The organism is Flavobacterium sp. HSC-61S13, assembly GCF_024171535.1.
Classification (GTDB): Bacteria; Bacteroidota; Bacteroidia; order Flavobacteriales; family Flavobacteriaceae; genus Flavobacterium.
This window is the reverse complement of the sequence record NZ_JALJZV010000002.1, coordinates 57,672-173,014: the sequence shown is the minus strand read 5'-3', so window position 1 is coordinate 173,014 and position 115,343 is coordinate 57,672. Positions and strand designations below refer to the sequence as shown.

The window sequence follows — 115,343 nt, the reverse complement described above, 5'->3', positions numbered from 1 at the left end:
AAGTCTTGAAGTTTTTGGCGATCAGCTTTTGAAACAGTTCTATTTTCTCTCGTGCGGGATTGCTAGTTTGTGCTGTTTTTAAAGGGCCGTGAATGCGCTCTAGTTCGATTAGTAAAATATTCAAATAGGAGCGTAGTGCATTGATAGAAACCTTGTGGGCGTTATTAAATTCAGTGTGCATAAAAGACAATAAGGTACTGAGATAATCGGAATGATCTTTTAGTACCGGTATTGTACTGGGCATTTCTCCATTAAAAAAGGAGAATTGATGGAGAATGTTATTGTTGTATCTCAATGAAAAAAAGTCTTCGGTAAAGCAAATGATTTTTCCCTGAGCCTCGCTGTTTATAATTAATTCGGTAATACAATTGGGTTTTGTGATGATTACTTGCGCATCAGTGATTTGTTTTCTGTTGTTGTCAATAACCACGTCTCCTTTACCCTTCTCGATAACCAAGAGGGTGTAAAAGCTGCTTTGATGTGGAAATTCCAAAAGAGGATATTTTTTTAATAATCCATCGATGGGGCCAATAAAGAAATCACGCGCATCATCAAATAAACCAATATGGCATACCGGCAAGCGGTGTGATTGCATAATAGGTGGTTTTTAATTTATACTCGGCTTATTCTAACAAATAACTAAGCGAGTTCAGGAGGCTGAAATAAAGAAAAGACCAAGTTTGAAATGATGAATTTTGAATAATATTTCGGATAGATTCTGGGTGCTATAAACACTTTGGCAACAGCTATCTGATAGGGGATGCTTTGATAAAAAAGGGGTTGTACCTCTTTTAATTTGATGATAGGAAGTTCTTGTTTTTTGTCGGAATCGGCGGAGAGTTCTTGTTGAAGATAACAAGATCCATTACATACGGGGATGGTGTCAAATCTGTTGATACATACGTTTTTAGCGATGTAGTCGCGATTGATATAGAATGCGGTTATGATCCAAAAACTTGAAGTATTTTGATATATAAATGAGAGGAGTAATATGGTAAAAATACTTTTCTTCACCTAATTGGATTTTTCTTGGAGTAAAATTACAATTTCTTTTATTAATCGATCGACATCTGCGGAATTAGTTCCATCGTAAACACCTCGCAGGTGGCGGTTCTTATCGACTAAGATAAAAGCACCGCTGTGAGCATATCCTCCGGGAGCATTTACGTTTTCGTAGGCCTGCGAAAAATATCCTTTCTCGGCTAATTGATAGATATCCTTTTTCTCACCGTGTAAAAAGTGCCATTTTTTGGAATCAACGCCTAATTGATCAGAATAAGCTTTGAGCACTGGAATCGAATCATTTTCGGGATCGATGGTATGAGAAACAAAAAGCACCGCTGCATTGTCCTTAAAAACGTCGTAGACCCGTTTGAGCTGTTGATTCATAATCGGGCAGATGGTCGGGCATTTTAGAAAAATAAAATCAGCAATGTAAATCTTATTTTTAAAAGAGTCGTTGTTAATAGTGATGCGGTCTTGATTGGTCAACGAAAAATCGGGAACTTTAAAATAGTTGATGACTTTAGTTTGACTTTTCGATACCTCTTCAGTGTGATTGCCCAAATAAGGAAGTTTTTCCGAATTACTTGAACAGGAAATAAAAACAATAAAAATCGAAAAGAACAGTATAGCCTTCATTGTGGGTAAAAAGAATCATTGGTTGGTGATCATCCAGTGCGTTTGATTTTGGCATGGAGTTGTTCGGCGTAAATTTACGAACTTTGTGTGGCAAAAAATTTTAAAAATTGAGGATATATATGAAATAAAAAAGCCCGTTTTGGTTTCTCAAAACAGGCTTTTTCTATAATATTTAGGCTTGATAAACAACTTTTTTAACGTCATCCTCGGTAATCACGGTAGTCAAATGATGTTGGGCTAATGATTTCATGGCCTTGTCCCATTTTTTTCCGCTTAAACCCGATTGTTCTTTTAGGTCGCTCAAAGCTAGCTTATTTTCATTTTTTACAAGTATAGCAACAATTTCCTTCTCCTCATCGCTTAATTCGATACTCGGAGTGGTTTTCTCCAAACGCATTTGTGGGAAGAAAAGAACTTCTTGTATCGATGGGTTATTCGTTAGAAACATAATCAAACGATCCATTCCGATTCCCAAACCAGAAGTTGGTGGCATACCGTATTCCAAAGCTCTAAGGAAGTCTTGATCGATGAACATGGCTTCGTCATCGCCGCGTTCCGACAAGGCCATTTGTGATTCAAAACGCTCTCTTTGATCGATAGGATCGTTTAGCTCTGAATAGGCATTGGCTACTTCTTTTCCACAAACCATCAACTCAAAACGCTCGGTCAATTCTGGATTATCACGATGAACTTTCGTTAAAGGAGACATTTCTATAGGATAGTCGGTGATAAAAGTGGGTTGAATATAGTTGCCTTCACATTTTTCTCCAAAAATCTCGTCGATTAATTTTCCTTTACCCATAGTCTCATTAACTGGTATACCCATGGATAAGGCAGCAACTCTAATCTCATCTTCTGATTTACCAGTGATGTCAAAACCTGTGAATTCTTTAATAGAATCAGCCATGGTAACACGTTTAAAAGGCGCTTTAAAGTTGATTTTATGATCTCCAAATACAGTTTCTGTATTTCCGTTTACTGCAAGGGCACAATGTTCTAAGAGATTTTCAGTAAAATTCATCATCCAATTGTAGTCTTTGTAGGCTACGTAGATCTCCATTACTGTAAATTCTGGATTATGGGTTCTGTCCATCCCTTCATTTCTAAAGTTTTTGGAAAATTCATATACCCCGTCAAAACCACCTACAATCAATCGTTTTAAATACAGTTCGTTGGCAATTCTCATATATAGAGGCATGTCCAAAGAATTGTGATGCGTAATAAACGGACGTGCCGCAGCGCCTCCAGGAATCGGTTGTAAGACAGGTGTTTCGACCTCCATATAGCCAGCTTGATTAAAATATTCACGCATAGCGTTGAATAATTTTGTTCTTTTGACAAAAGTCTCTTTGATGATTGGGTTTACGACCAAATCTACATAGCGCATTCTATAACGCAATTCAGGATCGGTAAAAGCATCAAAAATTTGACCGTCCGCATCTGTTTTTGGCAACGGTAATGGACGTAGTGACTTACTCAATAGCGTCAGTTTTTTTGCGCGTAGCGTTTTTTCTCCAACTTGAGTAACGAACAGCTCTCCTTCAATACCGATAATATCGCCTAGATCAATCAGTTTTTTAAAAACCTCATTGTAAAGTGTTTTGTCCTCTCCAGTACAGATTTCATCTCTATTGATGTAAACCTGAATACGGCCTTCGCTATCTTGAATCTCAGCAAAAGAAGCTTTACCTTGGATACGAGAAGACATTAAACGACCAGCTACAACAACCTTCTTCCCTTCTTCGAAATCAGCTTTGATTTGCTTGGATGTATGATCAACAGCAAATAGGTTAGCGGGATAAGGATTGATGCCGAGCTCTTTTAATTTGCTCAACTTTTCTCTTCGAATGATTTCTTGTTCTGAAAGTTGCATAATAGTCTATTTATATAATGGCGACAAATATAGTTATAATTTGATATGGCGACAATTGTAATGTCACAAATGCAAGGTTTTTAGCTAAAAAATATAATAAAAGTACACAGCATTTTGGTCAACTTTCTTCGAGATGATATTTGCGTAACATAAAATATAATCCAGCTGTTTTTTTTAAAAATATTTTGAAGCGATTGAGAAGGTTGCTCTAAAAAAATACCGTACTTTGTAAAAGTATAAATGGAGTTATTTAGAATAGAATTAATTTTTTGAAAAGAAGTTTTTTATGGGATTTTGGCGAGTTATTTTAGCGATTTTTCTTCCCCCGTTAGCTGTCTTGGATAAGGGATGTGGTTCTGTGATCATAGTGGGGATTCTGACGATCTTTGGTTGGGTACCTGGTGTAATTGCAGCATTGATTATTCTGAATAATCCAAAAAGATAATAGCATAAGATGAATAAACAGGTAAGGTTGATCGATCTCGGACATCGTGATTATAAAGATACTTGGGCATATCAAGAAGAATTGTTTCAAGGTATAATAGATACTAAAATCTCAAATAGACGAGAGGAGAAAAATAGCCCGACAGAGAATTTTTTCTTGTTCGTAGAACATCCTCATGTGTATACCTTGGGAAAAAGTGGTGATTTTGACAATTTGCTTTTAAATGAAAAACAATTGGAAGAAAAAGGAGCTACTTTTTATAAAATCAATCGAGGTGGTGATATTACCTATCACGGACCAGGTCAAGTAGTAGGTTACCCTATTTTGGATTTAGAAAACTTTTTTAGTGACATCCATAAGTATCTTAGACTTTTAGAAGAGTCGATGATATTGACCCTAAAAGACTACGGTATTGAATCTGGTAGAAGTGAAGGTGAAACGGGTGTTTGGCTAGGTGTTGGAACTCCATTTGCAAGGAAAATATGCGCTTTGGGTGTACGGGCTTCTCGATGGGTGACCATGCATGGATTTGCTCTAAATGTCAATTCAGATTTGGGTTTTTTTGACAACATTATTCCTTGTGGAATTCGAGGAAAAGGGGTGACTTCATTAAACGTAGAACTAGGAGTAGATAAGGTTGATGAGGAAGAAGTAAAACGTAAGATAGTTCATTACTTTTCGATTTTGTTCGAAGCGGAGATCGTTAGTTGAAATCAAATAGGAGCGAAAATTACTTGAGTTAATATTATTATAAGTTACAAAAATAAACGCAGACTTCCTAGTATGGAAGCTGCGTTTATTTGTTTAGTATGTTTTGCTTATTTGATGTCTAAGCGCAGTTGTTCAGGCAATAATCGAAAGCTGGTTCGATGATATTTGCAGGGGCCAAAGGCCCTGATTGCATCACGATGTTCTTTGGTTGGATATCCCTTGTTTTTTTTCCAGTTATACATGGGGAATTCTTCGTGAATCTGGTTCATATAATCATCTCTATAAGTTTTGGCTAAGACAGATGCGGCGGCGATGCTTAAATATTTCATGTCACCTTTTATGATACACTGAAAAGGAATTTCATTAATAGGGTAAAAACGATTGCCGTCTATTATGATAAACTCAGGTATGGGCTGCAGTTGGGTTACCGAAAGTTGCATGGCTTTTATCGATGCGTTTAAGATATTGATTTCATCAATAACAGCTTCGTTTAAGTGATTGACGCTAAAACATAAGGCTTCCCTTTCTATGATTTCTCGTAAAGAATACCGAAGTTTCTCGGTGATTTTTTTAGAGTCATTGAGTTGTTCTTGTTGGAAATCAAAAGGTAAAATAACAGCGGCAGCCGTTACAGGACCAGCTATACATCCCCTGCCGGCCTCATCCGTTCCCGCTTCAAGTAACTTTCCCGAAAAGTTTGATAGTAACATTTTGAATCTAATTTAGACTTGATTACATTTAGACTGTAAAAATAACAAAACATTTAAACATATAGACAATGAAGTATCTGTCGTTTATAAATATAGTATGCTTCGGTTTACTACTTGTCTGCTGTCATGATGCTGTGGGACAAAATAATTCGTTGCGTAAAAGCATAGTTGAAGGATATAATGCAGCGCATATACAGACTTTAATTCAGACTTATAAAAGAGAAAAATTGACTGACTCTATCGGTGGCAGAGCCTTATGGACTGGAAATAGGCAACGAATAGAAATCGATGCTTTGGGGAATCAGCTGTATTATAAGACGACCAATCAAATCTCGGCTAGCACTGCTCGGGTTAACGAGTTAAATTCAGGAGGTGTCACGGGATTAGATTTGAATGGTGAAGGCATGATTGTAGGGATGTGGGATGCGGGAATTCCCAAATACGATCATGAGGATTTAATGGGTAAGATTACGATAAAAGACGATAGTAATTATACTAATATTACCAGACATGCTACTCATGTCAGTGGAACACTAGTGGCAAGTGGCGTAAATGAGCCGGAAGGGCGAGGTTTGATTCCCAATGCACATTTGTGGGTTAGTAATTGGACGGATGATTTAGAGGAAATGATCAAATTAGCTGGGCAAGGGTTGTTGGTGTCCAATCATTCCTATGGATTGGATCCAGAGAAATTACCAGAATATTATTTTGGTGCTTATACCAAAACTACTCAGGCAGTTGATGCAATGACCTATAATATGAAATATTATCAACCGGTTGTCGCCGCTGGTAACGATAGGAACAAATATTCGGAGTATAATCCTAAAAAAGAAGGGCGTGATTTATTAACAGCTATGGCGGTATCGAAAAATGCCGTCGTTGTTGCGGCTGTAACTCCGGTAGTAAATTATCACGAAGCACAAGATGTTTTGATGACTAATTTTAGTAATTGGGGGCCTACTGATGACTTTAGAGTTAAACCGGATATTTCAGCTCAGGGAGTTAATGTGCTTTCTACTGTGGATACTAGCACTACGGATTATGACGTTTTGAGTGGTACTTCGATGGCAGCCCCTGCGGTTTCGTCGGTTTTTAGCTTGTGGCAACAATATTATGGAAGACGACATAATTATACCAAAGCTTTGACCTCTGCGAGTATTCGTGGAATCATGGCTCATACGGCCGATGAGGCGGGGTTATTTCCTGGGCCGGATTATCAGTTTGGTTGGGGGTTGATCAATGCAAGGCGTGGTGTTGACTTTATAAGAGAATCCATAGAAGGTGATTTTAGCTTTTTGGAGGAAACAATTTTAGCACAAGGCGAAGAAGATACTTATCAAGTAAAGTTAAATACTTCAAAGGATAAATTGGTAATCACCTTGGCGTGGACGGATAAGGAAGGTGTGGAGAAGCTTGGGAAAATTGATGATTCGACGCCGGATTTGGTTAACGATCTAAATGTTTTAGTACAAAAAGGTAGTATATTATATTATCCATGGCGTCTAAAAAAGGATCAGAATGATCCTGTGGCGGAGCGCGGAATTAATGATGTAGATAATATTGAGAAGATAGAAATTCCAAATGCAGAAGCAGGAGAATATACCATAAAGGTGTCGCATTCAAAGAAATTATTTTTAGGAGAGCAAGATTATTCGATTTTGATTTCTGGAATGGATAGTGTTAGCCAAGATATTGCCAAATTTAGCAAGCGAGCGCGAGTATGGCCTAACCCCGCTTCTGATTATTTGAGTATGAGTTTAGGTGAGGGTGATATGAATGGTGGGAGCGTAAATATTTACGATTTAAATGGAAAGAATGTACTCCAAATCGACGCTCTAGAAACAAATCGTAACCAAGTAAGTAAAATTGATATATCTATGTTAAAAACTGGGGTATATGTTGTTTCGTTCAAAAAAGGAGGGACTAAAGAGGTTTTTAAAGTGATTAAGTTATAAAAAAGTAGCAATCTAATGATATGGTGACCATGGAATAAGTACTGAAGCGTTGTTAATGAGATGGGAGTTGCTCGTCTAAAAGTACTTAATATAGAGAGTGCTATACATTACATCGCGGTCATTATCAAGACGGGTTTAATAGTGGTAAAATTAATTTAGAAGCGACTTGCACTTATGCATAGTCGCTTTTTTTAGCTGTAGAATGTATTTTGTAATGAAAATTTTACTCTAAGAGTGGGAGCTTTTTTATAAAATAAGATTTTCGTCTTATGCTTTTAGTAACTTGCTACTACGAGATTTAAATAATAGTGATTGAACGTTTTTAAGAATATAATAAGATAGGTGTTGATAGCGGTCCTCCAGAAACAGTTTGCTGCTTTTGGAGGACTTTTTTGTATAATAAGTTGTTCAACTGTGAGCTAGTTGAATGTTAAAAAAGGATTTGTTGTTTTAATTTTGTGTAGATAAAAATTGAGGTTAATTGGTAAATGTGTTGTTTTATACGGTTATTTATTATATACTTGTTTGTATTTTTTAATTTATATTATATATTGTTTGTTAATAAAGTTTAATTTTAGTTTTATGAAAAAAATTATTTTAGTATTTATGTTACCTTTCTTTTTTGCTTGTAGTACGGACGACAGTGCTGTTGATGACATCAAAACAGTTAACGAAAGTAAAAGTATAATAAAGGAAGAAGTGGTAGATGGAGATTGTTTTGAATGTCCAGATATTAAGGACTTTTATACGCATTTTGAATATTATAAACAGCTGCATGAAGGGTCTTTTATAATTAAGAACTTCCATTTGCAGGCTTATCCTTCTGTATCGCTGGAATCCTCTCACGCGAGTTTTACGTTTAAATACAATCCTGTTACTAATGACGTCACGATTAGTAATGTTCTGGCGACGGTACAACATAGTTCTGTCAATAGTTTTGTAATTACAGGGAAGCAGCGAGTAGTAATTACAAATAAAATTGTTTTATATGATAAAGAAGCTAAAAGATTTCATGTAGGTGTTTACTTTGATGTAGTGAGAACTATATATGATAAGGGTAAAGGCGAATACAATGATTATCCTGTTACTTATAAGGGTGCAGGTTATTTTAATTATAATTTAAGACTGGAAGATTTTTTAGATATGCAAACGTTTGAAAAGAAATAATTACCAAAAAAGTATTAGTAGTTATTGTTATTACAAGGTTTTTAAATTTTGATAAATTTTGCAATTAATTAATCTTGCACATTTGTTTTATAAATGTGCATTTATAAAGAGTTTTTCGAATCTTCGGAAAACTCTTTTTTGTTGTTACTAATTCGGATGGGGATGTAGTCGTAAAATAATTGTGTTCACTACAATTGGAACGTCTTAAAAATGTTTGTAAAATCAAAGTTTAAGATGTAAATAGCTTTGTTTTTATATTGATTTCAGTAATAGGTGAGCGTGCGAAATATTTGACACTAATAGTAGAAAAGTATGTAAATAGTTTTATTTCTGATTAAAAGAGTATTTAGTTTGATATTCGTATTTATGTTTTGATTTCAATAGTGATTTTTACTTTTCTTAAAGGTTCGGTTGTTAATATTTGGTGCTTTTTAAGGTAATTTTTGTTTATAGTGTATTTGAATTATATGGGAGTTAAGTGCTTAAGAGGATTACTTAAAGTAAAAATTATTCTACAATGCTTAAAATTGATATATCTATGTTAAAATCGGGAGTCTCTTTCATAATATTTAAAAAAGCTGATGTTAAAGATGTTTTTACTGTGATTAAATTATAAAAAGACAAGCGATTTACACCGTAATTATAGTGTAAATGATTGATTATTGAGGTGATTCGTATGTTAAAAATATATTATCTAACAAAATTTTAGTAAGTTTGTTAGACTAACTAATTCAATTCAATAATGAAATCGAAGTTTAAATGGATTTTAACGCTACTAGTAATGGCGTTTTCTGTGCAATTGTCGGTTGCGCAGGAAAAAACTCTTACGGGAGTTGTTTCTGAGTCTGGGTTTCCTTTACCCGGGGTTTCAGTAGTGATAAAAGGCACACAGACAGGTACCCAAACGGATCTTGATGGGAAGTATTCCATCAAGGCGAAGCAAGGGGATGTTTTGGTGTTCTCTTTTATCGGACAAAAAGATGTGACTAAAGCTGTAGGAGCTTCAAACGTTGTTAACGTTTCAATGGTGGAAGACGCAGCAGTTTTAGAGGAAGTGATGATTGTAGGTTACGGTACGGCGACTAAACAGTCGTTTACTGGATCTGCATCTCAAGTTGATTCTAAGAGAATAGAATCAAAGAATGTATCGAATGCAGTTCAGGCTTTAGCCGGAGAAGCTGCTGGGGTACGTATTATTACAGAAACAGGACAGCCTGGAGCAGAACCAACAGTTCGTATCCGTGGATTTGGATCGGTAAATGGAAACAGAAGTCCTTTATATGTAGTTGACGGTGTTCCTTTCTTTGGAAGTGTTAGTTCTATTAATCCTGCGGATATCGAGTCCATGTCAGTTTTAAAAGATGCTTCTGCTACAGCTATTTACGGTTCTCGTGGAGCTAATGGGGTAGTTTTGATTAATACTAAAACTGGTAGAGGACAAGATTCTTATATCGAGGTCGAAACTAAAACTGGTATTAACTGGAGAAACCTAGCTCGTTATGATGTAATCGAATCTCCTGAAGAATATATCGGTTATGCATGGGAATCATTGCGTAATGAAGGACAGTATTTCAGAGGAATGGACAGACAAGCAGCTAATACATTTGCAGGTCAAAATCTTTTTAATGCTAGATACGCAATCTCTCCTGCATATAATATGTGGAATGTTGCTAATGGAAGTGAATTAATTGATCCTACAACTGGAAAAGTTTTACCAGGGGTAACTAGAAAATACAGCCCTGAAAACTGGGGTGACGCTGCTTTTAAGTCTTCTCGTAGAATGGAAGCAAATTTAAAAATGGGTGGATCTTCTGAAAACACTTCTTATTTTACTTCATTGGGGTATTTAAAGGATGAAGGATATTCGATAAACTCTGATTATGAGAGAATCAGTGCTCGTTTAAATTTGGTGCACAAACCTAAAGATTGGTTAGAAGCAAAAATGAACTTCGGTTATGCGCACTCGGTGAGTAACAACGCAGGACAAAGTGAGGATTCAGGTAGTATTTTCTGGTTTACTGATAATATTCCTTCTATTTATCCTTTGTATACACGTGATGCGAACGGTAACAGAATTAGTGAACCACATTACGGTGGTTATTTATTTGATTATGGAACACAGCAACGTGGATTTGGTGCTTTGACCAATGCAGTTGCTGATGCTACTTTTGGTAAAGACAGAAATACCAAAGATGAAATAAATGCTAATACTTCATTTACTGTAAATATTGCTGATGGCTTGACGTTCGAGACTAGTATCGGTGGACAATATTATAATAATACAAGAGATTTATTAGGTAATAGATTTTATGGATCTTCAACATCTCAAGGTGGGTCGATTTATAAGACTAAAACAGAGGTTTTCACGTATAACTTCTTAAAAATGTTGCGTTACAAAAAAGCTTTTGGAGCTCACGGTTTTGAGGCTATGGTTGCACATGAGAACAATTATTACGAGAGAAGAGTTATGACGGCAGGTCAATATGATTTGGCGGATCCACGTTCTACAGAATTAAACAATGGTGCGATGATGACGCCTGCTTCAGGATGGAAAGATCAAAATGCTATTGAAAGTTTTTTCGGACAAGTAAAATACGACTATGCTGGAAAATATTTTGTTGATTTCGTTGCACGTCGTGATGGTTCTTCTAAATTTAAGAATGAAAAATGGGGTAATTTCGCATCTATCGGTGCTGCTTGGTTGATTTCTAAAGAAGGTTTTATGGAAAACCAAAACGTATTCTCTCATTTAAAAGTAAAAGCGAGTTACGGTACTACAGGAGATCAAACTTCATTTGTTAGCATTGATGGATTAAATGTACAAGCTTTTCATCCAGGTGAAAACCTTTGGGAAATTTCTAACTACGGAGGATCATTAGCTATTTATGAAAATAAAGTTGGAAACCCTGACTTGACATGGGAGAAGTCTAAAATGTTCCAAACAGGTATCGAAATGGGCTTAGGTAAATATTTAGACATTTCTGTTGATTATTATTTAAAGAATACAGATGACTTAATTTTTGATCGCCGTGTTGGACCATCTGTTGGTTTTGCGTTGATGACAGTAAATGATGGATCTTTAAGAAATGAAGGTGTCGAATTTAATGTTACAGGACATTTGTTGAAAACTAAAGATGCTTTTATAGATTTGACATTTAATGGCGAAACTATGAAAAATAAAATGACCAAGATGCCGATTGATCCAACAACTGGAAAGCAAAAACCAATTGATATTGATGGTAACTTTGGTAGAGCCGTAGGACATTCTATCGGGGATTTCTATATGCGTGAATGGGCTGGAGTAGATCCTGAAACAGGAGTTGGACAATGGTATACCTATACGTATAAAGATGCAAGCGGTACTGTGACTAATGTTACATCTATGCATGATTTCTTAAGCGAGAATCCAGAAATGGAAGGTCAATTAACCAAAGAAAAAACAGCTAATTATGGTCAGGCAACTCAAGTATTTGTAGGTAAATCTGCGATTCCTAAAGTTAGAGGAGCTTTTATGTTAAATGGTGGTTACAGAGGATGGGAATTGAGTGTTCAGATGTTGTATAGCCTTGGAGGTTATGCTTATGACGGTGCTTATGCTAGATTGATGAATAACGATGCAGCGGGTGGTAACAACTGGCACTCTGATATTCAAGGTAGATGGCAAAATCCTGGTGACATCACAGATGTACCAAGATTGTCAAATGAAAGAGATCCAAATGTATCTTCTGCTTCAACACGTTTTCTAACAAAATCTGATTATTTGAGTATCAATAACATCAGATTAGGTTATAACGTGCCTTCAAATTTTATAAAACAAATGGGACTTGCAGAATTAAGCTTCTTCGTATCGGGTGATAACTTAGCGTTATTTACAAAAAGAGACGGTTTCAATCCTGCAGGAAATGAATTTGGAACTTCAGATATGTACCAATACACGCCGCTTTCTACAATAACAGGTGGTGTAAAAGTGAAGTTTTAATTTTAAAAAATTAAGAAATTATGAAAAAAATAATAATGATAGCATTGGGAGCTGGATTGTTTCTAAGTGCTTGTTCTAAAGATTTTCTAGAGTTGGATTCTTCTAGATTTATATCTAAAGACGATATAGATAGAATTACTGAAACGTCACCTCACTTGTCTATAGCTACCTTAAATGGTTTATATGCCTACAATGTAAAGCAAGGTGCTGGTGGTACAACAAGACACGACGATTTCGGACAGAAGGGGTATGATATCTATACCGATATGTTAACCGGAGATATGAATTTAAATAGTGCCATTTACGGATGGTACCGTGATTTAGCCAATCTAACCGCTACTTCTAACTATGCCAACTTGACCAATTACGGGCCTTGGAGATTTTATTATTATATGATTCGTGGAACTAATAACGTGATAGATGCTACTGGCGGAAACACGATAGTTCCTGAAGATAATACTGAAAAGGTTGTAATAGCTCAAGCAAAAGCATTACGTGCTTATATGTACTACAACTTGATGAATTTGTATACGAAAGGATATGATGCAAACGAAAAGATCCTACCTATTTATACAGAGCCGGTTTTGGTGAACATGCCAGCAAAAACTACTCAAGAAGTTTTTGACCTAATGATTAAAGATTTAACAGAGTCGATTTCATTATTTGAGGGAGCTGGTGCAACTAGCGGATCTAATGTGAATTTAAGCGTTGCTAAAGGTTTCTTGGCTTATGTATATGCTGCTAAAGGGAGTAATGATGCGCTAGTTAAGGCAAAAGAATTGACAGAGGATGTGATGAGGTCATATACTTTAGCTACTAAAGAACAACTTCTTGGAGGTTTTAATTCAGTATCATCTAATCCTAACTGGATATGGTCTGCTGATTTGGGAGTAGAAAACAATTTGGACTTAGTGTCATGGTGGGGTCAAGTGGATATTTTTACTTACAGTTATGCTTCTGTTGGAGATACCAAAGGGATGCCAAAAGAATTGTATGATGCCATTCCTGATACGGACGTGCGTAAAGCGCAGTTTTCAAATAAGGACATAACAGATAGTAAAGGTGATATTGATAATTTTGGAGAATCAGCTTATTTACCTGTAGGTAAATTTTATGATCCAAAAAGAATTTTCCAAGGTCAACGTCTAATTACGACCGATTATGTTTTTATGAGAGTTGAAGAAATGTATTTGTTAAATGCAGAAGTTTCAGCTAGATTAGGGCAAGACGGTCAAGCAATTGACGCGTTGACTAAATTGATGGAAATTAGACGTACTGATATATCCTATTTAGCTGGTCTAGGTGGACAGGCGCTTAAAGATGAGATCATGCTTCAAACTCGTATTGAATTATGGGGTGAAGGAAAAGTTTATGCTGCGTTTAAACGTAATAAAGGTTCAGTAACTTATGGTTCTAACCATTTGTTCTTTGCTAACCAAACTTTTAGATATGATGATCCTCGTGTGACTTTATTAGTGCCACAAGCAGAGATCTTAAATAATCCTGTTTATAATAAGTAATCTAAGTTATATGATTATAAAAAGCCATCTTCGGATGGCTTTTTTTATTTTATTCAAAAATAAAATTACCTTTGTCCAAATGAATCTTTTTATGCGAAAGTACTTTAGTATTGTATTGGTTTTAGTGTCCTTAAATATGTTTGCTCAAATCAAACAAAGGTCGTCGGTTCTTGATAATGGAAATCGATTATCTACAGAGCAGAATCAAATGAATAGCAATAAAGATGATAAAGGGTTCGACGATAAAAAGTCTGTCGCCAAAGATTCAGTTGCACCTATAGCAGATTATAAAATCATTTCTTTTCAGAACGATACTATTTCGGTCGATACCACTTTAAGTCTTAAGAAGTATTATGCGATGAATTATCTGCGTAAAGATGAATTCGGATTGTTGCCGTTTGCCAACGAGGGACAGACGTATAATGTGTTAAATTATGGGGGACGCAAAAATAATGTCTTACCAAGTATGGGATTTACGGCTAAACAGTTCAATTATTTACAAGTAGAAGATATAAATTATTACTCGGCACCTACTCCATATACCGATTTGTTTTACCGTTCGGTAAGTAAACAAGGGCAAATTTTAGATGCTTTTGTTACATTAAATACCAGTGAAAATCTGAATTTTTTTGTCGGTTATAAAGGAATGCGTTCGCTGGGAAAATACATCAATCAATTGTCTTCGACTGGAAATTTTAAATTGGGATCCAGCTATATTTCTGACAACAAACGTTATTTTTTACGCACTCATTTGGTTGTACAAGACATCATGAATCAGGAAAATGGCGGTATCACTGATCTGGCTAATTTCGAAAGTAGTGAAGCGCCTTATGATAAACGCGATCAGCTCAATGTATACTTTCGCGATGTTGAAACCATGTTAAAGGGAAAGCGCCTATTTGTCAATCATCAATACCAATTGAACTCATCAAAATCAAATGGGATTTTGTTAACTCATGAATTCATTTATGAAGATAAGTTTTTCAACTACTCCCAGCCAGCTGCAAATGCAGGAGGTATAGTTGGCGAACCGCTTCGATTTGGAGATTACTTTAAATCAGAGATTGACAATAAAACGCGATATTTTCAATTAAATAATAAAGTCGGTGCTGCTTATCAATCGGAGTTATTAGGCCGATTCGAATTTTTTACCGAATTCTTGAAATACAATTACAGCTATAGAAGCATTGCTATTATTGACGATAAGTTGATTCCAAATCGCCTTGAAAAGAACATTACTTTAGTTGGAGGGAAATATACCTATCACAAAAACCAATGGAAAGGAACGCTTTTAGTTTCGAATTCGTTGGGGGATGATGATACAAGTAATATTGAAGCGGATTTACGATATCATTGGAACTCCCAAGTTCAGATTGATTTTGGTTTTCAAAAACTGAATAAAAATCCAGATTTGAATTATCAATTGTACCAAAGTGATTATGTGAATTACAATTGGTACAATGAATTTAACAATGAAAAAATCACGCAATTTACTGCTAGTGCTACAACACCTTGGTTAAATATTTCAGCTAAGTACGAGATCATCAATGATAAAATCTACTTTAGTAATACCGCGACAGCACTTAATGCTGAGGGTATGCCTAAGCAATTGTTCATCAAGCCGACACAATACGACGGAACGATCAATTATCTTTCGGTCCAGGCGAATAAGGATTTGCATATCGGTAAATGGGGGTTTGACAACACCATTTTATATCAAAAGGTAGATCAATCTAGCAATGTGCTAAACGTGCCAGAAATCGTATTGAGAAGCACGTTGTACTATACAGATGCTTTCTTTGATAAAGCATTGAAATTTCAAACAGGTGTAACGGTAAATTATTTTAGTAGCTATTACGGAAATGATTACAATCCTTTGATCGGGGATTTTTATGTGCAGGACCAACGTAAAATCGGTAACTACCCTGTAATTGATTATTTTATCAATTTAAAGGTTCGTACAGCTCGCATCTATTTAAAAGCAGAGCATTTCAATTCCTCGATGACCGGTTATAACTTCTATTCGGCACCGAACTATCCCTACCGTGATTTTATGATTCGTTTTGGATTGGTTTGGAATTTCTTTACCTAAACAACGTTTAAAATAATCGTGATTTTCAGTATACGGTTTTATTTTGAATGATCAATTGGAAAGGTTGGAGTCCTTATGCTTACAGGTAAAACTACTAGAATTATCAATTCTATAACAATAAGAACTACCGCAATCTCTATCTTTGTGGTGCTTTAGATTATTATTAAATCACTCAACATGAAATACGCAAAAAATATATTAGAGACTATTGGTAATACACCATTGGTTCAGTTAAATAAAGTAACAGAAGGCATTCCCGCCTTAGTCTTAGCGAAGGTAGAAACCTTTAATCCAGGGAATTCTATAAAAGACCGTATGGCGGTGAAAATGATCGCCGATGCTGAAGCTGATGGTCGCTTAAAACCGGGTGGTACTATCATCGAAGGAACTTCAGGTAATACAGGTATGGGATTGGCGCTAGCAGCCATAGTAAAGGGATATAAGCTCATCTGTGTAATCTCTGATAAGCAATCCAAAGAAAAGATGGATATACTCCGTGCTGTAGGTGCGGAAGTAGTGGTTTGTCCAACAGACGTAGAGCCGTCAGATCCCCGTTCATACTATTCAGTATCCAAAAGGCTGGCAGAAGAAACACCCAATGCTTGGTATGTCAATCAATACGATAACCCGTCGAATGCCTTGGCGCATTACGAGCAAACAGGTCCAGAGATTTGGGAGCAAACCGATGGGAAGATCACGCATTTTATTTCAGGGGTAGGTACTGGTGGGACTATTTCAGGTACAGCAAAATACTTAAAAGAAAAGAATCCGAACATTAAAATTTGGGGAATAGACACCTATGGATCGGTATTCAAAAAATATCATGAAACGGGGATCTTTGATGAAAATGAGGTGTATTCCTATGTAACGGAAGGAATCGGAGAAGACATACTTCCTAAAAATGTTGATTTTTCATTGATTGATGGATTTACTAAGGTTACCGACAAAGACGCAGCGGTCTATACGAGAAAAATAGCTTTGGAAGAAGGTATATTCGTTGGTAATTCTGCCGGTGCAGCAATCAAAGGTATGTTGCAATTGCAAGAGCATTTTAATGCAGACGATGTTGTCGTTGTTTTGTTTCACGATAGTGGAAGCCGTTATGTAGGTAAGATGTTTAACGACGATTGGATGCGTGCACAGGGTTATTTGGAAGAGAAAGTGGTATTAGCTAAAGATCTTATCGAATCTCATAAAGACAAACCCTTAGTCATAGTTCGTACGGAAGAATTGGTGTCTCACGCCATTTTGCGTATGCATAAATTCAATATCTCTCAAATACCGGTTATCGATATTAGTGGTTTTGTTGGTTCTGTTGACGAAACGGATTTATTTCAAAGTTACTTGATCAATAAAGATATCGCGGACAAGCCTATTCGCGAGGTGATGGGTAAGCCGTATCCGATAGTTGAGGAAGATACTCCGGTAGAGAAAGTGTCCCCGTTATTCCAAGAACATGCGGCAGTTTTGTTAAAGACAAAAGAGGGTAAATATAATATTATTACAAAACACGATGTAATCAATTCGATTCAATAACCGTGTTTTCTTAAATAAAAAAGCCCTAAGAATTTTAATTCTTAGGGCTTTTTCTATTTACTGATTACCTATCACTGATTACTCATGAGAACTCCCGATACATTCCAGGAGCTAAAACTACTTCCCTGCGAGGCTCCTTGGTCGATTCTAACTTGGATTTTATGTTTACCAGCGGCTAAATTGCCAAGGGGGATAGTCATTGGATAGGTCACTGTCCCGGGGCACCAATTTGATCGACTTAGATCAGAAGAGGACAAGCCGTTTTTGAAGTTTCCAGAAGCTGGATTCATCAAGCGGTACGAACCGCAATCTTCGCGCCAAGGAACTGTTGTATGGATGTGTTTTCCGTCGAGGAAAATTTTGTTTTCTTTGGGGTTAAACTCATCTCCGGATTCCCAGCTTCCATGACCGGTTGTAACATATCGCAATTGCACTTGATTAACGGGATTTTCCAAGTCAAATTCCACCACAAGACCCTTCTCTGCACTAAACATCGTCGCGTATTCCTGTCCGTCCATTTCTAAGGCATTTAGCGTATTGAATAGCGGCATGATAAAGGTGTTTTCCGCTGTATTTGATGCGCTGGGATGGATCGTGATATTCGCGTTGACGCTATGGCCGCCAGCATCATAATTTCCGATATACATACCGATATAGATTTCTCTGTCTTTTAGCAACGGTGCAAAGGCGGTAATCTCTTGTCTGTAGTGAGCAGTTGGGCTCCAGCTTTTATCTTTAATTTGGATATCGTTATACTTACCGATTCCAAAAGGTGTGAAAAAACGCATCAATTCTATGGGAGGATTGTAAAGTGGTGTGGCTAGGACGCCTTGATATTTTCGACCATTACCACCGGTGTATACTGGAAGTAAATCGATATTGTTTTTCAAAGCGTCTAAAAATGAAATGGTGTTGAAATTAGGTATGATAAATACACTAGCAGTTCGGTCGTAAGCATCGCCAAGGGAAGATTGTGTGACGTCTAGAAATAGTTGGCTTCCCGTTTTATAGTTGGGAATCTTGATTTTTCGAACGATAACCGTTCCTTTGGCATAGCGAAATATACTGTCGTTAGAGCTGGGATTTTTGGTATAGTTTATAGTCTCATTTTTAAAAATGGGAATGGTAATAAAACGGCTCAACCATATTTTTTGCTGATAGGTCAGCGCATCGAAAAGTGGAGTACTGTTTAGCTTAATATGGCTGTCGATATCGAACGGTATGCTTTTGTTGATTTTGGATGCAGTAATCTTATACTCTTTATTTCGAGTTATTTCTAAAACCATACCTAAAGACGATCCCAGAAAATTAGGCCCACCTTTCACGGGGATTTCGTTGGTAAACCACAATTCAATCGCATTGGAATTTACCGTTGCGGTTGCTTTTTTACACAAATAGCCCTGTATGCGTTTTGTTTGATTCGTTACCGTGTATTTCGCCGCATCATCGAGTTGGTTTTCGACGGTTCCCAGCCGCTCTCGTAGGTTTAATTGAGACAGGTTATAACGTTGTTTTTTGCTGTGGTCTATATAAAATTCTTCTAACGGAAAACTGCCCTGCCTTTTTTCAAATTCTTTTAATGTAGTCAATAAAGTTTGTTTTTCGTTGGCAATGACCAATATCGGATTTTCAAGGTCTATCGCTTTGCCATGATCAAAAGTTTGGTATTCTATGGTGTAGTTATGTGGTGATTTTTGGGCTACACAAGGCATAGTTAAAGCGCCCATAAAAAGCATGATAAGTAGAGAATAGTATTTCATGAAAGGGGGTAAAATTTGCAGATGCTTATAAAAAAGCATAAAAATATTAAATTTTTTTCAATATCTTAGATCGAGTTGATAATTAAGGAGTTATGAAGGAGGTCTTTTTACATTATATTTGGCAGTATAAATTGTTTGATTTTACGGATTTAGTAACCGAGCAAGGGGAGCGATTGCAGATTATTCGCTCAGGAGATTATACGCAACAGGCGGGGCCTGATTTCTTTAACAGCCTTGTTGTAATAGGTAGTCAGAAATGGGCGGGCAATATTGAGATACATATTAAAGCGTCGGATTGGTATTTGCATCACCATGAAAAAGATAAAAATTATAACAATGTTATTTTACATGTGGTTTGGGATTATGACATACCGGTATTGAGAAAAGATCAAAGCCCGATCCCCGTATTATTGCTGTCTAAGTATGTTGATCATCAATTATTAAAAAGATACGAGTTGTTGAGCCAACAAAAAAAATGGATTTACTGTGAAGATTTTATTGGCAAGATGGATGTTTTTAAACGCGATAAGTGGTTGGAAACTTTGTTTTTCGAGCGGATGGAACGCAAGGTGGCGCCAATCAAGAAGTTCATTGAGGAAACCAATGCTGATTGGGAAAGGGTATTCTTCTGTCAGATAGCAAAAGGCTTTGGGTTAAATGCCAATGGAACTATTTTTTTTAATATGGCTAAAAGTTTGCCCATCAGAGTTGTTCAGAAAGAACGTGTATCGCTTGTAAATCTTGAAGCTCTTTTTTTTGGCAAGACCAATATTATACACGCAGCTAATGAAGATACCTATAGTAAAAACCTTTGGCAGACCTGGAGTTTTTTATCTCAAAAATACGAACTTGTTCCTGCAGAATTAGGTCAGCTGAACTTTTTCAAATTGCGACCAGACAATTTTCCTACCGTTCGTTTGTCTCAATTGGCAAGTTTGTTAAACAAGCATTCCAGCTTGTTTGATGTTATCCTAAGCTGTAAGAAAAAGGAAGATTTCTATAGGGTTTTCGACGTCAAAACTACGGACTATTGGATGGAGCATTATGTAATAGACAAAAGGAGTCCTTCCAAAATTAAAAAAACCTCGACCGCTTTTATTGATCTGATAATTATCAATACCGTAATCCCGCTGACTTATGTTTACTATCAAAACAAAGGAGCGGATTGTTCTGAATTGATCTTAGATTTAATCAGTAGCTTAAAACCAGAAAGAAATAATATTATTGATTATTTTTCGCAACTCGGTCTGGGCATTGAAAATGCTTTTGATACACAGGCACTCTTGGAGCTTAAGAAGAATTACTGTGATGCTAAAAAGTGTTTGCATTGTGGAGTAGGTCGGGATTACTTGTATGCAGACCGTCAAATAGGAAAATTGTAAAATAAGGAATTAGGCAACGTAGAAGTTGCTTTCTTTTAATAAAGATCTATTTTAGGTAATTGGTAGGGTTCTCCACTTGAATGATGCTGTTTCAAAGGGGTTGTTGATTGACGTGATGGTGAAATTAAGTGCAATTTGGAATGATGTTTCGAATTTAGTTTCTTAAACACAGTAATTAATTACCTATATTTGTATATAAAGTAATGCGAGATGATTAATAATATTCGGTATTTTTTTGAAAAACACGGTTTTCGAGTTTCCTCTCGTTTAGCCGATCGCATAGGTATGCGTACCAACAGTGTGCGTTTCTTTTTCATCTACTTATCTTTTTTTACCTTAGGATTGGCATTTGCTATTTATCTTACTTTAGCATTTGTCGTTCGCATTAAAGATTTGATCTACACCAAGCGCAGTTCTGTTTTCGATTTGTAAAACAAACAACCATTAAATATTTTTCGTATATTTAACTCTCTTGATAAAACTAGCCGATGATCAAATAGGAGTTGTTAAAAAGTGAGTAAACAATGGAGATATACTATTCCCTATATAACACGCTCTCAGCGGGTGGGTATACTCGCGCTTTCAGTTTTGATTATGGCTTTTCAAATAGCTTATTTTGTTTTTTGGGATTGGAAGTATAAAAATCTTGTCCCAACCGTATTTGACCCTGCATGGGTAAATCAACAATTGATTTTAGATTCGATATCCTCCCTTTCGAATCAAAAAACTATATATCCCTTTAACCCCAATTTTATTTCAGACTATAAAGGTTACACCTTGGGTATGACTTTGAATGAAATTGACAAACTCCTTGCTTTTCGCGCTACAAATAGGTATGTGAATAGCGCATTAGAGTTTCAGCAGGTAACCGGAGTTTCGGATCGATGGTTGGATTCCATATCGGTTTATTTTAAGTTTCCCGAGAGGAAAACAGTGAAAAGGACACCGATTTCGGAGATAAGGGCTGCGGCCGCTTTGGAGGTTGTCGTTGGTGATATCAATAGAGCTACGCGAGAAGATCTGATGAAATTAAGAGGAATTGGAACTGTTTTTTCGGATCGTATTATTACAGAGCGCGATCGCTTAGGAGGCTTTGTGAAAATGAAGCAAATTGAATTTATTTGGGGACTTAGTGAGGAAAGTGTAAAGAATTTATATAAAAACTTTGATGTTTTAGAGGAAGTGGTGGTGGAGAAAATAAATATAAATACCGCTAGTCGAGCTGATATTGCAAAAATACCATATCTTAACTATCATATAGCTAGAAGTATAGTGATTTATAGGAGTGCTCAAGGGGATTTTGTAGATTTTAAAGAATTTGAAAATATTGTGGATTTTCCATTTGATAAATTGGAGATAATTAGCTTATATTTGGCTTTTTAAGAAATATAAATATCAGTACAATGAACTTCGATTATAATGAAACCCAAGCAATGATTGCACAGTCAATCAGAGACTTTGCTGAACAAAATATCCGTCCACATATAATGGAGTGGGATGAAGCGCAAATTTTCCCAGTAGATTTATTTAAAAAATTAGGTGAAATGGGCTTTATGGGTGTTTTAGTACCTGAAGAATTAGGCGGGTCTGGATTGGGATACCATGAATATATTACTATTGTAGAAGAGATATCTAAAGTGGATTCTTCTATTGGGCTTTCAGTAGCGGCACATAATTCTTTGTGTACTAATCATATTTTGACTTTTGGAAATGACGAGCAGAAAAAGAGATGGATTCCAAAATTAGCAACAGCAGAATGGATTGGTGCTTGGGGATTAACCGAACACAATACGGGGTCTGACGCTGGAGGAATGAATACTACGGCTGTAAAGGATGGCGATCATTGGGTAATCAATGGAGCGAAAAATTTTATTACACATGCTATTTCAGGAGATGTAGCAGTAGTTATTGTTAGAACTGGGGAGAAAGGAGATTCAAGAGGTATGACTGCTTTTGTTATTGAGAAAGGAACACCAGGTTTTTCAAGTGGACGAAAAGAGAATAAATTGGGAATGAGAGCTTCGGAAACCGCTGAATTGATTTTTGACAATTGTCGCGTATCAGACGACAATCGTTTAGGAGAAGTTGGAGAAGGATTTATCCAAGCGATGAAAATATTAGATGGTGGTCGTATTTCTATTGGAGCTTTATCTTTGGGAATTGCAAAAGGGGCTTATGAAGCAGCTTTAAAATATTCGAAAGAAAGACATCAGTTCGGTAAGCCAATTAGTTCATTCCAAGCGATTGCTTTTAAATTAGCGGATATGGCTACTGAAATCGAAGCTTCGGAATTGTTGTTGCACAAAGCAGCCTTTTTAAAGAACAATCACAAACCGATGACTAAGTTGGGTGCTATGGCAAAAATGTATGCTTCTGAGGTGTGTGTGAAAGTTTCTTCGGAGGCGATTCAGATTCATGGTGGATACGGGTATACTAAAGATTTCCCAGTAGAGAAGTTTTATAGAGATTCAAAATTATGTACGATCGGAGAAGGAACTACTGAAATTCAAAAATTAGTGATTTCAAGAGACGTATTAAAAGACTAAAACGGTATTCGAGTTTCGAAACTCGAAACTTTATAACAAAACAGGTGTTGTCTCAAAAGGACAATGCCTGTTTTTGTTTACAAGAGCTTTGTGGGCTATTGGTTTGCAGTGATTTTTGATAAAGAGCTGGCTTAGGAGGTCACGAAAATATTAGTCGTTAGATCCATCCATGTAAATATTGGAGATTCGTGGAATTCTATTTAAAAAAAATCATATTAAAAGAGGGAATTATCTATTTCTTTTTTAAGTTTACCTACTTTAATAAAAAAACAGCAGTTAAACCTAAATACTATTAATTATGAAAAAAATACTTGTATTTCTATGCTTATTGATATCAGTAGGTGCTTTCGCGCAGCGAAAAGCACCGGCTGTAAAAAAGCCCCGTCCCAATGTACAAAGAAAAGCACCACCTTTAGGTAAACCATCGATGGAAAAAGCTTTGGCACTTTGGAGTAAGGGGGATATTAAAAATGCCATGATGTTTTTTGAAAAGCTGTCAGAAGAAGATAAGAAAAATTGGATACCGGCTTATTATTTGGCTTTGTTGCAAACGACAAATTCGCTAGAAGTCACCAATTTCAAAGAAAAAATGGATCAAATTGACAAGTCTAGAGCGAGTATTGAAAATCATTTAGACGAAGGGCAAAATGCAGAGTGGTTGATTTTGTTGGCGATGAATTATGAATCGGAAGTAAAAATTGATCCCTTAGGTAAAAAAGCGCTCGCATTGACTATAATTGACTTATATGATCAAGCTTTGGAGTTGGAGCCGCAGAATCCGCGTGCACTATATGGTAAGGCGGCTTATCGTATTAGGGAAGCGAAGTATTTTGAAAAGGATAAAACACCTTATTGTTCCGATATTAAAAAGGCGATATCGGCATTCGATAAACAAAAATCAGATGTTCCCTTCTATCCTAAATGGGGGAGAGATCAGGCGGAGAAATTAGACGAGGATTGTTCTAAATAAAAAATCGAAATCGCGGTCTGGTATTGATTTGTTTTTCAGTCCGGTAAAGGCTTTATTGGTCAGTCTTGGCTTGGTGTAAAATGGATCATAGTAACGTTTATTTTCGATTTCTTTTGTAGGATAGTGGTTTGTTTTGACGAATTGATGTTTCTGTTTTAGCACGAGTGTCGAGTTGATGCATTCTTTGGTAGTTGACTTTTAGACGAGCTTTTTTTTAAAAATAGCGTGGTAGTTAAATAAAAAGTAATACCTTTGCACCCACATAAATGAAAGGAGGTGTATATACTATGTTAATCATTCCAATTAAAGACGGAGAAAATATCGATAGAGCGCTAAAGCGTTATAAACGTAAATTTGACAAGACTAAAACGTTGCGTCAATTAAGATCTCGTCAGGCGTTTTCGAAACCTTCGATCACCAAAAGAGCAAAAATGCAGAAAGCTGCTTACGTTCAAGGATTAAGAGATGCTGTAGAAATCTAGCCTTTTAATAATTGAATTAAATATAAACCGTTATGATAAAGTGTTTAACTTTGTTGTAACGGTTTTTTTGTGGCATAAAACGAAATGGAGTTCCAGGTTGTTGGGTTGTGTAAAAAAGCCTGTAAAAAATAAATAATGCGGTTCGATGAATGTAGATGTTCAAAAATATATCGATTATCTTGTAAAAGAGAAAAACTTTTCGCCGAAAACGGTTCAGGTTTATTCGGTGGATGTGCGGGAGTTTTTGTTGTTTGTTTCGACGCATATGGAGGTTTCTTATTTGGATGTGGAATACGATCATTTGAGGTTGTGGATAGTTGATCTTTCAGAACGCGGGTTGTCCAACAGTACCATCAATAGAAAAATCAGCGCTTTAAAATCTTTTTACGCCTTTATGTATCGACTGAAGTTGGTGGCTCAAAATCCATTGAAGTTACACAGTTCGTTGCGGGTGGAAAAAAAAATCCAAATTCCGTTTTCAATAGAGGAAGTTCGAGAGGTGTTGACCGGTATGGATCAGGCAGATCGGTTTGAGGCTGTCCGTGATCGAGTGATTGTTGAATTGCTCTATGCTTTGGGTTTGAGACGGGCAGAATTGTTGTCGTTGGAGGTGGGAGATTTGGATTTTTTTTCCAATGTTGTTCGCGTGACGGGCAAGCGCAATAAAGTGCGGTTAATTCCCTTGATGCCGGCTGTAAAGAAATTGCTCGTACAATATTTAGAATTGCGATCTGCTCTAGGGGTGGATCCTTCTTTGAAAGTGTTAATAATTTCGAAACATGGGAATAAAGTAGGGGAAACATTTGTGTATCGATTAATAAATAATTACTTTAGTCATGTGTCCTCAAAGGAGAAGAAAAGTCCGCACGTGTTGCGACATACATTTGCGACTCATTTGTTAAACAACGGAGCGGATATCAACGCAATTAAGGAATTGCTAGGGCATGCGAGTTTATCATCAACGCAAGTTTATGCTCATTCGAGTTTGGATCAGTTGAAGTTGGTTTATCAAAATGCGCATCCTCGGGCCAAAAAGGACAAATAGATTATTAATTGAAAAACCAAGAAATTATGAAAGTAAACATTCAAGCAGTTAATTTTAACGTCGATAGAAAGTTAGTGGATTTTATAAATGAACGTCTGACCAAGTTGGAGAAGTATTATGATAAGATAGTGACCTTTGATGTCTTTTTAAAGTTGGATAATAGTAATGAAAAGGAAAATAAATGTGTAGATGTTAAGGTTTTGGTACCTGGTGACGAGATGATTGTAAAAAAGACAGCCAAAACTTTTGAAGAAGCGGTGGACTTGTGTAAAGAATCTTTAGAGCGATTATTGCTTAAACGTAAAGAAAAGATAAATTCTCACCTATAAAGGGCAAAAAAAATTAAAAAAAGTTTTGTTTAACAAATAAAATATATACATTTGCAGTCCGTTAGAAATAGCGGGCTTTTTTTATTGAAGCCGCCGGTGTAGCTCAGCTGGCTAGAGCAGCTGATTTGTAATCAGCAGGTCGTGGGTTCGAGTCCCTCTACTGGCTCAATAGAATATTTGACATTTACGGGTTAGGGGAGATACTCAAGCGGCCAACGAGGACGGACTGTAAATCCGTTGGGAAACCTTCGCAGGTTCGAATCCTGCTCTCCCCACAATAAATAAGTAAAAAGCGTATGCCGGTGTAGCTCAGGGGTAGAGTGTTTCCTTGGTAAGGAAGAGGTCACGGGTTCAATTCCCGTCATTGGCTCAAGTTTTTTTATTAAATTTGAACACTAATTATATAACTAAGATTAAATTATTAAATCATGGCAAAGGAAAATTTTGATCGTTCGAAGCCGCACCTTAACATTGGTACAATCGGACACGTGGATCACGGAAAAACAACTTTGACTGCAGCTATTACTAAAGTATTATCTGATGCAGGTTATTCTGAAGCAAGAAGTTTCGATCAAATCGACAACGCTCCAGAGGAAAAAGAAAGAGGGATTACTATCAATACATCTCACGTAGAGTATGCTACAGCAAACCGTCACTATGCTCACGTTGACTGTCCAGGTCACGCGGATTATGTGAAAAACATGGTTACTGGTGCTGCTCAGATGGATGGTGCAATTCTTGTAGTTGCTTCGACTGATGGACCAATGCCGCAAACTCGTGAACACATCCTTTTAGGTCGCCAGGTTGGTATTCCTAGAATCGTTGTATTCATGAACAAAGTTGACATGGTTGACGATGCTGAATTATTAGAGTTAGTTGAGATGGAAATCAGAGATTTGTTGTCTTTCTACCAATATGACGGTGATAACGGACCAGTTATTCAAGGATCTGCTTTAGGAGCTTTAAATGGAGAGCCTAAATGGGTTGATACAGTACTACAATTGATGGCAGAAGTTGATCAATGGATCGAAGAGCCAATTCGTGATACTGAAAAACCATTCTTGATGCCAGTTGAAGATGTATTTACAATTACAGGACGTGGAACTGTTGCTACAGGTCGTATCGAAACTGGTATTGCTAATACAGGAGATCCTGTTGAAATCATTGGTATGGGTGCAGATAAATTGACTTCTACTGTAACAGGAGTTGAGATGTTCCGTAAAATCCTTGATAGAGGTGAAGCTGGAGATAACGTAGGTCTATTGTTGAGAGGTATTGACAAAAATGATATCCGTAGAGGTATGGTTATTGTTAAGCCAGGATCTGTTAAACCACACGCTAAATTCAAAGCAGAGGTTTATATCTTGAAAAAAGAAGAAGGTGGACGTCACACTCCATTCCACAATAACTACCGTCCACAATTCTACGTTCGTACAACGGATGTAACTGGAACTATCATGTTGCCAGAAGGAGTTGAGATGGTTATGCCTGGAGATAACTTAACAATTGATGTTCAATTATTGAGTCCAATTGCTTTGAGTTTAGGTCTTCGTTTTGCAATCCGTGAGGGTGGTAGAACTGTAGGAGCTGGTCAGGTAACTGAAATTCTAGACTAATTTATTAGTAAATATTTTTAAAAGTCAGTAGTTTTTAACTACTGACTTTTCTAACAAACGGGTGTAGTTCAAGGGTAGAATAGCGGTCTCCAAAACCGTTGATGGGGGTTCGAATCCCTCCACCCGTGCAAATAAAGTATACAATGAAAGTTATTAATTACATATCTGAAGCATTCAGAGAATTGAAATCCAATGTGACATGGTCGCCTTGGTCTGAAGTGCAGCGCTTGACAATTATTGTAGCTGTGTTTACAGTAATTTTTTCTTTAGCGACATGGGGCGTTGACTCTTCCTTTTCGGAATTGTTAGGTGTCTTTTATAACTGGGTTAAGAATTAAATCATAAGAGAATAGAGATATGACTGATAATAATGTCAAAAAATGGTATGTGGTTCGTGCGGTGAGTGGACAGGAAAACAAGGTTAAGAATTATATCGAAACCGAGATTTCTAGATTAGGAATGTCTGATTACCTTTCCCAAGTACTTGTTCCGACAGAAAAAGTTGTTCAAATTCGCGACGGAAAAAAAACTACTAAAGAGAGAGTTTATTTTCCTGGTTACATTATGGTTGAAGCGAATTTAACAGGAGAGGTTCCTCACGTGATTAAATCCATCACCGGAGTTATCGGTTTTTTGGGTGAAACCAAAGGGGGTGATCCAGTGCCGTTAAGAATAGCTGAAGTAAATAGAATGTTAGGGAAGGTAGATGAATTGTCCGTTAAGGCCGATACAGGTGCTATTCCTTATGTAGTTGGTGAAACTGTCAAAGTAATTGATGGTCCATTTAATGGTTTCAACGGTACGGTTGAAAACATCAACGAAGAAAAACGTAAACTCGAGGTTATGGTGAAGATTTTTGGAAGAAAAACACCACTGGAGTTGAGTTTTATGCAAGTAGAAAAAATATAATTGTTACATATTGTACGCATCTTTGCTTCCAATTGAAGATGTGCTAAATTTTTTGAAAAATGGCAAAAGAAATTAGTAAAGTAGTTAAACTACAAGTTAAGGGAGGTGCAGCGAATCCTTCGCCACCGGTTGGACCTGCTTTGGGGGCTGCTGGAGTTAACATCATGGAGTTCTGTAAGCAATTTAATGCTAGAACACAAGATAAACCAGGCAAGATATTACCAGTACAAATTACTGTGTATAAAGACAAATCTTTTGAATTTGTTGTTAAAACGCCACCTGCTGCTGTTCAATTATTAGAGGCTGCAAAAGCAAAATCCGGTTCTGGTGAACCAAACAGAAAAAAAGTAGCTAGTGTTACTTGGGAACAAGTTAAAGCTATCGCAGAAGACAAAATGCCAGATTTAAACGCATTTACGGTTGAATCAGCTATGTCAATGATAGCGGGTACTGCAAGATCTATGGGAATTTCTGTAACAGGGACTGCTCCTTTTTAATTGTAAAAGAAAAAAGAAATGGCAAAATTAACAAAAAAGCAAAAAGATGCAGCTTCTAAAATCGAGAAGAATAAAGCTTACTCTTTGAAAGATGCTTCGGCATTAGTAAAAGAAATCGCTTCTGCAAAGTTTGATGAATCAGTAGATATCTCTGTTCGTTTAGGAGTTGATCCTAGAAAAGCAAACCAAATGGTTCGTGGAGTTGTAACATTACCTCACGGAACTGGTAAAGATGTTCGCGTTTTAGCATTAGTTACTCCAGATAAGGAAGAAGAAGCTAAAGCTGCTGGTGCAGATTACGTTGGACTTGATGATTACCTACAAAAAATCAAAGACGGTTGGACAGATGTTGATGTGATCATCACTATGCCTGCTGTTATGGGTAAATTAGGACCATTAGGTAGAATTTTAGGGCCAAGAGGTTTAATGCCTAACCCTAAAACTGGAACGGTAACTATGGATGTTGCGAAAGCAGTTCAAGAAGTGAAAGCTGGTAAAATCGATTTTAAAGTTGACAAAACAGGTATCGTTCACGCGTCTATCGGTAAAGTGTCTTTCGAGGCAGAAAAACTTACTGAAAACGCTGCAGAATTGATCCAAACATTAATCAAATTAAAACCAACAGCAGCTAAAGGTACTTATATTAAGTCTATTCATATATCAAGTACTATGAGTCCTGCTATTGCTTTAGATCCGAAAGCAGTTTAATTGGTAGTTAAAAATTGTAAGCATGACTAGAGAACAAAAATCACTCGCGATTGAAGTTTTAACTGAGCAGTTAGCTGGAGCCAATATTTTATATATTGCAGATATTTCTGGACTAAATGCAGACGTTACTTCGAATCTACGAAGAGCTTGTTATAAAGCAAGTATCAAATTAGAAGTTGTTAAAAATACGTTGCTTGCAAAAGCAATGGAAGCTTCTGTAAATAATTACGAAGATTTACCTTCTGTGTTAAAAGGGAATAGTGCGATTATGATTGCTGAAGTAGCAAATGCTCCAGCGAAAATCATCAAAGATTTTAGAAAAAAATCTGCTAAACCACTTTTGAAAGGAGCTTATATCAACGAAGAAATCTATATCGGGGATAACCTATTGGATTCTTTGGTGGCTATCAAGTCAAGAGAAGAAGTTATTGGAGAAATCATTGGATTACTTCAGTCTCCTGCACAGAGAGTTATTTCAGCTCTTCAAAATCAATTTAAAGACGAAGTTGCTGCTGAAGAAGTTTCAGCTGAGTAATCATTCGTTTTGATTCTTATACAAGAACGCACTTAATAAATTATATTTTTACAAATCAAATTAAAAGATAGAAAAAATGGCAGATTTGAAACAATTCGCAGAACAATTGGTTAACCTTACAGTTAAAGAAGTTAACGAATTAGCAACTATATTAAAAGATGACTACGGTATTGAGCCAGCAGCAGCAGCAGTAATCGTTTCTGGAGGAGACGCAGCAGTAGTTGAAGAGCAAACTGAATTCACAGTTATCTTAAAAGAGGCTGGAGCTTCTAAATTAGCTGTTGTAAAAGCGGTTAAAGAATTAACAGGTCTTGGTCTTAAAGAAGCAAAAGATATCGTTGATTCAGTTCCTGCAAACATCAAAGAAGGAGTTTCTAAAGATGAAGCAGAAGGTCTTAAAAAATCATTGGAAGAAGCTGGAGCTGTTGTTGAGCTTAAGTAATCTAACCAACATGATATAACCAGGTTTAGGCCTTGAGAATTACTCTCAAAGGCCTAAACCATTTTGCGTATAAGCACTTTTCTACGCAATATTATTAAATTTTTTTAATCAAAATTTTGTCCATTGATGATTACAAATCAGACTGAAAGATTAAATTTTGCCTCGACTAAAAACATACCTGCGTATCCAGATTTCTTGGATATTCAAGTGAAATCTTTTAAGGATTTTTTTCAGTTAGAAACCAAATCTGAAGAAAGAGGCAATGAAGGTTTATACAATACCTTCATGGAAAATTTCCCTATTACTGATACAAGAAATCAGTTTGTATTGGAATTTCTTGATTACTTTGTAGACCCTCCCCGTTATACAATTGAAGAATGTATTGATAGAGGACTAACTTATAGTGTTCCTTTAAAAGCACGTTTAAAACTGTACTGTACTGACCCAGAACACGAAGATTTTGAAACTATTGTTCAAGATGTGTATCTAGGAACTATACCTTATATGACGCCGAGTGGTACCTTTGTAATCAATGGAGCAGAGCGTGTAGTGGTATCTCAATTACACCGTTCACCTGGTGTTTTCTTTGGTCAATCTTTCCATGCAAATGGTACAAAATTATATTCAGCTAGAGTAATCCCGTTCAAGGGATCTTGGATTGAGTTTGCTACCGATATCAATAGCGTGATGTACGCGTATATCGATAGAAAGAAAAAATTACCTGTTACAACTTTATTCCGTGCGATAGGTTTCGAAAGAGACAAGGACATCCTAGAGATTTTCGACCTTGCAGAGGAAATTAAAGTATCGAAAACAGGTCTAAAAAAATACATTGGACGAAGACTTGCTGCTCGTGTGTTAAACACTTGGCATGAAGATTTCGTTGATGAGGATACTGGTGAGGTTGTTTCTATTGAGAGAAATGAAATTATCTTAGACCGAGATACGGTGCTAGACAAAGATAATATCGAAGAAATCATAGATGCCAACGTCAAAACAGTGCTTTTACACAAAGAAGACGCGAATCAGGCAGATTATGCCATCATACATAATACCTTGCAAAAGGATCCTACGAACTCTGAAAAAGAGGCCGTAGAACATATTTACCGTCAGTTGAGAAACGCTGAACCGCCTGATGAAGAAACGGCTCGTGGTATCATTGACAAATTGTTTTTCTCCGATCAACGTTACAATCTAGGTGAAGTTGGTCGTTATAGAATGAACAAAAAATTAAACTTAGATACACCAATCGACAAACAAGTTTTAACAAAAGAGGATATCATCACTATTGTTAAATACTTAATCGAATTGATTAACTCTAAAGCGGAGATTGATGATATTGATCACTTGTCTAACCGTCGTGTTAGAACAGTAGGAGAACAATTGTCTGCGCAATTTGGTGTTGGTTTAGCTCGTATGGCAAGAACTATTCGTGAGCGTATGAACGTACGTGACAACGAGGTGTTTACGCCTATTGACTTGATCAATGCTAAGACCCTTTCATCGGTAATTAATTCTTTCTTTGGAACGAACCAGTTATCTCAATTCATGGATCAAACCAATCCACTAGCGGAAATTACGCATAAGCGTAGACTTTCTGCCCTTGGACCTGGTGGTCTTTCTCGTGAGAGAGCCGGATTTGAGGTACGTGACGTTCACTATACGCACTACGGTCGTTTATGTCCAATTGAAACTCCAGAGGGACCAAACATTGGTTTGATTTCGTCTTTGGCGGTATATGCTAAAGTGAATGGAATGGGCTTTATCGAAACTCCTTATAGAAAAGTAGTTGACGGTAAAGTAGATTTGGTTTCAGAACCGATTTACTTAAGCGCAGAAGAAGAAGAAGAAAAGATGATTGCTCAGGCAAACATCGAGATGACGGATGAAGGTACAGTAACTGCAGAACGCGTTATTGCAAGAGAAGAAGGAGATTTCCCAGTGGTAACACCTAAGGAAATTCATTATACAGACGTTGCACCAAACCAAATTGCTTCGATTTCAGCATCGTTGATTCCTTTCTTGGAACACGATGATGCCAACCGTGCTTTGATGGGATCTAACATGATGCGCCAAGCGGTGCCTTTATTAAGACCACAAGCGCCTATCGTTGGAACTGGATTGGAACGTCAAGTAGCGTCAGATTCTAGAGTTTTGATTAACGCGGAAGGTAATGGAGTTGTGGAATACGTAGATGCTCAAAAAATCATCATCAAGTACGATCGTACTGATGAAGATCGTTTGATCAGCTTCGATAGCGACGAAAAAACGTATAACTTAATCAAGTTTAGAAAAACCAATCAAAGCACAAGTATCAACTTAAAACCGATTGTTCGTAAGGGGGATCGCGTGACTAAAGGACAAGTACTTTGTGATGGTTATGCTACTGAAAAAGGAGAATTGGCGTTAGGTCGTAACTTGAAAGTGGCGTTTATGCCATGGAAAGGATACAACTTTGAGGATGCTATCGTAATCTCTGAAAAAGTGGTTCGCGATGATATCTTTACGTCTATTCACGTGGATGATTATACACTTGAGGTTAGAGATACTAAATTAGGTAACGAAGAGTTGACTAATGATATTCCTAACGTGAGTGAAGAAGCAACCAAAGACTTGGATGAAAACGGAATGATCCGTATTGGAGCAGAAGTGAAACCAGGTGATATCTTGATTGGTAAAATTACTCCTAAGGGAGAATCGGACCCAACTCCAGAGGAAAAACTTTTAAGAGCCATCTTTGGTGACAAAGCGGGTGATGTAAAAGATGCTTCTTTGAAAGCTTCACCATCTTTAAGAGGTGTGGTTTTAGATAAAAAATTGTTCGCAAGAGCAGTAAAAGATAAACGCAAACGTTCGAAAGATAAAGATGAATTGGCTGTACTTGAAACCAAGTTCGAAGTTAAATTCAACGAATTAAAAGAGCGTCTTGTTGAGAAATTATTCTTTATCGTAAACGGGAAAACATCGCAAGGTGTATTAAACGATTTAGGAGAAGAAATTTTGCCAAAAGGTAAAAAATATACTCAAAAGATGTTGTTTGCAGTGGAGGATTTCGCTCACTTGACTAAAGGGCAATGGACTACTGATGATCATACCAACGATATGATTACCGATTTGATCCATAACTATAAAATCAAGTTGAATGACCTTCAAGGGATGTTGAGAAGAGAAAAATTCATGATCACTGTTGGTGATGAACTTCCTTCAGGTATCCTTAAATTAGCTAAGGTTTATATCGCCAAAAAACGTAAGTTAAAAGTAGGTGATAAAATGGCGGGTCGTCACGGAAATAAAGGTATTGTTGCCAAAATTGTACGTGATGAAGACATGCCTTTCTTAGAAGATGGAACACCGGTTGATATCGTATTGAATCCGCTTGGAGTACCTTCTCGTATGAACATTGGACAGATTTATGAAACGGTACTTGGATGGGCTGGACAAAAATTGGGAAGAACATTTGCGACTCCTATTTTTGACGGTGCAAACTTGGATCAAATCAATGAATTTACTGATGAAGCGGGAATCCCAAGATTTGGACATACTTATCTATACGATGGTGGAACGGGAGAACGTTTTGACCAAAGAGCAACGGTGGGTGTAATTTATATGTTAAAATTAGGACACATGGTAGATGATAAGATGCACGCGCGTTCTATCGGACCATACTCTTTGATTACGCAACAGCCTTTAGGTGGTAAAGCGCAATTTGGAGGTCAACGTTTTGGAGAGATGGAGGTTTGGGCTTTGGAAGCTTACGGTGCATCTAGTACATTACGTGAAATATTGACGGTTAAATCGGATGACGTTATTGGTAGAGCGAAAACTTACGAGGCTATCGTAAAAGGAGAACCTATGCCAGAACCAGGACTTCCTGAATCATTCAATGTATTGATGCATGAATTGAAAGGTCTTGGATTAGACATCAGATTAGAAGAATAAACTAAGTAATGTGACAAGCAGTATACCTGTATACTGCTTGTTTTTTACAATACACTTTAACAAGTAAGTTTACCATGAATAAAAATAAAGAGAAAAATACCGTAAAAAGGTTCAATAAAATCTCAATTGGTCTGGCCTCTCCAGAGTCTATACTTGCAGAGTCTAGGGGTGAAGTTTTAAAACCTGAAACCATAAATTACCGTACACACAAACCGGAACGTGATGGTCTTTTCTGTGAACGTATCTTCGGTCCTGTTAAAGATTTTGAATGTGCTTGTGGTAAATACAAAAGAATCCGTTATAAAGGAATCGTTTGTGACCGTTGTGGGGTAGAAGTTACAGAGAAAAAAGTACGTAGAGATAGAGTTGGACACATTAACTTGGTTGTTCCAATTGCGCATATCTGGTATTTCCGTTCGCTTCCAAATAAAATAGGTTATATCCTTGGACTTCCGTCTAAGAAATTAGATATGATCATTTATTATGAGCGTTATGTAGTGATTCAAGCGGGTATCGCTAAAACTGCTGAAGGAGAATCATTAAAAAGACTGGACTTCCTAACTGAAGAAGAATATCTAAATATCTTAGATACCCTTCCGATGGAAAACCAATATTTAGACGATAATGATCCAAATAAATTCATCGCCAAAATGGGAGCTGAATGTATTATGGACTTATTAGCTCGTATTGACTTAGATCAATTATCTTATGATTTGCGTCATGCTGCTAATACAGAAACGTCTAAACAAAGAAAAACAGAAGCTTTAAAGAGACTTCAAGTTGTGGAAGCTTTCCGTGAATCGAACAATTCGCGTGAAAACCGTCCAGAATGGATGATACTTAAAGTGATCCCTGTTATTCCACCAGAACTTCGTCCTTTAGTGCCACTAGATGGAGGTCGTTTTGCAACTTCGGATTTGAATGATCTTTACCGTCGTGTAATCATCAGAAACAACCGTTTAAAACGTTTAATGGAGATCAAAGCTCCAGAAGTTATCTTACGTAATGAAAAACGTATGCTTCAAGAATCGGTAGATTCACTTTTTGACAATACCAGAAAATCTTCTGCTGTTAAAACGGAATCCAACCGTCCTTTGAAATCACTTTCGGATTCCTTAAAAGGAAAGCAAGGTCGTTTCCGTCAAAACTTATTAGGTAAACGTGTGGATTATTCTGCTCGTTCAGTAATTGTTGTTGGACCGGAATTGAAATTGTTCGAATGTGGATTGCCAAAAGATATGGCTGCTGAACTATACAAACCGTTTGTGATTCGTAAGTTGATCGAAAGAGGTATTGTGAAAACAGTAAAATCTGCAAAGAAAATTATAGACAAAAAAGAACCAGTAGTTTGGGATATTTTGGAAAACGTGATCAAAGGACATCCAGTTCTTTTAAACCGTGCTCCAACCCTTCACAGACTTGGAATTCAAGCATTCCAGCCTAAACTTATCGAAGGAAAAGCAATTCAGCTTCACCCGTTGGTATGTACGGCTTTTAATGCCGATTTCGATGGTGACCAGATGGCTGTGCATTTACCACTAGGTCCAGAAGCAATTTTGGAATCTCAGTTGTTAATGTTGGCTTCTCATAATATATTAAACCCTGCCAATGGAGCGCCTATTACGGTTCCATCTCAGGATATGGTTTTGGGGTTATACTACATGACTAAGGTCCGTAGATCAACTCCAGAAGAACCGGTTGCAGGTGAAGGAATGATTTTCTATTCCGCAGAAGAAGTAAATATCGCTAGAAACGAAGGAAAATTGGCGTTGAACGCGTCGGTTAAAGTTCGTGCAAAAGACTTTAATGCAGAAGGTGAATTGGTATACCAAATCATCGAAACTACTGCAGGAAGAGTTTTGTTTAATGAAGTAGTTCCTGAAAAAGCTGGTTTCATTAATGAGGTATTGACCAAAAAATCTCTTAGAGATATTATTGGTAGAATCTTAAATCAAACCGATGTTCCAACCACAGCGGCCTTCTTGGATGACATGAAGACCATGGGGTATAATTTCGCATTCAAGGGAGGTTTATCATTCAGTTTGGGTGATATTATGATTCCGGAGCGTAAACAAGAATTGATTGATGATGCGAACCAACAAGTAGCTGCTATTACGGTAAACTACAACATGGGTCTTATCACAAACAACGAACGTTACAACCAAGTAATTGATGTTTGGACTTCAACGAATGCCTTATTAACGGAGTTGGCAATGAAAAATATCCGTGAGGATAAACAAGGGTTCAACTCAGTATACATGATGCTTGATTCAGGAGCTAGGGGATCTAAAGAACAGATTCGTCAGCTTACAGGTATGCGTGGTTTGATGGCTAAACCTAAGAAATCTACAGCAGGTGGTGGAGAGATTATTGAAAACCCAATTCTTTCAAACTTTAAAGAAGGTTTGTCAATTTTGGAATACTTTATCTCTACTCACGGTGCGCGTAAAGGACTTGCGGATACGGCTTTGAAAACGGCTGATGCTGGATACTTAACACGTCGTCTTCACGATGTTGCCCAAGACGTTATTGTAAATACCGTTGACTGTGGTACATTAAGAGGAATTGAAGTGTCTGCACTTAAGAAAAACGAAGAGGTTGTTGAAACCTTGGCTGAAAGAATCTTAGGTCGTGTTGTTTTGGAAGATGTGGTTCATCCATTAACTTCTGAAGTAATTATTAAAGCAGGTAATGAAATTACGGAAGCTCACGCTAAAATCATCAATGCATCTCCAATCGAAAGAGTAGAGGTTCGTTCGCCATTGACGTGTGAAGCTACTAGTGGTATTTGTGCTAGATGTTACGGACGTAACTTAGCTACAGGTAGAATGACTCAGAAAGGTGAAGCTGTCGGAGTAGTTGCTGCACAGTCTATTGGAGAGCCAGGTACACAGTTAACCTTGAGAACTTTCCACGTTGGGGGTACTGCAGGTAATATTTCTGAAACTTCAAGCATCGTTACCAAATTTAAAGGTCGTTTAGACATGGAAGATTTGAGAACGGTTAAGAGTGAAGATGCTGACGGTAAAGTAGCTGATATTGTTATCTCTCGTTCAACAGAGTTGAAATTGGTAGATGAAAATACAGGTATCGTATTAAATACGCATAATATTCCTTACGGATCTACTATTTTCGTTAAAGACGGTCAAGTTGCCGATGAGGGAACGACAGTTTGTAAATGGGATCCATATAATGGGGTAATCGTTTCTGAATTTACTGGAAAAATTGCTTATGAAGATATCGAACAAGGACAAACGTTCATGGTTGAAATCGATGAGCAAACCGGTTTCCAAGAAAAAGTTATCTCGGAATCTAGAAATAAAAAATTAATCCCAACATTATTGATTTACGGTAATGATGGTGAATTGATTCGTTCGTACAACTTACCAGTAGGTTCCCACTTAATGGTAAATAACGGAGAAAAAATTAAAGCTGGTAAAGTTTTAGTTAAAATACCACGTCACTCTTCTAAAGCAGGGGATATTACAGGAGGTTTACCAAGAATTACCGAGTTGTTAGAAGCTCGTAATCCTTCGAATCCAGCGGTAGTGTCTGAAATTGATGGAGTGGTATCGTTTGGTAAAATCAAAAGAGGTAACCGCGAGATTGTTGTGGAGTCTAAATTAGGTGATGTTAAAAAATACCTAGTGAAACTTTCTAACCAAATCTTGGTTCAAGAAAATGACTTCGTGAAAGCCGGTATGGCACTTTCTGATGGAGCAATTACTCCTGATGATATCTTGAGAATTCAAGGACCGTCTGCTGTTCAACAGTATTTGGTTAACGAAATTCAAGAAGTATACCGTTTGCAAGGGGTGAAAATCAACGACAAACACTTTGAGGTAGTTATTCGTCAAATGATGCGTAAAGTTAGAATTCAAGATCCAGGTGATACCCTATTCTTAGAGGATCAATTGGCTCATGCTAGTGACTTTATTGTTGACAATGATAAATTGTACGGAATGAAAGTGGTTGAAGACTCTGGAGATTCTGTAAACTTAAAAGAAGGTCAGATTATTTCTACCAGAGAATTACGTGATGAGAACTCTTTATTGAGACGTGAAGATAAAAACTTAGTAGTTGCAAGAGATGTTATGCCTGCTACGGCTACGCCAATACTTCAGGGGATCACAAGAGCTTCTTTACAGACCAAATCGTTTATTTCTGCAGCTTCCTTCCAGGAAACTACTAAAGTGTTAAACGAAGCAGCTGTAGCTGGTAAGATCGATAGATTGACTGGATTGAAAGAAAACGTTATCGTAGGACATAGAATTCCTGCAGGAACGGGTATGAGAGAATACGAATCCATTTTAGTTAGCTCTATGGATGATGTAGAATTGAATAACGAAGCAGAAGATTTAAATTTCTAAAAACATGGATGCAAATCAACAACAAGGACAATTCAATATTGAATTGGATGAAAAAACCGCAGAGGGAACTTATTCCAACTTGGCGATTATCAATCATTCCAACACGGAATTTGTAGTAGATTTTATTAGTGTTATGCCGGGTGTTCCCAAAGCCAAAGTGAAGTCGAGAATTATCCTGACTCCACAACACGCTAAGAGATTACTTAAAGCATTAGAAGATAATATTCATAGATTTGAATTGGCTAATGGAGAAATTAAAGAAGTAGAACAAGTACCTATTCCTCTTAATTTCGGACCAACAGGTCAAGCTTAAAATCTGTTGTATAATTTGAAAAAGGCCGTTGCAAATTTAATTTTGCAACGGCCTTTTTATTTTTAATTCAATAAATTATCCAAAAATAGATCTCGCCGGAAAATTTGTACTTTATGATCGTACAAACACAAAATTCGGGCTGCCTCCCCATTTGGGATAGCGATTTTTTTTTTCGAGTAATTTTTCATCTTTCAGTATTTAACACTTCAAGGCTGAAATTGACAATTTTATCTTTTACTCATAACTATTTGATTTGTATGTTTTTATTGATTTACTGAAGGTGCTGTATTTGTTTTATCGCATATATAGTCGCAATAGGTAGTTATCAGGCGTTTTTTCACATGGATGTTCTATTATTGTGCACTGTGTTATCTATTAACAAAAGTCATTTGTTTACTTAAATTTAATTTCTGTATTATTAATTTCTTAATAATGTTAAAAAATAGTTTTTAATTTGTTTTATGACTAAAAAAAGTATTTTTATTTCTAGTGAAGTGTAAACTTAAAAATACTTATACAATGAAAAAAAATACTCTTTTATTTTTAAATGCATTTTTTTGGCTGGTCTGTTTGAATGGACAAGCACAAGATTATGTCACCTTACAGTTGAGTTCTGGTTTTAACGCAGATGTTATTGCCAATGGTGTAGGTCCTTCGATTGCCTCAACAACCCATAGGGTAGATACTGACAATTTCAGTTTTCTCAGTAGGGATTTTAAGGCAAATGCCAATTCCCCCGATGCAACTGTCGGATTGCCGACCAATGGTCTCATTACTGCAGCTAATATTTCTGGATTAAACTTTCAGATGCAACCTTATGATTTAAACAATTCTTTGCGAATAACTTCGTTGTATCAGTCAGATACACTGTTTTTATCATCACGGGTAAAGATGAAGAAGATGTACTTACTCACCACAGGAGGCAGTGCAGGAAATAGTCCAGCAGTCTTTACTGCCACGGTAAATTTTACTGATGGAACCTCTCAGATGGTAACTGGATTAAGAGTTGCTGATTGGTTTGGAGGAAGCTCTGCAGATATTGTGGTTTCTGGCGTAGGGAGAATCAATGTGACTAACGACCATATTGAAACCCCCTCTGGTAATCCAAAATTATTTAGCGTAGAAATTCCTCTTGACGTTGTAAACTATAACAAGGAAGCATCAGAAGTGGTGATCAGTAAAACGGCCAATTCTGGAGCAGTGTTAAATATTTTTGCTGTTAGTGCGTTAAAAACTCCCGATTGTTTGGAACCTTATACCATTACTGTTCAAAATGTGACGGCAACTGCGGCTACGGTAAATTGGCTAGATAACAATTTATTAGCAGCTGTGGGTTGTGAATATGAACTGCGTACCAGTGGTCTACCAGGCAGTGGAACTGTCGGGCTAGTGCAGACAGGAATAGTGCCTACTACGGCCTTAACGAAGGATTTTAACAATTTAGTGGCTTCAACCAAGTATATGCTGTATTTGAGGTATCAATGCAGCACAACGAGCATGAGTGAATGGACAACGGGTACTAAAATTAGAACAAGCTGTGTTTTTCCGGTTTTGACCTTATCTGCCTCGACTGTCTGCGGGCATAATTCCGCCACACTTATTGCAGGAGTTGCTAATGCCGATGTGCAGTGGTATGATCGCGAGATAGGTGGGAATATTATCGGTATAGGAGATACGGTAAACTCACCAATGATAAACAAGACAACTCGTTTTTGGGCGTCTATATTAACGGGAAATAGCATAGAAGCGCAAGTGGGGCGAATCCAGCCTGACCTGACCATCTATCACAGTGCTCTGGTCGATCATGGTATAGTGTTTAATACCGCACAAGATATAATATTGAAAAGTGTGGATATTTACCCAACGAGTTCAGGTACCTTGGATATTAAGATTGTTAATTCCTTAGATCAAGAAATCTATTCGACAGGAAATTTAACTATTACTTTTAATGATATAGATGGTGTGGTAACCATACCTTTGGACGCAGAGATTAGCACTGGAAATGGTTATCGTTTGTTGGTCAAATCATCTTCGGGATTACGACTATTATATGATGATGATGAGGATGTCGTCATTTCATATCCCTATCAGGAAACTAACGGTGTGGTGAGTATTCCAGACTCCTATAGGGGAGATAATGTCCAATACTTTTATTTTTATTTTTACAATCTTCAATTTGAAACGGGCTGTGTCTCTCCAAGGCAGGAAATTACCGTTCCAGTATTGCCAGCTCCTGATTTAAAATTGAACGCGACTACGCTGGTACTTTGTGAAGGTACAGGTACAGCTGGGCCAGTTACCATAGAAGAAGGTGGTAATTCTTATGATACGTATTCTTGGAGCCCGTCTGTAGGCGTAAGCGGAGATGCGACAAATGGTTGGATATTTGATAGTTATGCCAATCAAAAATATACACTGACTGCTTCGCAGTCAAGCGGGCAACAGTGCCAAGCTATTATAGAATTATATACTTTAATTATAAATGATTTTGAACCGACATATATTCCAAGTTCGGATCAACCTGCAGGCTGTGTTTCTGAAATAGTACCGCTAGAGGTGGTAGACCCTGATTTTGTCGTTAAACAAATAGGAGCGGATTCGCCTGCATACTTCGATTCTAGTTTGTCAGCATTTAACAATTATCGACGTTCTGCTCGTGTTCAAATTTTATTTACCGCGGAAGAACTTAGAAATTCGGGGCTTACTAAAGGACAACTAGGTTCGTTAGCCTTTGATATAACTACCCCAGGAGCTAGTAATGATAATGATAATTATACCGTAAAAATAGCACCTACTAATTTAAGTAAATATATTTATGTAGATTTTATAAGTGCTGATTTTACCACGGTATTTACCCCGAAAAAATATACCCATACGGATTCCGGCTGGCAAGAAATTCTTTTTGACACCAATTATGATTGGGATGGCCTATCCAATTTAATCGTCGAGATCGCACATGATGGTATGGACTCTTCGAGCAGTGCAAGGACCAATTATACCGAGACAGATGTTTATAGCGTAGTCTATGAGTTTAATGGAACTAATAAAGCAATATCTAGAAACAGATTTAATATCAAATTCAAGCAGGTTTTTCCAGTCCAAGTAAAATGGACTGCTACTGCAGGAAGTTTATTTTTAGATCAATCCGCGACGATTCCTTATCCAGCCGATACCCATGCTAAAAAGGTGTATTACAGAGCCGGTCAGATAGGAGTTACTGGGGTGACGGCTAATATAACCATGGATGTTTGTGAAAAAACAAAAATTTTTAATGTAAATGCCTTAGATCTTGCACAGGTGCAAATCGATGAAGCACAGGCTGTATGTCAACAAACGCCCATTTCGGAACTAGTAGCTGTAGGACAAAATTTGAAATGGTATAGATCGGCAGACAGAAGTACGCCTGTTCCAGAAACTCATCTATTGGAAGCTGGAGACTATTATGTGTCCCAAACAGTTGATGGTTGTGAATCAATTCCTAAAAAATTCACAGTAAGTCTGCTCGCTCAACCAGCTGCACCGCAGTATACCTCAAAAGTATATTGTGGAACGACTTTTTTAAATGATATAGCGGTGGTATATGATCCGAGCAATACCCTACAGTGGTATGACGCGGCTGATAATCTGATCAATACAAATATTGTAATGACTACGGGGACTTACTCCTTTTCGCAAAGTAACCAGAATTGTGAGTCGGTGCGAACCACAGTAGATATTGAAGTTAATTCAGTTCCAGTTGCGCCAACCTTCAATCCGGTGCCTATATGCGGAACAGTCGCAGTAGGAGATTTAGATCCACAACTTTTGCCTAATGCCGTTGCAAATTGGTATTTGGATCTGGACAGTACCCATGCTTTAGATGCTACTGAATTGATGACTAGTAGAACATATTATTTAAGTCAACGTCTAGCTGGATGTGAGTCGGCTCGAATTGCGGTCGCCATGATCGTTCATCCAGAAGTCACTGCACCAGTAGCGGCTGACCAATCTTTCTGCAGTATGGATGCGCGAGTTTCGGATTTGACTGTAAGTACAGATCCTGGTGCAACCGCGATTTGGTATGCATCGGCTCAAGGCGGAGTCGGGTTAGCTACAAATCAATTACTTCAAACAGGGACTTATTATGTGTCTCAGAAGAGCGGTGATTGTGAGTCTGAACGTATTGAGATCAGTGTGGTCCTAAGTCAAAGTCCTGCTACACCAATTATGGCTCCTGTGCTGATATGTGGTTCCGCTACTATAGCAGATTTAGCACCACAACTTGTGCCTGACGCCGTTGCCCATTGGTATTTGGATCTGGATAGTACTGTAGCATTGGATTCAACGGTGTCCTTGACTACCAAAACATATTATGTAAGTCAAAGCCTATTGGGATGCGAGTCGCCTCGCCTCGCCGTTGCGATTTCAGTTTTCCCTGAGGTAACTGAGCCTTTGGCAGTCAATCAAAGATTTTGTAATACAGCTGCTCAGATTGCTGATTTGGAAGTAATCGTTGATGCTAATGCTACCGCGATTTGGTATTCTTCTGCACAAGGAGGTACAGCCTTACCAGCAAACCAAGTATTGCAAACAGGACAGTATTACGTTACTCAGAAAGTAGGAGATTGTGAGTCACCTAGACTCAGTGTATTGGTTACCATTATCGATAATGCTACTGCGCCACAAGTCAATGCGCAACAATTCTGCGGCACTACCACTGTATCGCAATTGCACGTAGATGTACCGGGTGATAAAATTGCAAAATGGTATCGCGATCAAACTGGAGGCTCTGCTTTAAGTGATACCCTTGTAGTACAAACCGGCTTGTATTATGTGAGTCAGGTTATATTGGATTGTGAATCTCCAAGAACAGCAGTACAAATAACCGTCCATGATAAACCATTAGCACCGACTGGAAGCGATTTGCAGAAGTTTGTAAATAGCGCTACAGTCGCGGATTTAACTACAGATCAGGCCGATGTGATTTGGTTCGCATCACTAGCAAATGCACAAGAGAATAAAGACCGACTAGATGCTACTGTTCCTTTAGTTGATGGTCATGTTTATTATGGAGTACTCTTCAATACAAATCTATGTTGGGGCGATGCATTGGCGGTGACAGTAGAGATAACATTGGGTATCGATAGTTTTGATGTAATGCAATTGCATTATTACCCCAATCCGGTAGCTGATATATTGAGGGTCTCTTACAAAGAGGTTTTGACTAAAGTAGAAGTTTATTCTTTGAATGGACAGTTGTTGTTTACGGCCTATAATTCTGATAACGAGGCTTCTGTAGATATGAGCTATTTGGCTCAAGCAACCTATATTATTAAGGTTTATACAACGAAGGACTCACAGTCTTTCAAAATTATTAAGAAATAAATTCTCTGAATATCATTCCCGTTTTTCAGGGATTGTATAGCAGAAAGCGATAGAATTAAAAAGCTTCACTGCTGTGTTTTTTGGAGTTTTGATAAAGCGCCTCCTACTCATGTTCAAGAGTTAGGAGGTGTTTTGTTTATAGGTTAGCGTTGTGATGATGTATGTTGGAGAAAGGCTTATAGATGTTAGCTATAAATTCGTTGGTATAATTAGGGGCGTTTTAACGGATACAAATCGGAATTACCAGCTTTTATCGAGATAAAAACAAGCAGAAGCAATCAGAGTTTGTTATATTTGCTAGTACAAATTAATGGAATACCTAGAGATGAAGATTCAGAATATATGTTGTATTGGTGCGGGTTATGTTGGCGGACCAACGATGTCGGTTATTGCTCAAAAATGCCCAGACATCAAAATTACCGTAGTCGATGTTAATGAAGCGCGAATTGCGGCATGGAATAGTGAAGATCTAAATCAGTTGCCTATTTATGAGCCGGGATTAAGTGAGGTCGTTCGGGAAGCTCGAGGTAGAAATTTGTTTTTTTCAACCGATGTGGATGCTGCCATTGAAAATGCGGATATGATTTTTATTTCTGTCAACACTCCGACGAAGACTTATGGTCTAGGTAAGGGAATGGCTTCGGACTTAAAATACATAGAACTCTGTGCGAGGCAGATTGCAAGAGTTGCTACCACGGATAAGATTGTTGTTGAAAAATCGACTTTACCCGTACGTACGGCTACAGCTTTAAAGAATATCTTAGATAATACGGGAAACTCGGTACAGTTTCAAATTTTATCCAATCCCGAATTTTTAGCTGAAGGTACAGCCGTTGAGGACCTTTTCTTCCCCGATCGTGTATTGATTGGTGGCGAAGAAACGGCAAAAGGCGAAGAAGCAGTTCAAGCCTTGGTCGATATATACTCCAGATGGGTTCCCGCTGACAAAATCCTAACTACCAACGTGTGGTCTTCTGAACTGTCAAAATTAACGGCCAACGCTTTTTTAGCACAAAGGGTGTCATCGATTAATGCTATATCGGAACTTTGTGAGAAAACCGGAGCTGATGTTACTGAAGTGGCAAAAGCCATTGGAATGGATAGCCGAATTGGATCTGAATTTTTAAAGGCATCAGTTGGCTTCGGAGGATCTTGCTTTCAAAAAGACATATTAAATCTGGTGTATATTGCTAAAAGCTATGGTTTAAACGAAGTTGCGGATTATTGGGAACAAGTGATTATCATGAATAATCATCAACGCGAACGCTTTGCTCATCGAATTGTAAAAACCTTATACAATACGGTTTCGGATAAGAAGATTGCCTTCTTGGGATGGGCTTTTAAAAAGAATACCAACGACAGTAGAGAATCTGCGGCTATTTATATAGCAGACTATCTGTTGAATGAACAGGCGTTAATCCAAGTTTATGATCCGAAAGTATCGGATCAGCAAATGTATTCCGATCTCAACTATTTGAATACCCGTTCAGAGGACGAAAATCAACGATTTGTTCAAGTACATTCAACACCTTATCAAGCCTGTGAAAACGTTCATGCTATCGCAGTATTAACTGAATGGGAGGAATTCAATTCCTATGATTGGGAAAAGATTTACAATCAAATGCAGAAGCCTGCTTTTATATTTGATGGGCGAAATGTTTTGGATAAAGGAAAATTAGAAAAAATCGGTTTTATATATGGTGCCATTGGGCGATAAAGTCGAATCCAATGAGGTGGCATTTAGAAACATAATATCCTTTAAAAAAGGAGCTTATTTCGATGGAAAGAACACAACATATTTCAGAGAATCATAAAATCATCCAAATAAATTTTCTCATCTAAAAGGGATATACTATTTTTGCTACTTCACGGAAATTGTGAATACATAGAATCGGTATCAAAGGTGGTACATTTTGCGAGATTAAGATTGAAGATAGGAAAACTATTAATAACTGGTTTGTTGTAAAACAAACACTGACGAAGCTGCATCACTAACATAAGACCGTTGAAAAAAAACATTATTTATATATGAAAGAAATTACAAAAGAAGTTTATCTAAAGTGGTATGAAGACATGCTGTTTTGGAGAAAGTTTGAAGACAAACTAGCGGCTTTATACATTCAACAAAAAGTAAGAGGTTTTTTACATTTATATAATGGGCAAGAAGCGGTATTAGCGGGAGCTTTGCACGCTATGAATCCATCAAAAGATAAGATGATTACGGCTTATAGAAACCACGTTCAACCGATCGGTTTAGGAGTAGATCCTAAGCGTATTATGGCAGAATTGTTAGGTAAGGCTACAGGAACTTCCCAAGGTTTGGGAGGATCGATGCATATCTTTTCTAAAGAACATAATTTCTATGGAGGTCACGGTATTGTAGGAGCGCAAATTCCTGTAGGTGCTGGATTGGCTTTTGCTGATAAATATTTTAATACGGGTGGAGTTACCATGACCTACTTTGGGGATGGTGCCGCACGACAAGGTTCTTTGCACGAGGCTTTTAATATGGCGATGCTATGGAAATTACCGGTTGTTTTTATTGTTGAAAACAACGGTTATGCTATGGGAACGTCTGTAGAGCGTACGGCAAACCATACCGATATTTGGAAACTAGGTTTGGGTTATGAAATGCCATGTGGACCTGTTGACGGTATGAATCCAATTAAAGTGGCTGAAGCCATGTATGAAGCTATTGAAAGAGCTCGTCGTGGTGATGGACCAACCTTTTTGGAGATGAAAACATACCGATACAGAGGACATTCCATGTCTGATGCGCAAAATTACCGATCTAAAGAAGAAGTAGAAGAGTACAAAAAAATAGATCCAATTACTCAAGTGTTGGATATTATATTGGAGAACAACTACGCAACGACTTCAGAAATCGAAGTAATTGATCAAAGAGTTAAAGATTTAGTTGCCGAATGTGAAAAATTCGCAGAAGATTCTCCTTACCCAGATAAAAATGTGATGTATGACGTTGTTTACGAACAAGAGAATTATCCTTTTTTACCTCATAAACTATAATTGATATGGCAGAAGTAATTACAATGCCGCGTTTGAGCGATACCATGACCGATGGTGTTGTAGCAACGTGGTTAAAGAAAGTTGGTGATAAAATTTCGGAAGGAGACATTCTAGCGGAAATTGAAACCGATAAAGCAACCATGGAATTTGAATCGTTCTATTCGGGTACTTTATTGTATATCGGACTTCAAGAAGGCGAATCAGCTCCAGTTGACTCCCTTTTGGCCATTATTGGAAATGAAGGAGAAGATATCTCGGCTTTAATCAAAGGTGGGACTGCTGCTGAAGTTAAAGAAGAAGTGAAAGCAGCAGCAAATCAAGCGGAAACAAAACCAATCGAAAAAGAAGCTGCTCCAGCAAAAACTACAAGTTTACCGAAAGGCGTTACCATAGTTACCATGCCTCGTTTAAGCGATACCATGACAGATGGGACCGTAGCAACTTGGATTAAAAAGGTCGGTGATAAGGTGGAAGAAGGCGACATACTCGCAGAAATTGAAACCGATAAAGCAACGATGGAATTTGAATCATTCCAGTCGGGTACTTTATTGTATGTAGGAATTCAAGAAGGAGAATCTGCTCCAGTTGATAGCGTTTTGGCAATTATCGGACCAGAAGGAACCGATGTGGAAGCCGCTCTTGCGAGTGGTGCAACTGCAACGGAAGTAACTACAGCCGATACAGAACAAACCCAAGCTAAAGACGCTGTTGTAGAAAACAAAAAAGAAACAACAGTAACGAGTTCAACCGAAGTCTCAAACCAACAAGAAGGAAGGGTATTTGCTTCGCCTTTAGCTAGAAAAATTGCTAAGGATAAAGGAATTTCACTTCAAGATGTAAAAGGTTCAGGAGAGAGCGGTAGAATTGTTAAAAAAGATATAGAGAATTTTACAGCCGTTGCCAAACCAGCAGCAGCAACTCCTGATGCCAAATCAGCGAGTCCTGTCAAAGCATTTGTAGCAGCAGGTGAGATAGACAGAGAAGAGATTAAAAACTCTTCGATGAGAAAAACCATCGCTCGTCGTTTAGGAGAATCTAAATTCACGGCACCACATTATTACTTAACTATAGAAATTGATATGGATGACGCTATAACATCTCGCGGTGTTATCAATGCTTTGCCAGATACTAAAGTTTCGTTTAATGATATGGTAGTTAAAGCCTGTGCAATGGCTCTTAAAAAACATCCTCAAGTAAATTCTCAATGGAAAGAAGATGTTACAATAATTAATCACCATGTGAATATTGGTGTTGCTGTTGCCGTAGAAGATGGATTGGTAGTACCGGTATTGCCGTTTACAGATCAGTTGAGTTTAACTCAAATTGGATCAGCAGTTAGAGATTTGGCTGGTAAAGCGAAATCTAAAAAACTACAACCTTCAGAAATGGATGGAAGTACTTTTACTGTGTCTAATTTGGGCATGTTTGGAATAAAGGAATTTACTTCAATCATCAATCAACCCAATTCAGCTATTTTATCTGTAGGAGCGATAGTGGAAAAACCAGTAGTTAAAAACGGTCAAATTGTTGTTGGAAATACCATGACAGTTACTTTGGCTTGTGACCATAGAACAGTTGATGGTGCTACAGGAGCTCAGTTTTTACAAACACTACGCAGTTTTATCGAAAACCCAGTAACGATGTTAGCATAACAAAATAGAATACAAGTGCAAAAACCCGTTTTGGAATACAAACGGGTTTTTGCGTTTTTACCAAATATTTTTTTAGAATGAAGTATTTCTGTGTTATTTTAGCTCTTTGGATGCTGAGTTGTTCGTCGCCTAAAACAAGTCAATATGCTAGTGTTCATGATGAGCAGTTTGTGAAAACCTTGACTTACTTGGCTTCGGATCAGTTGCAGGGGAGGGAAGCAGGTACTTTAGGTAATGACAAAGCAGCAGACTATTTAGAAGATTTTTTAATTCTAAATCAAGTGGAGCCCTATTTTAGTTCCTACAGAGATACTTTGTCCAATTTTGAAAGTACAACTTCAAATATTGTGGGTTGGATTCCTGGAAGGGATGCAAAACTCAAAAAAGAATATTTTATAATTGGTGCGCATTACGATCATATCGGTATCGTAAAAGAAATAGGGCAGATAGATACCATTGCTAATGGAGCAAATGACAATGCCTCGGGGACTGCGGTTGTAACGGAGTTAATTCGCTATTTTGCAAAGGCAAAGTCCAACAAAAGGACTTTGATTTTTGTGTTCTTTACAGCAGAGGAAAAAGGACTTTTAGGAGCGTATCATTTTGCTGAAAAACTAAAAAGTGAACAAGCTCCTGTGGTAGCCATGTTGAATTTTGAAATGTTGGGCGTTCCGATGAATAGTGAATTTATCGCATATTTGACGGGTGCTAAATTATCCAATATGCAGGATAAGATGAATCAGTTTGCCAATAAAAAATTAATAGGAAGTAGACCGCATGTCTCCTTAGATAATTTGTTTAAGCAGTCAGATAACTATCCGTTTTATCAAAAATTTCAAATACCTGCTCATACGTTGAGTTCATTTGATTTTGAAAATTACAACTATTATCATCACGTTAAAGATGAGGTCGATCAGTTAGATTTAAATCATTTAAGCGGATTTATTAATGAAATAATTCCAGTTGTTGAACAACTAGTGAATAGTGATTCACGAGAAATAAAACTAAATTAAAAGGAATGAAAAATGTAATTATAACAGGTACCAGTAGAGGAATTGGATTGGAAATGGCCTTGCAGTTTGCTGCTCAAGGACATCAGGTCTTGGCAATTTCTAGAAACATACCGGTTGCCTTAACAGGAAAGGCTAATATTCATTGTTTGTCAGCGGATATAACCAAGGCTGTTGATTTAGAAATCGTCAATGATTATATTAAAAAATCGTGGACTCATGTGGATATATTGATCAATAACGCTGGGGCGATTATCAATAAATCTTTTGAAGACATCACCGCTGAAGAATTTGAATATGTGTATAAAGTGAATGTTTTTGCTGTAGCTTCTATTATTCAAATTTGTCTGCCTTATTTAAACAACGGAAGTCATGTGGTGACCATCAGTAGTATGGGTGGTGTTCAGGGCAGTATGAAGTTTCCGGGCTTGGCTGCCTATAGTTCGAGTAAAGGAGCTGTAATTACCTTGTCGGAATTATTGGCGGAGGAATATAAGGAATTGGGCATTTCCTTTAATGTAATTGCTTTGGGGGCGGTTCAGACCGAAATGTTAGACGAAGCTTTTCCAGGGTATTTAGCACCTGTTGAGCCTTTTGAAATGGCAGAGTATATTGTGGATTTCTCACAAAATGGAAATAAATATTTTAACGGAAAAGTACTTCAAGCATCGAGTACAACTCCATAAAGGGTACAACAAGTGGAAGAGGTATTAGCACCTTATTTACCGGAAAATGCCTTATTACCAGCTTTCAAATTAATTCAGACGCATCAAGTTCATTTGAAAATTGTTAAAGAGCGCACAACCAGACACGGAGATTATCGCAGAGGTATGGATGGGCGACATCAGATTACGATTAATGCCAATTTGAATAAATACCGATTTCTAATGACCTTGATTCATGAGATTGCGCATTTGGTGGCTATTGAGCAATACGGTCGTAATATTAAACCTCACGGAATCGAATGGAAAAAAACCTTCCAGCGTTTGATGGTGCCTTTTATTCATCCAGCGGTTTATCCCAGTCAGATGTTGCCTTTGTTAGCTAGGCATTTCAGAAATCCCGCGGCTAGTAGTGATACCGACGCGGCTTTATCGATTGCGCTAAAACAATTTGATACCAATAGAGCAGAGGTGTTTTTTATTTATGAAGTGCCGTTGGGGAGTCATTTTAGGATTTCAAACGGTAAAATCTTTAAAAGAGGTCCTTTGCGTGTTAAACGCTTTGAATGTTTGGAGGTGAGTTCGGGTAGAATGTATACATTTAAACCCAATGCGGAAGTAGAATTACTTTCGGATTATGTACTTAAAAAAAGATAAATTTATGAGCAGTAATTATTATGCTGTAGTGATGGCAGGTGGAGTAGGATCTCGGTTTTGGCCGGTGAGTACTCCGGAGTTTCCCAAGCAATTTCACGACATGTTAGGTACTGGAGAAACGTTAATTCAAAAAACGTTCTCGAGGTTATCTCAACTGATTCCCGTAGAGAATATTTTGATTTTGACCAATAAATCATATAAAGATATTGTCATGGAGCAATTGCCGTTTGTAGACCAAAATCAAGTGATTTTGGAACCGGATATGCGCAATACTGCACCCTGTATCTTATATGCAGCCATGAAGATTAAAGCCAAAAATCCCAATGCAGTAATGCTTGTTGCACCTAGTGATCACTGGATTGAAGATGAAGTGCAATTCGTGGCCAATCTGCAAAGAACTTTTGATATTTGCGAACGCGAAAATGTATTGATGACTTTAGGTATTTTACCGACGTTCCCAAACACGGGCTATGGTTATATCGAATTTGATAAATTGGATTCGAGCCAGGTCAAAAAGGTGGTGCAATTTAGAGAAAAACCCGATTATGTTACCGCGCGAAAATTTATTCAAAGCAGACATTTTCTATGGAACTCTGGAATTTTTATTTGGAGCGTTTCAGCTATTTTAGAAGCGTTTAGTAAATTCCAACCGGATATGATGTCACTTTTTGAGCGTGGAGAAGCTTACTACAATACCGATCAAGAAGAGCATTTTATCTTAGAGAACTATTCCAAGGCTGAGAATATTTCGATCGATTATGCAATTATGGAAAACGCGTCTAACGTATTTGTATTGCCAGCAACATTTGATTGGAATGATTTGGGTACCTGGGGATCCCTTTATGAAAAACTGCCTAAGGATGCAGGTGATAATGCTATCATTAATGCTCGAGCGGTAATGGATCATGCTACCAATAATATTGTTCGTACCGAAACGGATAAACTCGTGGTGATCGACGGACTACATGATTATATTGTTGTAGACGAAAAAGATGTGCTGTTGATTTATCCCAAAAAGAAGGAACAAGACATTAAGAAAATACTGTCCAAAACAGAACAACTTTTTCCAAAAACAAAAGATTAACTAAGAAACGAACTGAATTAACGGTTCGTTTCTTGTTTGTGGTGTCATCTATAGGGAACAGTTGTTTCTAATGGGGTTTAAGCGCAGATGATCGTGATGCCGACCTCTTTTTGCCTACGCCTCAAAAGTTGTTTAAAACACATTAAATAACGAGGGGTTGCGTGCAGTTAAGGTGTTTGGGTATCCAAAAATGTTTATCAATAGCTAATAAATAAAAAAGAGTACCCTTAGAAGGTACTCTCTCTTAAACTATTTTAAGAATTATAACTAACAGGCCTAAAAATACATAATTAATTTATAATTAGGGCGATATATTTTACTTTTTATTAGGTTCCATCTGCAAACTGACTCTTCGGATCTCTTTAAATAGCTCAGAAGAGTAGACAAAGTCGATGATGTCTTCGTTTTCAGTGCGTAGAATTTCTTTGTGTGTACCTGTCCATGCCAATACACCATCCTTTAAAAATACGATATTTTCGCCAATTTCCAAAACGGAATTCATATCGTGGGTATTGATGACTGTAGTGATTTGATATTCGTGTGTAATCTCTTGGATCAAGTTGTCAATAACGATAGCCGTTTTTGGATCTAAGCCCGAGTTGGGTTCGTCACAAAATAAATATTTCGGATTATTTACAATAGCCCTAGCAATGGCAACTCGTTTCTGCATACCTCCAGAAATTTCAGAGGGCAATTTTTTATTAGCACCTTCTAAGTTAACGCGATCGATAACTTCATTGGCACGCATCATGATCTCTTTAGTGGTCTTGGTCGTAAACATACGCAATGGAAAAGCGATGTTTTCCTCAACAGTCATCGAATCAAATAGAGCACTTCCCTGGAAAACCATACCGATTTCGGTTCTAAGCGTTCGTTTGTCATCTTTGCTGAGATCTGAGTATACCCGTCCATCAAAAATGATTTTTCCGGTATCTGGAATATGAACTCCCAAAAGGGTCTTAAGTAAAACGGTCTTACCTGATCCACTTTGGCCAATGATAAGATTGGTTTTTCCAGTTTCAAAAGTAGTACTAATTCCCTTTAAAACTTTTTGTCCGTCGAAGGATTTTTCAATATCTTGAACTTCTATCATTTGCTTAAAAGTAATTGTGTTAATACATAGTTGGTAAGAATGATTGCCACACTAGTCCATACAAAGGCAGTCGTACTCGCTTTACCAACTTCTAAGGCTCCACCACTCATATAATAACCGTAAAAGGAAGGAATAGTTCCTAATAAGAATCCAAAAAGAGCGGTTTTAATAAAAGCGTAAACGATATGAAAAGGAATAAATTCATCTTGTAATCCGGTAATAAACTCTTCAGAGCTAACAAAACCTCCGGCAACACCAGCAACCCATCCTCCTAATACACCTAAAAACATACTGATACCAATTACAAAAGGGTAGAGTGATAAGGCAACCAATTTAGGAAACACCAAATAGTTTAAGGAATTGATTCCCATAACCTCCAGAGCATCAATTTGCTCGGTAACTCGCATGGTTCCAATTGTTGAAGTGATAAAAGATCCCATTTTACCAGCCATGATGATGGATATAAAAGTAGGCGCAAATTCCAAAATTACCGATTGTCGAGTTGCGAAACCGATAAGGTATTTGGGGATTAGCGGATTGGTTAAGTTAAGGGCGGTTTGTATGGCTACTACACCACCGACAAAGAAGGAAAGAAAAGCGACGATTCCCAAAGAGCCGATGATTAACTCATCGATTTCCTTAAAGATTAATTCGCGCATAACACTCCATTTAGTCGGTCTGCTAAAAATATCTTTTAGCATAATGAAGTATTTCCCTATTTGAGTTAATATCTGTCGAATCATAGATTTAAAAATAATGGCTAAATTACCAATTACAATTGAGTTTCTGTATGCTGAACTAAAAAAATGACCTATATTAATTTAGATTTTATTTTTTTCCAACGATAGTTTCTAATAAAACGCCCTTGTTCATCCGTTACCAAATAAGGGACCTGTTGTTTTTTGGCTTGATAATAACCTTGAATATAATCAAAAAACAGCGAAGGTTTTTGTTTTTTGAGAGCTAATTTTAAAGCGGCGATAGCAGTTATTGCAATGCCGTATTGTAATCTGTAAAAAGCTTCACCTTGCTTATAACGCGCTGCTTTGTTATAGACAGCTCCAGTAGGTTTCAGATGTTTAACGTGTAAATGGGGTAAAGTGACGATTTTCCAATGGTAAAAACGACATAATAACTCATCAACCGTATCCCAACCCATGGCCGGTTTTAACCCGCCCATTTGTTCATAAAATGTTTTACGATAGGATTTAAAAGCTCCACGAATGTGATCTTTATCGGTTAAGTTTTCCAATACCCATCGGCCATTTTTTTCGATATAGGCAAATCCCCCAGCCATACCCACTGCTGCATCCTTCTCAAAAACAGCCATGATTTCTTCAAAATACCGAGTAGGTAAAATTAAATCGGCATCTAATTTTACAAGCACATCGTAAGAGGCATCCAATTGATTAAAGCCTTCTTGAAAGGCCTGTATGACTTTGCTTCCCGGTAAGTGTATGTTTTCAGACTGTTTGTGAATCAATTGAATCCAAGGATACCTCGCTTGAAATTCCAAGACTATAGCGGCGGTTTCATCGGTCGAGTTATCATCAACCACTACAACTTTATTCGGCAGTTTGGTTTGCTCGACTATGGACTGTAAAGTTTGCGCAATAAAAGCTTGTTCGTTATAGGCTGGTACGATAATGCAATACTCCATTATTTTATTTTTTCGGCATAAACCATATAATACCGGGGTGTGAATAAACGCAATAGCGGACGAATTCCCAATTTACTAACGGGATTGGTCCATTTCCGACGGTCTAAAATTTGATATCCAGACTTCTCTAATAACCAATCAAGTTGCCAACTTTCAAACTCGTGGTAATGACGGTCGCGTAGATCTGTCTTACTTTGGTAAGCTGGGCTAAACCAAAGTCTTAAAGGAACGGATAAAATAATTTTGTCCGCTCTACAGTTTTTTAAAACGGTGTACGGATTGAGTAAATGCTCAAATATTTCAAAGGCCGTCATTGCGGTATAGTTATTAGAAGTCAATGCTGAGAAGTCTTCATCCAGATCTTCTCCGAGTGTGTTGTGAACATCAAATCCCTTTGCTGTCATTAAATTGGACAGCGGATTAGCAACTCCCAAATCGAGGATCTGATCAGATTTAGAAAGGTGTTTTTCTATAAAGTCCAAAGTGATTTGGAAGCGTTTCGTAGGGTAAGTATTTTCGTACATATTAGTTTATAGAAAAGTTGAATGGACAAAGTTAAAAAAAATAGTCGTTTACCGTTTTTAGAAAGTATATTTGTATTTATATTCATATAAATCAATGGGTAAAAAAATTTCCACCAAACAAGCCGTGCTGTTTACCGTAATTAATTACGTAGGGGTATTGATTGGAATTGTTTCTACCATCTTGATCTACCCTAGAAATAAAGAGTTGTTGGGCATCATACGCTATGTTGAAGCCTGTACGCAAATCATGTTTCCCATTCTAGTTTTGGGAAGCACTCATGCCCTGATCAATTTCTACCCAAATCTCAACGCGAAGTTACAACAGAAATTGTTTGGCTTTAGTCTGGTTTCGATTTTTAAATTAGCCGTAGTGATGTTGGTTCTTTTGTGGATCAGTACAGCTTTTTCATGGTCTGAACCAATGGACTATATTTGGATGGCTTTTATCTTATCCATTTTTATGGCGTATATAGAATTGTTTCGAAGACAGGCAACCAACTTGCAGAAATTAGCGGTTCCTACTTTATACGAGAAAATTATTCCGAAAATTACCTTACCGATTTTGTTCCTATTGGTGATGTATAAAACCATAACCATAAATAGCGCCTTGTGGATTTATGTATTTACTTTTGGCTTTATTATGGTTTTAGTAGGCTACTATGTCTATAAAAATTACGCCTTTAGAATTCACAGACATTTTGATGATCTTTTTGCTGAGGTCAGCAAAAAACAATACTATTCCTATAGCTTATATTCGTTTGCGGGGAGTTTTGGTGCTTTTTTCGCCTTTAGAGTAGATTCACTAATGATTCCGAATTTTATCTCTTTTGAGGCTAATGGAACATACAATATCGGGGTGACTTTGGCTTCTGCTTTATCGATTCCTGCTACAGGCGTTTTTGCGTTATATGCACCAATAATCTCTGATTTTATTAAGAACAAGCAATGGCGCGAATTGAATGATAAGTATAAAGAGATTTCAAAAACTTTGTTTTTTATTGCGGCTTTACTCTATTCCTGTATAGTGGTAGGCATAGAACCTCTTTTTAAAATGATGCCTACTTATGATAATTTGGCAGCATCGATTCCCGTTATTTTGTTGTTGGGACTAAATGTGGTGATCAATATGTCGACAGGCTTTAATACGGAGATTATATCGTATTCCAAGTATTATAGATTTAATTTGATCTCGATCTTATCACTGATGGTGCTCAACGTAGCATTAAATCTTATTTTACTAACGCAAACGGACTTAGGGATACTTGGAGTGGCATATTCTTCCTTGGCATCGTTAGCGTTGTTTAATGCGGCAAAAACTTTTTACATCTATAAGACCATGCATTTATTGCCATTTGATTGGGATTTTCTTAAGATGATCGGAGTATTCGGACTTACTTTATTGGTGGTATATTCCTTGCCTTTTCTATATGTGGATTTTGTTGACTTTAGTGTGAAAGTGGTTTTGGTACTTATAATCAATACGGCCGTAATGTATTTTAGTTCTTGGTGCCCTCCAATCAAATATTGGATAAAACGGGTCATTGGAAACTAGTTGACTTTGTACAGTGGTAAATAAGCCCTAGTGAATAACTGATTTCTATGTGCAGTTATTCACTTGGACTGTTCTCTATATCATTTTTAAAATTGATATACCATGGCGTTGATATTCATACCTCCACCAACCGATGCAAATAGAATAACATCTCCTTTCTCAAATTGGTGATGAATCATTTCTTTACGCATGATCATATCAAATAGAGTAGGTAACGTGGCAACACTACTATTCCCTAACATATGGATACTCATGGGCATAATGTTTTCAGGCACTTCCTTGTCGTAAAGTTTGTAAAAACGCGAAACAATTGCTTCATCCATTTTTTCATTGGCTTGATGAATGATTATTTTTTTTAGTTGATCTATGGCTACACCGCTTTTGTCCAAACAATTCTTCATGGCTTGCGGTACTTGCTGTAAGGCAAATTCGTAGATTTTTCGACCGTGCATTTTTATATATCGCGTATCGGGATCTAGGTCTGGATTATAGGACTTTCCGAAAAACAGATAGAAGGCCTCTTCATAGGTAAAAGAACCCGTTTCATGCGCTAAAATTCCGCCTTCACTAGCATCAAATTCATAAATAGTTGCACCTGCTCCATCGGCGTAAATCATCGAATCTCTATCGTGGAGATCAATAACTCGAGAGAGCGTTTCGGCACCAATTACCAGACATCTTTTGGCAATTCCAGCATCTATAAATGCCTTTGCTTGTATAGATCCTTCGAGCCAACCCGGACAACCAAATAAAATGTCGTAAGCAACACAACGCGAATTTTTAATGCGCAGGTTGTGTTTAACCCGTGCAGCCAAAGTGGGTAACAAATCCGTCTGGATAGCTCCCTTTTTTACATCGCCAAAATTATGTGCAAAGATGATGTAGTCCAAAGTTTCTGGATCAATTTGTGCCGCTTCTAGGGCTTTTTGTGCCGCGTAAAAACCCATATCAGACGTCAATTTGTCGTCGTCGATATATCGCCTTTCTTCGATTCCCGTAATCTCTTGAAGTTTTCTGGCAATAACTTCGTTAGAATGTTTTAATACCGTTCCGTGTTCGTCCCGAAAATCGAATTTGTCAAAATCTTTATTAGTTACCGCGTTTTTAGGGACAAAACTTCCCGAACCAATTATCCTTACCCCCATGTTTCTCTGTTGAATTTTATTTGCTAACGCGTAAAATAGTACTTAATTATTGAAGGTTTATGAATTATTAAATCTTTCAATATATATAAAAGTAGTAATTAATTTCTAGTTAGTAATCAAAGACAATTATTATTTCTGCAGTCGGATTTATTAAATTTTATATAATATACAAAATCAATACTTAATACGCAGATTATTAGTTGTATGTAGCCGAAATAGCGTTTTTTGTTTTTCATTTTTACCGACTACAATTTTTTATATATTTCAAAGAAGCTGTTGTTTAGAGCGAATTTGCTGTTAATTATTGTTAGAAATATATTGTTAAAAAAACCACATTCCGCAGCTATATTTATTTAGATTGATTTAAAATAAAGTTAGTAAAAAATTATGTTATAAGAATTTTATCTAATAGTTTTGCATTATTAAAATTCAGTCTAAATAAATATAAAACAAATGAAAAAAATTAAATGGAGCGTTTTAGCAATGCTTTTAGCAGGAGTCATTACCACATCATGTGATAAAAGTGATGATAGTACACCAGTCAATCCCATCCAAAAAGGGGAGGAGCGATATGTCATTGCTGCAGTGCCGGTTGAATTTTCAGATACCGCCGATTATTTGTTAACCTCCGAGACTTTAGAGAGTGGTAGTATTACAACCTCGGGTAATGGGATTGAGCAAGATGGCTACCGCTATTATTTAACGGTTAAAAACAAGTTTTATAGTATGTTGTACGGACAAGGTGGACCTGGTGCTGTGACTACCTATAGTCTTAGTACAAACGGGAAACTGCAGAAAACCAATGATTTTGTGACAGAAACTGTACAAGTTATATCGGAAGTAGGCGGTGATATAATGTTGTGTAAAGTACCGCGTTCTGGTCAAACAGAAGCAAGATGGTTTAATATAGATACCAATAAGAACGAGATTGTAAATAGCGGTGCTATTGATATCGTTCAATTGGCCAATAATGGAGAAAGAGCACATTTTACCGGTTTTACTCTAGTTGGAAATAAGCTAGTAGCTCCGTATATGAGTATACGTGGTGTTGCAGGTGGTGATGTTTGGGGAACTTCTTACCCGAATACCAGTTGGGCAGCGGTCTATTCTTATCCGAGTATGACTTTGGAAAAAGTGATTACCGACAGCAGAACGAGTTATTTGGGCGGCTATTACCTCAACGGTTTGGCTCGTGTTGAAAATGGCGATGCTTACGGATTCTCTTCAGCCAATGTTAAAGGGGATCAAGATCAATTATTGACAACAAATCCTTCTGCGATTGTTAAAATAAGCGGAAAAACAGTTGATTTTGACAGCAGTTACTTCTTTAATTTAGAACAGGTTTCTGGTGGTGCTTATATCGTTGATTTTAAATACGCAGGAGAAGGAAATTTTATAGCTCGTATGATTGATGACAAAGGATCCAACAATGATGAAATCAAATTTGCGGCAATTAATGTGTACAATAAAACTTTTAAATGGGTAACTGGCTTGCCAAGCAATCTTAAGGACAGTGGTTTTGCAACTAAAGGTGATTATGCTCCAATGGACGGTAAAACCGTTTTTGTAGGTATCAATGCTCCTGAGGGATCTTTTGTATATAAATTTGATGCTGTTGCGGCAACTGCAACGAAAGGATTGAAAGTAGAAGGGGGTAGAATTACGGCTATCTCTAAAGTATCCGCGGAATAATTTATAAATTTTAAAAAAACAGAAACAACTCCATAGGGAGTTGTTTCTGTTTTTGGAATTCATATAAACTGATAAAAAAATTCAGCATGAAAAAACGGATAAATTGGATTGTTTTGGTGCTTATATTGGTTGTCCAAACGAATTTTGCCCAGCAATCTAAAAAGATTTCGGGTAAGGTCACCGATCAAGATGGGATTGCTATAGCTAAAGTTATGGTTGTTTTAAGAGAAACCAATAAATTTTCTGAAACCAATAGTAAGGGAGAGTATAGCTTTAATAATGTTAAGAATGGCGATTATACGCTGGATGTAAATGACATCGGTTTTGAAGTCTATTCTGAGAAAATCAGCCTAAAAGATGTTAGTATTGTCTTGGCTATTCGATTGGAAAGCAAAATAAGTACCTTGTCTGAAATAAATATCACAGCTAAAGATCAAATTCAACAAGTCAAAGAAAAAGCTTTTAACGTCGCAGTAATTGATGCCGTTAAGTTGCACAATACGACCATGGATATAGGGCATGCACTCAATAAGGTGTCGGGGATGCGTGTACGAGAAAGTGGAGGAGTGGGATCAACGATGAATTTTGCACTAAATGGCTACGGCGGAAATCAAATCAAGTTTTTCTTAGATGGAATTCCAATGGATAATTTTGGTTCAGCTTTTCAACTCAACAACATTCCTATTAATGTTGCCAAACGAATAGAGATTTACAAAGGTGTCGTTCCCGTTGGTCTCGGTTCAGATGCCTTAGGTGGCGCTATTAATATCATCACCAATAATTATAGTAAAACCAGTTTGGATATGTCGTATTCTTATGGTTCCTTTAATACGCACCGTTCTAATGTTAACTTTATTTATGCAACGGATAATGGTTTTTTTACTCAAATCAATGCCTTTCAAAATTTTTCCGATAATGATTATAAGGTCCAAGTCGATTTATACGATTTGAATTCGGGGAAACTGATTGAAAAGAATAAAAAGCTAAAGCGCTTCCACGATCAATATCACAACGAAACGTTTATTGGGCAAATTGGATTTATCAATAAAAGGTTTGCCGATAAGCTCGCCTTCGGAATTACATTGGGCCAAAGTTATAAGGAAATCCAAACCGGAGCACGGATGGAAACGATTTTTGGAGGGCTACATCATCGAGCAAATATCGTTATGCCAACCTTCGTGTATCAAAAGAAGAATTTAATACTCGACGGTTTAAATCTTAATGTCAATGCCAATTATAACTTGGGTACTGAGCAGAACATCGATACGCTGTATAGAAGATATGGATGGACCGGGGATTATATTGACTATCAATTGCAGAATAAGAAAAAGGGGGGAGAACGAGATTATTCGATGTATAAATACAAAAACAACAACGGAATGATCTCGTCTTCGTTAAATTACCAATGGAATGCAAATCACAGTATATCTTTGAGCAACACTATTAACCTGTTCAATAGAAAAGGCACTGATGAATTGTTTCCAGAAGCTCAGAAATACGAACAACCGGCAAAAACCACAAAAAATATTTCGGGCTTGGGATATCAATTTACTCCCAATACCACTTGGAGCGCTTCGGCATTTGTCAAGTATTACAATCAAGTGAATAAATACAGTCAATCCTATAATCCCAGTGGAAAATGGGGTGACATTGCTTATCAAGAGTTTGAAAAAAAGTATGACGAATACGGTTATGGTTTAACGGCATCGTATTTTATACACGACAATTTTCAAGTAAAGGCCTCTTTTGAAAAAGCAATAAGACTACCCGACAACAGTGAGATTTTCGGCGATATGATTAATATTATTGGCGACGTTAATTTACGACCAGAAACCAGTGAAAATTATAATCTGGGTTTTAATTATCAGCTGCCAATCAACGAAAACCGTTTGGTTTTCGATACGAATCTATTCTATCGGGACTCCAAGGACTTTATTAGACAAAAGTTGGACTTTAAAGAAAACTATCAAATGTCTGAAAATCTTGCTGCTGTAATTAATTATGGAATTGAAGCAGAATGGAGGTATCTGTACAAAGACAAGTTCGCTGTTGGAATCAATGGGACCTATCAGAGAATGTTGAATAATACTAAATATGTCGAAGGTGTTCAAAGTATAGTTTATAAAGATCGTTTGCCTAACGTACCCTATTTTTATGGAAACTTGGATGCCTCTTATACTCTTAAAGACCTATGGAATGATAAAGGTGACCATTTGACTTTGGGTTATTCGATGATGTACATTCATGAGTTTTATTTGCTTTGGCCTAGTCAAGGCGATAAAAACAACGGAAAACGATTGATTCCAGAACAGATTACTCATGATTTTATTGCGACTTATACCTTAGGTAAAAAAGAGAAATTTCAATTCACTTTTGAATGCCGCAATCTTTGGGATAAATTGGTATACGACAACTTTAGTTTGCAAAAACCCGGTAGGAGTTTTTCAGGAAAAGTTCGATACTTCTTTTAAGTGATTCGAAAAACTATTTTTATTTTAATAAAGAGGCTATCTCAAAAGGGTAGCCTCTTCGTTTTTACGATTATAATTAAACCGTTAAAACCAATCACATCATCCGTTTTTAAGTGAAAAATATGGCAAAAACAGTATTGCCTCGAATTAGGAGGTGGCCTCTTTTTGTACCTAGTTTGCTGTGTTTGACAAACGGCTGTTGCAATACCCACCGGTTCGTATAACACAAGAGTATTAGTGAGGTCTTTGTATGATATTTGTACTGTCTTTGTAAGTGATTTGTATGATTCTTATTAAATATTTAATATACCGGTTGTTTGATTGTGCTCTATTTGTATTGTATTTGTATAGTGTTTGTATCTTATTTGTAAAGTGCTGACTTTACGGCATTTTTTTAATCTTTAGCCAAAAAAAGCGAGGCCCAAAAACGGACCTCGCATAAGTAGTACAACTACAAAGACTCTGTGGTTGTATTATATTTTATAGGTAAAAGACAGGGTGGCAATTCGGCTGTCTAAGCTGTAATTTTTCCGAATGGTTGAGGTAGGCATCTGTGAAATAACTTCGTAGTTACGCGTTCTTAATACATCGGTTACCGACAGTTTTATACTGCCTTTTTCATTTAGAATTTGCTTGGATAAACCGAGCGTTAAATCAAAATAAGCGGCTCTTTCAAATAGTCCAATATTGGACTGGGCATGGTATTGACCGTTGGCCTCGGCTTGAAAACCCGTTGTGATTTGAAAGGCATTTTGTGAACTTATCGTAAAAGTAGCTTTGTTGGTATCTATCGGTAAATCTTTATAATCTCCGCGATAGCGGTTTTCAAAAACATTAAATAAATTACTCATCGACCACCAAGAGAAAAGCTTAACAGAGCTGGTGATGTTGATGCCATAGTTGTAGGATTTATCCAAGTTTTTCTGCGTAGATGCCGTGGTATTGGTTGCGGGGTCGTAATCAAATACTTCGGTCATGACGTCGTTGGTTTGGCTAAAATACAAAGAACTCATCAGCCAATTTCTCCAGCTGTATCCGAGTTCGACAGAATGTGTTATTTCTGGAATAAGATCGGAATTACCATACCAGTAATTAAAAGGATCATCGTAAAATCGAAACGGATTCAAATCAAAGTGGCTGGGACGATTAATTCGTTTGCTGTATGAACTGTGAAGTGAATTTTGCTCGTTCAATTGATATTTTAGCGATACACTAGGGAAGAATTTTATATAGTCATCGGTGTTGTTTTGTTTTAAAGTGCGCTGTTCCCCATCGATGGAGGTGTACTCCATACGTATACCGGTTTGAAATTGGAACTTAGTAGCGGCAAATTTATAATTGACATAACCCGCGTGAATTTGTTCTTTAAATACAAAGTGATTGGTGGCACTTGGGTCTATAATCCAACTTTCATTTTCTTGAAATTCGTAAGTAGACGGGTTGTCGTTTGATTTTATACTTGATTTCCAGCCGATTTCCATCGTATTTTTGATATTCCATGGAACAACCATATCAACGGTAGCATCCCAAACTTCTAAGGATGATGGGATCTTACCCCGTCTATCTCGCAACTCTACAGTCGATTCGGGGTCGATTTGCAGGTAGTTGGCCTGTTGAAGTTGGTTCGAATTAAAGGTGTTGTTCTTGTATTGAATGTCGAAATTCAATAGCGTACCTTTTTCATTAAATTGATGACGACCGTTGATACTATACGTAAGGTCATTCCAGAATTCTTTATTGTGATTACGGGTTAAAGCATCGGTTAATAATAAATGTGTTCCATTGTATAGGCTGTTTCTGCCGTGTACGCGATCTTGATACCGTCCGAGTTTTGCATCAACTAAAAAACCGATATTGGTTTTGCTGTTTAGGGCGTAGTCTGCACCAATTTTAAAATTGTTTGACGTTAGCGGCTCATCGGTAGTATTGTGCTGTAAAGTATGTCGCTCTAGGATCGAAGGTTGCGCTGGGTTGTAAAAATCTTGTTTGAACGTTTTGCGTTCTTCTTCTCCTCTAAAAGTGTAACTATAATCGCCAAAAACACTAAAACGGGCTTCGGAATAATTTAAACTAAACCCAGAATTGGTTCTGTTTTTTCGTCCGCGTCCGTAATTGGAAAATACCGTACCGCTTAGCCCTTCTAGTTGTGCCGTTTTTAAAACAATATTTACGATACCGGCATTACCAGCTGCATCGTATTTAGCCGACGGATTGGTGATTACTTCAATGTGTTTAACGGCACTCGAAGTGGTTGATTTTAATAGATTGGCCAAGTCTTTCTGCGAGAGGTAGGTCATCTTACCATTAATCATTACACTAACTCCGCTTTTGCCGCGTAGCGATATGTCGCCATCTTGTCCGACCACAACTCCGGGAGCACGGGCCAACAAATCGAGGACATTACTTCCTTCGGATAAAACACTGTTTTCAACATTAAAAATCATCTTATCGGATTTTTGACTAAACAGTGGCTGCTTTGCCGAAATAATGACCTCACCAAGTTGTGTAGTATGCAGGGCTACAATACTGTCTAATTGTGCTTCTGTTTGGCCGTAACCATAGGTCGTCAAAAGCGTTAAGGCAACTATAAATTTATTTTTCATGATGCTGCGTTCTAATTGGTTTTCTTTTTTTCTTTTTTCTACCCCACCAAACTAGAAATCCGGTGATGGGCAATGATGCACAAATAAGGCTGGATACAAAGGCTAAAATTTTACCGCCAAACCCGAGGATGCCACCAACATGTATGTCGTAATTGGCACCGACCACTTTTTCAGCCAGTGTCTGGTCTTGGTAGGGTCTGTTAAACAATAGATCCCCCGAATGTTCGTCAAATATTAATAAGTGATTGTCGTAATAGGTAAATGGGGAGTTCTTGATGTAAATACTTAAATTATCGTGATGGTGATCGCTTTGGGAATGATCCTCTAAGTCCAATCCGAAAGAAGCTGCATCGGGATAATAGTGGCGTACTTTTTCTATAATTTCTTCAATGGTTTGTGGTGTTTCTAATGATTCGGGTGCGGTGGTTTTATATTGATCAAAATTGGGATAATCTGCGGTCCCTCCAGAGAGCAACATATAAATGCCGGTAGTTAGAACACGAAATGACAAACATAAGCCTGTAAGGGCTACAATCATCGCAATAAGCGAGGTGTAAAAGCCGAGTATATTGTGTAAATCGTAGTTTTTTCGCTTCCAACCTTTGATGTTTTTCCAGCGGAACCAAATTCGCTGTTTGGTGGCCTTTTTATTTTTTGGCCACCACAATACAATACCTGTAATCAACATCAATGTGAAAATAATGGTAGCTATTCCTACTACTAAACTGCCAACACCGCCATTGAGCAACAGCGATCGATGTAAAATCATCGTAAAAAAGAAGAGGTTTTCTCGGATGTTATAAACGCCCAGAACTTCACCGGTATATTGATTTACATAGGCATTTTTGTAAATTAAATAGGTGTCGAAATAATTCCAACCCTTGCGATTGGTTTTGTGAAAACCAAATTGATAGGATTGATTTTTATCGATCGGTATAGTAACTTCGTCTGAAGATACTTCTTCTTGAACATAGGCATTAACGATACGTTGCAACTCCTGTACCGGTAGCGGTTTTTTATTTTCGATGTTTTGCTCGCCATGATAAATTACATGACGTCTGGTAAAATGCGTGATATCTTCATTAAAAACATAAATCGCACCCGTAATCGATACGATAAATACGATAATTCCGGAGAGTAAACCCAACCAGAGGTGAAGTTGACCCAATATTTTTTTTGCACGTTGTTTCCACGTGGGTTTTGATTTCCTCGACATGATGTAGTTGGTCTTAATTTGACGGATAACCTAAGGCTATAGCTTGACTTAAATAAGTTTGCGCTTTTTCTTTTTGATGGATCTGATGAAAATATTCGTATAGGGAATAATGGGCTTGTGGACTGTTTGGAAAGCTTTGGAGGTTTTGTTCGAGGTAGCCAAGAGCTTGTTCCACCTGGCCTGTGCGCATCAAATAACGAGCAACTTTCTCGATATAGATTTCCGTGGGAAGAAATGGAAAGTTCAAATCTTCGCTCAGTTTTTTGTAAGAATTTTTAATCAAGTCGGGCTGCGCAGCTACTGCCTTGATATTGATTTGATGGCCCTTAAAAACATAGCGCAAACCATCTAAATTGCCAATAATCGGTATGCTTCCGTGATCTTCATTTTCATATTGTTGAAATTGCCAGTTTAAATTTTGGAATTTACCGTTATCCAACAATGCTTTAAATTTTTTGTTGGATGTAAAATGATCGTTGAGTTCCGTATTATTAAACGGTTCTCCGGCTTGAGTTAGATAGAGCTTTCGCTTTAATAAGTCGGTTGTATCTCTTGCTTCAAATTGTTTTAAAACAAGCTGATTGTCATACCAAATGCTCGGATCGTGTACCAGGTAAGCATCAAACATTTTGGTGTGATGCAGCAGTATATTTAAAGCAGTAATACCACCAAAGGAATGACCGATTAGTATTTTATAGTTTTCAGTGCGGTAGTGACCATCCACCCATGGGAACAGTTCTTGTTGTATAAAAGAGATAAAAGCCTCATTGCCACCGGAGTTTTTAGTGTCTAGTTGTTTGGTTTTTTTATCGATTATAGGGGTGGGAGTTAAGTCTCGGGAGCGGTTGGTATTGACGATACCTACTACAATCATTTCAGGAACATAGGCATAGGGCCCCTGCGAAAGTTTTTCGATAAATCCCGTCAGATAGTGAAAATTAGTCTCGCTATCTAGTAAATAGATAACGGGATAGTCGGCCTTTTGAATCTTTGAATTTTGGTAGGATGGGGGAAGATAAATTTGTAGGCTTCGATTTTCATGGAGTATCTTGGACTGTAGTTCACGGGTTTCTCCAATCGCAATTTTATCTTGCGCACTAGTTAAATTGTGGGATAGTAAAAGTACAAGAAGCCAGTTAAAATAGGTTTTCTTAAGGGGGAACATGATGCTTTTATTTAGGGGGAAATGATTAATAAAGATGCAAATATAATCATTATTCATAATTAGTCTAAATAAAAGCAAAATAAAAACTAAAAAAATAAGGACCCCGATTAGAGGTCCTTATAAGTTATTTTGAAGTCGGTTTTCGACTAGTTTTCCATATATGCTTCGATAGGAGCACAAGAACAAACTAAGTTTCTATCTCCGTATGCGTCGTCAATACGACGAACACTAGGCCAGAATTTATTGTCTACTACGTGTTCTATTGGGTAGGCAGCCTTTTCTCTTGAATAAGGTAGATCCCAGTTATCAGCAGTTAGCAAAGCCAAAGTGTGCGGAGCGTTTTTCAATTCGTTTACCGGATTCTCTGCTGTTGCGTTGGCAATTTCTTTACGAATAGAAATCATCGCATCACAGAAACGGTCTAATTCCTCAACGCTTTCACTTTCTGTTGGTTCAATCATAAGTGTTCCAGCTACAGGGAAAGATACCGTTGGTGCATGGAAACCATAATCGATTAAACGCTTTGCGATATCGGTTACTTCAATGCCATTTTGTTTAAATGGACGACAGTCTACGATCATTTCGTGAGCGGCTCTTCCTTTTTCACCCGTATAAAGAATGTCGTAATGACCTTCTAAACGGGCTTTCATATAATTGGCATTTAAAATAGCTTGTTCTGTTACTTTTTTCAAACCGTCAGCACCTAACATCACGATATAACCGTAAGATATCAGGCAAACCAATGCCGAACCATAAGGAGCCGAAGAGATAGAAGTAATTGCATTTTCGCCTCCGGTTTTCACCAAAGGATTTGATGGTAAAAATTGAACTAAATGTGGTGCTACACAAATTGGTCCAACTCCTGGTCCACCTCCACCATGTGGAATAGCGAAAGTTTTATGTAAGTTTAAGTGACAAACGTCAGCTCCGATATTGGCTGGATTTGTCATGGCAACTTGGGCATTCATGTTGGCACCGTCCATATAAACTTGACCGCCATTTTGATGAATGATGTTTGTTATTTCGGTAATAGCACTTTCATAAACTCCATGAGTAGATGGGTAGGTTACCATTAAACAAGATAAATTGTCTTTGTGTAGTTCCGCTTTAGCTTTTAAATCTTCCACATCAATATTACCCTCTTCCGTAGTTTTAGTTACTACAACTTTCATTCCTGCCATCGCAGCAGAAGCTGGGTTGGTTCCGTGAGCAGAAGCTGGAATTAAAGCGATGTTTCTCTGGAAATCTCCATTGGCATGGTGGTAAGCACGGATGGCCATTAAACCGGCGTATTCTCCTTGTGCACCAGAATTTGGTTGTAAAGAGGTACCTGCAAATCCTGTAATCACATTCAATTGCTCTTCTAAAGCTTTTAACATGGTCATATAACCTTCTGCTTGGTCGGCAGGTGCAAACGGGTGAATGTTGTTCCACTGTGGATTGCTTAAAGGAAGCATCTCAGCTGCGGCATTCAACTTCATCGTACAAGAACCCAAAGAGATCATCGATTGATTTAAAGCCAAATCTTTGCGCTCTAATCTTTTGATATAACGCATTAATTGCGTTTCAGAATGGTGACTATTAAACACATCATGTTGTAAAAACGGTGTGTTTCTAGCTAGTCTTTCTGCAAAATGAACGCCAGTTTCGATTTCGGTGATCTTAAAGAAATCCTTATCCGCAACTTCCGCAAAAATCTCAACAATCGTATTGATGTCGCTTAGATTTGCCGTTTCGTTTAACGAGATCGAAAGCGTTTGTTCGTCGATATAATTAAAGTTGACACTGTAATGTTCTGCAATGGCACGAACTTTAGCAGAATTGGCTTCGATCAAAATCGTATCAAAGAAATCGCTGTTCTTTTGTTTAAAGCCTAATTTCTCTAAAGCTTTAGCAACGGTTACTGCTTTGGTGTGAACCTCATTGGCGATAAACTCCAATCCTTTAGGACCGTGGTAAACCGCATACATTCCCGCCATAACAGCCAATAATACTTGAGCTGTACAGATATTAGAAGTCGCTCTTTCGCGTTTGATATGTTGCTCTCTGGTTTGTAAAGCCATACGAAGTGCACGGTTTCCATCCGCATCTTGAGAAACCCCAATGATACGTCCTGGCATACTGCGTTTGTGCTCTTCCTTAGTTGCGAAGAATCCTGCATGAGGTCCTCCAAATCCTAGTGGAATACCAAAACGTTGTGTAGTTCCTACAACAACATCAGCACCCATTTCTCCAGGAGATTTTAAAGTTACTAAAGATAAAATATCTGCAGCAACCGCAACTTTAATGTCTTTGGATTTGGCAATATGGATAAAGTCTGTGTAATCATAAACTTGACCGTATTTACCTGGATATTGTAATATAGCTCCAAAATAAGCTTCTGAGAAATCAAAAGTTTCGTGATTACCAACTACTAATTCAATTCCAATTGGCGTTGAACGGGTTTGTAAAATCGAAAGCGTTTGAGGAAGTATAGCTTCTGAAACAAAAAATTTGTTTGCGTTGTTTTTCTTTTGGTCACGGGTTCTTACATCAAATAAAAGAGCCATAGCCTCTGCAGCTGCAGTTCCTTCATCCAATAGTGAAGCATTGGCAATTTCCATTCCCGATAATTCTATAACCGTAGTTTGAAAATTTAAAAGCGCTTCCAAACGACCTTGGGCAATCTCCGCTTGATATGGAGTATATGCGGTATACCATCCTGGATTTTCAAAAATATTTCTTTGAATAGCCGCAGGCACAACTGCTTCGTGATATCCCATTCCGATATAAGTACGAAACACCTTATTTTTATTACCCAATGCTTGAATATGAGCCAAATACTCATACTCTGTCATAGCAGGGTCTAATTGTAAGTCTTGTTTTAACCGAATATTGTCTGGGAAGGTTTCGTATATCAGTTGTTCTATGTTGTCAACTTGAACAGTTTTTAACATATGTTCCAAATCCGCCGGTCTTGGACCAATGTGTCTTAAAGCAAATGCATTTTTTTTCATTCTACTATTATAAAAGATAAGTTGTGTTTAAGCATACAAAAATAACCATAAATCCGATATTTTTACCGAATATAGAACCTAATTTTAAAAATGTACTTAAATTACAGCTTCATACAGAAGTCTCCCTATGAATAACTCATTCCGAACTGCTTTCAACCTCTACCTCAATGGGAGTGTACATGTTTCGTTGGCCGTGTTTTCACTGGTTCAAATGACGTTTTATTTTTGTGATATTCCATTTGACGCAGTCGTATCCGCTCTTGCTTTTTTTGGGACACTTTTTTCCTATAATTTTATTAAATATGCCGAAACGGTTTATAAGTTAAAAGGCGTGTTTTCAAAAAACATGAAAGCGATAATTGCGATGAGTCTCATTGCTTTGACGATTGCGGGTTTTAGTTTTTTTATGCTGCAATTTAATGCACAGCTCGTTACTTTAGGACTGTTGTTACTGTGCTTGTTATATGCCATACCGATCTATCCGAAAATTCCAAATTTACGAAATTGGGCAGGTATTAAAATCTATATTGTATCGTTTTGTTGGGCTGGTGTCACACTGATTGTACCGATAGTTAATGCCGGATTAGCATTGACACAGGATATTGGAATCAAGTTTTTGCAACGTTTCTTTTTGGTGTTGATCTTGATTTTGATCTTTGAAATCGTCGATTTGCAATTTGATGATAAAAAGTTAAAAACCGTACCTCAGACTTTGGGAATGGAAAAAACCAAAAGACTGATACTCTTATTGTTGATTCCATTTTATTTTTTAGAGTTTTTTAAACTGGGGTTTCAGTCTATACAAGCATGGAATAATTTGGTCATCGTAGCTTTGGTGTTATTTTTTACATGGAAGGCTTCGCCAAAACAAACCAAATATTTTACCCTCTTTTGGGTAGAAAGTGTTCCGATAGTTTGGTGGTTATTGGTAGTTGGCGAGAAATTTTTTAGCTAAGTCTAAAAAAGGTATATTTGTATTTCTAAAATAAATAATAAAATGATACAACTGGTTAATGAAATCCAAACTCAGGCAAATGTCGTTTATGTCCTGGGCACGGAACAAAATACACTTGAATTTCCTAATATGGAATGGCTTTCTACTTTTGTAGAAGAATTCTTAAAGTCAAAAAAAGAAAGTGATTTCGTTAAAATGAGCAATCAATATTTCTTTTTTGTAAAAGAAAACGCTGATTTAGAGAAAATGCGACTTGCTGGATATGCGATACGCACCCAATTGGATGTTAAAGCAGATAATTTAACTGTAGTCGGTAATACCGATGCCGTTCTAGCATTGACAGAAGGTATAGCTTTGTCAAACTATCAGTTTTTAAAATATTTCAAAGATGCAGCAGAGAAAACCTATGCCTTAAAACAGATTCAGTTAAAAGGTGCTTTTGACGCTAAAATAATCAGTGATTTAAACCACACTATTAAAGCGGTGTATTGGGCTAGAACGATGGTTAACGAGCCCGTTAGTTTTTTGACTGCGGAACAATTGGCCAAAGAAATTGAATTATTAGGTCAGGAAGCTCATTTCGACGTAAAGGTATTGGATAAGGCAAAAATTGAAGACCTGAAAATGGGTGGATTAATTGCTGTAAACAAGGGGTCGATTGATCCTCCGACTTTCACGATTATGGAATATAAACCAGTCAATGCTATCAATTCAAAACCGGTGGTTTTAGTTGGTAAAGGGGTGGTGTATGACACGGGAGGTTTGAGTTTAAAGCCGACACCGAGTTCTATGGATTTGATGAAATCGGATATGGGTGGTGCAGCTTGTATGGCGGGTACTATCTATGCGGCGGCTTTAAATAAAATGAATGTACATATCATCGGTTTGATTCCTGCAACGGATAATAGACCCGGTGGAAACGCTTACACACCTGGTGATGTAATTACCATGTATGACGGTACCACAGTAGAAGTTTTGAATACCGATGCTGAAGGACGTATGATTTTAGGTGATGCTATTGCCTATGCCAATCAATACGAGCCCGAATTGATTATTGATGCTGCAACACTTACTGGAGCAGCCTTAATGGTGGCGGGAGACCGTGCTTCGTGCCTTATGGGTAATGCAAGCGATGCCGTTTTAGCAGCTTTAGTAAAATCTGGATTTGCCGTACACGAACGTTTGGCTTTATTGCCTTTCTGGGATGATTACAAAGAACAAGTAAAGTCCTCCATTGCCGACTTAAAAAATATTGGTGGTCGTAATGCAGGAACCATTACTGCAGGTAAGTTTTTAGAGCATTTTGCTAAATATCCGTATGTTCATATCGATATTGCAGGACCTGCTTTTACAGAAGCTCCACAGAATTATAGAGGACATGGCGGAACCGGAACCGGAATTCGTACTTTAGTGCACTTCTTGGCTCAGTACAAAGGAGTTTAAACGGTTTTTTATCGAGAATTATATATGTAAAGCAGCCCTTTGGGGCTGCTTTTTTTGTTTATTAGCGAATGGGCGAATGGGCGCATTCGCGTATCAGCTTAATAAGTATCTTCGAATCAGGAGTAATTACTTGTTGTTTTTTGATTAAATTTGAAGTAAACGATTCAATTTTATGGAACTCTATTATACCTTTTCCGTTTTTATAGTATTGGCATCTTGGTTTGCCTATTTGAATTTGCGCTTTCTAAAATTACCCACAACTATTGGAATAATGGTTATTGCCGTGTTGGTATCCATAGGTATTCGACTGCTTGGCGATCAACTTTTTCCAGATGCAACTCGAGATTTTTTTAAGTTGATCAGCCAATTTGATTTTGACGAGGTGTTGATGGGCGCCATGTTGAATTTTTTGTTGTTTGCCGGTGCGTTACATATCAATATCGCCGATTTACGAGAACATCGGGTAGCTATTATGTTATACTCTACCGTCAGCGTCGTCTTATCCGCTTTTTTTATAGCGGCCATTTTGTTTTATATCTGTCCTTTATTTGGGGTCAGTATTCCGTTTATATATTGTTTGTTATTTGGAACACTTATTTCACCAACGGATCCTATAGTGGTCTTAAGTGTTTTAAAGCAGGTAAAAGTTCCCAAATCAATAGAGACAAAGATTACAGGAGAATCACTATTTAACGATGGGGTTGCCGTAGTTATGTTTGCCGTAGTATTGAAATTAGCGATCAGTGATGAGGTAAGCATTACTTTTTTGTCTGTATCTAAATTCTTTGCGCAAGAGGTTATTGGCGGGGTCTTGGTCGGATTGATACTGGGATATTCTGCATCTCATGTGATGAAAAAAATAGACGATTATAAAGTGACCGTATTGATTACATTAGCCTTGGTTATGGGTGGGTTTTTACTAACAAAAACCCTGCATGTGTCAAGTCCGCTTGCCATGGTCATTGCAGGACTCGTTATTGGCAATTACGGGAAAAAGGTGGCGATGAACGACGAAACTCAGGATTATCTCACGAAGTTTTGGGAGTTAATTGATGAAATTCTAAATGCTATTCTTTTTATGTTTATCGGATTTGAATTGTTGTTATTACCCGATATTGAAAAACATATCTGGTTGGCACTAATTACGATAATAGTTGTTTTATTCTCGAGGATGTTATCGATTTTAATTCCCTATAGAGTTTTTTCGAGAAATAGAATTTATACGAAGGGATCCTTAATTGTGTTGGTTTGGGGAGGGATTCGTGGTGGAGTTTCGATTGCTCTGGTATTATCGTTGCCTTATAACGAATACAAAGAAATGCTGTTGGAGATCACTTATATCGTGGTGTTGTTTTCGATTGTTGTACAAGGACTTTCCATTGGAAAGGTAGCCAAGGCAGTATTGAAAGATGAAAGTAATGAAAAGAGTCTCGAAGACGCTACCCCGAAATAGTGGAATTATAAACTTCTTGGGGATAATAATAGCCTGTATGTACGCTGCGGTACACGTGATAAATAGAAAAAATCCATACTTATTTGTATATGATAACCGATCCTAAAGAAAGTGGTTACTTATAAAAATAAATATGGATTATTAGTGCATTGGAGTGAGAATATATTGTAGATAGAAATTCTCTCCCGATAACTACTCAATGGATTCCATTTGAATTTGACCCATATACTCTATACCGTCTTTGATAAAGGGTTCTTTAACGATATTGATTTTCTTGATCTGCTCTGTGGAGAGTTTATCGAGTTCTGCCTTACTGACCAATTGATCATTTAAGATATAAGCGATTTTATCTTTAGATTTTCTTGGTTCACTGTTCTTTTTTTCGACTCTAGGCCTTTCTTGTGCAAATCCGAGCATAGGTAGTGCAAGTAGTGCTGTTAAAATTAATTTTTTCATACTGAGATGGTTAATGGGTTTATATTGATAAATTATTATCCAAAACAGTGCCAGTTTTCAACAGATTTTATTTTTACATTATTTTTTTTTATTCGGGGTCTAGGCTAAGGGAAATGTGTGGTATGGGCATAAGATAAATGGATTCTTTACTTTTAGGTTTGAAAAGCCGAGGTATTTTTACTAATTTGCTCCTTTAAAATCTCACCTTTTAAAAATGCACCCTATGTTTAGCTATGTTACAAGGAATAAAAGCGTTAGATGGCTGACGTTTGGTATAATTATTTTGTCTACTTCAGCAGTTTGTGCACAACAACAAGATCCAATCGTCGATGCTATCGTAAAAGAAGGCCAGCAAAACTCACAATTAGAGCAATATGCTTTTGAATTGATGGATGTTATTGGCCCTCGTTTAGTGGGAACACCTCAAATGAAGCAAGCTCATGATTGGGTGGTAGATCAATACCTCAAAATGGGGATAAATGCACGCAATGAGGAATATGGAGAATGGAGAGCATGGCAGAGAGGCGTGACGCAGGTGGAGATGACAGCGCCGCGTTTAAAATCTTTGGAAGCCATACAGTTGGCATGGAATCCTTCAACGGGTGATAAGGGTATAGAAGCCGAGGTCATTGTATTGCCTTTTGTCGATAATAGTATTGCCTTTCAAAAATGGCTACCCAATGCAAAAGGGAAAATTATACTGATATCGATGCTTCAGCCAACCGGTCGATCGGAAGAACAATGGAAGGAATATGCAACACCGGCCTCTTTGGCGAAAATACAAGACCTGAAAAAAAGTCAGACCGAGTCGTGGAATCAGCGAATCGCGAATACGGGTTATGACATAAAGACGCTGCCTAAAATATTGGAAGATGCAGGAGCAGTCGGTATAGTATCGTCCTTTTGGACGGGGATTATGGGAGCTAATCGTATCTTTGAAGCTTTTACAACAAAGATTCCTACCATTGATATCGCTTTGGAGGATTACGGAACCTTGTATCGTTTGGCGGAAAAGGGAATCAAGCCTAAGATCAAAATTAAGACAATTTCAAAAAACCTAGGTAAGACCAAAACATACAATACTATTGCGGAAATTAAGGGTACTGAAAAGCCTGACGAATATGTTGTTTTATCAGCCCACTTGGATAGTTGGGATGGAGGCACAGGAGCTACTGATAATGGAACGGGTATTATTGTTATGATGGAAGCCGCTCGGATATTAAAAAAAGTACTACCTCATAACAAACGAACTATTTTAATTGGAAATTGGGGAAGTGAAGAGCAAGGGCTAAACGGTTCTCGAGCATTTGTAGAAGATCATCCAGAGTTGCATGACAAAATTCAAGTCGTCTTTAATCAGGATAATGGAACGGGTAGAATAGTCAATTTAAACGGACAAGGATTTCTACATGCCTATGATTTCTTAGGAAAGTGGCTTTATGATGTACCAGATGATTACAAAAAAGATTTAAAATCGACATTTCCCGGATCACCATCGTCAGGTGGTTCTGATCACGTTTCTTTTGTAAGTGCAGACATACCTGCTTTTATGTTGGGAGCTTTGAGCTGGGGTTATGGAAACCACACTTGGCATACCAATAGAGATACCTATGATAAAATCGTATTTGATGAGGTTCGTAACAATGCGATTCTAATTGCAATATTGGCCTATAAAGCCAGTCAAGAAGAGGAGTTGGTATCGCGTCAAAAAATCAACTTGCCCAAGAGCAGCGATGGCAAGACTATAGAATGGCCTGCTCAAAAAAGTCCGAAAAGAACTGGAGGACTGAACAATTAGTTGTATTTATACTAGTTTCAAATTAGAAGAGATCGGCACGCAAGTGTCGGTCTTTTTGCTTTTATAACAAATGCGTAAAAAAGGTGTAACTTTGGATTTAATCTAATTTACAAATTAATTTTGAGTACAACAGCTAAGGGAGCACAGGTTCATATTAGATGTTCACAATGCGGAACCTTTAATGTGAATAGTGAAAATTGCGAAAATTGTGGTGCTTTGCTTTCCGTTGTCAAGCAACGTGAATTGGTGCGTCAAGAACAGTTTAAAGAAGTGCGGAAACGCGAAGCAGAAAAAGGACCTTCCAAAATAGAATTACAGATCAAGAAAATGCAAAACCACCGATTTTGGTTGGTTCGTGCTGTTTTTGAAGTGGTTTATATCGGTTGGGTTATTGCGATGGCGGTTGGCGGTTTTATCGCGTGGGTAATAGCGGCAATTGTAGCATGAGAATATTGTTAAACAGATATTTTTTAGGCTTGTTAGTCTTGGGGGCTTGTATATACTTCTTACAGAGGTTTGAGGTAGAACTGCCTACTTTTATTCAGAATTACGTCAATGACTTGTTGGTGATGCCTTTGGTTTTGTGGATTGTTTTGGCGGTATTAGTTCAGATAAAGGGAGCAGAGGCGCAACTTTCATGGATGACGGCTTGGTCTTTATTTGTTTATTACAGTGTTTTTTTTGAATACTATTTGCCCACAGTGAATATTCGATATACCTCCGACTTATACGATGTGTTTTGTTATTTTATAGGAACTATGGTCTTCATGTTTTTATACAAAAAAGGCTGTATCAAGATTTGAAACAGCCTTTTTTCGGTTTATTTGTGCGAATTGACGAGTTGCCTATAGTAATCCAGCTCTTTTTAATAAGGCTTCCGGATTAGGTTCTTGTCCTCTGAATTTTTTATAAAGGGTCATAGGGTGTTCGGTACCGCCTTTGGATAAAATATTTTCCTTGAATTTCAAGGCTATTTCACTATTGAAAATTCCGTGTTGTTTAAAGTATGCAAAAGCATCGGCATCGAGTACTTCGGCCCATTTATAACTGTAGTAACCCGATGAGTAGCCTCCTTGAAATATATGGGAAAAAGATGTGCTCATCGCATTTTCTGCTACGTCTGGATAGAGTTGCGTATCGGCGAATTGTTCGGTTTCAAAAGCTTTTAGATTTGTTATTTCAGTGGGGTCCTGACCGTGCCATGCCATATCTAATAGTCCAAAGCTTATTTGACGTAGTGTAGCCATTCCCTCTTGGAAACTAGCACTTTCTTTTATTTTTTCGATTAAGTCCATAGGTAGAACTTCTCCGGTTTTATAATGTTTGGCAAACAATTCCAAGGCTTCTTTTTCATAACACCAGTTTTCCATGATTTGACTTGGTAGCTCTACAAAATCCCAATACACATTTGTACCTGAAAGACTCGGATAAACCGTATCGGCAAGCATACCGTGTAGGGCATGACCAAATTCGTGAAATAGGGTAGTTACCTCATTAAAAGTTAATAGAGAAGGTTTAGTAGCTGTTGGTTTGGTAAAGTTGCAAACAATAGAGATATGCGGACGTTGATCCGATCCATTTAAAATGTACTGCGATTTAAAGGAAGTCATCCAAGCACCGTTGCGTTTGCTCTTTCTCGGGAAAAAGTCAGTATAGAAAATAGCGATTAAGCGGTTATTTGCATCAGTCACCTCAAAGGTTTGAACATCTTCATGATATTTTTCGATAGTAAAAACTTCTTTAAAGCGAAGTTGATACAAACGATGAGCTACTTCAAAAGCACCGTTTAAAACCTTTTCAAGTTGAAAGTAAGGTTTTAGAATTTCATCGTCTAGATTAAAACGTTGTTGTTTTAATTTTTCGGAATAATAGGCGCCATCCCATTTTTCCAAATGGTCAATCTGATCTAATTCACGGGCGAAATCAAGGAGTTCTGTAAATTCTTTTTTTGCGGCGGGTGCGGCTTTTTTCAACAGGTCGTTTAGGAACTCAAAAACCCGTGCTGGATTTTGTGCCATGCGCTCTTCCAATACAAAATGGGCATGGGTTTTATAACCCAACACATTGGCGCGTTCATGACGTAGTTTAGCGATCTTTAAGACGTTTTCTTCGTTGTTGAATTCATTGTTTTGAAAAGCTTTTCTACCGGCAGCTATAGCCAATTCTTTTCGTAATTTTCTATTGTCTGCATAGGTAACAAAAGGTAAATAACTCGGGAAGTCCAAAGTAAATATCCAGCCTTCTAAATTTTGAGATTCAGCCAATGAACGGGCTTCTTCAATGGCACCTTCTGGTAGTCCGGCCAAGTCGGCTTCGTTGGTTAAATGCAATTGGTAACTGTTCGTTTCGCTCAATACATTTTCGCCAAACTTTAACGACAATATTGAAAGGGAGCTGTCAATTTCGCGTAATCGGTTCTTTTGTTCTTCTTTTAACAAAGCACCATTGCGCACAAAACTCAAATAGTTTTTAGTCAAAAGCATGTCTTGCTCCGGTGTTAAGGTCAAAGTATCTTTGATATCGTAAACGGCTTTAACTCGTTTGAAAAGTCCTTCGTTTAAAGTGATGTCGTTTCCCAATGCCGAAAGTTTTGGTGCAATTTCCTGTGCAATCTCTTGTAATTCGTCACTGGTTTCAGCGGAATTCAGATTAAAGAAAATATTGGATATTCGATCCAATTCCATACCTGAAAAAGCTAATGCTTCCAAAGTGTTTTCAAATGTAGCGGCATCTTTATTAGCAGCAATATGGTCAATCTCTTGACGTGTCGCTACAATAGCTTTTTCAAAAGCGGGGAGGTAATCGGAGTTTTTTATTTGAGTAAACGGAGCGGTATCGTGAACCGTTTGAAATTTTGAATTTAATAAAGTCATTGTAAAGAAGATTTATAAAAACATAAAATTACGAATTTTTTCGGTGCTTTTGGATGGGAATAGGTAATATAACCAGAGTTACTGCGTGACGTGTGTGAAAATAAAAATGTTAAATATTTTGGTTGTTTATTCTGTGTTATTTATTTTTAGATAACTAATAATCAAAGGTCTATGGTGTTGTGGCGAGGTATGTTGATTTGCTTACTGATTTTACATTTAAAAAGATATTCGGTTCCGAGCCAAACAAAGAGCTGTTGACGTCTTTGCTCCATGCCGTTTTTAGAGGACAGAAGCACTTAAAAGAAGTGGTGTATGATAAAAATGAGTATGTGGGTGATTCTAAGGATATGGGGACGGTCATTTTTGATTTGACGTGTACGGCTAAAGATGGTTCTAAATATATCATTGAAGTACAACGAAGCAATCAATACAATTTAAAAAAGCGTATGTTGTATTATAGCAGCAGATTAATAGCAGATCAAGCGCCGAAGGAAGATAGGAAGAAGTGGAATTTTAGAATCCCACAAATATGCGTTGTAGCGATTATAGACGGTTTTGTAATATCAGATTCAAAATCGGGTCATGTGCATGATGTTTGCTTGTGTAATAAGGATAGCGGTGCTGTTTTTTATACGGGATTGGAATTCGTTTATTTGGAGTTAGATCTTTTCTTAAAGCGACCCGAGGACTTAGACGGAGATTTGGATCGGTGGTTGTATGTACTTAAGCATCTGTCCAAATTGAATCATCTACCAGATTTTTTGAATCATACGGTATTTGAAAGAGTATTTGATTTAGCGGAATTTACTAATTTAACCAAAGAAGAACAGTTTATGTATAATACAGAAGTAAAAAGAAGAAGAGATCAAGAGAATACAACGTATTATCAGATTAATGAAGCCAAGAAAAAAGCTAGAAAAGAAGCTAGAAAAGAAGTGAAAGAGGCTAGAAAAGAAGCAAAAGAAGATGGATTAGTAGCAAGAAGAGAAGGTAGAGCAGAAGGAAAGCTAGAAGGAAAGCTAGAAGTTAAAACGGAGATTGTACGAAATTTACTGAGTAAGTATGATTTTACAGACATGCAAATCTGCGATATAGCTGAGGTGACCTTGGATTTTGTGACGGAAGTGCGAAAGAACTTAGGAAACGAATAAAAGAAGAGGATATTGAAATTAAGCGTCGTGTAGAAAATGAAAATGCTCAAACGAAAAACTGATGAACTAAAGAGTTCGCGAAGTGGAATCATTATGAGGGTTCGCTTGTTGTAATAATTTATGGAGATAAAATAGTAATGGCTCAAAGACCATTACTATTTATCATAAACTTCCTAAGAATTTAATTTTGCAGCAGCGGCTAGCACCACGTCGCGTAATCCATCCTTGTATGTTATCATTTTATTTCTTAATGCCTCGTCTTGGCTTCCCAAAATTTGAACGGCTAATAAACCAGCATTTTTAGCACCATTTAAAGCTACAGTAGCTACAGGAACGCCACCAGGCATTTGTAAAATAGACAAAACACTATCCCATCCATCAATCGAATTACTCGATTTTACAGGAACGCCTATTACTGGTAGTGGAGACATTGATGCTACCATTCCCGGTAAATGTGCCGCGCCACCAGCGCCTGCAATGATGACATTAAAGCCTCTCAAATGTGCTTGAGATGAAAAGTCTACCAATTTTTCTGGTGTGCGGTGTGCAGATACGATATCTACCACTACCTCAATTCCAAATTCTTTAATGATGTCTATGGCATCTTGCATCACCGGCATATCCGAAATGCTTCCCATTACTACAGCTATTTTCATAATATTATATTTCTTTATTTCAAAGCTACTTTGGGCGTTTCCCTTCGGGTCGGGCTGTTCGCTATATCTTTGTTTTTGCTTGCGCTAAACCAAAGGATGTCGCTACTATCCCTAACGCAGTAGGTGTGTTAATTCAATATGCTTGTTAAACTACAAGCTGATGACCTCGATGGTTTCTTTTACGACCTGTGCAATTTTACGCGCCTCAACCATATCGGTATTGACGATAGTTACATGTCCCATTTTTCTAAACGGACGTGTTTCGCGCTTGCCATAAATATGGGGGGTAACGCCATCTATCTGAAGAATTTTCTCCATATTTTTATAATGAACATCACCTTGATATCCTTCGGCTCCTACTAAATTGACCATAATACCAGCGACCTTACTGTCGGTGTTTCCCAAAGGTAAGTTTAAGATGGCACGCAAGTGTTGCTCAAATTGAGAGGTGTAACTGGCTTCAATAGAATAATGTCCGGAATTATGCGGACGAGGTGCTACTTCATTGACCAAAATTTCATCGTCAGCGGTTTGAAACATTTCTACTGCTAAAAGTCCCACGTGATTGAATTTCTCTGAAACTTTTAGGGCAATAGCACGGGCTCTATCGGCTACTTCTGCATCAATTCGAGCCGGGCAAATTACATATTCGACTTGATTGGCTTCGGGATGAAATTCCATTTCAACCACTGGATAAGTTTTTATTTCACCAGCAGCGCTACGAGCAACGATAACGGCCAATTCGTTTTTAAACGGAATCATGACCTCCGCAATACATTCCACATTGGGCAATCCTTGCAAATCTACTAGCGATCGCACTACTTTAACACCATTGCCGTCGTAGCCAAACTGAGCGCACTTCCATACAAAGGGCATGGAGATTTGTTGGTCTTCAACTTGCTTTTGTAAATCTTCTAGGCGGTCAAATCGCGTGTATGGCGCTGTTGGAATTTGATGCAACGTATAAAAATCTTTTTGTTTACCTTTATGTTGTATTTGACGTAAAGTTTTTGGAGACGGATACACCAATAATCCTTCGCTTTCTAATTGATCTAAAGCATCCAAATTCACGTTTTCAATTTCGATAGTCAATACGGAAACTTTTTTTCCAAACTGATAAACCGTTTCATAATCCATCAAGTCTCCTTGGAAAAATTGATGTGCACCATATTGAGCTGGAGCTTCCGAACTCGGGTCTAAAATGAACGTAGCGATATCGAACTTACGAGCGTCAGCAAGCAACATTTTGCCCAGTTGTCCACCCCCTAAAATTCCCAATCTAAAATCAGAAGAAAAATAATTCATAGTATTGTCTGTTGTTGTGTGTTTTTGCAAAGATAATTTAAAATACTCATACCGTAAATGCCTAAAGCTGGTTTACTGCTTTTTCTATACAGAGCGGAAATGGCGGCGTACAAACTTTTCAGAACGTCTTTGGAACGAAGGTTTGCTGCTAGCGTACCTCTGATCTATAATCGATCGACTGATTTCAAGCAGTTCGGGATATGTTGCACTCAATTCGCTTAGAATATCTAAAGCATAACATTGAGTGGCGATCTTGGTTTCTGAAATCAGCCATTCCAAAGCGCAATCCATGATTAATTGTTCTTGAGGTGGCTTTAAGGTAAATTCAGAAGACGACACCAATAGGAAAGCGATTTTTGCCATGGGGCGTTTAGCGCTTTCGTGTTTGATACTGCTGAGGCATTGGCAAAAAGGGTCTATATGCGGGTGGAGTAACTGAGGTTGGTCGGCTATAACTAACTCGAGAATCCAACAGGCTTGGTGGTTGTTTGTAAAAGCGCTGTCCATAGCCATTTCAAATAGCATATCGACATAACCGGGTTCCGATAAAACCAGGTTTTTAAGTGCCGTTCTACTTTCTAATAAGGCAGAGCAAGATTCAAGTCGGCTGCGTAATAGTGATGCCATTCGTTTTGTAATAAAATTAAATACAGTACAAATAAAAAACATAAATCTGTAATTCTTTGCGTGGAATTTAAATTTTCGCTTCATATTTATTATATTTGCGAATTGAACAATTATGTCCCCATGGAAATCCAAGTTTTAGATAAAACCTTTGTGCCTTTTATTTCGGGTTCCGAAATTCAAGACCGATTAAAGGAACTGGCTCAGCAAATTCAAGCCGATATGCAAGGTGAAGTACCGGTGTTTATTGGTGTACTCAACGGTTCTTTTATGGTTGTTTCAGACTTGATGAAACATTATTCTGGAGCTTGCGAAATGAGTTTTATCAAAATGGCTTCGTATATTGGGACGCAATCGTCCAATCAGGTCAACCAATTATTGGGTTTGGATATCGATATTACCGATAGACGGATCATAGTGGTGGAGGATATAGTAGATACAGGTAATACGTTGGTAGCTTTAAAAGAGCTTTTTGAACAACACAGACCTAAGGAAATTAAAATATTTACGTTGTGTTTAAAACCGGAAGCGTATACCAAGTCAATTCCCTTGGATTACGTAGGTTTTGAAATTGCCAATAAATTTATTGTAGGTTATGGAATGGACTACGATAAACACGGGAGAAACATACCAGAAATATATCAAATTAAATAAAAACATACACGATACAAGAATATGATAACGATAGTTTTATTTGGAAAGCCCGGTGCAGGGAAAGGTACTCAAGCTGCTTTTTTAAAAGAAAAATATAATTTAATGCACATTTCTACAGGAGATGTGTTTCGTTTTAATTTAAAAAACAATACGCCACTAGGAGAAAAAGCCAAGACTTTTATCGACAATGGGGAGTTGGTTCCAGATGAAATCACTATCGATATGTTGCGTGATGAGGTAGAAAAAAATCAGGATTGCAATGGATTTTTATTTGATGGATTTCCAAGAACAATTAAACAGGCTGAGGCGTTAGATGAGTTGTTACTTTCTAAAGATTGGGATTTAACGGCTACGATTGCTCTTGAAGCTGATGACAATATTTTGGTGCAACGCATTTTAGAACGCGGAAAAACCAGTGGCCGTTCTGATGATCAAGATGAATTGAAAATCAGAAATCGCTACGCAGAGTATAACGAAAAAACGGCACCGTTAATCGATTATTACAAAGCTAAAAACAAATATCATGCTGTAAACGGTATTGGAACTATTGAAGAAATCACTCAGCGTTTAAGCCAAGTGATTGATCAGCTTTAGTGAAATTCAAATACCTTATTGCGATTACCCATACTTTTTTGCTGAAAATAAATTAAATTTGCAGTCGGAAACACAAGTTTAGTCCACTTGAAAAACGCTCTAAGAGATGTTACAACGGAACTATAATTAAAAATAATACAAGGAAAGATGACTGAAGGGAATTTTGTCGATTACGTAAAAATATATGTTGCTTCAGGTAAGGGAGGTAAAGGATCTACACATTTACACAGAGAGAAATTTATTGAAAAAGGAGGCCCAGATGGTGGTGATGGAGGAAGAGGAGGTCACGTTTATGTAGTAGGAAATGAAGGTTTGTGGACCTTGTTTCACCTCAAGTTTGCTCGTCATATCAAAGCCGGTCACGGTGGCGATGGTGGTGGATCTAGAAGTACCGGTTCTGACGGTCAAGACAGATATATTGAAGTGCCTTTGGGTACGGTAGTAAAAGACAAAGAAACCGGAGAAGTGCTGTTTGAAATAACGGATCACGGTGAAAAGAGAATTATCGCACAAGGAGGTAAAGGAGGTTTGGGTAACTGGCACTTTAGAAGTTCTACCAACCAAACGCCAAGATACTCTCAACCGGGTTTGCCATCAGAAGAAATGGATATCATTTTGGAATTAAAAGTTTTGGCAGATGTCGGATTAGTAGGTTTTCCTAATGCAGGAAAATCGACCTTGTTGTCTGTATTAACTTCGGCAAAACCAAAAATTGCGGATTATCCTTTTACCACTTTAAAACCCAATTTGGGAATTGTGGCCTATAGAGATTTTCAATCTTTTGTAATAGCTGATATACCTGGGATTATTGAGGGAGCAGCGGAAGGAAAAGGATTGGGACATTATTTTTTAAGACATATAGAACGAAATTCAACCTTATTGTTTTTAGTGCCTGCCGATGCGGAAGACATTAAAAAAGAATATGAGATCTTATTGGATGAGTTGAGGCGTTACAATCCAGAAATGTTAGATAAAGATAGGTTGTTGGTGGTTTCCAAATCAGATATGTTAGATGAGGAATTAAAAACCGAGCTTAAAGCGCAGTTGGATAACGAATTAAAAGGAGTGCCTTATATGTTTATCTCCTCTATAGCTCAACAAGGACTTACGGAGTTGAAAGATACTTTGTGGAAGATGTTAAATGCAGAAGTGAAATAATACAAAAAAAAGTCTTGCCCCCAGCAAGACTTTTTTTGTACATAAATTTTTGTTAAGACTGTAATATAATCTCTATTTCTTTTAATATTCCTCAAGCAAGGCTTTTCTACATTGGCGGAAAAACCTATCTTCGCGCTTATAACATACTATAATTAATTATGAAAAAAATTATTTTATTCTTAACCGTAGCTTTATTGGCACTTCCAGTTCAACTGAGAGCTAATGAAGGAATGTGGTTTTTGATGTTTATTGAACGTCTGAACCAACGAGATATGGAAAAGATGGGTCTTCAGTTAACTGCTGAAGAAATTTACAGCATCAATAACAGTTCTTTAAAAGATGCGATTGTTCAATTTGATGGAGGTTGTACTGCTGAGATCGTTTCTAGTCAAGGATTGGTTTTGACCAATCACCACTGTGGATATGATAAAATTGCAGAATTAGCTACACCACAAGATGATATTTTAACCAATGGATTTTGGGCAAAAACAAAAGCTGATGAGCGTAAGCCTAAAGCTTTATCGGTGCGTTTCTTTGTGAGAATGGACGATGTAAGTAAAAGAATTCTTTCTCAAGTAAATGATGCAATGTCTGAAGTTGAAAGAGAGAAAGTGATCAATCAAGAGATTGCAAAAATCCAAAAAGAAAATGATGAAGGTGGGAAATACACCGTTTCAGTAAAATCATTTTTTCAAGGTAATGAATATTATTATTTCGTATATCAAGATTATAACGATGTTCGTTTGGTAGGTACACCTCCAAACAGTATTGGTAAATTTGGTGGTGATACGGATAACTGGGAGTGGCCTCGTCACACTGGTGACTTTTCATTATTCCGCGTATACGCAGATAAAGATGGTAATCCGGCAGAATATTCTACGTCAAATGTACCCTTAAAACCAAAACACCATTTACCAGTTTCTGTAACGGGAATTAAAGAAGGTGATTTCTCTATGATTTTGGGTTATCCAGGTAGAACCAACCGTTGGATGCCGGCACAAGGTATCGAGCAAAATGTGAAATTTGCTTATCCAGCTTGGGTTGAAGGATCTAAATTGGGTATGGACGTGATGAAGAAATACATGGATCAAGATCCTGCAGTTCGTTTACATTATGCTTCTAAATACGCTGGTGTTGCCAATTACTGGAAAAACCGCCAAGGGATGATTGATGCTTTAGGTGAACACAAAACTGCTGCAACTAAAGATAAATCGGAAGCTGTATTTAATAAATGGGCAAATAAAAAAGAAAATAAAGCAAAATACGGAAACGTAGTGGCTAACATCAATGCTTATTACGCGGCTACCAATGAAAAAGCACGTCATGATAATTATTTGATGACCATATTGCGTACATCGGCTATGGCTGCGGCGCCTTATCGTTTAGCGAGTGCTTTTGAAAAATATGCTACATCAACTGAAGCAGTTCGTGCGGAAATGCTACCTAAATTAAAAGAAGTAGTTGAAGCTACTTATGGAGAGTTCTATGAACCATTAGAAAGAGAAATGTTGGGAGCGCAATTAAAACTGTACGCAACAAAATCTACTGGATATGAAATCGCACCGTATATTGCGGAACTAGGAAAAGCGAATAACAATGACTTTACTGCAGTTGTTAATAAAGCTTTTGATAGCAGTATTTTTGGTTCAAAAGCGAAAGCAGAAGCTTTCTTAGCTAAGCCAGATGCAGCAGCTTTGAAAAATGATGAGTTGGTGAAAATTTCAACAGCACTTTTAAATAAATATAGAGAGCAACCTGAAAACGTAGCCGCTTTGGAAAATGATTACCAAAAATCATATCGTTTATTGGTTGATGGAATTCGTAAATCAAATCCAAACGGGAAATACTACCCAGATGCTAATTCTACTTTGCGTTTGACTTATGGAAAGGTGATTGACCTTCCAAGAGGTAACAAGGTTAACGATGCTGATGAAAATTGGTATACTACTTTAAAAGGAACTATTGCGAAAAATATTCCTGGGGATGACGAGTTTGAAGTTCCACAGAAATTAATTGACCTTTACAATGCAAAAGATTATGGAATCTATGCTGATAAAAAAGGACATATGCCTGTAAACTTTTTAACAGACCATGATATTACTGGAGGAAACTCAGGTTCACCAGTATTGAATGCAAAAGGAGAACTAATTGGTTTAGCGTTTGATGGAAATATCGAGGCTATGGCTGGAGATGTTATTTATGATGCTAAATTGCAAAGAACAATCAACGTGGATATCCGTTACGTATTGTTTATTATCGACAAGTTTGCTGATGCCAAACACATTGTTGATGAAATGACTTTAGTGACCAAATAAATCACGATTACATAAAGTGTCAAAAGCCGTTCTATACAGAGCGGCTTTTGTCGTTTATAGGATTAACATATCGCATTTTTAGGACTGGCGCTATATTTAGAAAACGCTAATCTTGGGCTTGTTTAAATAAAATAGTACTTTTGTGCTCATATAAAATAATAATGAAAAAGTACGTCGGTTTACTTTTAGTACTGTTGGTTTTAAGTTGTTCTTCGAGTGATCAACCCGTTACCTCTTTTTATTATTGGAAAACTATTTTTAAGTTAACCACCATAGAAAAAGAGGTGCTTCAGGAAAATGGGGTTAGTAAATTGTATATGAGGTATTTCGATATCGCTTTGCGCGATAGTGCGCCGATTCCGCTTTCTCCGATTCGTTTTGAAGATAAGACCACTCCATTTCAAATTGTTCCCGTAATTTATATCAAAAATGAGGTTATGCTCGCTGAGCAAGTTGACGTAGTTCAATTGGCAGATCAAACTTTGAGCATGATTGGTAAAATCAATACAATTAATCATATTGAAATCGAAGAAGTTCAAATTGATTGTGACTGGACTTTAAAAAGCAAAGATCAATTTATGGCTTATATCGATGCGTTGCGTCAGAGGGCGAATTTAAAAATATCAGCCACTATACGTTTGCATCAAATCAAATATTATAAAGAAACGGGTGTGCCCAATGTTGATCACGGTGTGTTGATGTACTATAATATGGGGCAAATAGCCAGTGATGATCTTAATTCCATCTACGACGAGCAAATTGCAGCTCGATATATTAAAAGCCTTGCCAATTATCCTTTATCGCTCGATGTAGCTTTGCCTATTTTTGGTTGGGGAGTTCATATTCGCAATCAAAAAGTGATCGGATTGATTCCTAAAATAAATGAAGAGCAATTGTTGGCGACTGTAAAAACTACTTTAAAAAGTAAAAACCGTTTTGAGGTCAACGAGGATATTATCGCTTTTGGTACTTATTTTAAACAAGGCGATCAAGTCAAGATCGAATCCGTGTCCAAGGCGGATTTAAAAAAGATGGTTTCAACTATTAAAAAAAATCTTAAAACCGTTCCCAAGGAGATTATTTATTACGACTTGGATTCGATAAATTTAAAAAACTATTCTAATGAAAAAGAATTTTATAAAAAAGTTAGTAGCGGGTTTTAGTCTTTCAGCCTTGGTTTCTGCGGGTGTTATCTATGCTTGTGGAGGGGGGGATTATTGGGGCTATGATTACAGCTCTAGTTTTGCGCCGGAGGTCTATGCAGATCCGAGTTATCGCCCTTTGTTTTTTTCGAGTGAAGAGCAGTTCTACGGCATTGGGTATTTAGAAGATGGGATTGGACGTTTTAATACAAATATCACTCAAGATTGGAACGGCTATCTAAAAGGGGTAATGAGCGTTGAAGATATCAATTATTTGTTGCTGGATAAAAATGCCGGCGATGATATTAGTGATCTGTATACCTCCGTAGAGAAAAAGAAGAAAAATACGGTACGTCCAAGTGTAGATATCAAAGAGCCCAAAGTGAAAAACTTTATTAAGTTCCTCGCTGATGCAAAACGGGTGGAGGCATATTCAACGACCTCTTACAATTATTGGGAGTATGAAGAAACGGCGATACCTGTAGCCTCCAAAAGTATCGGTGTGGATTTAGAGAAAAAGTATCAGGGAATCTCGCGCGATGAATTTTTAAAAAACCGGTATTGGTTCCAAACGATGAAAGCTTATTTTTATGGTGAGGATAAAAATGATTTGATTCGATTTTTTGATGCGACCGCAGAGCAGCAACCTAAGAATTTATTGTATTACCGCGGTTTGGCTTATGTAGCTGGAGCGCATTATCGCGCTAAGGAATATGCGAAATCCAATTATTTATACAGTATAGTATTTGATAAAAGTCCAGAGTTGCGTACGGTTACGGCCTATAGTTTTAGACCGCAGCAGCAAGCGGATTTTGACCAATCCTTAAACTTGGCGAAAACGGCCGATGAAAAAGTAGCCTTATGGGCGATGTTGGGCTACTATACCAACGAGCGAAAAGCTATAGAGGAGATTTACAAGTTGAATCCCAATAGCGTGCATTTGGAGTTTTTATTAACCCGTTTGGTCAATATTGAAGAGAGTAAGTTGAATACCTATTATTCCGATTTAAAAGCGCCAAAGGCCTATCGTTCGGAACTCAAAAATAAATTGGATTCCAATGCTTTAAGCTTGGTAAAGAAAATAGCTAAGGAAGAGAAAACGACCAAGCCATATCTGTGGCATTTGGCCAATGGTTACTTGTCGATTTACAATCAAGAATATGATTTCGCTAAAAGGGAATTTGACTTGGTAGAAAAAACTGCTCCTAAGTCAGAACTGGCATCCAATCAGCTGCGTTTATTGCGTTTGATCAATCAATTGAGTGCAACGGACAAGATAGATAGTAAAACAGATAAAGGTCTAGTAGCGGAGCTTAGATGGTTAAATTTAACCGTACCGAGTCAAATGGTTGATGACGGGGTGTTTCGATATAGTTATGCTTTGGATTGGAGTAGAAAATATGTGGCTTCTTTATATGAAGCACAGAAAGATAAGGTGATGGCGGAATTGTTCTCACCGACGAAAGAATACTATTACAAAGCTGCGGATTTGGAAGCGATGAAAACCTTGATGCGCAAAGGGAGTTTAAACGAATGGGAAAAATTAGGAATGAGTATTTACCGCATTAAGTTGGAGGATATCAATGAATTTCAGGCCATTCAGTTAACCTATGCCAACCGCATTCCGGAAGCGATTTCGTTTATGGAACAGGTCGACAGTATTGCTGTATTACAAGGAAATCCTTTTAATGGAAAAATCAAAGATTGTAACGATTGCGATCATGTTGCGGTTCAGAAAGTCAAATACAGCAAATTGGATTTTTTAAAGAAAATGCAAGAGATGCAAGCGAATATCGCTGCGGGGAGAGATGTTTATAACAATGCTTTATTGTTGGGAAATGCGTTCTACAACTTAAGTTACTTTGGTAACGCACGCGTGTTCTATGACAATCCAATTGTGGACGAATATGGGAACTACATTTCAAAGCTTAACCAACAGCGTTTGCACAGCAATAAAAACGCAAATAGTTATTATCAAATGGCGCTAAAAGCGGCTACAAATGATGAACAACGTGCGCGCTGTACCTATATGATGACTAAATGTGAGCGAAATGCTTTCTATACCGATAAATATTATACCGACAATAATTATTACGGTTATCCTTCGGTAAATTTTATCGCGTTTAACGGTTATAAGCAATTGGAGGCAAAGTATTCGAATACCAATTTTTACAATGAAGTGATTAATGAATGTGGGTATTTTAGAAAGTATTTGGAAAACTAGTTAAAAGGCAAATTAATACAATCTGATCAGTAGAAAAATTTTATCACAAAAATAAAAGTGTAAATTTACCCATTGGAATTAATCTACAAAAAAAGAAAAAGATGCGAATACATTTTATCGCAATAGGTGGAAGTGCTATGCACAATTTGGCATTGGCTTTACACGCTAAAGGAGAGCAAGTGTCTGGTAGTGATGATGCTATTTTTGAACCTTCCAAGTCCCGATTGCAATCCAAAGGATTATTGCCTCAAGAGATGGGTTGGAATGCAGAAAAAATAACAACTGATATAGAGGCGGTTATTTTGGGTATGCACGCCAAGCCGGATAATCCAGAATTGCTTAAAGCACAAAAATTGGGATTGAAGATTTACTCCTATCCCGAGTTTATATACGAACATGCCAAACAAAAAACACGAGTGGTTATTGGCGGGTCACACGGTAAAACCACCATTACTTCCATGGTTCTTCACGTATTGAATTACCACGGTATTGCTGTAGATTACTTAGTGGGAGCTCAATTGGAAGGATTTGATCGTATGGTGCATCTGACTGAGGAAAACGACTTCATTCTTTTGGAAGGCGATGAGTATTTATCGTCACCGACAGATTTACGTCCGAAATTCCATTTATACCAGCCGAATATTGCTTTGATTAGTGGAATTGCTTGGGATCATATCAATGTTTTTCCAACTTTTGAGAACTATGTCGATCAATTTAGGATTTTTATAGATAAAATTACTAATGGTGGAATTTTGGTTTACAACGAAGAAGATCCCATTGTTGCTCAATTGGTAGAAGAAGCGGCCAAACCCATCCGAAAACTACCATACGGAACGCCAAAATATACCATTGAAAATGGAAAAACATTTTTAGAAACTCCCGAAGGCCCCATGCCTTTAGAAATTTTTGGAGCTCATAATTTGAGTAATCTGAATGGTGCGAAATGGATTTGTCAGAATATGGGGGTTGACGAAGAAGATTTTTATGAGGCCATTGGTTCTTTCAAAGGAGCTTCCAAAAGATTGGAGAAAATTGCCGAAAGCGATACGACTGTAATTTATAAAGACTTTGCACATTCACCGAGTAAGGTGATCGCTACAACCCAAGCGGTGAAGCAACAATTTCCAACTCGCAAATTGATTGCTTGTTTGGAATTACATACTTACAGCAGTTTAAATGCCGATTTCCTAAGTGAATACGAAGGAGCTTTAAATGCTGCAGACCAAGCAGTGGTGTTTTACTCCCCGGAGGCGGTTCAAATTAAACGATTGGATGCGATTTCAAATCAACAAATGGAACAGGCTTTTAAAAGAGAAGGATTAGTGACTTATACCGATTCTAACCAGTTTAAAAGTTTTGTAAGTCAGTTGGATTTAGACAATAGTGTATTGTTGTTTATGAGCTCCGGGAATTACGGAGGGATTGATTTAAATGAGTTGTTTAGCGGTATAAAATAAGCTGTCTTTGAGGTTTAGAATAGACAGGTTGAATTTCAATAAAAAGCCCTTGTGAAATTAATTTTGCAAGGGCTTTGTCATTGTGAACCCTATAAGGATTGTGATTTTTCTCCATTTTATACTTTGTCGATAGATGTTAAAAAATAAAAACGAACTTATAATGCACTAGGAATTGAAAGGCTTTTTATATATTAGTGTATATGTAATCAGTTAGTTATGGATATTTATAGTAGTACGTCAATAAAAACATGGGCCGAAGATGACAAGCCCCGAGAGAAGTTAATATTAAAGGGCAAGGCAGCATTGAGTGATGCAGAATTGTTAGCAATATTGTTGCGATCGGGAAATAAAGAAGAGAGTGCTGTTGATTTAAGTAAACGGATTTTAAATGAGTACGGTAATAAATTGAGTAATTTATCCAAACGAAGTTTAAAACAATTATTGCTTTTTAAAGGAATTGGTCAAGCTAAGGCCTTGTCGATAGTTGCGGCACTAGAATTGGGGCAACGACGGCAAATTGAAATCGGACAGTTATGTCCCAAAATAGAATCGAGTCGTATGGTTTTTGATTTGATGCAGCCGGTGATTGGTGCATTAAACTATGAGGAGTTTTGGATTTTGTTGCTCAACAACTCCAACAAGGTGATTCACCAACAGAAATTGAGTACAGGCGGAATCACGGGGACGGTAGTTGACGTTCGAATATTGTTTAAGATCGCCATAGAGCATCAGGCTATTGCAATGATACTATGTCACAATCACCCTTCGGGGCATTTAACACCGAGTGATACGGATATGCGTATTACTAAAAAGATCAAACAGGCCGGTTTGTTATTTGATATCATGGTATTAGATCACTTAATCGTTACGGAGAAGGCTTATTATAGCTTTGCCGATGAAAACCTTCTGTGAGGTTTGTGTGGGAGTGCGAATTTGATTAATTTTGACTTTTAAAAAAGACGAGATGCCTATAAAGTTTGAGAATAAAACCGATATTTTTTTTGATTTAGATCATACATTATGGGATTTTGAACGCAATTCTGCTATGGCCTTTAAAACGGTATTAGCACCTTATAAGGTTCCTTTCACTATCGAGGAGTTTTTGCATTTCTATGTAGGTATCAATGAAGATTATTGGGAGCGTTACAGCTTAAATCAGATCAGTCAATCCGAACTTCGCTTTGGTAGATTAAGCGATACTTTTAAAGCCCTGTCGTATACAGCGCCTTCGGTTTTTGTTGAAGACATCGCACAACAGTATATTGAGATGTTGCCACAATATAATCACTTGTATGATGGGACATTTGAGTTGCTAGACTATTTGCTACCACACTATAATCTTCATGTTATAACGAATGGTTTTCATGTGGTTCAAGAGCTTAAAATACGTAATTCGAAGCTCGATAATTATTTTAAAACCGTGACCAATTCCGAAATGGCGGGGGTCAAAAAACCGGATCCGAAGATTTTTAATTATGCATTAGATTTGGCAAAAACCACCGCTCAAGGCAGTGTTATGATTGGGGATAATCTAATAGCGGATATTGAAGGAGCTCAAAAAGCGGGAATTGACACTATTTATTTTAATGAGCACAAAAAAGCGGTTCGTCCAGAACTAGTCCAAGTGCATACTTTGACGCAAATCAAGCAATTACTCTAATTTTTTTGATACATTAGTATGCCTATTCGCCCATAAGTCTATCAGCATTTAAAGCCTATATGCACATGCGCACATACGCGAATACGCATACTCAAGTATAGGTACATCTGCATTTAAAGTCTATATGCCCATTCGCAGATACGCGAATTCGCACACCCAAGTATAGGCACAACTACGTATCAGCACCTAAAAGCCTATATGCACATACGCGAATTCGCACACTCAAGTATAGGCATATCTGTGTATTAGCATCTAAAGCCTATCTGCCCATTCGCAGATGCGCGTATCATCGTATCTGCGTATCCGCATATCTGCGTATAGACGTATCCGCTTAATATCGATACTTCAGTTGCCATCTGTTTTTCAAAAATTCGCGAGTTCCTTTTTCTCGGGCGTTATCTCCAGGTTCGTAGAAGGTAGTTCCGCTGATTTCTGTAGGTAGAAATTCCTGAGTAACGAAATTATTGGTGTAGTCGTGAGCATACTTATAGTCTTCTCCATATCCGAGTTCTTTCATCAATTTAGTTGGGGCATTGCGCAAGTGAATGGGGATGGGTAAGTCACCGGTTTGTTTAACGGTTTGTTGTGCTTTTGCTATGGCTAAATAAGTAGAATTGCTCTTTGGTGATGTGGCTAGATACACGGTGCATTGGCTCAAAAGAATTCTGCTCTCGGGGTTTCCTATAACCGATACGGCTTGGAAGATATTATTAGCCATAATCAAGGCTGTTGGATTGGCGTTCCCGATATCTTCGGAAGCTGAAATCAATAAACGTCGTGCGATAAACTTAACGTCTTCACCGCCTTCGATCATGCGAGCCAACCAATATAGCGCACCATTGGGGTCACTCCCGCGTATGGATTTGATAAAAGCGGAGATGATGTCGTAATGCTGTTCGCCTGTTTTGTCGTACAACACCGTGGTTTTTTGCACGATTTTCATCACCTTGTCATTGGTGATTTCGATGTCTTCAGCGTCTTGTGAGTTGACGATTAATTCAAAAGTATTCAGTAATTTTCTTCCATCTCCACCGGAAATTCGAAAGAGAGCTTCGGTTTCGGTTAAGGTAATTTTCTTTTTTTGGAGGATTACATCTTGACGAATGGCACGTTCTAATAGTGCTTGCAGATCGGCTTTGGTAAACGGATTTAAGGTGTATACTTGACAGCGCGATAAAAGTGCTGGAATCACCTCAAAACTAGGGTTTTCGGTGGTAGCGCCAATTAGGGTGATCCATCCTCGTTCGACAGCACCTAATAGGGAGTCTTGTTGTGATTTGCTGAAGCGATGAATCTCATCGATAAACAATATCGGATTTCGAGCGGTAAAAATGCCCGTATTTCGCTTGGCTTTTTCAATCACTTCTCTAACGTCTTTAACTCCTGCATTAATAGCACTTAACGCATAGAAGGGGCGATCGCTCACTTTGGCAATGATTTCTGCTAGAGTCGTTTTACCGGTGCCAGGAGTTCCCCAAAAGATGATTGAAGGGATGATTCCTCTTTTTATCTGTTGCGTAAGGGCTCCTGTTGGTCCAACTAAATGGTCTTGTCCAATGTACTGAGAGAGATCTTGTGGTCGAATGCGTTCTGCTAATGGAATTTGCATGGTTTTACACGTTTAGGCGGATGATTGAAAGACCTTAGATAGACGTAAAGCATGCTGCTTTTGCCCTGTTGTAAGGAAGAGGCAAGTTACGATTTAACCGTAAATTTATTTCGGTTTTACGGATATATTTAGTGGTATACAATCTTGATCTGCTTTAGAATGTTTATATTCGTCTCTCTATTTAAAAAAATGAACACAAAACATTTCCACTATCTACTGCAACTTTTGATACTGCCTTTGCTATTCGTATTAGTGATGTGGGGAATGTATTGGCTGGATTGGAATTATTTTTTGGAACTGTATGAATGGGGAATTTATCCGAGGTCGTTTCACGGTTTGATCGGAATAATAACTAGCCCTTTTATACATGGTAGTGTAAAACACTTATACAACAATTCCATTACGATTTTTGTTTTGTTGATTGCGCTGCAGTATTTTTATAAAACTCAAATGTGGCGGGTGTTGTTTTGGGGTGTTTTATTATCTGGGTTTGGAACGTGGTTAATAGGTCGGGAGAGTTACCATATTGGCGCGAGTGGATTGATTTATGTATTGGTTAGTTTTATGTTTTTTAAGGGTGTACAAACGCGTTATTATCGTTTGGTAGCACTGTCTATGACGGTAATAGTACTGTATGGGGGTATGTTTTGGTATATGTTTCCTGATATTGAAGAGGGAATCTCTTGGGAAGGGCATTTGAGTGGTTTTATCGCGGGCATTATTTTGTGTTATACTTTGGAAGTACCGGATTATAATCGAATCTATAAGTATGATTGGCAAAAGCCGGATTTTGATCCAGCAGCGGATCCTTTTATGAAGCATTTTGATGAAAATGGTAATTTCTCACCACCACCACCAGTACCACAAATTCCGGAAGAGGAAAAACAACCAGTAAGCGACACGTATTTCCAGTGTAATTATTCGGTGGTATATCATTTAAAAGAAAAAGAAAATGACGAGAATGAATTGTAGGGCGTTATTCGTGAGTCGTTGTTCGTGAGTCGTTGTTCGTGAGTCGTTGTTCGTGAGTCGTTGTTCGTGAGTCGTTGTTCGTGAGTCGTTGTTCGTGAGTCGATTTTCGATCAGATCACTGATTACCGATCACAAAAAAAAGGGGCTGTATCTTAATTCGATACAGCCCCTTTTCTTGAGTTTAAAAAATTATCTTCTTTGACGAATGGCTTCATAAAGAAATGCGCCACAGGCAACAGATACGTTTAGTGAAGCGATTGCGCTAGACATGGGTAGTTTAGCACTTTCATCTATTATTTTAAGGACAGAAGGGTTGATTCCGCGTTCTTCACTACCCATAACAATGGCTAAAGGCGTGTTTAATTCTACGTCATAAATTTCTTTTTCAGCTTTTTCGGTAGCGCCTATGGTTTTAACGCCTGAACTTTGCAGGTAAAAGATGGCATCTTTGATGTGATCTACTTTACAAATTGGAATATTAAAAACGGCCCCTGCGGAAGTTTTAACCGTATCTCCATTTACGGGAGCAGCTCCATTTTTAGAGATGATGATTCCATCGACACCACAACACGCAGCTGTACGGATAATGGCTCCAAAGTTACGAGCATCGGAAATTTGATCTAGAATCAAAAAGAGTGGATTCGGCTTGGCTTCTAAAACTCCTTCAATAAGAGGTTCTAGTCCAACAAAGCTAATCGGAGCAATTGATGCAACGGCGCCTTGGTGGTTTTTAGGAGTTAAACGATTGAGTTTTTCAACCGGTACGTATGAAAAGTTGATGTTGTTTTTTCTCAAAGATTTAAGCAAGTCACTCATTAGCTCTCCTTGAGCTTCTTTTTGAATAAAAACTTTATCGATGTCTTTTCCCGCTTCTACAGCTTCTAAAATGGCTCTAATACCAAATATTTGATTCTCTTTTTCCATAGTGCAAATATATAAAAAAAACCAACGCTGTAGTGGTGCTTTGTAAAAGGATAATTGGAATCGATTTGGGGTAATTACTCTCGAATTATTTTAGGGATTAAAATATGGAAGAGGCTGGTGGGGAGCTGGCCTCTTCCTGACAAAAATATCCTTGATACTAACTAATTCAATTCTTGTCCCAAAAGAGTTTAGTAGCCTGAGTATCTCCGCCAATGGCGGTAGCTGCCTGGGCGTTATTCGCTTTGTTTAGATTTCTTTCACGTACGGGATAAGTATATCTGTTGGGGATCGGCAGTCCTGTTGCAGCGGCTATATTGAGTTGAGGAGCGTCTAGTCTTCTATAGACGGTCCAGGCATCCAGGCCTTTATTGTATAAGGCAAGGTAGTATTGCAAGCCAATTTTTTGTTTCCAAGTTCCTTCTGCAGTTTGGTAATTGACGCTGGTTTGAGCTAAATATTCGTCAGCCTCCACAGGGGTATTGCCCCAAAATTCAAACGAAGCTCTAATAGCGGATTCGTAGAGGGATTCTGCGCTTTCGCTGGTGTTAATTCCCCTTTCACTAGCTTCAGCTAGCATAAACAATACTTCGGTATAGTCTAGCAGTGTTCCTGGGTAATTAGCCTGGTGTAGGGTGCTGGAGATTTGGGTGTGGTTGGCATAAGAGGTGGCGCTTCCATATTCGCCGCCTAGAAATATTCCATCACCTAAGTTTTGTCGAAAATATTTCGCTCGTCTAGGGTCGTTGAGTGTATTCATATAATCTACGATGGTGTTGGCTGCGACAAAATCGGTTCGACCGCTTTGCACCAGGTCTACCCATAAAGGATTGGTATTTGGAATTGCTCCTGGGTAATTTAAGGTAAAATTATCTGCTTGTGAGCTAAAAACGCCTGTTGCTATGGCGTTGTTAATTGTTGTGTGGGCTAAATCGGGGTCCACGTCTGCTAGGTTGAGCCCTAGTTTTAATTGTAAGGAAGCTCCGAATTTTTTCCATTTGGCAATATCTCCGTGATATATAATGTCTTCGCTTAAAAAGCCCTGTGCTGTAACATCGAGGTCGTTGGTTGCAGCAAGGGCTCTTTTTATCAAATCGTTATAAATGGTTTTGGCGTCATCGTATTTTGGAGCGGCTAATTCTGTTCCCATTAGTGCTTCAGTGTAGGGAATATCGCCAAAAGTATCGACTAGAGATTGCCATGCTTGAACTTGTAGTAATTCGACAATCGCTATTTGATTTTTTTTATTCAAATCCGTAGTTCCTATCTCGTCGGGAATGGTTCTTTTGGCATCTTCTAAGTCATAGAGTACTCTGGTGTTGAGTTCATTCCAGAAGCGGTCGTTAATAGCTCTGGTTTCTAGATCGTAATTGCTTTCTTGAGTATAGGTGGTTTCGTTCCAGTATTGCGCTACCAGCCTAAAGATGTTATTGTTGACATTGGTACTGTGTAGGCGTGCGATGTAGCTGGTTATGGCTGAGGTGACCAAATAATCTGATGGTACCTTTTCCGGTTTAACGTCGTCGTGATTTAAAGCGTCGTAATGTTCATTGGAACAGGAGGATAAAATGCTTAGAAGTAATAAGCTTAATAGTATTTTTTTCATCTTTTAGGGTATTAGAATTGAACTTTTAAACTGGCTCCTATCTCTCTAATAGTTGGATGGGCTCCAGATTGATAGCCTTGAATATTTCCAGAACTTAAACCGGCTTCAGGATCGGCGTAGGGGATGTTTTTGTGAATAATCCATAGATTTCTACCGATTGCGGCTATCGTCAGTTTTTTTATAAAGATATTCTCTATCAATTTTTGTGGAAAATCATAGGATAGGGTGACATTTCTTAATTTCACATAAGAAGCGTCGTAAACGTGTGCTTGCCTTGGTGCTGTGTTGCTAAGGTATCCCCACGGATTATTGGTCCCATCGCCTCGGTCGGCACGGATGCGTATATCATTGGGTGTTCCGTCTTCTTTGACTCCTTGGAGGATTACACCGCCGCCTTGTTCCAAACTATTTCGCACGGGATTCCCGAGGTCGTTTAATCCCGAGGTGAAATTGTCATAAAGTCCTGTTGTAAAACCGTAGTAGGTATCTAAAGAGAAAATACTTCCTCCTTTTTGCATATCAATCAAGAAACTTAAGTGGAGATTTTTATAGCTAATGGAATTTCTAATTCCACCATTCCAATCGGGGTTCATATTTCCGATAACAGTAGTTGTCGGGCTGTGTAGGTATTGTCCGTTTTGTCCGACAATGCGTTCACCGTTGTCGTGGTACACATAGCCGGTTCCGCGGATAACACCGTAGGGTTCTCCCGTTTGAGCTCCAATCGATATACCACCTTGAACGCTAGCGAGCTGTAAGTAGCCGCCGATACCGTCGGCTAGTGCTAAAACTTCGTTTCTATTGCGGGCAAAATTCAACCCGATTTTCCAATTAAAATTCGTTGTTCGAATAGGTGTAATATTAAGATTGGCTTCAAATCCTTTGTTGACCATATCACCTGCATTCATCCAAACAGCTAAGGCGCCAGTCGAACTCGATACATCTACAGGGGTAATCAAGTCTTTAGTCGTACGATTGTAGTAGGAGAGTTCCAGCGATAAGCGGTTGTTCCAGGTAGCCATTTCTGCTCCGAACTCATATTCATTCATCATTTCTGGTCGTAGCGCCTTATTGAGAAAAGTGTTGGGGTTTTTGGCGGAATAGGCATCGTCAAAAGAAGCATTTAAGGTGTAGGTATTGTGTAGATTAAATAAATCGGTATCGTTCCCTACTTGAGCGTAATTGGCTCGTAATTTTCCAAAATTGATAAAGGAACTATCGAATAACTCAGAGAATATAAAACTTCCCGAAACGGATGGGTACCAATAACGGTTTTGTACTTCGCTGGATAGTGTAGATGAACGGTCGGTTCTAATACTACCGTCCAAGTAGAGCAAGTGATATAGTCCGATACTGGCGCGAGCATATAGTCCATCCACCTTCTTTGTGCCTCTAAATTGCACGATATCGTCGGGAGTTAGGGGATTGATTGAATTGGCCAAGCTGTAGATTTCAGGGAGCTTTAGCCCGCCGTTGGTTTTTTGATTATTGCGATCGATTTGTTCAACTCTTAGGTTCCATCCTAAATTCGCATCCAGTGTAATGTCTTCATTGATGTCTTTTTTAACATTGACAATTAAGTCGTAGTTGTTTTCTGATACAGATTGCTTAAACAAGGTATATTCTCCGAAACTACCTGCGGAGCCTATAGCGGTTCGGCCCTCGCGTGTTTCGTCATAATTGTCAAAGGTATACCTACCGATGATATGGATCCACGGGTTCAAAGCATAGTTTAAATCGATGTTTCCAGTATAGCGATTTCTAGAATCGGTTTGGAAATTTTTGTATCGGGTAAAATAGAAGTTATCGGTATATATGGGTTTGGTATTTTCAGTATCATAGATGTTCCAGCTGGCATTGCTGTGATTGGTGGCGAAATAGGCTTCCTTTTGTTCCTTCATATCGACATTGGTTTGCCACCACTGGCGAAAACCTTGCATGGGATTAAGTCCGTCGTAACCCGTTCCAACTCTTCCTAATCCACTGGTGTTAGTATAGGTTATGGTTGCCGACGAGCGTAATTTTTCAGTAATTTGATGGCTTGCACTTAGATTAAGGCTGTTTCTTTTTAGTCGACTGTTTACGAGATTTCCTTCCGTGGTGTTGTTGGTGAGTCCCAAGCGATAGGAACTGTTGTCGGTGTTTCCGGAAATTGCTAGGGAGTTGACGTAGATTTGAGAGGTTCCCCAAACGGAATTGGGATCGTTTTTAGCAGCTACCCATGGGGTTGTTTTTCCATAAGTGGACATACCGGGAAAGAAGGCATTCCATTGATATACCATTAGATTAGGATCGAAGGCAGCGCCGAAAGATGCATCTTCCCCAAACTGTACCACATAATCTGGAATACCATTACCATTGATGTCTTCGCCGGTAAAATAAGGATTATTCGGGTTGGGATTTTCGTTAGGAGTTAAGGGGCGGTATCCCGCGCCATATTTCTTTTGGTATTTGGGTAGGGTTTGTTTGTCTGCGGTTCCGATCATGAGGGAGGAGTTGAACTCGACTGCGGTTCCTTTATTTTTATGGTCAGTTCCTTTTTTGGTTGTTATCATAATCACACCGTTTTGTCCTCTTGATCCATAAAGGGCTGTAGCAGCCGCACCTTTTAAAACGTTCAAGGTGGCTATGTCATCTGGATTGATATCTGAAGCAGCATTTCCATAATCATAACCCCCGCGACCCGTTGTTTGTGCAACGCTATTGTAAGTCTTGTTGTTGATGGGGATTCCGTCGATGACTACAAGGGCCTGGTTGTCTCCTGTCAACGAGCTAAAGCCTCGAATAATCATGTTACTCGAGCCGCCCATAGTTCCGGAGGACTTAATAGATAACCCTGCAATTTCGCCATATAAGGCATCGGCAAAGTTTCTTATAGGTGTTTCGGACAGGGTTTGTCCAGTGATTTGTTGGGTGGAATAGCCTAAGGATTTTTTCTCTCGAGTGATGCCTAGTGCGGTTACTACTACTCCTTCGAGTTCAACCACATCCTCTTCTAAGGTAACATCGAGTCTAGCAGTGGTGATTCTGTGTTCTTGAGTTTTCATTCCCAGGAAGCTAAATTCAATAAGGGCTCCGAGTTGGACTTTTAATATGTAGCTGCCATCTAAGTCGGTTTGAGTGGCAGTTTGTGATTGTTTGTTTTGTACTGTAACTCCAGGAAGAGGGAACCCATGGGGGTCTTTTACAGTTCCTGAAACGCTGATTTCTTGAGCCTGAATAGTTGTAATCGTGGTGAGTACAGCTATCCAGATATAAAACAATTCTTTTTTCATAATCTATGGGTTGTTTGAAAAGCATAGCGTAAAAAATGAGATCTTTTTGACTTTAAAACATGCTTTTAACGGTTTTTTTTATACATTTTTTATTGGGTAAGTCGTTTAAAATAGAAAGCGTTTTTATTTTTATTAAATATGTGATTTTAATTTGCGTTATAATTAAGTCAGATTTTAAAATAGGAGATAATATTCCGTGTAGCTACGGTTTGATGCGGCTAATTTTTAATATCTTTGTTAATTGTATTTGATTATCAGTTTTACCAATAGTCGGTGTTAGGCCCAAATTGAACGGTTAAGGGCTTAGTGGTTGACTGTTGTTTGTATGGTGCTCCTTGTGTTTTAAAGGAAAAGGGGGGCTTTGTGATGCGTGAAACACGCCTTAAAGAGTTGTAACTGATTATGATGGCGATCATAGGGGGGGGATGCCGGTGATTTAGGCTGTAATACCAAAATTTATGCGTTTTAGCTTTGTAAATTTTGTTAGAACTCTTTAAAATTTTGGCCTCTCGATTAGGGATCTTTTTGATTTCTGCTCATAGTTAGGTTTTTTGATTTATTAGTTAACTTTTGATGGGTTTAGTGAATTAAATCCAATTCTACATCGGTTTATATAAATATTCAGTACCAAATATAAACGATATTTCTCGATTAAAAAAAATAATATGCAAGAAAAATCGATTATAAAGCAAAATATATTGACTTATCTACGGTATAAGGGGCTTACGCTATATAAATTTTATAAGGATACAGGCATAACTCGGGGTGTTTTAACGCAAAATAACGGCATGAGCGAAGATAATACTACGAAATTTCTCGATTATTTTGCAGAGGTTAGTCCAGAATGGTTGCTTACGGGTAAGGGGCCGATGTTGAAAGGAGTTGTTGTTGATCAGTGTAGTGTTGTTGAAGAGTCGGATTCAACTGTTGGGATGCAATTGCGCTTTTTGCAAGAAAACAATGATTTATTGCGTGCTAAGGTATTGTTGTTGGAGGAGAATAGGTTGTTGTTGCTTCGTGAAATCACTCGTTTGGGTGGTGATATGGAAGTTGTTTTGAGTAAGGCAGAATGGTCTGTAAAGGCTTCGGATTAAGTCCGTTAAAACGCTGTCGAAAAAGTAATGTGTACTATAGAGTTTTTTAATTCTACTTCTTGTTTGCCGGTGTTTCCGTTGGCATAAATCAAATTTAATTTTCCGTTTTTAGTTAAGATTCCGAAACCAAAGCCGAAGGAATAGAGGTTTTCTTTTACGCTGGTGGTTTTATCTTCGATAAGTCCGTAGTCTAAAATGCTGTTAGCATATAGAGTGGGGGTAAGTTTATATCGATACTCTGTGCTCAAAGTTGAAAGGAAGTTGCCTTGAAGGCTGTTTTCTTGAAATCCCCTAATAGAATGGTGTCCGCCAAATCGCATCAGTTCATTGGTGATATAGTGTTTGCTGAATAATGAATACAGGTGAAGATGTAGGTAGAGGCTGTTGCGTTGGTTAAATTTAAAGTTGTTTACGGCATTGATTTCGATGAATTTTTGAGAATCGTCCGTGTCTTCAAGTGTTCTCTTTCCGGTACCTAGTCGGGCAAAAACAAGCATTTTTTCGGGAAATAAGATGTCGTCAGGGCTACGGCGTTTGTAGTCGTAGCTAACGGTGTAAAATCGGTTGTCGAAACTTTGTATCAGGCTGCTGTTTTCTGGTGTGGCGGAAGTGGTGGTTTGATAGCCGATGTATGCTTTGCTGAAATAGGATAAATAGTAGGCGAGGTTAAGATCTATTTTGGTGTTCTGGAAAGTGCTGTCTTGCTTGAAGATTTCTATTTTAGCTTTTATGCCTAATGGTGATTTAAACAGGTATGGGATTTCTGTTCCTAAATCAAAATTGGTTTGTTTGTTTCCATCATTTTTCCATTCTAGGTGAAATTCTTCACCGTAATTTATAATGTTTATCAGTTGCAGGTTTAAGTAGCCATTTAATTTTAGCTTGCCGTCTTCGTCATTGTTGAAGCCGATGATGCCGTCAAATTTACTGTTGTTGAAACGGTCTATATATAGGTATACTTTTGTGCTGTCTTTTGTAAAGAGTATTTCTGGTGTTTTGTTTTGTTTGATAAAAGGTAGGAGTTTGAGTTCGCGATCGATCTCTTCGACAAGGTTGTTGGTTAGGGTTTGGTTTTTTTTGTGCTTTAGGGTGTTTTGGATCAGTTGTTTTGGAATCTTTGATGTGGATAGGATTTCTATCTTGTCTAATTTTCGTCTTTTGTCTAAAGTGACTTGTAGTTGCGCTTGGAATTGCTTTGCATGTATGTGGTGGTTGATTAGCTTGATCGTGCTGGTTCCGTAGCCTAAATTTTCGAGTTTATTCGTTAGGTTTTGTAAGGTGGGTTGTGTTTGGTTGAAAGGAATGATTAGGGAGTCGTGTTTGAGTTCCAGTAATTTCTTTATTTCTGGATCTACGGCACTAAGTAGGATGTTGGTTTGTGTGATTTGTTGTTTGAGGTGGTAAGTAAAAACGATTTGTTCGGTGTTTTTTTGAATGAGTTGTTGTTTTTGAAGTGCGAGAAAGCCGAGTTGGTTGAGTTTTTCGTCGAGTTGGTTCAGGGTTTGGTTGATCGATTGGAAATTATCGTGTTTGGTTGGGTATCCGATGCTGTCGATGATGGTGGTTTCTGCAGGGCTTTGGCCTATTATTTTAAGTGTGCTGTTTTGTGCATATATAAATAAGGAGTGAAAAAACACGATTAATATTAAGATGATTTTTTTCAAGGCAAGGAAAGATTTGGTGTAAAGTAATGTAAAATAAATAAAAGCGACAACAGCTAAAAGAGATATTATTTTTCAATTCGATTGAAAATTAATGTTTTGAGTGTTGTATATAAAAAATAAACTTCATACATTTGCAACCCCGTATAAAGTGCGGAGTTAATAGATAGTAGATAATTATTAATAAACATTATGCCAACAATTCAACAATTAGTAAGAACAGGGAGAACCCAGATGACTAAGAAGAGTAAATCGGTTGCTTTGGATTCATGTCCTCAAAGAAGAGGGGTTTGTACGCGTGTTTATACCACTACACCAAAAAAACCAAACTCAGCAATGCGTAAAGTTGCAAGGGTTCGTTTAACAAATGGTAATGAGGTAAACGCTTATATTCCAGGAGAAGGACACAATCTACAAGAGCACTCGATAGTATTAGTTAGAGGTGGAAGAGTAAAAGATTTGCCAGGGGTTAGATATCACATCGTACGTGGAGCTCTTGATACTGCCGGAGTAAACGGTAGAACTCAAAGAAGATCTAAATACGGAGCGAAACGCCCTAAAGACAAAAAGTAATCGTTTAAAACGTTTAAGACAAAGACATGAGAAAAAGACAGGCTAAAAAAAGACCTCTTTTACCAGATCCTAAATTTAATGATCAATTAGTAACACGTTTTGTGAACAACTTGATGTGGGATGGTAAAAAATCGACTGCTTTTAAAGTATTTTATGATGCATTAGAGATCGTAGAAGAGAAAAAGCAAGATGAAGAAAAAACATCATTAGAAATTTGGAAAGACGCTTTAACTAACGTTATGCCGCACGTAGAAGTAAGATCTAGACGTGTTGGTGGAGCTACCTTCCAAATTCCAATGCAAATTCGTCCAGATAGAAAAATTTCTATGGCGATGAAATGGATGATTCTTTATGCGAGAAGAAGAAATGAGAAATCTATGGCTGGAAAGTTAGCCTCTGAAATTTTAGCTGGTGCTAAAGAAGAAGGAGCTGCTGTAAAGAAAAGAATGGATACTCATAAGATGGCTGAAGCGAACAAAGCATTCTCTCACTTTAGATTTTAATCCAAGAAAGATAATATAGATGGCTAGAGATTTATTATATACAAGAAATATTGGTATTGCTGCGCATATCGATGCAGGTAAAACTACTACTACAGAGCGTATTTTGTTCTATACAGGTAAGAACCATAAAATTGGAGAAACTCACGAAGGGTCTTCAACTATGGACTGGATGGAGCAAGAGGCTGAAAGAGGTATTACCATTACATCTGCGGCTACTACTTGTACTTGGGATTTCCCAACAAATCAAGGAGCTAAGTTGCCAGAATCTAAAGAGTATCACTTCAACATCATTGACACTCCAGGACACGTTGATTTTACCGTTGAGGTAAACCGTTCTTTGAGAGTTTTAGATGGTTTGGTTTTCTTATTTAGTGCTGTTGATGGTGTTGAGCCACAATCGGAAACTAACTGGAGATTAGCTGATAATTACAAGGTGCCTCGTATGGGGTTTGTAAACAAAATGGACCGTCAAGGTGCCAACTTCTTAAACGTGTGTAAGCAAGTTAGAGAAATGTTGAAATCTAACGCTGTGCCTATTGTTTTACCAATTGGAGAAGAAGCAGATTTTAGAGGTATTGTTGATTTGGTTAAGAACCGTGCTATTGTATGGCATGATGAGAACCATGGAACAACTTTTGATATCGTTGAGATTCCTGCGGATATGGTTGATGAAGTTCGTGAATACAGAGCTATGTTAATAGAGGCTGTTGCGGATTATGATGAAACCTTGATGGAGAAATTCTTCGAAGATGAAGATTCAATTACAGAAGAAGAGGTTCACGTTGCTTTGAGAAAAGCGGCTATCGATATGTCTATCATACCGATGGTTTGTGGTTCTTCATTCAAAAATAAAGGAGTACAGTTCTTATTGGATGCTGTTTGTAGATACTTACCTTCTCCAATGGATAAGGAAGGTATTGAAGGAATCAATCCTGATACAGAATTGCCAGTTGTTCGTAAACCATCTGCTACAGAGCCTTTCGCTGCTTTGGCATTCAAAATTGCTACGGATCCTTTCGTAGGAAGATTGGCTTTCTTCCGTGTTTATTCAGGAAGATTAGATGCAGGTTCTTATGTGTTCAATACGCGTTCTGGTAATAAAGAACGTATTTCTAGAGTGTACCAAATGCATGCTAATAAACAAAATCCTATCGATTATATCGAAGCAGGAGATATTGGAGCAGCGGTAGGGTTTAAAGACATCAAAACAGGGGATACTTTGTGTGATGAGAAAAACCCAATCATTTTGGAAAGTATGGACTTCCCAGATCCAGTTATCGGTATCGCTATTGAGCCTAAAACCAAAGCGGACGTTGATAGAATGGGTATGGCTTTAGCTAAATTGGCTGAAGAAGATCCTACGTTTACAGTTAAAACAGATAAAGCTTCTGGGCAAACAGTAATTTCAGGTATGGGTGAGCTTCACTTAGATGTACTTATCGATCGTATGAGACGTGAGTTCAAAGTAGAAGTAAACCAAGGTGAGCCTCAAGTAGAGTACAAAGAGTGTTTAACTCGTGCTGCTCAACACAGAGAGGTTTATAAAAAACAATCAGGTGGTCGTGGAAAATTTGCGGATATTGTATTTACAATTTCTCCTGCAGATGACGTAGACGGAAAACCATTTGTTGGTTTACAGTTTGTTAACGCTGTTAAAGGTGGTAACGTACCAAAAGAATATATTCCTTCTGTAGAAAAAGGTTTCAGAGAAGCTATGAAACAAGGGCCTTTGGCTGGTTTCGAAATGGACTCGATGAAAGTAACTTTAACGGATGGATCGTTTCACGCGGTGGATTCGGATGCTTTGTCTTTCGAATTGGCAGCTAAAATGGGATATAAAGAATCTGCAAAAGCTGCAGGGGCTGTTATTCTTGAGCCGATCATGAAATTAGAGGTATTAACTCCGGAAGAAAACATGGGTGATATTGTTGGGGATTTAAACCGTCGTCGCGGTCAGATCAACAACATGGACGATAGAGCAGGAGCGAAGGTTGTTAAAGCTAGTGTGCCACTTTCAGAGATGTTTGGGTACGTGACTACGCTTAGAACGTTATCTTCTGGTAGAGCGACTTCAACGATGGAGTTCTCTCACTATGCTGAAACACCTTCTAATATTTCAGAAGAAGTTATTAAAAAAGCTAAAGGAAACGCTTAATCTAAAAGAAAATGAGTCAGAAAATAAGAATAAAATTAAAATCTTACGATCATATGTTGGTTGATAAATCAGCTGAAAAGATCGTAAAAACTGTAAAAAGTACAGGAGCAGTGGTAACAGGACCAATTCCTTTGCCAACTCATAAAAAGATTTTCACTGTTTTGCGTTCTCCGCACGTAAACAAAAAAGCAAGAGAGCAATTTGAAGTAAGTTCTTACAAGAGATTGTTAGACATTTACTCTTCTTCTTCTAAAACTATCGATGCTCTAATGAAATTGGAGTTACCTAGTGGAGTAGAAGTTGAAATCAAAGTGTGATAAAACTCTTCCTTTAATAATACAATCAAGTACGGAGACTTGGGTTTCGGTACTTGATTTTTTAATAGAATTCAATAATTAATTAATTTAATATTTATGTCTGGGTTAATAGGTAAAAAAATCGGCATGACTAGTATATTCGACGAGAACGGGAAAAACATCCCTTGTACCGTAGTTGAAGTAGGTCCATGCGTAGTTACCCAAGTCAGAACCAATGAGGTTGACGGGTATGAAGCGTTACAACTTGGTTTCGATGACAAAAAAGACAAAAGCGCAATTAAAGCTGAGTTAGGTCACTTTAAAAAAGCGGGTACGTCTGCAAAAAGAAAAGTCATTGAGATTAAGGAGTTTGAAAGCGAGTATAAATTAGGTGATGTTATCACAGTAGATCTTTTTCAAGAAGGTGACTTTGTAGATGTTCAAGGTGTTTCTAAAGGTAAAGGTTTCCAAGGGGTTGTTAAACGTCATGGTTTCGGTGGAGTTGGTCAAGCAACACACGGTCAGCATAATCGTTTAAGAGCGCCAGGATCTATCGGTGCTTCTTCTTATCCTTCTAGAGTATTCAAAGGAATGCGTATGGCAGGAAGAATGGGAGGAGTAAATGTAACAATTCAAAACCTTAGAGTTTTAAAAGTAGTTGCTGAAAAGAACCTACTTGTTGTTAAAGGAGCAATTCCAGGGCACAATAACTCTTATGTAATCATTCAGAAGTAATGGAAGTAAAAGTTTTAGATATCACAGGAAAAGATACTGGAAGAAAAGTTGAACTTTTGGATTCAGTATTTGCAATCGAACCGAACAAACACGCAGTTTATCTTGATGTTAAACAATATTTAGCAAATCAAAGACAAGGTACACACAAAGCTAAAGAAAGAGCTGAAGTTGCGGGAAGTACACGTAAGATTAAAAAACAAAAAGGTACAGGTACCGCTCGTGCGGGAAGTATGAAAAACCCTTTATTCAAAGGAGGGGGAACCATCTTCGGACCAAGACCAAGAAGTTATTCTTTTAAACTTAATAAAAACTTGAAACGTTTAGCTAGAAAATCGGCATTCTCGATTAAAGCAAAAGAATCAAATTTAATTATCGTTGAAGATTTTAACTTTGAAACTCCACAAACTAAAAATTTCATCAATGTTTTGAATGCTTTAGGACTGGAAAATAAAAAATCTCTATTTGTGTTGGGTGATTCAAATAAAAATGTATATTTGTCCTCACGCAATTTAGAGAAGACTTCTGTTGTAATGAACTCAGAATTAAGTACTTACGCTATTTTAAATACGGTAAGTCTTGTTCTAACAGAAGGTTCTTTAGAGGGAATTGTTGAAAATTTAAGTAAATAATAGGAAGATGAGTATTTTAATTAAGCCTATCATTACCGAAAAAATCACAAAACAAGGAGAAATTTTCAATCGTTTTGGGTTCGTAGTGGACAAAAGAGCTAACAAAATTCAGATCAAAAATGCAGTGGAAGCTGCATATGGTGTGAGTGTTGTTGGAGTAAATACCCTTAACTACAGAGCAGACCGATCAGTTAAATTCACCAAAAGTGGAATGATTAACGGTAAAACTAATGCCTACAAGAAGGCAATAGTGCAAGTGAAAGAAGGAGAGACAATAGACTTTTATTCAAATATCTAATAAATAATGTCAGTTAGAAAATTAAAACCTATTACCCCAGGTCAGCGTTTTAGAGTTGTGAATAGTTTTGACGCTATTACAACTGATAAGCCGGAGCGTAGCTTGCTAGCACCGAAAAAAAACTCTGGAGGTAGAAATAGTCAAGGAAAAATGACCATGCGATATATCGGTGGTGGTCATAAACAAAGATACCGTATCATTGATTTCAAAAGAACTAAAGTGGGAATTCCTGCTTCAGTGAAATCAATTGAATATGATCCAAACCGTACGGCATTTATCGCGTTGATCGCGTATGCTGATGGTGCGAAATCTTACGTTATCGCCCAAAGTGGTATGAAAGTGGGACAGTCAGTGATGTCTGGACCAGATGCAGCTCCAGAAGTGGGGAATGCAATGCCTTTAAGTAAAATTCCTTTAGGAACTGTTATTTCTTGTATCGAGTTACGTCCTGGTCAAGGAGCAGTAATTGCTCGTTCTGCAGGAACTTTTGCTCAGTTAGTTGCAAGAGACGGTAGATATGCTACAATCAAAATGCCTTCAGGGGAAATTAGATTGATTCTTTTAGAATGTATGGCTACAGTTGGTGCAGTATCTAACCATGATCATCAATTGATCGTTTCTGGTAAAGCCGGTAGATCAAGATGGTTGGGTAGAAGACCAAGAACAAGACCAGTAGCGATGAACCCAGTTGATCACCCAATGGGTGGTGGTGAAGGACGCTCTTCAGGAGGTCACCCACGTTCTAGAAATGGAATTCCAGCTAAGGGGTACAGAACTCGTTCTAAAGTTAAGTCGAGTAATAAGTATATCGTAGAACGTAGAAAGAAATAAAAGATAAGACATGGCACGTTCATTAAAAAAAGGACCTTATGTTCACTTTAAGTTAGAGAAAAAAGTTCAAGATAATATTGAAAAGGGTAATAAAGGGGTTGTTAAGACTTGGTCTAGAGCTTCGATGATTACTCCGGATTTTGTTGGACAAACTATCGCAGTGCATAATGGTCGTCAATTTGTACCGGTTTACGTAACAGAAAACATGGTAGGACATAAATTAGGGGAATTTTCACCAACTAGATCTTTTAGAGGTCATGCGGGTGCGAAAAATAAAGGAAAAAAATAATAAGAAGCTATGGGAGTTCGTAAAAGAGAGAGAGCCGAGCAAATTAAAGAAGCTAAGAAAGATGTTGCTTTTGCAAAGCTGAATAATTGCCCTACTTCGCCTAGAAAGATGCGTTTAGTTGCAGATCTAGTTAGAGGACAAAAGGTAGAGAAAGCTCTTAATATATTAAGATTTAGTTCAAAAGAGGCTTCACGTAAATTGGAGAAACTACTTTTATCAGCAATCGCAAACTGGCAAGCTAAAAACAGCGAAGCTAATTTAGAAGAGGCAGGTTTGGTTGTGCAAGAAATAAGAGTAGATGGTGGTATGATGTTGAAAAGACTTCGTCCAGCTCCACAAGGTCGTGCGCACAGAATAAGAAAACGCTCAAATCACGTAACCGTGGTATTAGGAGCTAGTAATAACACACAAAGCAATTAATAAACAGTATGGGACAAAAAACTAACCCAATCGGGAATCGCCTTGGTATTATCAGGGGATGGGACTCAAACTGGTATGGTGGAAATGACTACGGTGATAAATTAGCCGAAGATCACAAGATCAGAAAGTATATCCATGCTCGTTTATCGAAAGCTAGTGTATCTAAAGTAATCATCGAGAGAACTTTGAAACTTGTAACCGTTACTATCACTACTGCTAGACCTGGTATCATTATCGGAAAAGGTGGACAAGAGGTAGACAAGTTGAAAGAAGAACTTAAGAAAATTACTGACAAAGAGGTTCAAATCAACATCTTTGAAATTAAAAGACCAGAGCTTGACGCGTACTTAGTTGCAACTAGTATCGCTCGTCAAATCGAAAACAGGATTTCTTATCGTCGTGCCATTAGAATGGCTATTGCTGCTGCGATTAGAATGAATGCTGAGGGAATCAAAGTTTTGATTTCAGGTCGTTTGAACGGAGCTGAAATGGCACGTTCAGAAATGTTCAAAGAAGGTAGAATTCCTCTATCAACTTTCAGAGCTGATATTGATTATGCACTTGCAGAAGCTCATACTACTTATGGTAGAATGGGAATCAAAGTGTGGATCATGAAAGGTGAAGTTTACGGTAAAAGAGATCTTTCTCCGTTAGTTGGAATGGACAAAAAACAGTCTAAATCAACAGGATCAGGAAAACCGGCTAAACCGAACCACCAACGCAAAAGAAAGTAATTTTAAACTAAAGAAAAATGTTACAGCCTAAAAGAACAAAATACCGTAAGGTACAGAAAGGTAAAATGAAAGGCATTTCTCAAAGAGGACATGAACTTTCAAATGGAATGTTTGGAATTAAATCTTTAGACTCATCATTTATAACTTCTCGACAAATCGAGGCGGCGCGTATCGCGGCTACTCGTTTTATGAAACGTGAAGGGCAATTATGGATCAAAATATTTCCAGACAAACCTATAACAAAGAAGCCTCTCGAAGTGCGTATGGGTAAAGGTAAAGGTGCAGTAGAATATTGGGTTGCTGTAGTGAAACCAGGAAGAATCATGTTTGAAGTAGGAGGAGTACCTCTTTCTGTTGCCAAAGAAGCTTTACGCTTGGCAGCTCAGAAGCTTCCTGTAAAAACTAAGTTTATCGTTGCTAGAGATTTCGAAGCATAATCTAAATTTATTATGAAACAATCAGAAATAGTGAATCTATCTGCAGCTGAGTTACAAGATGGACTTAGTCAGTTAAAGAAAACATATACCGACCTAAAATCAGCTCATGCGATTTCTCCTATAGAGAATCCTTTACAAATCAGATCTTTAAGAAGATCTATTGCTAGAGTATCAACTGAGCTAAGCAAAAGAGAGTTACAATAATTGTATTCTGCTGAAAGATGGAAAAAAGAAATTTAAGAAAAGAGAGAATAGGTGTTGTTACGAGTAACAAAATGGAGAAATCTATTGTAGTTGCGGAGACAAAGAGAGTAAAACACCCGTTATATGGTAAGTTCGTGTTAAAAACAAAGAAATACGTTGCGCACGACGAAACAAACGATTGTAACATTGGAGATACAGTAAAGATCATGGAAACTAGACCTTTAAGTAAATCAAAATGTTGGAGATTAGTTGAAATCATTGAAAGAGCGAAATAATTATGGTACAACAAGAATCAAGACTTAAAGTAGCAGATAACACGGGAGCAAAAGAAGTTTTGACTATCCGTGTACTTGGAGGAACGAAACGTCGTTATGCCTCTGTAGGTGATAAAATTGTAGTTTCAATTAAAGAAGCTACCCCTAACGCTAGCGTTAAAAAAGGGTCAGTTTCTACTGCAGTGGTTGTACGCACCAAAAAAGAAGTGAGAAGAGCCGATGGATCTTATATCAGATTTGATGACAACGCTTGTGTGTTGTTAAACGCGTCTGGTGAGATGAAGGGTACTCGTGTTTTTGGTCCTGTAGCAAGAGAACTTCGTGAAAGACAATTCATGAAAATTGTATCATTAGCACCTGAGGTGTTATAATTCGTTCGAAAGATGATAAAGCTAAAGATAAAAACAGGAGATACCGTTAGAGTAATTGCTGGAGACCATAAAGGTTCTGAAGGTACTGTTCTACGTGTATTACGTGAAAAAAACAAAGCTATTGTTGAAGGGGTGAATATTATTTCAAAACACGTGAAGCCTAGTGCTTCTAACCCTCAAGGTGGAATTGTGAAAAGAGAAGCTGCTATTCATATCTCAAACATCGCTTTAGTTGATACAAAAACTAAAGAAGTAACGAAAGTTACTTATAAAGTTGAAGGAGACAAGAAAGTAAGAGTTTCTAAAAAATCAAATCAAGTATTATAGTTATGGCTTATTTACCAAGACTTAAAGACGAATATAAGAACAGAGTAATCTCTGCGCTTACAGAAGAATTCGGATACAAAAATGTTATGCAAGTTCCAAAACTTGAAAAGATTGTTGTAAGCCGTGGCGTTGGTGCTGCTGTATCAGATAAGAAATTAGTTGATT

At 37.7% G+C, this 115,343-nt stretch carries 97 protein-coding genes and 4 tRNA genes (2 of these 101 cut by a window edge); 76 read left to right on the top strand and 25 right to left on the bottom strand.

Annotated features, from left to right (window positions below; all coding sequences use genetic code 11):
- From L1275_RS03105 to lysS, 4 genes are all read right to left on the bottom strand, one after another.
- On the bottom strand, nucleotides 1–595 hold the 5' portion of the coding sequence (locus tag L1275_RS03105) for a helix-turn-helix transcriptional regulator (RefSeq protein WP_253469581.1). Its footprint begins 269 nt before the window's first position; the window shows 595 of its 864 coding nt (coding positions 1–595); it begins with the start codon at nucleotides 593–595; the stop codon falls past the left edge of the window.
- A gap of 44 nt (nucleotides 596–639) precedes the next feature.
- The gene (locus L1275_RS03100; protein ID WP_253469578.1) at nucleotides 640–1,014 is read right to left on the bottom strand and encodes a hypothetical protein; all 375 of its coding nucleotides are present in this window, start codon (nucleotides 1,012–1,014) and stop codon (nucleotides 640–642) included.
- Entirely contained in the window at nucleotides 1,015–1,566 is a 552-nt protein-coding gene (locus L1275_RS03095; protein WP_253469575.1) for an SCO family protein, read from the bottom strand. It abuts the gene before it with no gap.
- 247 nt (nucleotides 1,567–1,813) lie between these two features.
- Nucleotides 1,814–3,514, bottom strand: a complete 1,701-nt coding sequence (gene lysS / locus L1275_RS03090) for a lysine--tRNA ligase (protein WP_253469572.1) — start codon at nucleotides 3,512–3,514, stop codon at nucleotides 1,814–1,816.
- A gap of 286 nt (nucleotides 3,515–3,800) precedes the next feature.
- On the opposite strand from lysS, the gene L1275_RS03085 reads away from it, so the two are divergent.
- Both L1275_RS03085 and lipB read left to right on the top strand, forming a co-directional pair.
- Nucleotides 3,801–3,959 (top strand): YqaE/Pmp3 family membrane protein, encoded by a 159-nt coding sequence (locus L1275_RS03085; RefSeq protein ID WP_253469570.1) that lies wholly within the window; start codon nucleotides 3,801–3,803, stop codon nucleotides 3,957–3,959.
- 9 nt (nucleotides 3,960–3,968) lie between these two features.
- Nucleotides 3,969–4,670 carry a lipoyl(octanoyl) transferase LipB gene (lipB, locus tag L1275_RS03080; RefSeq protein ID WP_253469567.1) on the top strand — a complete coding sequence of 234 codons (702 nt, stop codon included), beginning with the start codon at nucleotides 3,969–3,971 and terminating at the stop codon, nucleotides 4,668–4,670.
- Nucleotides 4,671–4,777: 107 nt separating this feature from the next.
- Here the strand turns inward: lipB and L1275_RS03075 are convergent, their stop codons facing one another.
- Nucleotides 4,778–5,380, bottom strand: coding sequence for a ribonuclease HII (locus L1275_RS03075; RefSeq protein ID WP_253469562.1), 603 nt, complete (start codon nucleotides 5,378–5,380; stop codon nucleotides 4,778–4,780).
- 68 nt (nucleotides 5,381–5,448) lie between these two features.
- Between L1275_RS03075 and L1275_RS03070 the strand changes: the two genes are divergently transcribed.
- The 6 genes from L1275_RS03070 (at nucleotide 5,449) to L1275_RS03045 (ending at nucleotide 17,629) form a co-directional block, all read left to right on the top strand.
- Nucleotides 5,449–7,335, top strand: a complete 1,887-nt coding sequence (locus tag L1275_RS03070) for a S8/S53 family peptidase (protein ID WP_253469559.1) — start codon at nucleotides 5,449–5,451, stop codon at nucleotides 7,333–7,335.
- Between the two features lie 582 nt (nucleotides 7,336–7,917).
- The gene (locus L1275_RS03065) at nucleotides 7,918–8,502 is read left to right on the top strand and encodes a hypothetical protein (RefSeq protein ID WP_253469556.1); all 585 of its coding nucleotides are present in this window, start codon (nucleotides 7,918–7,920) and stop codon (nucleotides 8,500–8,502) included.
- A gap of 742 nt (nucleotides 8,503–9,244) precedes the next feature.
- A complete protein-coding gene (locus L1275_RS03060) occupies nucleotides 9,245–12,481 on the top strand; it encodes a SusC/RagA family TonB-linked outer membrane protein (protein ID WP_253469553.1) in 3,237 nt (1,078 codons plus the stop codon).
- A 20-nt stretch (nucleotides 12,482–12,501) separates the two neighbouring features.
- Nucleotides 12,502–14,001 (top strand): RagB/SusD family nutrient uptake outer membrane protein, encoded by a 1,500-nt coding sequence (locus L1275_RS03055; RefSeq protein ID WP_253469549.1) that lies wholly within the window; start codon nucleotides 12,502–12,504, stop codon nucleotides 13,999–14,001.
- 91 nt (nucleotides 14,002–14,092) lie between these two features.
- Nucleotides 14,093–16,093: a putative porin gene (locus L1275_RS03050; protein ID WP_305882323.1), complete on the top strand. Its 2,001-nt coding sequence runs from the start codon at nucleotides 14,093–14,095 to the stop codon at nucleotides 16,091–16,093.
- Between the two features lie 177 nt (nucleotides 16,094–16,270).
- Nucleotides 16,271–17,629, top strand: a complete 1,359-nt coding sequence (locus L1275_RS03045) for a pyridoxal-phosphate dependent enzyme (RefSeq protein WP_253469546.1) — start codon at nucleotides 16,271–16,273, stop codon at nucleotides 17,627–17,629.
- Between the two features lie 71 nt (nucleotides 17,630–17,700).
- Here the strand turns inward: L1275_RS03045 and L1275_RS03040 are convergent, their stop codons facing one another.
- A complete protein-coding gene (locus L1275_RS03040) occupies nucleotides 17,701–19,389 on the bottom strand; it encodes a GLPGLI family protein (protein ID WP_253469543.1) in 1,689 nt (562 codons plus the stop codon).
- A 92-nt stretch (nucleotides 19,390–19,481) separates the two neighbouring features.
- On the opposite strand from L1275_RS03040, the gene L1275_RS03035 reads away from it, so the two are divergent.
- From L1275_RS03035 to L1275_RS02890, 30 genes are all read left to right on the top strand, one after another.
- Nucleotides 19,482–20,771 carry a DUF2851 family protein gene (locus L1275_RS03035; protein WP_253469540.1) on the top strand — a complete coding sequence of 430 codons (1,290 nt, stop codon included), beginning with the start codon at nucleotides 19,482–19,484 and terminating at the stop codon, nucleotides 20,769–20,771.
- 210 nt (nucleotides 20,772–20,981) lie between these two features.
- Nucleotides 20,982–21,203, top strand: coding sequence for a PspC domain-containing protein (locus L1275_RS03030; RefSeq protein WP_253469537.1), 222 nt, complete (start codon nucleotides 20,982–20,984; stop codon nucleotides 21,201–21,203).
- A gap of 162 nt (nucleotides 21,204–21,365) precedes the next feature.
- Complete coding sequence (locus L1275_RS03025) at nucleotides 21,366–22,154, top strand: helix-hairpin-helix domain-containing protein (protein ID WP_253469535.1); 789 nt, start codon at nucleotides 21,366–21,368, stop codon at nucleotides 22,152–22,154.
- 20 nt (nucleotides 22,155–22,174) lie between these two features.
- Nucleotides 22,175–23,317 carry an acyl-CoA dehydrogenase family protein gene (locus L1275_RS03020; RefSeq protein ID WP_253469532.1) on the top strand — a complete coding sequence of 381 codons (1,143 nt, stop codon included), beginning with the start codon at nucleotides 22,175–22,177 and terminating at the stop codon, nucleotides 23,315–23,317.
- 298 nt (nucleotides 23,318–23,615) lie between these two features.
- Nucleotides 23,616–24,287 carry a hypothetical protein gene (locus tag L1275_RS03015; RefSeq protein ID WP_253469529.1) on the top strand — a complete coding sequence of 224 codons (672 nt, stop codon included), beginning with the start codon at nucleotides 23,616–23,618 and terminating at the stop codon, nucleotides 24,285–24,287.
- A gap of 287 nt (nucleotides 24,288–24,574) precedes the next feature.
- Nucleotides 24,575–24,769, top strand: a complete 195-nt coding sequence (gene rpsU / locus L1275_RS03010; protein WP_219288616.1) for a 30S ribosomal protein S21 — start codon at nucleotides 24,575–24,577, stop codon at nucleotides 24,767–24,769.
- 145 nt (nucleotides 24,770–24,914) lie between these two features.
- Nucleotides 24,915–25,814 (top strand): tyrosine-type recombinase/integrase, encoded by a 900-nt coding sequence (locus L1275_RS03005; RefSeq protein WP_253469526.1) that lies wholly within the window; start codon nucleotides 24,915–24,917, stop codon nucleotides 25,812–25,814.
- A 26-nt stretch (nucleotides 25,815–25,840) separates the two neighbouring features.
- Entirely contained in the window at nucleotides 25,841–26,143 is a 303-nt protein-coding gene (hpf, locus tag L1275_RS03000; RefSeq protein WP_253469523.1) for a ribosome hibernation-promoting factor, HPF/YfiA family, read from the top strand.
- 92 nt (nucleotides 26,144–26,235) lie between these two features.
- Nucleotides 26,236–26,309: transfer RNA gene (locus L1275_RS02995), tRNA-Thr, on the top strand.
- Nucleotides 26,310–26,337: 28 nt separating this feature from the next.
- Nucleotides 26,338–26,418, top strand: a tRNA-Tyr gene (locus L1275_RS02990).
- 23 nt (nucleotides 26,419–26,441) lie between these two features.
- Nucleotides 26,442–26,513, top strand: a tRNA-Thr gene (locus L1275_RS02985).
- A gap of 58 nt (nucleotides 26,514–26,571) precedes the next feature.
- On the top strand, nucleotides 26,572–27,759 hold the full coding sequence (tuf, locus tag L1275_RS02980) for an elongation factor Tu (protein WP_219288233.1): 1,188 nt from the start codon (nucleotides 26,572–26,574) through the stop codon (nucleotides 27,757–27,759).
- A 57-nt stretch (nucleotides 27,760–27,816) separates the two neighbouring features.
- Nucleotides 27,817–27,887: transfer RNA gene (locus L1275_RS02975), tRNA-Trp, on the top strand.
- The gene (secE, locus tag L1275_RS02970) at nucleotides 27,861–28,097 is read left to right on the top strand and encodes a preprotein translocase subunit SecE (protein ID WP_253469520.1); all 237 of its coding nucleotides are present in this window, start codon (nucleotides 27,861–27,863) and stop codon (nucleotides 28,095–28,097) included. The genes L1275_RS02975 and secE overlap by 27 nt, the downstream gene beginning before the upstream one ends.
- A 19-nt stretch (nucleotides 28,098–28,116) precedes the next feature.
- Entirely contained in the window at nucleotides 28,117–28,668 is a 552-nt protein-coding gene (gene nusG / locus L1275_RS02965) for a transcription termination/antitermination protein NusG (RefSeq protein WP_253469517.1), read from the top strand.
- Between the two features lie 59 nt (nucleotides 28,669–28,727).
- Nucleotides 28,728–29,165, top strand: coding sequence for a 50S ribosomal protein L11 (gene rplK / locus L1275_RS02960; RefSeq protein ID WP_219288227.1), 438 nt, complete (start codon nucleotides 28,728–28,730; stop codon nucleotides 29,163–29,165).
- Nucleotides 29,166–29,183: 18 nt separating this feature from the next.
- Complete coding sequence (gene rplA / locus L1275_RS02955) at nucleotides 29,184–29,873, top strand: 50S ribosomal protein L1 (protein WP_219288225.1); 690 nt, start codon at nucleotides 29,184–29,186, stop codon at nucleotides 29,871–29,873.
- A 22-nt stretch (nucleotides 29,874–29,895) separates the two neighbouring features.
- A complete protein-coding gene (rplJ, locus tag L1275_RS02950; RefSeq protein ID WP_219288223.1) occupies nucleotides 29,896–30,408 on the top strand; it encodes a 50S ribosomal protein L10 in 513 nt (170 codons plus the stop codon).
- 76 nt (nucleotides 30,409–30,484) lie between these two features.
- The gene (gene rplL / locus L1275_RS02945) at nucleotides 30,485–30,850 is read left to right on the top strand and encodes a 50S ribosomal protein L7/L12 (protein ID WP_253469514.1); all 366 of its coding nucleotides are present in this window, start codon (nucleotides 30,485–30,487) and stop codon (nucleotides 30,848–30,850) included.
- A 126-nt stretch (nucleotides 30,851–30,976) separates the two neighbouring features.
- Nucleotides 30,977–34,789, top strand: coding sequence for a DNA-directed RNA polymerase subunit beta (gene rpoB, locus L1275_RS02940; RefSeq protein ID WP_253469512.1), 3,813 nt, complete (start codon nucleotides 30,977–30,979; stop codon nucleotides 34,787–34,789).
- 74 nt (nucleotides 34,790–34,863) lie between these two features.
- Entirely contained in the window at nucleotides 34,864–39,159 is a 4,296-nt protein-coding gene (gene rpoC, locus L1275_RS02935) for a DNA-directed RNA polymerase subunit beta' (RefSeq protein ID WP_253469509.1), read from the top strand.
- 4 nt (nucleotides 39,160–39,163) lie between these two features.
- A complete protein-coding gene (locus L1275_RS02930; protein ID WP_253469506.1) occupies nucleotides 39,164–39,472 on the top strand; it encodes a DUF3467 domain-containing protein in 309 nt (102 codons plus the stop codon).
- A 519-nt stretch (nucleotides 39,473–39,991) separates the two neighbouring features.
- Nucleotides 39,992–44,836 (top strand): T9SS type A sorting domain-containing protein, encoded by a 4,845-nt coding sequence (locus tag L1275_RS02925; RefSeq protein ID WP_253469503.1) that lies wholly within the window; start codon nucleotides 39,992–39,994, stop codon nucleotides 44,834–44,836.
- A 325-nt stretch (nucleotides 44,837–45,161) separates the two neighbouring features.
- Nucleotides 45,162–46,553 carry a nucleotide sugar dehydrogenase gene (locus L1275_RS02920; protein ID WP_253470022.1) on the top strand — a complete coding sequence of 464 codons (1,392 nt, stop codon included), beginning with the start codon at nucleotides 45,162–45,164 and terminating at the stop codon, nucleotides 46,551–46,553.
- Between the two features lie 311 nt (nucleotides 46,554–46,864).
- Complete coding sequence (pdhA, locus tag L1275_RS02915) at nucleotides 46,865–47,863, top strand: pyruvate dehydrogenase (acetyl-transferring) E1 component subunit alpha (RefSeq protein ID WP_253469500.1); 999 nt, start codon at nucleotides 46,865–46,867, stop codon at nucleotides 47,861–47,863.
- Nucleotides 47,864–47,868: 5 nt separating this feature from the next.
- A complete protein-coding gene (locus L1275_RS02910; RefSeq protein ID WP_253469497.1) occupies nucleotides 47,869–49,515 on the top strand; it encodes a pyruvate dehydrogenase complex dihydrolipoamide acetyltransferase in 1,647 nt (548 codons plus the stop codon).
- A 77-nt stretch (nucleotides 49,516–49,592) separates the two neighbouring features.
- Nucleotides 49,593–50,528, top strand: coding sequence for a M20/M25/M40 family metallo-hydrolase (locus L1275_RS02905; protein WP_253469494.1), 936 nt, complete (start codon nucleotides 49,593–49,595; stop codon nucleotides 50,526–50,528).
- 5 nt (nucleotides 50,529–50,533) lie between these two features.
- Nucleotides 50,534–51,211, top strand: coding sequence for an SDR family oxidoreductase (locus tag L1275_RS02900; protein ID WP_253469491.1), 678 nt, complete (start codon nucleotides 50,534–50,536; stop codon nucleotides 51,209–51,211).
- Between the two features lie 12 nt (nucleotides 51,212–51,223).
- Entirely contained in the window at nucleotides 51,224–51,844 is a 621-nt protein-coding gene (locus tag L1275_RS02895; protein WP_253469488.1) for a SprT-like domain-containing protein, read from the top strand.
- Nucleotides 51,845–51,848: 4 nt separating this feature from the next.
- On the top strand, nucleotides 51,849–52,928 hold the full coding sequence (locus L1275_RS02890) for a mannose-1-phosphate guanylyltransferase (RefSeq protein ID WP_253469485.1): 1,080 nt from the start codon (nucleotides 51,849–51,851) through the stop codon (nucleotides 52,926–52,928).
- 316 nt (nucleotides 52,929–53,244) lie between these two features.
- Here the strand turns inward: L1275_RS02890 and L1275_RS02885 are convergent, their stop codons facing one another.
- From L1275_RS02885 to L1275_RS02870, 4 genes are all read right to left on the bottom strand, one after another.
- The gene (locus L1275_RS02885) at nucleotides 53,245–54,021 is read right to left on the bottom strand and encodes an ABC transporter ATP-binding protein (protein ID WP_253469482.1); all 777 of its coding nucleotides are present in this window, start codon (nucleotides 54,019–54,021) and stop codon (nucleotides 53,245–53,247) included.
- Nucleotides 54,018–54,764: an ABC transporter permease gene (locus L1275_RS02880; RefSeq protein ID WP_253469479.1), complete on the bottom strand. Its 747-nt coding sequence runs from the start codon at nucleotides 54,762–54,764 to the stop codon at nucleotides 54,018–54,020. Before L1275_RS02880 ends, L1275_RS02885 begins: the two co-directional genes overlap by 4 nt.
- Nucleotides 54,765–54,832: 68 nt before the next feature.
- Nucleotides 54,833–55,681 (bottom strand): glycosyltransferase family A protein, encoded by an 849-nt coding sequence (locus tag L1275_RS02875; protein WP_253469476.1) that lies wholly within the window; start codon nucleotides 55,679–55,681, stop codon nucleotides 54,833–54,835.
- Nucleotides 55,681–56,205: a methyltransferase gene (locus L1275_RS02870; RefSeq protein WP_253469473.1), complete on the bottom strand. Its 525-nt coding sequence runs from the start codon at nucleotides 56,203–56,205 to the stop codon at nucleotides 55,681–55,683. Before L1275_RS02870 ends, L1275_RS02875 begins: the two co-directional genes overlap by 1 nt.
- A 94-nt stretch (nucleotides 56,206–56,299) precedes the next feature.
- Between L1275_RS02870 and L1275_RS02865 the strand changes: the two genes are divergently transcribed.
- Entirely contained in the window at nucleotides 56,300–57,757 is a 1,458-nt protein-coding gene (locus L1275_RS02865; protein WP_253469470.1) for a hypothetical protein, read from the top strand.
- Nucleotides 57,758–57,843: 86 nt separating this feature from the next.
- On the opposite strand, the gene L1275_RS02860 is transcribed toward L1275_RS02865, so the two are convergent.
- Entirely contained in the window at nucleotides 57,844–58,902 is a 1,059-nt protein-coding gene (locus L1275_RS02860; RefSeq protein WP_253469467.1) for a 3-oxoacyl-ACP synthase III family protein, read from the bottom strand.
- 453 nt (nucleotides 58,903–59,355) lie between these two features.
- Here L1275_RS02860 and L1275_RS02855 point away from each other — a divergent pair, with 453 nt between their 5' ends.
- The gene (locus L1275_RS02855) at nucleotides 59,356–60,594 is read left to right on the top strand and encodes a DUF4374 domain-containing protein (RefSeq protein WP_253469464.1); all 1,239 of its coding nucleotides are present in this window, start codon (nucleotides 59,356–59,358) and stop codon (nucleotides 60,592–60,594) included.
- Between the two features lie 86 nt (nucleotides 60,595–60,680).
- A complete protein-coding gene (locus L1275_RS02850) occupies nucleotides 60,681–63,065 on the top strand; it encodes a TonB-dependent receptor domain-containing protein (protein WP_253469459.1) in 2,385 nt (794 codons plus the stop codon).
- Between the two features lie 473 nt (nucleotides 63,066–63,538).
- On the opposite strand, the gene L1275_RS02845 is transcribed toward L1275_RS02850, so the two are convergent.
- The 4 genes from L1275_RS02845 to gcvP all read right to left on the bottom strand — a co-directional run bounded on the left by L1275_RS02845 (nucleotide 63,539) and on the right by gcvP (nucleotide 70,985).
- Nucleotides 63,539–65,668 (bottom strand): outer membrane beta-barrel family protein, encoded by a 2,130-nt coding sequence (locus L1275_RS02845; RefSeq protein ID WP_253469456.1) that lies wholly within the window; start codon nucleotides 65,666–65,668, stop codon nucleotides 63,539–63,541.
- Nucleotides 65,658–66,884: a PepSY domain-containing protein gene (locus L1275_RS02840; RefSeq protein ID WP_253469453.1), complete on the bottom strand. Its 1,227-nt coding sequence runs from the start codon at nucleotides 66,882–66,884 to the stop codon at nucleotides 65,658–65,660. The genes L1275_RS02845 and L1275_RS02840 overlap by 11 nt, the downstream gene beginning before the upstream one ends.
- A 13-nt stretch (nucleotides 66,885–66,897) precedes the next feature.
- Nucleotides 66,898–68,049: an alpha/beta hydrolase-fold protein gene (locus tag L1275_RS02835; protein ID WP_253469450.1), complete on the bottom strand. Its 1,152-nt coding sequence runs from the start codon at nucleotides 68,047–68,049 to the stop codon at nucleotides 66,898–66,900.
- Nucleotides 68,050–68,195: 146 nt separating this feature from the next.
- A complete protein-coding gene (gcvP, locus tag L1275_RS02830; protein ID WP_371923416.1) occupies nucleotides 68,196–70,985 on the bottom strand; it encodes an aminomethyl-transferring glycine dehydrogenase in 2,790 nt (929 codons plus the stop codon).
- 187 nt (nucleotides 70,986–71,172) lie between these two features.
- Here gcvP and L1275_RS02825 point away from each other — a divergent pair, with 187 nt between their 5' ends.
- The 3 genes from L1275_RS02825 (at nucleotide 71,173) to L1275_RS02815 (ending at nucleotide 74,896) form a co-directional block, all read left to right on the top strand.
- Entirely contained in the window at nucleotides 71,173–72,000 is an 828-nt protein-coding gene (locus L1275_RS02825; RefSeq protein ID WP_253469444.1) for a hypothetical protein, read from the top strand.
- 42 nt (nucleotides 72,001–72,042) lie between these two features.
- Entirely contained in the window at nucleotides 72,043–73,443 is a 1,401-nt protein-coding gene (locus L1275_RS02820) for a M17 family metallopeptidase (RefSeq protein WP_253469441.1), read from the top strand.
- 172 nt (nucleotides 73,444–73,615) lie between these two features.
- The gene (locus L1275_RS02815; RefSeq protein ID WP_253469438.1) at nucleotides 73,616–74,896 is read left to right on the top strand and encodes a sodium:proton antiporter; all 1,281 of its coding nucleotides are present in this window, start codon (nucleotides 73,616–73,618) and stop codon (nucleotides 74,894–74,896) included.
- A 192-nt stretch (nucleotides 74,897–75,088) separates the two neighbouring features.
- On the opposite strand, the gene L1275_RS02810 is transcribed toward L1275_RS02815, so the two are convergent.
- Entirely contained in the window at nucleotides 75,089–75,352 is a 264-nt protein-coding gene (locus L1275_RS02810) for a hypothetical protein (RefSeq protein ID WP_253469425.1), read from the bottom strand.
- A 223-nt stretch (nucleotides 75,353–75,575) separates the two neighbouring features.
- On the opposite strand from L1275_RS02810, the gene L1275_RS02805 reads away from it, so the two are divergent.
- From L1275_RS02805 to L1275_RS02795, 3 genes are all read left to right on the top strand, one after another.
- Complete coding sequence (locus tag L1275_RS02805) at nucleotides 75,576–77,150, top strand: M20/M25/M40 family metallo-hydrolase (protein ID WP_253469423.1); 1,575 nt, start codon at nucleotides 75,576–75,578, stop codon at nucleotides 77,148–77,150.
- A 120-nt stretch (nucleotides 77,151–77,270) separates the two neighbouring features.
- On the top strand, nucleotides 77,271–77,597 hold the full coding sequence (locus L1275_RS02800; protein ID WP_253469421.1) for a hypothetical protein: 327 nt from the start codon (nucleotides 77,271–77,273) through the stop codon (nucleotides 77,595–77,597).
- Nucleotides 77,594–77,953: a hypothetical protein gene (locus L1275_RS02795; RefSeq protein WP_253469418.1), complete on the top strand. Its 360-nt coding sequence runs from the start codon at nucleotides 77,594–77,596 to the stop codon at nucleotides 77,951–77,953. Before L1275_RS02800 ends, L1275_RS02795 begins: the two co-directional genes overlap by 4 nt.
- A 42-nt stretch (nucleotides 77,954–77,995) precedes the next feature.
- Here the strand turns inward: L1275_RS02795 and L1275_RS02790 are convergent, their stop codons facing one another.
- On the bottom strand, nucleotides 77,996–80,023 hold the full coding sequence (locus tag L1275_RS02790; RefSeq protein ID WP_253469416.1) for a M3 family metallopeptidase: 2,028 nt from the start codon (nucleotides 80,021–80,023) through the stop codon (nucleotides 77,996–77,998).
- A gap of 179 nt (nucleotides 80,024–80,202) precedes the next feature.
- On the opposite strand from L1275_RS02790, the gene L1275_RS02785 reads away from it, so the two are divergent.
- Nucleotides 80,203–81,174, top strand: coding sequence for an Rpn family recombination-promoting nuclease/putative transposase (locus L1275_RS02785; RefSeq protein ID WP_253469415.1), 972 nt, complete (start codon nucleotides 80,203–80,205; stop codon nucleotides 81,172–81,174).
- Between the two features lie 173 nt (nucleotides 81,175–81,347).
- Here L1275_RS02785 and purE read toward each other — a convergent pair whose 3' ends face one another.
- The 3 genes from purE to L1275_RS02770 all read right to left on the bottom strand — a co-directional run bounded on the left by purE (nucleotide 81,348) and on the right by L1275_RS02770 (nucleotide 83,762).
- Nucleotides 81,348–81,830: a 5-(carboxyamino)imidazole ribonucleotide mutase gene (gene purE / locus L1275_RS02780; RefSeq protein WP_253469413.1), complete on the bottom strand. Its 483-nt coding sequence runs from the start codon at nucleotides 81,828–81,830 to the stop codon at nucleotides 81,348–81,350.
- 150 nt (nucleotides 81,831–81,980) lie between these two features.
- Nucleotides 81,981–83,135, bottom strand: a complete 1,155-nt coding sequence (locus L1275_RS02775; protein ID WP_253469411.1) for a 5-(carboxyamino)imidazole ribonucleotide synthase — start codon at nucleotides 83,133–83,135, stop codon at nucleotides 81,981–81,983.
- 84 nt (nucleotides 83,136–83,219) lie between these two features.
- A complete protein-coding gene (locus L1275_RS02770; RefSeq protein ID WP_253469409.1) occupies nucleotides 83,220–83,762 on the bottom strand; it encodes a hypothetical protein in 543 nt (180 codons plus the stop codon).
- 120 nt (nucleotides 83,763–83,882) lie between these two features.
- On the opposite strand from L1275_RS02770, the gene hpt reads away from it, so the two are divergent.
- The 9 genes from hpt (at nucleotide 83,883) to L1275_RS02725 (ending at nucleotide 94,963) form a co-directional block, all read left to right on the top strand.
- A complete protein-coding gene (gene hpt, locus L1275_RS02765) occupies nucleotides 83,883–84,413 on the top strand; it encodes a hypoxanthine phosphoribosyltransferase (RefSeq protein ID WP_253469407.1) in 531 nt (176 codons plus the stop codon).
- Nucleotides 84,414–84,434: 21 nt separating this feature from the next.
- Nucleotides 84,435–85,007, top strand: coding sequence for an adenylate kinase (locus L1275_RS02760; protein ID WP_253469406.1), 573 nt, complete (start codon nucleotides 84,435–84,437; stop codon nucleotides 85,005–85,007).
- Between the two features lie 147 nt (nucleotides 85,008–85,154).
- Nucleotides 85,155–86,165 carry a GTPase ObgE gene (gene obgE / locus L1275_RS02755; protein WP_253469404.1) on the top strand — a complete coding sequence of 337 codons (1,011 nt, stop codon included), beginning with the start codon at nucleotides 85,155–85,157 and terminating at the stop codon, nucleotides 86,163–86,165.
- 158 nt (nucleotides 86,166–86,323) lie between these two features.
- Nucleotides 86,324–88,480 carry a S46 family peptidase gene (locus L1275_RS02750; RefSeq protein ID WP_253469402.1) on the top strand — a complete coding sequence of 719 codons (2,157 nt, stop codon included), beginning with the start codon at nucleotides 86,324–86,326 and terminating at the stop codon, nucleotides 88,478–88,480.
- A gap of 161 nt (nucleotides 88,481–88,641) precedes the next feature.
- A complete protein-coding gene (locus L1275_RS02745; protein WP_253469400.1) occupies nucleotides 88,642–89,643 on the top strand; it encodes a hypothetical protein in 1,002 nt (333 codons plus the stop codon).
- Nucleotides 89,603–91,846, top strand: a complete 2,244-nt coding sequence (locus L1275_RS02740; protein WP_253469398.1) for a hypothetical protein — start codon at nucleotides 89,603–89,605, stop codon at nucleotides 91,844–91,846. Before L1275_RS02745 ends, L1275_RS02740 begins: the two co-directional genes overlap by 41 nt.
- Nucleotides 91,847–91,947: 101 nt before the next feature.
- Nucleotides 91,948–93,303, top strand: a complete 1,356-nt coding sequence (gene murC, locus L1275_RS02735; protein ID WP_253469396.1) for a UDP-N-acetylmuramate--L-alanine ligase — start codon at nucleotides 91,948–91,950, stop codon at nucleotides 93,301–93,303.
- Nucleotides 93,304–93,519: 216 nt separating this feature from the next.
- Nucleotides 93,520–94,215: a DNA repair protein RadC gene (gene radC / locus L1275_RS02730; RefSeq protein ID WP_253469394.1), complete on the top strand. Its 696-nt coding sequence runs from the start codon at nucleotides 93,520–93,522 to the stop codon at nucleotides 94,213–94,215.
- A 52-nt stretch (nucleotides 94,216–94,267) separates the two neighbouring features.
- Complete coding sequence (locus tag L1275_RS02725) at nucleotides 94,268–94,963, top strand: YjjG family noncanonical pyrimidine nucleotidase (protein WP_253469392.1); 696 nt, start codon at nucleotides 94,268–94,270, stop codon at nucleotides 94,961–94,963.
- A 331-nt stretch (nucleotides 94,964–95,294) separates the two neighbouring features.
- Here L1275_RS02725 and L1275_RS02720 read toward each other — a convergent pair whose 3' ends face one another.
- A complete protein-coding gene (locus L1275_RS02720; protein WP_253469390.1) occupies nucleotides 95,295–96,572 on the bottom strand; it encodes a replication-associated recombination protein A in 1,278 nt (425 codons plus the stop codon).
- A gap of 189 nt (nucleotides 96,573–96,761) precedes the next feature.
- On the opposite strand from L1275_RS02720, the gene L1275_RS02715 reads away from it, so the two are divergent.
- Entirely contained in the window at nucleotides 96,762–97,544 is a 783-nt protein-coding gene (locus tag L1275_RS02715; RefSeq protein ID WP_253469388.1) for a rhomboid family intramembrane serine protease, read from the top strand.
- A 189-nt stretch (nucleotides 97,545–97,733) separates the two neighbouring features.
- On the opposite strand, the gene rlmB is transcribed toward L1275_RS02715, so the two are convergent.
- The 3 genes from rlmB to L1275_RS02700 all read right to left on the bottom strand — a co-directional run bounded on the left by rlmB (nucleotide 97,734) and on the right by L1275_RS02700 (nucleotide 103,346).
- Complete coding sequence (gene rlmB, locus L1275_RS02710; RefSeq protein WP_253469386.1) at nucleotides 97,734–98,468, bottom strand: 23S rRNA (guanosine(2251)-2'-O)-methyltransferase RlmB; 735 nt, start codon at nucleotides 98,466–98,468, stop codon at nucleotides 97,734–97,736.
- Between the two features lie 166 nt (nucleotides 98,469–98,634).
- A complete protein-coding gene (locus tag L1275_RS02705) occupies nucleotides 98,635–100,071 on the bottom strand; it encodes a SusD/RagB family nutrient-binding outer membrane lipoprotein (RefSeq protein ID WP_253469384.1) in 1,437 nt (478 codons plus the stop codon).
- 11 nt (nucleotides 100,072–100,082) lie between these two features.
- Entirely contained in the window at nucleotides 100,083–103,346 is a 3,264-nt protein-coding gene (locus L1275_RS02700) for a SusC/RagA family TonB-linked outer membrane protein (RefSeq protein ID WP_253469382.1), read from the bottom strand.
- 788 nt (nucleotides 103,347–104,134) lie between these two features.
- Between L1275_RS02700 and L1275_RS02695 the strand changes: the two genes are divergently transcribed.
- Nucleotides 104,135–104,440 (top strand): hypothetical protein, encoded by a 306-nt coding sequence (locus tag L1275_RS02695; protein ID WP_253469380.1) that lies wholly within the window; start codon nucleotides 104,135–104,137, stop codon nucleotides 104,438–104,440.
- A gap of 5 nt (nucleotides 104,441–104,445) precedes the next feature.
- On the opposite strand, the gene L1275_RS02690 is transcribed toward L1275_RS02695, so the two are convergent.
- Entirely contained in the window at nucleotides 104,446–106,104 is a 1,659-nt protein-coding gene (locus tag L1275_RS02690) for a hypothetical protein (RefSeq protein ID WP_253469378.1), read from the bottom strand.
- Between the two features lie 189 nt (nucleotides 106,105–106,293).
- Between L1275_RS02690 and rpsL the strand changes: the two genes are divergently transcribed.
- The 17 genes from rpsL to rplE all read left to right on the top strand — a co-directional run.
- On the top strand, nucleotides 106,294–106,674 hold the full coding sequence (gene rpsL / locus L1275_RS02685) for a 30S ribosomal protein S12 (protein WP_219288102.1): 381 nt from the start codon (nucleotides 106,294–106,296) through the stop codon (nucleotides 106,672–106,674).
- 26 nt (nucleotides 106,675–106,700) lie between these two features.
- Entirely contained in the window at nucleotides 106,701–107,177 is a 477-nt protein-coding gene (gene rpsG, locus L1275_RS02680) for a 30S ribosomal protein S7 (protein WP_219288100.1), read from the top strand.
- Nucleotides 107,178–107,196: 19 nt separating this feature from the next.
- Nucleotides 107,197–109,332, top strand: coding sequence for an elongation factor G (gene fusA / locus L1275_RS02675; RefSeq protein ID WP_253469376.1), 2,136 nt, complete (start codon nucleotides 107,197–107,199; stop codon nucleotides 109,330–109,332).
- An 11-nt stretch (nucleotides 109,333–109,343) separates the two neighbouring features.
- The gene (gene rpsJ, locus L1275_RS02670; protein ID WP_026710316.1) at nucleotides 109,344–109,649 is read left to right on the top strand and encodes a 30S ribosomal protein S10; all 306 of its coding nucleotides are present in this window, start codon (nucleotides 109,344–109,346) and stop codon (nucleotides 109,647–109,649) included.
- Between the two features lie 96 nt (nucleotides 109,650–109,745).
- On the top strand, nucleotides 109,746–110,363 hold the full coding sequence (rplC, locus tag L1275_RS02665) for a 50S ribosomal protein L3 (protein WP_219288096.1): 618 nt from the start codon (nucleotides 109,746–109,748) through the stop codon (nucleotides 110,361–110,363).
- The gene (gene rplD / locus L1275_RS02660; protein ID WP_219288094.1) at nucleotides 110,363–110,992 is read left to right on the top strand and encodes a 50S ribosomal protein L4; all 630 of its coding nucleotides are present in this window, start codon (nucleotides 110,363–110,365) and stop codon (nucleotides 110,990–110,992) included. Before rplC ends, rplD begins: the two co-directional genes overlap by 1 nt.
- Before the next feature lie 7 nt (nucleotides 110,993–110,999).
- A complete protein-coding gene (gene rplW / locus L1275_RS02655; protein WP_219288092.1) occupies nucleotides 111,000–111,290 on the top strand; it encodes a 50S ribosomal protein L23 in 291 nt (96 codons plus the stop codon).
- A gap of 6 nt (nucleotides 111,291–111,296) precedes the next feature.
- Nucleotides 111,297–112,121 carry a 50S ribosomal protein L2 gene (rplB, locus tag L1275_RS02650; protein ID WP_219288090.1) on the top strand — a complete coding sequence of 275 codons (825 nt, stop codon included), beginning with the start codon at nucleotides 111,297–111,299 and terminating at the stop codon, nucleotides 112,119–112,121.
- Between the two features lie 10 nt (nucleotides 112,122–112,131).
- On the top strand, nucleotides 112,132–112,410 hold the full coding sequence (rpsS, locus tag L1275_RS02645; RefSeq protein WP_219288088.1) for a 30S ribosomal protein S19: 279 nt from the start codon (nucleotides 112,132–112,134) through the stop codon (nucleotides 112,408–112,410).
- A gap of 9 nt (nucleotides 112,411–112,419) precedes the next feature.
- Nucleotides 112,420–112,830, top strand: coding sequence for a 50S ribosomal protein L22 (rplV, locus tag L1275_RS02640; protein WP_219288086.1), 411 nt, complete (start codon nucleotides 112,420–112,422; stop codon nucleotides 112,828–112,830).
- Between the two features lie 8 nt (nucleotides 112,831–112,838).
- Complete coding sequence (gene rpsC, locus L1275_RS02635) at nucleotides 112,839–113,564, top strand: 30S ribosomal protein S3 (protein WP_219288084.1); 726 nt, start codon at nucleotides 112,839–112,841, stop codon at nucleotides 113,562–113,564.
- A gap of 17 nt (nucleotides 113,565–113,581) precedes the next feature.
- Nucleotides 113,582–114,001, top strand: coding sequence for a 50S ribosomal protein L16 (gene rplP / locus L1275_RS02630; protein WP_219288082.1), 420 nt, complete (start codon nucleotides 113,582–113,584; stop codon nucleotides 113,999–114,001).
- A gap of 12 nt (nucleotides 114,002–114,013) precedes the next feature.
- Nucleotides 114,014–114,205, top strand: a complete 192-nt coding sequence (gene rpmC / locus L1275_RS02625) for a 50S ribosomal protein L29 (protein ID WP_219288080.1) — start codon at nucleotides 114,014–114,016, stop codon at nucleotides 114,203–114,205.
- Nucleotides 114,206–114,222: 17 nt separating this feature from the next.
- Nucleotides 114,223–114,480, top strand: coding sequence for a 30S ribosomal protein S17 (gene rpsQ, locus L1275_RS02620; RefSeq protein WP_219288078.1), 258 nt, complete (start codon nucleotides 114,223–114,225; stop codon nucleotides 114,478–114,480).
- Between the two features lie 2 nt (nucleotides 114,481–114,482).
- Nucleotides 114,483–114,851 carry a 50S ribosomal protein L14 gene (gene rplN, locus L1275_RS02615; RefSeq protein WP_219288076.1) on the top strand — a complete coding sequence of 123 codons (369 nt, stop codon included), beginning with the start codon at nucleotides 114,483–114,485 and terminating at the stop codon, nucleotides 114,849–114,851.
- Between the two features lie 12 nt (nucleotides 114,852–114,863).
- Nucleotides 114,864–115,178: a 50S ribosomal protein L24 gene (gene rplX, locus L1275_RS02610; RefSeq protein WP_253469374.1), complete on the top strand. Its 315-nt coding sequence runs from the start codon at nucleotides 114,864–114,866 to the stop codon at nucleotides 115,176–115,178.
- A gap of 2 nt (nucleotides 115,179–115,180) precedes the next feature.
- On the top strand, nucleotides 115,181–115,343 hold the beginning of the coding sequence (gene rplE, locus L1275_RS02605) for a 50S ribosomal protein L5 (RefSeq protein WP_219288072.1). It continues 389 nt past the right edge of the window; the window shows 163 of its 552 coding nt (coding positions 1–163); it begins with the start codon at nucleotides 115,181–115,183; its stop codon lies off the right edge, out of view.

Bases quoted from the DNA above. Each gene is read 5' to 3' on its own strand.
- rplK (WP_219288227.1), top strand. From the start codon at position 28,728: ATGGCAAAAGAAATTAGTAAAGTAGTTAAACTACAAGTTAAGGGAGGT.
- L1275_RS02795 (WP_253469418.1), top strand. From the start codon at position 77,594: ATGAGAATATTGTTAAACAGATATTTTTTAGGCTTGTTAGTCTTGGGG.
- L1275_RS02890 (WP_253469485.1), top strand. From the start codon at position 51,849: ATGAGCAGTAATTATTATGCTGTAGTGATGGCAGGTGGAGTAGGATCT.
- L1275_RS02770 (WP_253469409.1), bottom strand. From the start codon at position 83,762: ATGGCATCACTATTACGCAGCCGACTTGAATCTTGCTCTGCCTTATTA.
- rplA (WP_219288225.1), top strand. From the start codon at position 29,184: ATGGCAAAATTAACAAAAAAGCAAAAAGATGCAGCTTCTAAAATCGAG.
- L1275_RS03060 (WP_253469553.1), top strand. From the start codon at position 9,245: ATGAAATCGAAGTTTAAATGGATTTTAACGCTACTAGTAATGGCGTTT.
- L1275_RS02850 (WP_253469459.1), top strand. From the start codon at position 60,681: ATGAAAAAACGGATAAATTGGATTGTTTTGGTGCTTATATTGGTTGTC.
- L1275_RS02790 (WP_253469416.1), bottom strand. From the start codon at position 80,023: ATGACTTTATTAAATTCAAAATTTCAAACGGTTCACGATACCGCTCCG.
- L1275_RS02740 (WP_253469398.1), top strand. From the start codon at position 89,603: ATGAAAAAGAATTTTATAAAAAAGTTAGTAGCGGGTTTTAGTCTTTCA.
- L1275_RS02695 (WP_253469380.1), top strand. From the start codon at position 104,135: ATGAGCGAAGATAATACTACGAAATTTCTCGATTATTTTGCAGAGGTT.
- L1275_RS03035 (WP_253469540.1), top strand. From the start codon at position 19,482: ATGAAGGAGGTCTTTTTACATTATATTTGGCAGTATAAATTGTTTGAT.
- L1275_RS03070 (WP_253469559.1), top strand. From the start codon at position 5,449: ATGAAGTATCTGTCGTTTATAAATATAGTATGCTTCGGTTTACTACTT.
- L1275_RS02715 (WP_253469388.1), top strand. From the start codon at position 96,762: ATGAACACAAAACATTTCCACTATCTACTGCAACTTTTGATACTGCCT.
- L1275_RS03040 (WP_253469543.1), bottom strand. From the start codon at position 19,389: ATGAAATACTATTCTCTACTTATCATGCTTTTTATGGGCGCTTTAACT.
- rpsL (WP_219288102.1), top strand. From the start codon at position 106,294: ATGCCAACAATTCAACAATTAGTAAGAACAGGGAGAACCCAGATGACT.
- L1275_RS02835 (WP_253469450.1), bottom strand. From the start codon at position 68,049: ATGTTCCCCCTTAAGAAAACCTATTTTAACTGGCTTCTTGTACTTTTA.
- L1275_RS02720 (WP_253469390.1), bottom strand. From the start codon at position 96,572: ATGCAAATTCCATTAGCAGAACGCATTCGACCACAAGATCTCTCTCAG.
- rplD (WP_219288094.1), top strand. From the start codon at position 110,363: ATGGAAGTAAAAGTTTTAGATATCACAGGAAAAGATACTGGAAGAAAA.
- L1275_RS02925 (WP_253469503.1), top strand. From the start codon at position 39,992: ATGAAAAAAAATACTCTTTTATTTTTAAATGCATTTTTTTGGCTGGTC.
- L1275_RS03030 (WP_253469537.1), top strand. From the start codon at position 20,982: ATGATTAATAATATTCGGTATTTTTTTGAAAAACACGGTTTTCGAGTT.
- rlmB (WP_253469386.1), bottom strand. From the start codon at position 98,468: ATGGAAAAAGAGAATCAAATATTTGGTATTAGAGCCATTTTAGAAGCT.
- murC (WP_253469396.1), top strand. From the start codon at position 91,948: ATGCGAATACATTTTATCGCAATAGGTGGAAGTGCTATGCACAATTTG.
- L1275_RS02815 (WP_253469438.1), top strand. From the start codon at position 73,616: ATGGAACTCTATTATACCTTTTCCGTTTTTATAGTATTGGCATCTTGG.
- pdhA (WP_253469500.1), top strand. From the start codon at position 46,865: ATGAAAGAAATTACAAAAGAAGTTTATCTAAAGTGGTATGAAGACATG.
- nusG (WP_253469517.1), top strand. From the start codon at position 28,117: ATGACTGATAATAATGTCAAAAAATGGTATGTGGTTCGTGCGGTGAGT.
- rpoB (WP_253469512.1), top strand. From the start codon at position 30,977: ATGATTACAAATCAGACTGAAAGATTAAATTTTGCCTCGACTAAAAAC.
- L1275_RS03045 (WP_253469546.1), top strand. From the start codon at position 16,271: ATGAAATACGCAAAAAATATATTAGAGACTATTGGTAATACACCATTG.
- rplV (WP_219288086.1), top strand. From the start codon at position 112,420: ATGGGAGTTCGTAAAAGAGAGAGAGCCGAGCAAATTAAAGAAGCTAAG.
- lysS (WP_253469572.1), bottom strand. From the start codon at position 3,514: ATGCAACTTTCAGAACAAGAAATCATTCGAAGAGAAAAGTTGAGCAAA.
- L1275_RS02725 (WP_253469392.1), top strand. From the start codon at position 94,268: ATGCCTATAAAGTTTGAGAATAAAACCGATATTTTTTTTGATTTAGAT.
- L1275_RS03085 (WP_253469570.1), top strand. From the start codon at position 3,801: ATGGGATTTTGGCGAGTTATTTTAGCGATTTTTCTTCCCCCGTTAGCT.
- L1275_RS03015 (WP_253469529.1), top strand. From the start codon at position 23,616: ATGAAAAAAATACTTGTATTTCTATGCTTATTGATATCAGTAGGTGCT.
- L1275_RS02880 (WP_253469479.1), bottom strand. From the start codon at position 54,764: ATGATTCGACAGATATTAACTCAAATAGGGAAATACTTCATTATGCTA.
- L1275_RS02855 (WP_253469464.1), top strand. From the start codon at position 59,356: ATGAAAAAAATTAAATGGAGCGTTTTAGCAATGCTTTTAGCAGGAGTC.
- rpsC (WP_219288084.1), top strand. From the start codon at position 112,839: ATGGGACAAAAAACTAACCCAATCGGGAATCGCCTTGGTATTATCAGG.
- L1275_RS03065 (WP_253469556.1), top strand. From the start codon at position 7,918: ATGAAAAAAATTATTTTAGTATTTATGTTACCTTTCTTTTTTGCTTGT.
- rplX (WP_253469374.1), top strand. From the start codon at position 114,864: ATGATAAAGCTAAAGATAAAAACAGGAGATACCGTTAGAGTAATTGCT.
- rplP (WP_219288082.1), top strand. From the start codon at position 113,582: ATGTTACAGCCTAAAAGAACAAAATACCGTAAGGTACAGAAAGGTAAA.
- rpsU (WP_219288616.1), top strand. From the start codon at position 24,575: ATGTTAATCATTCCAATTAAAGACGGAGAAAATATCGATAGAGCGCTA.
- L1275_RS02870 (WP_253469473.1), bottom strand. From the start codon at position 56,205: ATGTACGAAAATACTTACCCTACGAAACGCTTCCAAATCACTTTGGAC.
- L1275_RS02775 (WP_253469411.1), bottom strand. From the start codon at position 83,135: ATGAATTATTTTTCTTCTGATTTTAGATTGGGAATTTTAGGGGGTGGA.
- L1275_RS02750 (WP_253469402.1), top strand. From the start codon at position 86,324: ATGAAAAAAATTATTTTATTCTTAACCGTAGCTTTATTGGCACTTCCA.
- L1275_RS02900 (WP_253469491.1), top strand. From the start codon at position 50,534: ATGAAAAATGTAATTATAACAGGTACCAGTAGAGGAATTGGATTGGAA.
- L1275_RS02885 (WP_253469482.1), bottom strand. From the start codon at position 54,021: ATGATAGAAGTTCAAGATATTGAAAAATCCTTCGACGGACAAAAAGTT.
- rpsS (WP_219288088.1), top strand. From the start codon at position 112,132: ATGGCACGTTCATTAAAAAAAGGACCTTATGTTCACTTTAAGTTAGAG.
- L1275_RS02920 (WP_253470022.1), top strand. From the start codon at position 45,162: ATGAAGATTCAGAATATATGTTGTATTGGTGCGGGTTATGTTGGCGGA.
- L1275_RS02875 (WP_253469476.1), bottom strand. From the start codon at position 55,681: ATGGAGTATTGCATTATCGTACCAGCCTATAACGAACAAGCTTTTATT.
- L1275_RS02860 (WP_253469467.1), bottom strand. From the start codon at position 58,902: ATGGGGGTAAGGATAATTGGTTCGGGAAGTTTTGTCCCTAAAAACGCG.
- rpsJ (WP_026710316.1), top strand. From the start codon at position 109,344: ATGAGTCAGAAAATAAGAATAAAATTAAAATCTTACGATCATATGTTG.
- L1275_RS02810 (WP_253469425.1), bottom strand. From the start codon at position 75,352: ATGAAAAAATTAATTTTAACAGCACTACTTGCACTACCTATGCTCGGA.
- secE (WP_253469520.1), top strand. From the start codon at position 27,861: ATGGGGGTTCGAATCCCTCCACCCGTGCAAATAAAGTATACAATGAAA.
- L1275_RS02865 (WP_253469470.1), top strand. From the start codon at position 56,300: ATGGGTAAAAAAATTTCCACCAAACAAGCCGTGCTGTTTACCGTAATT.
- L1275_RS02910 (WP_253469497.1), top strand. From the start codon at position 47,869: ATGGCAGAAGTAATTACAATGCCGCGTTTGAGCGATACCATGACCGAT.
- L1275_RS02760 (WP_253469406.1), top strand. From the start codon at position 84,435: ATGATAACGATAGTTTTATTTGGAAAGCCCGGTGCAGGGAAAGGTACT.
- rplN (WP_219288076.1), top strand. From the start codon at position 114,483: ATGGTACAACAAGAATCAAGACTTAAAGTAGCAGATAACACGGGAGCA.
- L1275_RS02905 (WP_253469494.1), top strand. From the start codon at position 49,593: ATGAAGTATTTCTGTGTTATTTTAGCTCTTTGGATGCTGAGTTGTTCG.
- rpsQ (WP_219288078.1), top strand. From the start codon at position 114,223: ATGGAAAAAAGAAATTTAAGAAAAGAGAGAATAGGTGTTGTTACGAGT.
- L1275_RS03075 (WP_253469562.1), bottom strand. From the start codon at position 5,380: ATGTTACTATCAAACTTTTCGGGAAAGTTACTTGAAGCGGGAACGGAT.
- tuf (WP_219288233.1), top strand. From the start codon at position 26,572: ATGGCAAAGGAAAATTTTGATCGTTCGAAGCCGCACCTTAACATTGGT.
- gcvP (WP_371923416.1), bottom strand. From the start codon at position 70,985: ATGTTAAAAACTGTTCAAGTTGACAACATAGAACAACTGATATACGAA.
- L1275_RS02745 (WP_253469400.1), top strand. From the start codon at position 88,642: ATGAAAAAGTACGTCGGTTTACTTTTAGTACTGTTGGTTTTAAGTTGT.
- L1275_RS03020 (WP_253469532.1), top strand. From the start codon at position 22,175: ATGAACTTCGATTATAATGAAACCCAAGCAATGATTGCACAGTCAATC.
- L1275_RS03025 (WP_253469535.1), top strand. From the start codon at position 21,366: ATGGCTTTTCAAATAGCTTATTTTGTTTTTTGGGATTGGAAGTATAAA.
- L1275_RS02820 (WP_253469441.1), top strand. From the start codon at position 72,043: ATGATACAACTGGTTAATGAAATCCAAACTCAGGCAAATGTCGTTTAT.
- L1275_RS03050 (WP_305882323.1), top strand. From the start codon at position 14,093: ATGCGAAAGTACTTTAGTATTGTATTGGTTTTAGTGTCCTTAAATATG.
- rplB (WP_219288090.1), top strand. From the start codon at position 111,297: ATGTCAGTTAGAAAATTAAAACCTATTACCCCAGGTCAGCGTTTTAGA.
- fusA (WP_253469376.1), top strand. From the start codon at position 107,197: ATGGCTAGAGATTTATTATATACAAGAAATATTGGTATTGCTGCGCAT.
- L1275_RS02805 (WP_253469423.1), top strand. From the start codon at position 75,576: ATGTTTAGCTATGTTACAAGGAATAAAAGCGTTAGATGGCTGACGTTT.
- rplJ (WP_219288223.1), top strand. From the start codon at position 29,896: ATGACTAGAGAACAAAAATCACTCGCGATTGAAGTTTTAACTGAGCAG.
- rpsG (WP_219288100.1), top strand. From the start codon at position 106,701: ATGAGAAAAAGACAGGCTAAAAAAAGACCTCTTTTACCAGATCCTAAA.
- hpt (WP_253469407.1), top strand. From the start codon at position 83,883: ATGGAAATCCAAGTTTTAGATAAAACCTTTGTGCCTTTTATTTCGGGT.
- L1275_RS02840 (WP_253469453.1), bottom strand. From the start codon at position 66,884: ATGTCGAGGAAATCAAAACCCACGTGGAAACAACGTGCAAAAAAAATA.
- rplW (WP_219288092.1), top strand. From the start codon at position 111,000: ATGAGTATTTTAATTAAGCCTATCATTACCGAAAAAATCACAAAACAA.
- L1275_RS02705 (WP_253469384.1), bottom strand. From the start codon at position 100,071: ATGAAAAAAATACTATTAAGCTTATTACTTCTAAGCATTTTATCCTCC.
- L1275_RS03055 (WP_253469549.1), top strand. From the start codon at position 12,502: ATGAAAAAAATAATAATGATAGCATTGGGAGCTGGATTGTTTCTAAGT.
- L1275_RS02825 (WP_253469444.1), top strand. From the start codon at position 71,173: ATGAATAACTCATTCCGAACTGCTTTCAACCTCTACCTCAATGGGAGT.
- rpoC (WP_253469509.1), top strand. From the start codon at position 34,864: ATGAATAAAAATAAAGAGAAAAATACCGTAAAAAGGTTCAATAAAATC.
- obgE (WP_253469404.1), top strand. From the start codon at position 85,155: ATGACTGAAGGGAATTTTGTCGATTACGTAAAAATATATGTTGCTTCA.
- purE (WP_253469413.1), bottom strand. From the start codon at position 81,830: ATGAAAATAGCTGTAGTAATGGGAAGCATTTCGGATATGCCGGTGATG.
- rplL (WP_253469514.1), top strand. From the start codon at position 30,485: ATGGCAGATTTGAAACAATTCGCAGAACAATTGGTTAACCTTACAGTT.
- rplC (WP_219288096.1), top strand. From the start codon at position 109,746: ATGTCTGGGTTAATAGGTAAAAAAATCGGCATGACTAGTATATTCGAC.
- L1275_RS02930 (WP_253469506.1), top strand. From the start codon at position 39,164: ATGGATGCAAATCAACAACAAGGACAATTCAATATTGAATTGGATGAA.
- lipB (WP_253469567.1), top strand. From the start codon at position 3,969: ATGAATAAACAGGTAAGGTTGATCGATCTCGGACATCGTGATTATAAA.
- L1275_RS02700 (WP_253469382.1), bottom strand. From the start codon at position 103,346: ATGAAAAAAGAATTGTTTTATATCTGGATAGCTGTACTCACCACGATT.
- L1275_RS03005 (WP_253469526.1), top strand. From the start codon at position 24,915: ATGAATGTAGATGTTCAAAAATATATCGATTATCTTGTAAAAGAGAAA.
- L1275_RS02845 (WP_253469456.1), bottom strand. From the start codon at position 65,668: ATGAAAAATAAATTTATAGTTGCCTTAACGCTTTTGACGACCTATGGT.
- hpf (WP_253469523.1), top strand. From the start codon at position 25,841: ATGAAAGTAAACATTCAAGCAGTTAATTTTAACGTCGATAGAAAGTTA.
- rpmC (WP_219288080.1), top strand. From the start codon at position 114,014: ATGAAACAATCAGAAATAGTGAATCTATCTGCAGCTGAGTTACAAGAT.
- radC (WP_253469394.1), top strand. From the start codon at position 93,520: ATGGATATTTATAGTAGTACGTCAATAAAAACATGGGCCGAAGATGAC.